Below are 113,281 nucleotides of genomic sequence, written 5' to 3'. Positions count from 1 at the left end.
AATCAGCCGCCCGCAACGTGTTCTACGGCGGGTCCGTGTTCTTCTTCGTGGTTTTCGTGGGCCTGACCGCCCAGAGCCACTGGCACATCGTCACGACGTCGACCGACCAGGCGACGCTGAGCGACAGCGTCGTGCGCGGCAAGCACGTCTGGGAGAAGAACGCCTGCATCAACTGCCATTCGATCCTCGGCGAAGGCGCCTACTTCGCCCCGGAGGTCGGCAACGTCTGGGTTCGCTACGGCGGCCGGGACGATCCCGCCGCCGCCCGCGAGGGGTTGATCGCCTGGATGCAGTCGCAGCCGTCCGGCATCGAAGGCCGGCGCCAGATGCCGCAGTTCAACCTGACGACCCAGGAACTGAACGACCTCGTCGACTTCCTGGAGTGGACGAGCCGGATCGACACCCAGAACTGGCCGCCGAACGACGCTGGCTGAGGAGCTACACCGATGAAATACGCAAGCCAACGCGTGGCGTTCTGGTACTTCGCCTGCGCCATGATCCTGTTCGGCGTCCAGATCCTGGCCGGTGCGCTCGCCGGCACGGTCTACGTGCTGCCGAACGTCCTGTCCGAACTGATGCCGTTCAACATCATCCGGATGATCCACACCAACGCGCTGATCGTCTGGCTGCTGATGGGGTTCTTCGGCTGCGCCTACTACCTCGTCCCGGAGGAAGCCGAGCGCGACATCGAGAGCCCGCTGCTCGCCTATGTGCAACTCGGGCTGCTGATGGTCGGGGCGCTGTCGGCGGTGGCGGGCTATACGCTTGGGGTCCACGAGGGCCGCGAGTTCCTGGAGCAGCCGCTCTGGATCAAGATCGCCATTGTCATCGTCGCCCTGATCTTCCTCTACAACGTCTCGATGACCGTGATGAAGGGGCGCCGGACGGCTGTGACGTCGGTGCTCCTTCTGGGGCTCTGGGGCATCGCCGTCTTCTGGCTGTTCGCCTTCTACGCGCCAGACAACCTGGCGCTCGACAAGATCTACTGGTGGTACATCGTCCACCTCTGGGTGGAGGGCGTTTGGGAGCTGGTGATGGCCTCCGTGCTCGCCTTCCTGATGATCAAGACCACCGGCGTCGACCGCGAGGTCGTGGAGAAATGGCTCTACGCCATCGTCGGACTGGCGCTCTTCTCGGGGCTCCTCGGCACCGGTCACCACTACTACTGGATCGGGGCGCCGGGCTACTGGCAGTGGGTCGGATCGGTGTTCTCGGCGCTGGAGATCGCCCCCTTCTTCGCCATGGTGATCTTCGCCTTCAAGATGGTGTTCAAGGGTCGCAAGGACCATCCGAACCGCGCCGCGGTGCTCTGGTCGCTCGGCTGCACCGTCGGCGCCTTCTTCGGGGCCGGGATCTGGGGGTTCCTGCACACCCTCAGCTTCGTGAACTACTACACCCACGGCACCCAGGTCACGGCGGCGCACGGGCATCTCGCCTTCTTCGGCGCCTACGTGATGCTGAACCTGGCGCTGATCACCTATGCGATGCCCTACCTCCGGGGAAGGGCGCCCTACCACCAGACGCTGAACATCGTGTCCTTCTGGATGATGACGGGGGCGATGACGGTGATGACCTTCGCGCTCACCTTCGCCGGCGCCATCCAGGTCCACCTGCAGCGCGTGCTCGGCATGTCCTACATGGAGGTCCAGGACCAGATCGCGCCCTTCTATTGGGTGCGGCTCGGCTCCGGCGTCCTTGTCGCGGTGGCGGCCGGCCTCTTCCTCTGGTCCGTCTTCGGCCCCGTCGGCGAGCGCAAGGCCGGCCGCGTCGCGGCGGCCGTCCAGCCTGCCGAGTGATCCAGCCAGGCCGGGCGGTCGATGCCGCCCGGCCTCCATTTCCCCGTTCCGGAGCACGATCCATGTCCGCCCTCGCCACCACCGCCGCCGTCGAGGCGCTGCCGTTCTATTCGCCCTCGGGCACCGAGTGCGCCCTTTTCGACCACGCCTACCGCAACCAGCTGCCGGTGCTCCTGAAAGGCCCGACCGGCTGCGGCAAGACCCGCTTCGTGGCCCACATGGCGGCGAGACTCGGCCGTCCCCTCTTCACGGTCTCCTGCCACGACGACCTGACGGCGGCGGACCTCACCGGCCGGTTCCTTTTGAAGGGCGGAGAAACCGTCTGGGTCGACGGTCCGCTCACCCGGGCGGTGCGCGAGGGCGCCATCGTCTACCTCGACGAGGTGGTGGAGGCACGCAAGGACGTCACCGTCGTGCTCCACCCGGTCACCGACGACCGCCGCCTGCTGCCGCTGGAGCGCACCGGCGAGCTGCTGGAGGCTCCGTCCGAGTTCATGCTGGTGGTGTCCTACAACCCGGGCTACCAGAACGTCCTGAAGACGCTGAAACCGTCGACCCGCCAGCGCTTTGTCGCCATCGAGTTCGGCTTTCCCGACCCGGACGCGGAAGCGGCCATCGTCGCGCGCGAGAGCGGCCTGACGAAGGACCGCTGCGTGCCGCTGGTGCGGATCGCCAATGCGCTTCGCGACCTCAAGGGCCAGGATCTGGAGGAGGGCGCCTCGACCCGGCTCCTGGTCTATGCCGCGATCCTGATCCGGGACGGTATGAAGCCGGCCGTCGCCATCGAGGCGGCGCTGCTGCAGCCGCTGACGGACGATCCGGAGGTGATGCGGGCGCTCGCCCGCGTCGCCGACCTCGCGCTCGGGTGAGGGCGGCGATGATGTCCATCTTCGAACCCGAGGAATTCGTCGGCGAGCACTGGCACCGGCTCGTTGGCGGCGTTTCCACCTACCGGCGCCATCCGCAGGCGGCCGCGACCCTTTCGTCCATGCGCACGCGGCTGGGCGTGCTCTTTCGTGCACTGGGTGGGGAGGGGGCGGTCCGCATCGCGGAAAGCGCACCCGTCGCGTCGCGGCACCGGCTGAGCCTGCTGCAGAAGATGGGCCTTGGCACCGAGACGCTGGCGCTGCCGATCCTGGATGCATCGACGCTGCGGCTGCCCGGTGTGATCGACGTCTATCCCGACTGGGCGGACAACGAGGCCCTGTTCGAGTGGCTGGCGGCGTGGTTCGCCCATGCGGTGCCTCCCGACCAGCCGTCGGGTGATCCGTTGAGGGACGACCTGGCGCGGCTCCGTGCCGCCGTCGACACGACGACGGACACCTTGAACGCCTGGCCAGGCCTTCGCCGCACCTACGCCCGGCTGAGGGCGGCAACGCTCGCGGTACGGCCGAAGCGTTCGCTGCCCCCGGTGGAAGCGCAGCTGGAGGAAGCCATCGTCGCCCTCCTCGGCGGAAGCCGCAATCCCTCCAACCCGTTCCTCCGCGTCCTGGAAGAGCGGGGAGCGGACCTTTCCCGCCTCGCCGCCGGGCGCGGGTATCGGACCTACCTGCCCGTGCCGCTGTTCGGGATCCTGCAGGTCTCCTCCACGCCGCCACGGCCGGACGAGGGGGAGGATCCGGACGGCCGATCGATCGAGGTGGACCGGAAACGCCGGCGCGCGGAACGACGCTCGACCGAGGAGAGCGACCGTGGCGACCCGCTGGTGTTCCACCGCTTCGAGACGATCTTCTCGATCTCGGAGATGGTGAACGTGAACCGGAAGGTGGACGACGACGACGAGGACGGAGCCCGGCAGGCGGCCGACGACCTGCCCGAACTCACGATCGGGTCGAACCGGCGGCGGTCGTCGGTCCGGCTGAAGATGGACCTCGACCTCGCTCCTGCGGAGGCTGACGGAGCGGCCGTCGCCGGCGGCGTCACCTATCCCGAATGGAACTGGAAGAAGGGGATCTACCTGCCGGACCATTGCCGGGTGCTCGCGACCGTGGCGGCGGAGGAAGGCGAGGACTGGGCGCCCGATGCGGCCATGCAGCGCCGGATCGCCGCCGTGCGGCGCCAGTTCGAGGCCTTGCGCCCGAAGCGGCTGACGCTCCATGGCGAGCCCGACGGCGACGATCTCGACCTTTCGGCGCTGGTGAGGTCGGTGACCGACCGCCGCGCCGGCGGGCCAGGGTCCGATCGGGTGTTCACCGCCACCCGGTCGGTCGAGCGGGACCTCTCGGTGGCCGTGCTGATGGATGTCTCCCTCTCCACCGACGCGTGGAACGGTTCCCACCGCGTGCTCGACGTGGAGAAGGCCGCACTGCTCGCCCTGACCCACGGGCTGACCGCCTGCGGCGACGAGCACGCGATCCTCGCCTTCACGTCGCGCAAGCGGACCGCCGTCACGGTGGCGACAGTGAAGGATTTCGACGAGGCGCTCGGGCAGACGGTGGTCCGCCGCATCGAAGCCCTGAAGCCGGGGCAGTATACGCGCATGGGCGCGGCGGTGCGGCATGCCGCGAAACGGCTCGCCGACCGTCCGCACCGTCATCGGCTGCTGCTGCTCCTCACCGACGGGAAGCCCAACGACGTCGACCACTACGAGGGCCGCTTCGGGATCGAGGATACCCGCGCCGCAATCCGGGAAGCGAAGAAGGCGGGACTGCGGGTGTTCGGCGTCACCATGGACGCGGAGGCGAGCGACTACTTCCCTTACCTGTTCGGCCGCGGCGGCTACGCTATCGTGCCCGATCCGGAGCGCCTGCCGTCAGCCCTCCCGGCCATCTACCGGCAGCTCGTCCGATAGGCCGCGAGGGCACCGGACGCCGTGCCGGGACGGGCGGGCGGTCCTTCGGGTCGCCCGCCTGCGCCCATGTCAGGAGATGGATCTGGGCCGGCGGCGGAACCGGGGGCCGAGCTGGGCGGCCACGAACAAGCCCCAGGCACAGGCCCACAGCACGGACGCGGTGCCGAGCAGCTCGACGAAGGCGCCATCCACGAGAGGCGCCGCCACCCGGGCGCCCGCCGCGGCGTTGACGAGCGCGAGAGCGGCCGTGCCGAGGCGTGCGCTCGCCCGCGCACCAGTGCCGCGGGTCGCGCCCAAACGGGCCATCACCGCCATCGTCATGCAGCCGATGGCCCCGGCGGTGAAGGCGTGCAGAGCGGCGTCGGGCGGGACGGATCCGAGCGGATCCGCGGCGAGGGCCGCGAGCGCGGTTCCGATCACCACCCAGGCATAGCCGGCATGCAGGGCCGCGACGTCGGCCTGCCGGACCAGCCAACCCCGCCAGCGGGCCAGACGGGCGGCCTGAAGAAGGGCGCCGGCGCCCATCAGAACGGCCGAGGCCGGGTGGTCGGGAGCGACCGCCCAGGCGGCCAGGGCCGGGAATATGGCGGCAAGAACGAGGACGTCGTAGCGGCCGTAGGGCTCGGGCACGCGCTCCGCACCGCGCCCGGCCAGGGCGTTCCGGGTGAGGCTCGGAACAAGCCGTCCGCCGACTGCCGAGATGAGGAGGACGGCGACCGCGACGCCGACGCGGGCGAGCATCGCGGCCGCCTGCGGATCGGCCGCCAGAAGGCGGTGCGCGACCGCGGCGGCGGCGAGCACGGGAAACAGCATCAGGCCATGGCGGGACTGGCGCGGCGCCTTCACCCGCGCCTCGCGCAGGAGAACCGCCGCCACCGCCAGGGGAAAGCCTGCGTCCGTCGCGACGGCGATCGCCGCGGGGGAAACCAGCGGCACGATCCGCCCGGCCAGCCAGAGCGCGAAGAGCGCGGCGAGCGGCCAGCCGGAGGCCGGAAGCCTGCCCGACCAGTTCGGCGTTGAGGAAACGAGGTAGCCCGCCATGACAGCGGGCAGGAACCCGAACACCATCTCGTGGGCATGCCAGGCCGTCGCCGGCATCCCCGCGACTTCGGAGACGCCCGTCAGGAAGATCCACGTCCAGAGGGGGACCGCGGCTGCCGCGAGCGCGGAGGCGCCGATGAAGTGCGGGCGGAAGGAGACGGCGAACAGCCAGCCCGCGTCGGATCGGGAGCGGGATGCAGCAAGGGAAGGGGAGAGGGGCATGGCAAGATCCTTTCGCCCCCAGCGATGCCACGGGACCCGCGACCGCACTTTGTGCGGGCGCAATCTCAGGAGAACGTGAGTTCCGGGTGGGGACGAGCGGCGGCGTCGGTGTGCCGGGAGGTCCATTTTTCGCCTTGCCCGATGTCGGCCTTGCGGTTGCCTGTTCGTCCTGGTGGTGTCGGCGGCACGGGCTGCCGCCGTCGCGCCCTCGAGGAGACCGCCATGAACCAGCCGAAGAACACCCTCTGCATCTGGTATGACAACGACGCCGAGGCCGCCGCCCGCTTCTATGCGGAGACATTCCCCGACAGTGCGGTGCAGGCGGTGTTCCGCGCACCCAGCGACTATCCCTCCGGCAAGGCCGGCGACGTGCTGACGGTCCTCTTCACGGTGCTTGGCGTCCCTTGCCTCGGCCTCAACGGCGGACCCGCGTTTCCCCAAACCGAGGCCTTTTCGTTCCAGGTCGCCACCGACGACCAGGAGGAGACCGACCGCTACTGGAACGCGATCGTCGGCAACGGCGGCCAGGAAAGCGCTTGCGGCTGGTGCAAGGACCGCTGGGGGGTGTCGTGGCAGATCACGCCGCGCGTGCTCACCGATGCGCTCGCTGCCGGTGGCGCCGAGGCGAAGCGCGCCTTTGAAGCGATGATGCAGATGGGCAAGATCGACGTCGCCGCCATCGAGGCCGCCCGGCGCGGCTGAGGCTGCTTTCGGGTGCATTCAACGAACCGAACCGACGTCGGGCCGCGCCGTGGTGGCGGCCCCGGCGTTCCTGTCAAGGCGTTAGGGGTCCGGGCTGCGCTGGGGGGGAGGGCTCGTCCGCCCGGTCGCCGACCTGAACGCCGGCGATCGGGTCCGGTCGTTGCGCCGGGACAAAGACCGCGAGACATCGACGGCCTAGGCTCGGGATCCATGACAAGGAGACCCGATCATGTCGACGGCCCTCACGGTTCCCGTAACCGCCGAGACCATCCTCGACGACCTGATGACAACCTACAAGGTGACGATCCCGATCTTCATCCGGCGCAAGATGATGTGCATCGGTTGCCCGGTCGTGCGCCTGCACGACGTCCGCGAAGCCTGCCTCGAGCACGGCGTCCCCCTGGACGAATTCCTGGCAGAGGTCAACGGGGCGATCGCCAGCCGGTGACGGGGGACAACCTCACTCCGGCTTTTCGGCCAGCACATGCAGCCGGTGCGCGTCCTTGACGACGACGCGCTTGCGCGCGCTGGCCACCAGCCCCTTGGCTTCCCAACCGGTCATCACGCGGCTCACCGTATGAAGGGTCGTCCCGGTCATCTCGGCGATGTCCTGCCGGGTGACCGGAAAGTCGATCAGGATGCCCTCCTCAGTCTTCCGGCCCGCCTGCTGGACGAGGCGCAGCAGGGCGTGGGCCACGCGCCGCTCGACCTCCTCGGTGGAGAGTTCGCGGATTCGGGTGTGGGCGTCCTGCAGCCGCTGCCCCACCGTCTGGAGGGCGTTCATGGCGAGGACCGGGCTCCGCGCGATGAAGGGCTCCCACTGGCTGGACGGCCAAGCGAGCGCGAGGCTCTCCACGACGGCGATCGCGGTCGCGGGGAAGTCCGGGCGGCGCATGGCCCGGGCGATGCCGAAGATGTCGCCGGGGCTGACGTGCCGGACGACGACCTGCTGACCGTCCGGCGTGGTCTGCACCACCTTGAGCCGGCCGTGCAGCAGGGCGAAGAACTCCCGCGCCATCTCTCCCTGTTCGAAGGCGCTGCTGCCCTCGGGAAGCTGTCTGACCGTGGCCGTCGAGAGCACCGCGTCGAGATCCTCGTCCGACATGGACTGGAAGATGGCGAGGTTCTTGATCAGCGATCGGTCGAGTTTCTGAGGCATGCCGTCCTCCGGTCCGCGGATCCCTTATGAGTGCTTCATGCCACATCGGCAGCCCGGGATCTCGTCCGATCCGACTGCGGTCCGGGCCGATAACCCCATCGGTCTTTGCCTTTTCGCAAAAAGCACAATGCGGATTGGGTGTCTTCTGTCCTCAACGGCCATCGCAGCCGCCAACGAGGAAAGGACCCCAACCATGTTGATCCGTCGCACAGCCCTGATCGGCGTCGCCCTCGCCGCCCTGGTGACCGGGCTTCCGGCCCTGGCCGAGGAGGGCCCGAACCCGACCGTGAACGCGGTCGCCCAGGCCGACCAGACCGCCACCCTTCCGCGCGTCAAGGCCAATCTTCTCGCGCCGCCGGCCGTGATGGAGCACGAGCAGGTCGCCGTCGGCGGACCCAAGGTGGTGGAGTTCACCATGACGATCGAGGAGAAGGAGATCGTCGTCGACGACGAGGGCACGACCTTCCAGGCGATGACCTTCAACGGCTCCATGCCGGGGCCGACGATGGTGGTCCACGAGGGCGACTACGTCGAGCTGACGCTGATCAATCCCGAAACCAACAGCATGCCGCACAACATCGACTTCCACAGCGCGACGGGCGCGCTGGGCGGCGCGCAGCTCACCTTCGTCAATCCCGGGGAACAGGCGACGCTGCGGTTCAAGGCGACCCGGCAGGGCGCCTTCGTCTACCACTGCGCCCCTCCCGGCATGGTGCCCTGGCACGTGGTCAGCGGCATGAGCGGCACCATCATGGTGCTGCCGCGCGAAGGTCTGAAGGACGAAGCCGGCAATGCGGTTAGGTACGACAAGGCCTACACGATCGGCGAGTTCGACCTCTACATCCCCAAGGACGCCGAGGGCAAATACGTCGACTACGAGACGCCGGGCGACGCCTATGCCGATACCGTCGAGGTGATGAAGACCCTGACGCCGACCCACGTGGTCTTCAACGGGGCGAAGGGCGCCCTGACGGGTGAGAACGCGATGACGGCGAATGTCGGCGAGACCGTGCTCTTCATCCACTCCACGGCCAACCGGGATACCCGGCCGCACCTGATCGGTGGCCACGGTGATCACGTCTGGGAGCGCGGCAAGTTCACCAACGCGCCGGCGAAGGATCTGGAAACCTGGTTCGTGGCAGGCGGCAGCGCCGGCGTGGCGACCTACACCTTCCTGCAGCCCGGCATCTACGCCTACGTCAACCACAACCTGATCGAGGCGGCCGAGCTCGGCGCCACCGCCCACGTCAAGGTCGAAGGCCAGTGGAACGACGACCTGATGAAGCAGGTCAGCGCACCCGGCCCGATCGTCGGCCAGTAAGGCCGGCCACGGGGCCCGCCCTTCCCGGGCGGGCCTCCTTTTGCCCTGGAGGCTCCCATGCGCAGGCATCGTTCCGCTTTCCTGGCTGCCGCAGGCCTGACCGGCATGGCGGTGCTGCAGGGATTCACCGACCGTCCAGTCGAGGCGGATCTGGTGCGCGTGGAAGGGGCGTCAGTCCTTTACCGCGAGCCCGGCGAGTTCCTGGACGGCTCGATCCCCGTCAACGGCCCGATCGGCGAGATCGGGCAGGACAGGGCGTTCTTCGTGATGAAACGGCAGGTGACCCGGGGCGACTATGACCGTTGCGCGGCCGCAGGGGCCTGCAAGCCGCTCGACGGGGCACAGGCGCCGGATCTGCCAGCAGTCGGCGCGAGCTGGGACGATGCGGTCGCCTACGCGGCCTGGCTGTCGGAGGAGACCGGCGAGCGCTGGCGGCTTCCGACCGATCGGGAGTGGGCGCTCGCGGCCGGAACGCGCTTTCGCGACGACGCCTACACCGAGGTGAGCGATCCCGCCAACCCGTCGCGGCGCTGGCTCGCCACCTACGACGCGGAGACGGCGGCCCAGGAGCCGCTCGACCCGGCGCCACGGCCGGTGGGGAGCTTCGGCGAGAACGAGCGCGGGATTGCGGACCTTGCCGGCAACGTCTGGGAATGGACGAGCACCTGCTATGTCCGGCACCGGATCGATACGGGCGACCGGACGGAGAACTGCGGCATCCGCATCGCGGAAGGGCGCCACCGCGCCTTCATGACCGGGTTCTTCCGCGATCCCAAGGCTGGCGCCTGCTCGGTGGGCGTCCCGCCCGCGAACCTCGGGATCCGGCTCGCACGTGACGACGCCGGCTGGGGGGCGTGGCTCGGCTTCTAGACGGCCGGCCCATCGCTCCGGCAGTCCGTTCGCGGCGATCGCGTGGCGGTGCGGATCTGTCCGGAAGGTTGTTCCCGGACAACGTCGAGCGGCGGGCGGGCGACTAGTTTCCTCGGCGTCGGGTCCCCCCGGCGCCGCTCGAGGAGACCGCCCGTGACCTACCACACCCCCAAGCTTAAGGCCTCGCGCGCCGACGGACCCGTCGTGCCGCAGTCGGTGACCGGCCGGTATCGACGGATCAAGTGGTGGCTCCTCGCCTTCTGCCTCACCGTCTACTACGGCCTGCCCTTCCTGCGCTGGGACCGCGGGCCGGGACGGCCGGACCAGGCGATCCTCCTCGATCTCGCCGACGTGCGGTTTCATTTCTTCGGGTTGGAGATCCGGCCGCAGGAGCTCTACTACCTGACCGGCGGCCTCGTGCTCGCGACGATGGTCCTCGTGCTCCTCAATGCGTTAGCCGGCCGGGTGTGGTGCGGCTTCTTCTGCCCGCAAACGGTCTGGACCGATCTCTTCCTCCTGGTCGAACGCAAGATCGAAGGCGACCGCCGCGATCGGCTGCGCGCCCTCGACGCCCCGCTGACGCCGCGCCGCGTCGGCCTGATCGCCCTCAAGCATGCGGTCTGGCTGCTGATCGCGGCCGGCACGGGCGGCGCCTTCGTCCTCTACTTCGCCGATGCGCCGACGCTGCTGACCGATGCGGTCACCGGGCAGGCGTCGTCCGTCGCCTACGGCATGATCCTCACGCTGACGTTGACCACCTACGGGCTCGCAGGGTTCGGCCGCGAGAAGGTCTGCACCTGGATGTGCCCCTGGCCGCGCCTGCAGGGGGCGATCTGGGATCCCGAAGCTCTCACCGTGAACTACCGGGACTACCGGGGCGAAGCGCGGATGTCGGCCAAGAAGGCGGCCGCCGCCCGCGCAGCCGGCCTGCCCGCGGGCGACTGCGTGGACTGCAACGCCTGCGTCGCCGTCTGCCCGATGGGGATCGACATCCGCCAGGGGCCGAGCATCGCCTGCATCAACTGCGGCCTCTGCGTCGACGCGTGCGACACGACCATGTTCAGGATCGATCGCGAGCGGGGGCTGATCGACTTCGACAGCTGGACCAACCTCGAGCGTGGCCGACGCGGCGAGGAGCGCCGGCCCGCTCGTGTGCTGCGGCCCAAGACGGCCGCGATCGCGGTCGCGATCGTCGCTCTCTCCGGCGGAATGGCGCTGTCGGTGGCGACACGGTCGGACCTGGCGGTCGGCGTCACGCACGAGCGGACTCCGGTTGCGGTCGCCCTGTCCGATGGGCGGGTGCGGAACGCCTTCGAGGTGCGGGTCACCAACACGCTCGCCGCCTCGGAGAGCTTCGAGCTTCGTGTCGAAGGCGCCGCGCCGGCGACCCTGGCGGTCGCGACCCGGGCGGGATCGGAGAGCGACGCGATCCGGATCGAGGCCGGGCCGGATGAGACGCGCAAAGTCCGGGTGTCCGTTTTCGGCGGTCCGGACCTGGCGGGCGGCCTCACCTTCAGGCTGACCTCCCTTAGAACCGGGGCGACGGTGACAGTCGCGGATCGCTTCAGCCTGCCCTGAAACGCGGCGCTGTTTGTGCTGGCACAACGTCGGTCGGCGCGCCGGCCCATAGGGTTCGGCTCAACGGACCGCGGTTGGTCCGCATTGGAGAAAGATGATGACAATCAGAAGCTTGGTCCTCGCCCTCGCTGCCGTCGCCGTGACCATCGGCAGCTCCGCGGCGGTCGCCGCCGACCATGAGGTGCGCATGCTCAACAAGGGCGAGAAGGGCGCGATGGTGTTCGAGCCGGACCTCGTCAAGGTGGCGCCGGGCGACACCGTAACCTTCAAGGCGACGGATCCCGGCCACAACGCCGAGACCATCAAGGGCATGCTCCCGGATGGCGCGGAGCCCTTCGCAGGCAAGATGGGCGCCGACGTGACGGTCACATTCACCCAGCCCGGGGTCTACGGTGTGAAATGCAAGCCGCACCTCGGCATGGGCATGGTCGCGGCGGTGGTCGTCGGCGAACCCGTGAACCTCGATGCGGCCAAGGCGGTGAAGAACCCCGGCAAGGCCGGCAAGCGCTTCGCCGAGATCCTCGCCGGCCTCTGACCCGGTGCAACGCCGCGTCTTGTCGAAACCAGCGGCGGGCACAGTCTCGCCGCCACTCTGTCCTGCGGACGGTGACCGATGACCGAACCTTACTGGCTGTCGGGCGGTTTCCGCCCATTCTTCCTTCTCGGTGCCCTCGCGATGGCGGCTTCGGTGCTCGCCTGGATCCCCGTCGCGCTCGGCGGCATCGAGCTCCCGACGGCCTTCGGTCCGCGGGACTGGCACGTCCACGCCCTGCTCTTCGGCGGCCTGATGGCGATCATCGCCGGGTTCGCATTGACGGCGGTCGCGAACTGGACAGGGCGCCCGGCCGTCGCCGGCCGCGAACTCTTTACCCTGGTCCTGCTCTGGGCGGCCGGACGCATCGCCGTCACGACGTCTGCCTGGATCGGTGCGAGCGCCGCGGCGACCGTCGACATCCTTTTTCCCGTGGCGCTCACCTGCGTCTTCGCCCGGGAGGTGATCGCCGCCCGCAACCTGCGCAATCTTCGGATCGTCGCCATCGTCGGCGCCCTCGGGATCGCCGACATCGGTTTTCACATGGAGGCTCAGCTCACAGGCACCGCCGACACCTCGACGCGCGTCGCGATCTCCCTTGCGCTTCTTCTGGTCATGCTGGTCGGCGGCCGCATCATTCCTGCCTTCACGCGCAACTGGCTGGTCGCACGGAAAGCGACACTCCTGCCTGCCGCCTTCTCGCGTCTGGATGCAGCTTCGGTGGTGGTCGGCATCATCGCGCTCGGGGCCTGGACCGTCGCGCCGCAGCACGTCCTGACGGCCACGCTCTTGTCGGCCGCGGCGTCGCTCTCCGCGGTGCGGCTTGCACGCTGGCGTGGCCTGCAGACCCGTTCGGAGCCGCTCCTCCTCATCCTTCACGTCGCGTTTGCCACGATCCCGCTGGGGTTTGCGGCGGTGGCGCTCGCCATCCTGGTTCCGGACTCCGTGGATCCGACGGCGGCGGTCCACCTGTGGACCGTCGGGACCTTCGGCAGCATCACGCTGGCGGTCATGGCACGTGCAAGCCGCGGGCATTCCGGTCAGCCGCTGAAGGCCGGGCGCTTGGAGATCGGGATGTTCGTTCTGGTGTTCGCGGGCGCTGCCGCGCGTTTCGCGGCACCTTACGCAGAGGGCTGGATGGTGCATACCCTGTCCTGCGCCGGGCTCGCTTGGGCCGCAGCCTACCTGCTCTTTGCAGCCGGATACGGTCGCATGCTTCTTGTTCGGCCGCGCCTTCCGTGACGAGCGCGCGCGAAGTCCGGACGGGACGCCGGGACAGGCCCGCCATGTCGAGTTTGCGACGCGGCGGGCCGGTCGATTCGTGCTAGCCGGCGCTGGCGCCGGCAAGATCCGCGTCGGACACCGGGAGCTTTCTCAACCGCTTGCCCGTGGCGGCGAAGATTGCGTTGGTGAGGGCGGGGGCGGCGGACACGGTTCCGGTCTCGCCGATGCCGCCGGGCGCTTCGTCGCTGTCGATGAGGTGAACTTCCATCGGCGGCGTCTCGTCGATCCGCAGCTGCCTGTAGGTGTCGAAGTTGGCCTGCTCCGCGGCGCCGTCGGCGAAGGTGATGCTGTTGAACAGCGCGGCGGAGAGGCCGAACACCAGACCGCCCTCGACCTGCGCCTTCACCGTGTCGGGGTTGACGACCTGGCCGCAGTCTACGGCGGCAACCACCCGCTTCAACGCGACAGTGCCGTCCTCGCCGACAGCGGCTTCCACGACGGCGGCGACGAAGCTGCCGAAAGCGCCGTGCAGCGAGACGCCGCGACCGGTTCCGGGCGGCAGCTCCGACCCCCAGCCGGCGTGTTCGGCGGCGACGCGTAGCACGGCGGCGGCGCGCGGGTTCTCCTTCAGCAGGCTCATGCGGAAGTCGACCGGGTCGGCGCCGGCCGCCTCGGCCATCTCGTCCATGAAGCTTTCCACCACGAACACGTTGTGCGTGGGGCCGACCCCGCGCCACCAGGTGACGGGGATCGGCGGATCCTTGCGGACCCAGTCAACGAGCACCGACGGGAAGGCGTAAGGCGTGTCGGCCGCGCCCTCGATGGCGTCGCTGTCGATGGTGCCTTCCGGCAGACCGCCGGGAAGGTAGGCGCCCAGCACCGAGCCGCCGGTGATCCGATCGAGGAAGGCGACCGGACGGCCGTTCTCGTCGAGGCCGGCGGAGATGCGGTCATGGTAGGCCGGCCGGTAGAGGTCCTGGCGGATGTCCTCCTCCCGGCTCCAGATGATCTTCACGGGATAGGACAGCTGCTTGCCGATCTCGGCCGCCTGCTCGATGGAGTCCGCCACAAGCCGCCTCCCGAACCCGCCGCCGAGCAGCTGGTTGTGGAGGCGCACCTTTTCCAGAGGGAGGCCGAGCCGCTTGGCCGCCACGGCCTGGGCAGCGGTCGGTACCTGTGTGCCCACCCAGATGTCGCAGCCATCATCGGTGACGTGGATGGTGGTGTTGATCGGCTCCATGGTCGCATGCGCCAGGAAGGGCAGTTCGTAGACCGCTTCCACCCGCTTGGCCGCACCGGCGAGCGCCAGCGGCGCGTCGCCCTCGCGACGGCCGAGGATCGGGGTACCCGCATCGGCGGCCTGCTTCAGGTCGGCGAACAGTTTGTCCGTTGTGATCCCGGCGTTCTCGCCGGTGTCCCACTCAACGGTCAGCGCCTGCAGGCCCTGGTTCGCCGCCCAGTAGTGGTCGCCGACCACGACGACAGCGTTCTTCAGGCGCACCACGTCCACGACACCCGGGACGGCCCGCGCCGCCTTGTCGTCGACGCTCTTCAGGGTTCCACCGCGCGTCGGCGACGCCATCACGGTCGCAACCTTCATGCCGTCCAGCTTGATGTCGATGCCGAACACGGCGGTGCCGTCGACCTTGCTCGCGGTTTCCACCCGCTTGGCGGGCGTGCCGATCAGCTTCCAGTCCGCCTTCTTCTTCAGCGGCACATCCTGCGGTACCGGCTGCTTGCCGGCGGCTTCCACGAGGTCGCCGTAGCCCAGTGTCCGCCCGCTCGCCGCGTGGGTGACCACGCCGCGCTCGGCGGTCAGTTCGGCTGCGGGCACGCCTAGTCGTTCCGCCGCCGCACCGATCAGCATCAGGCGCGCCGCGGCTCCAGCCTGCCGCAGTGGATCGAAGGCGCCCCGGATCGAGGTGGAGCCACCCGTCGTCTGAGACTTCAGCAAGGGCTGCTTGTAGAGCTCCTCGTTGGGCGGCGCGGCCAGCACGGTGACCTGGTCGAGCCCCACTTCCAGTTCCTCGGCGATCAGCATCGCTTCCGCGGTGTAGATACCCTGGCCCATCTCCACGTTAGGCGCGATGATCTGCACCGATCCGTCCCGGGCGATGCGGATGAATCCGCCGGGCGCGAAGCCCTCGAAGGCGTCGCCGGTGTCCATCGATCCATCGCCGATGGCGCGCAGGCTCGGCTCCTCGCCGGCCGCGTGGGCCTTGCGTCGGCCGACAGCGAGGAAGGCGAGCATCAGCCCGCCGCCCTTCAGCGCCTGGCGCCGGGAGATGGCGGCGCTGGTCTTCTCGTCGACCAGGCCGTAGGTCGGAGCGATCGTGTGCTTGGTCATGGTCTGGTCCTCAGGCCTTGGCGGCCGACTTGATGGCGGCGCGGATCCGCGGGTAGGTCCCGCAGCGGCAGATGTTTCCGGACATGGCGGCATCGATGTCCGCATCGGTCGGCTCCGGCGTCGCCTTCAAAAGGGCGCTCGCCGACATGATCTGGCCGGACTGGCAGTAGCCGCACTGGACCACCTCCAGGTCGAGCCAGGCGGCCTGGACCTTGCGGCCCACGTCCGTCTCGCCGACGGCCTCGATGGTGGTGATGGCGCCCGTGCCGACCTCGCTCACCGCTGTCACGCAGGAGCGGATCGGCTCGCCGTCGAGGTGGACCGTGCAGGCGCCGCACTGGGCGATGCCGCAGCCGAACTTGGTGCCGGTAAGCCCCACGACGTCCCTGAGCACCCAGAGCAGGGGCATGTCCTCGGGGACATCGACCTGGCGGGTCTCGCCGTTGATGGCTAGGTCGAACTTCATGTCTGGCATTCCTTGTGACGTGTCGGTTGCTTGCCGGCCGGAGGCGCTACTGGCCGATCGAAAGCGTGCAGTCGCCGTTCTCGCCGACGGCCGCTGTCGAGCCGTGGGCCGCGGACCATGCCTCGGATCCTTCCACGGGTGCGTCCGTACCGCCGGTCGTGGCGCCGGTCGGGCCGGGTTGTCCGGCCGCCTCGGCGACTTCGGCAGCCGTCGCGTCGGCGACGGGCTGTTTTTCGTCGGTCGGCCCAGTGGCAGCAGCCGCATCTTCATCGCGCTCGACCGCGCAGGGCCGGGCCGCCTGCTCGGCCGACACGGGCAGAGGCGTCAACAGGGCGAGGACGATCGCCGCAGGAAGGATGAACTGTTGCATGGTGCGTCTCCTGGCCCTCTCCGCGACCATGGGGATCCGGGAGGCCGATGGTATTGAGGGGGTCCGACCGGCGCGGCGCAGGGGCGGCCGCGGCGAACCGCAGAACCCGACAAACCCGTGGCCGGGCGTCCGTGTTCCCGTCCGGAGGGCATCGACACGCACGCGTGAACGGCGGCCGGGTGGCGTTGCGGTGGACGACCGGACGGAACACGGATCGGCAAGGACCCCCTTGCGATCGGGAGTTCACCCTCCATATACCATCCACACGGATGGTGAGAGATGACCGACACAAGACAGCCGACACTCAGAAAAACCGAAGAAACCGAGAAGATCACGATCAACCTTGGTTTCGTCGATCTCGGCCGCATCGACCTGATGGTGCGCGACGGGTTCTACTCGAACCGGTCCGACTTCATCCGGACAGCCATCCGCAAGCAGCTGGACGCGCATGCCGACGTCCTCTCCCGCTCGATCGAGCGAAGCACGTTCGACCTCGGACTGCGGGACTTCTCCCGCGCCGATCTGGAGGCTGCGGTGGCGGCGGGAGAAAAGCTGCACATCAAAGTGGTCGGGCTTGCCCGTATCGCTTCGGACGTCACGGTGGATCTCGCGCAGGCGGCCATCGCCTCCCTCACGGTCCTGGGCGCGCTCCAGGCCTCTCCCGAAATCCGAACGGCGCTGGCGGACCGCATCCGCTGACCCGGCACGACCAGGACGACCCATCATGAAGCTCGACCTTTCCGCCCTTCGCCGGGCGGCATCGCTGACCCGCGCCGGAAGCCTCGTCGAGGCGACGAGGCAGATCCAATCCGCACTCGGCGGGTCCTTCGGCCGCGAAACGGCCAAGGCCGATCCAGGACCATCTTCCAGATCCGCCGGAGCGGTGGAAGCCCCTCGGATCCTGGATCTCTCCGCAACCCCGGTGGGCAAGCCCGCGACCGCCGGTCCGGCCAGCCCCGCCGGTGGACCCTCGACCCGGCAGGATGGCCCGGCCGGCGGGACTGCCCGGTTGCGCAAGCCGCTTCCGGAGGTCGTCCGCGGGCTTGCGGCGGCGCGGCGCTTTTTCGACACCTTGCCGGGCGCGGGCGGGGCTTCCGCTTCGCCGCCGATCGCCGAGGGCGCCCGGTTCTTGTCGCGCGAGTTCACGTCGCCCTCCGGCGCGCGGCCCTATCGGATCTACATTCCGGCCTCCGCAGGGGACCGGCCGGACGGGTTGGTGGTGATGCTGCACGGATGCAAGCAGAACCCGGACGATTTCGCGGTCGGCACACGGATGAACGAGAAGGCTGAAGAGCACAGGTTGATCGTGGTCTATCCGGGCCAGCTCTCAGCCGCCAATCCGTCGTCCTGCTGGAACTGGTTCAGTCCGGCCGACCAGCGGCGCGGCGGCGGCGAGCCCGCGATCCTCGCCGGAATGGCCATGGCGGTCGCCGCCGAATTCGGCATCGGGCCTGAGCGGACGTTTGTCGCCGGGCTCTCCGCCGGTGGCGCGATGGCCGCGATCCTGGCGGAGACCCATCCCGACGTGTTCGCGGCAGCGGGCATCCATTCGGGGCTTCCCGCGGGAGCTGCGACCGACGTCGTCTCCGCGTTCCAGGCGATGAAAGGCACGGGCAGTCCGAAACGACCGGACCGCCGGACCGCTGCCCGGTCCGCCGCCCGACTGATCGTGTTCCACGGCTCTGCCGATCGGACCGTCCACCCCTCCAACGGGGAAGCCATCGTCGCATCCCGGGCCAGTGATGCGGAGGCGAGCCGCGACAGCGGCAGGACGCCGGCCGGCCGGGCGTTCACGCGTATCGTCCACCGCGCGGCAAACGGCGTGGCTGAGGTGGAACACTGGGTGATCGACGGCCTCGGCCACGCCTGGTCCGGTGGGCATGAAGGCGGGTCCTATACGGATCCGGCCGGCCTGGACGCATCGGCGGAGATGCTGCGCTTCTTCCTGGAGCGGAAGGCTACCGCCTGATTCCGGCGCAGGGGTCAGCCGCCGTAGCTCTGAACGGCGCGCCGGGCGCGGGCGAACCGCGCGTGCACATGCTCCGGGAGCGGGGTCGGCTCGATGGTCCGGCCCCGGCGCTCGAAGGGGAACGGATGGCCCGCCGCTTCGGCCGCCAGGGCGGCGGTTCCGATCGCGGTGAGTTCAGGCTCCTGCGAGATGACGACGGGGCGGCGGAGGCTGGCCGCCAGGAAGCGGCAGAAATAACCGTTCGCGGCCATGCCTCCGTCGATCGAGATCGGGTCGGAGAGCGGCTGGCGCTCTTCAATGGCGGCGATAACCTCCGCCATCCGCAGGGCAACACCCTCCAGCAGCGCCTGCATCATGTCCGCCCTGGTGGTGTCGAGCGAGAGGCCGAGCCAGGCGCCGCGGGCGCTGCGGTCCCAGTGCGGGCAGGCGAGACCCGCCAGGGACGGAACGAAGGCCAGGCCGCGGCCGATGGCCGGCGGTGCATCGAACCGGCCGATCGCCTCGAAATCCTCGAACAGTCCGAGTTCGCGCGCCCAGTTGACCGCGGACGAGGCGCAGTAGACGCCTCCGTCGAGGGCGTAGGTCGGCGCTTCCCCGGTTTTCTGCCAGGCGATCGTCGGCAACGGTCCGCCGTGCCCCTCCAGCATGGCCGGGCCGGTCACCACCAGTGCGAAAGCGCCGGTCCCGAAGGTGACCTTGGCGTCACCGGCCGCCCGGCATCCGTGGCCGTAGAGCGAGGCCTGCTGGTCGACGACACTGGCCGTCAACGGCAGGCGGCGGTTTCCGCTTTGAAGCGCGCCGAAGTCGCCGGTGGTCGGCACGATTTGCGGCAGGGCTTCGATCGGCACGCCGAAGATGCGGCAGAGCTCCGGATCCCATCGGCAGGTGGCGAGGTTCATCAGGCAGGTGCGGGACGCGGTGGTCACGTCGGTCTCGTACCGACCCACCAGACGGTCGAGGAAGAAGGCGTCGGTGGAGCCGAGCCTCAGGCGGCCGCGCGCGTTGAGGGCGGCCGCCTCCGGGATCTCGCGCAGGATCCAGGCGAGCTTGGAGGCCGAGAAGTAGGCGTCCAGCGGCAGGCCCGACCGGCGTCGGACCTCCTCCTCGACGCCGTCCGCCCGTAGCCGGTCGATGTCGGCGCGGGTGCGGTCGTCCTGCCAGACGATCACGGGGGAGACGGGGCGGCCGGTGCCGGCTTCCCAGGCGAGGCAGCTTTCGCCTTGGTTGTCGATGCCGGCCGCGCCCACGTCGTCGACCGTGGCCGCGGCGTCGAGGCAGGCGCGGATGCTGGCGAGCAGTTCCTCCGGGTCGTGCTCCACCCAGCCTGGCCGAGGATAGAATTGCCGGTGCTGGACGGCCGCTACGATCTCGGAGCGCCCGTCCGCGTGCACCAGGAGAGCGCGGGTGCTGGTCGTCCCCTGGTCGATGGCGAGCGTGTTCATGCCGACCGTTTCCCCACGACAAATTCGGCCAGACCCGTGCTCCATGCCCCGAGTACGTCAAGCGGAACCGTGATGCGCCGCTCGGGCAGCGACGACAGCCGCCTTCCCCAAAGCTCGGCACCGTCGAGGCGAAGCGCCAACCGGCCCGCAGCGGCCTCGCTGACACGAAGCTGGAAACAAGCATGGCTGCCGGGGGCACCGTTCGCCACGATCCGCTGCGGCAGCACGTACTTCAAGGGCTTTCCCGCAACCACCACCCTGACGCCGCCCCCCGACGAGGGCAGCCGGCCGGCCAGGGCATCGGCCATCGCGCGGCCGACGAGCCGTCCTTCGTTCCAGCTCCAGCCGGCCGTTTCAACGGGCCGCAAGAGGTTGCCGGCGGCAAAGTAGGCGGGATCGGAGCAGCGGCCGAACTGGTCGATCGAGGGGCCGCCCGTGCCGGCGTCCAGTTCCAGATGGCTGGTACGGAGCAGAGAGGCCTCCGGTACGAACCGGCCGGTCACGACGACGCCGTCTGTTGGGATCCGCCGTGTCGTGCCGCCCGGCTCGCGGATCGTGACGGCTTCCACCCAGCCGTCGCCCTCGATGGCCGCCACCTCGGTGCCGGTGAGCAGCGGTATCCCCATCAGGCGCGGCAACAGGGATGCCGGCCAGCGCGCCGTGGCCCGCGGCCCCGGCTCGATCATCGCCACGGGACGTATCCCGGCATGACGGCAGGTGAGGAGGGCGGAGAAGGATACGAGCTCGGTGCCCAGCACGACCGGCTTGTCGAAGGGCTTGATCGCGTCGAGATGGACGAGGCCCTGCAGTGCGCCGGTCGGCATCACGCCGCCCGGCTTGGTTCCGCCGATCAGGCGCGCCGCGCGGCTCGTCTCGCGCACGCCGGTGGCCAGGAGCACGGCCCGCGCCGCGATTTCCACCAGGCCGTCGGCGGTTGAAACCTCCAGCACCGGCCCGGGCCGGAGCGCCGTCACCGTGACGCCGGCGCGGATGTCGACGCCGGCCGCCTCGGCCCGGCCGACCAGGCGGGCGGCGTAGGCCGGTCCCTTCAGCAGGCGGCGGAACTCGCGAAGGCCGAAGGGGTAGTGGTCGCAGTGGCGCGGGATACCGCCGGGCCCGGCTTCCCGGTCGAGCACGATCACGGAGGCGACGCCGCGCGCCTTCAACTCGGCGGCAGCCGCCAGACCGGCCGGACCGGCGCCGATCACGGCGACATCGCAGCTGCGCGGGATACTAGGCGCCATGGCCGCCTCCCGCCATCGGGACGACAAGCCGATCCCGGGTCATCGCGGCGAGGTCGGCGGTGCAGTAGAAGCCCTGGCAGCGGCCCATGGTGACCCGGGTGCGCCGCTTCACCCCGGCCAGCGATCCGGCCGCCAGCGGGCCGGTGATGGCCTCCTCGACCTCACGGCGGGTGACGCGCTCGCAGTGGCATACGATGCCGCCGTTGCCCGGGCGCTGCCAGTCCCGTTGCTCCGTCTCGCACATCATGCCCACCATCGGCCAGGCGGGTTCGGCAAGCGGCGTCGCGGAGAAGCCGAAGGCGGCGCAGAGCCCGTGCACGTGGCGCGCTGTGCCGAGCGCGGAGGAGAGGCCGGTGGAACGGATGCCGCCCACGGTCACGTAGTTGCGGTCCGCATGAAGGCGGATCTGGTAGTCCTTGAACTCGGTCGCCGGGCGCAAGCCGGCGTAGATGGCGGTGACGTCGTGACCGGCCAGCGCCGGCAGGATCTCCTCGCCGCGCCGGGACAGCGCGCGCAGGGTCTCCGGCTCCAGGGCCGCCTCGCGCCGGTCCTCCTGATCCTCGGCGGTGGGGCCGACAAGCAGGTTCCCGTAGGCCGTCCGGCAGACCACGATGCCCTTGGTGGTCTTGCCGGGAACCGGCAGCAGGATGTGGGAGGCCAGCGAAGCAGCCGGCTTGTCGTAGACGACGAACTGACCCTTGCGCGGGCGGATGGTGAAGTCGCGACGGCCGATCAGCCGTTCGTCCAGGATGTCGCCGTAGAGGCCTGCCGCGTTGACGACCACGCGCGCGCGGATCGAGCCGAGCGTCGTCGCGAGCCGCCAGGCCGTCCCGTCGAAATCGCCGCCGGTCACCTCGCAGCCCCGCCGCAACCAGGCGCCGTTGACGATGGCCTGGAGCAGGTAGGCGTGGGGAGCCGCCCAGGGATCGATCAGGTACTCGCGGGGCACGCGGAAACTGGCGCGGAGACCAGCGCCGAGGCCGGGCTCCAGCCGCCTCGTCTCGGCTGCGGTCAACGGCTCGACGTCGGCCACGCCGTTCCGGATCGCCTGGTCGACGAGGCCTGGCAGGGCGGCGGTCTCCTCGTCGGTCCAGGCGATCACCAGGGCACCGCAACGGATCACCGGCAGATTCAGCCGCTCGCGGATCTCCAAATACTCGCGGTAGCCCTCGGCGATGCAGGCTGCCTCCAGCGAACCGGGAGGCGCGTCGAACCCGGTGTGGAGGATGCCGCTATTGCCCTTGGATGCGCCGTCGAGGATGTCGGGCGCTTTTTCGAGCAGGACGACAGTAGCGCCATCGAGGGTGAACCGGCGGGCCAGGGCGCATCCGATCACCCCGCCTCCGACAATGGCCACGTCGAACAGGTCGGGCTGGGTGATGTCGACCTCATGCATGGCCGGTTCGATCTCCCGACGGACCCCGTGTCGGCTACGCGACTCCGTCAGCCCGGTGATGGCACAACTTGCCCGTTCGGTCAATAACGGGGCCATATCCTGCCCGTACCGTCAATTTCGAGGTGTGGCTTAGCCTTGACACGGGCATTTACCAATGCCCTACTGGCCGGGATCGGGGAGTTTTCATGAGGCCGAGGCAGCGACAGGCTCGGATTGCGGAGATCATCTGGCACAAGGGCCAGATGTCGGTCGACGCCCTCGCCCATACCTTCGACGTATCCGTCGAAACGATCCGTCGGGATCTCGGGCAACTCGCCGAGGGCGGGCTGCTGCAGAAGGTGCACGGCGGCGCCAAGCGGCTAAGGCTGCACGCGGAAGGCAGCTTCCAGGAGCGCATGGCGGAGAACGCCCAGGCCAAGCGGACCATCGCGGCCAAGATGCTGCGGCTGGTAGAGCCGGGCGACACGGTCTTCATCGACACCGGATCAACCACGCTCGCCTGCGCGGAGGCGCTCAGCGGCGTCGAGCGGCTGACCGTGATCACCAATTCGGTCGCGATCGCGCAGGTCTTCGGCGCGTCGCAGGCCGGGACCACCGTCTACCTGCTGGGTGGCGCCTACGGCAACGACAACGGACAGACGGTTGGACCGCTGGTGCTCGACCAGATCCAGGAGTTCCAGGCCGACCACGCCATCCTGACCGTCGCGGCGATCGACCCCGCCGTCGGGGCGATGGACTCCAACTTCGACGAAGCCCAGGTGGCGCGCGCCATGATCGGCCACGCGCGCAACGTCTTCGTCGCCGCCAACCTGACCAAGTTCGGCCGGAAGGCGGCCTTCCGCGTCTGCCGGCTTGAGGAGGTCGACGTGGTGGTCACCGACGGCGCGCCGGACCAGGCGCACGCGACCGCGCTCGCAGCCGCGGGGGTCGAGATCAGATAGGCGCCGGCCCGCCTGGGCTCCGGCCGAATTCATACCTGGAGGGCAGTCCCGCTGATGCCGGCAGCAATCAGATCATACGTGAGGATCGTCGACCGCCTGTCCGACTACGTCGGCATCTTCGCGATGACGCTCGTGTTCCTCATGATCGGCGTCCTGCTCCTGGACGCCATCACGCGCAACGCGCTCGACATCCCGCTTCACTGGTGCGTGGAGGTCGCGCAGTTCACGCTGCTCGCCTACTTCTTCCTCGGCGGGGCGATGACGCTGAAGAACGACGATCACGTCCGGATGGACCTGATCTACCAGCACCTTTCGACGCGCGGCAAGGCGATCATGGACCTGATCACCTCGGGCTGCCTGCTGTTCTATCTGGTGGTGATGACGATCGGCTCGATCTCCAGCCTGCAGTACGCGATCCAGACCGGCGAGCGCCGCTTCTCGATGTGGAACCCCTCGATGATCCCCATCAAGGCGCTGCTGGTCGCCTGCCTGATCCTGATGATCCTCCAGACCTTCTCGCTGATCTTCAAGCACATCGCCACGATCCGCGGGGTGGATGCGACATGAGCTACGAACTCATCGCCATCCTGATGTTCGCGACCATGTCGGTGATGCTTCTGACCGGGCAGCGGGTGTTCGGCGCCATCGGCTTCGTCGCGGCGGGCGCGGCGCTGCTTCTCTACGGCCAGGGCGCCGTGGAAATGCCGTTCAATGCCACGTTGAAGCTGTTCAACTGGTTCCCGATGCTGACGCTGCCCCTGTTCATCTACATGGGCTACATCCTGTCGGAGGCCGGGATCGCGGAGGATCTCTACCGGGCGTTCCACGTCTGGTTCGGCCGGCTGCGCGGCGGGCTTGCGATCGGCACGATCGTACTGATGGTGGTCATTTCGGCGATGAACGGCCTGTCGGTCGCGGGCATGGCGATCGGGGCGACCATCGCACTGCCGGAGATGCTGAAACGCGGCTACGACAAGGTGCTGATCACCGGCGTGATCCAGGGCGGTTCCTCGCTCGGCATCCTGATCCCGCCGAGCGTCGTGCTGGTGCTCTACGGCATGATCGCGCGCGCGCCGGTCGGGCAACTCTGGCTGGCAGGACTGGTGCCGGGGCTGCTGATGGCGACGATCTTCGCCCTCTATGTGATCGTCCGCTGCCGCCTCAACCCGTCGCTGGCACCGACGGTGAAGGACGAGGAGCTCGACTTGCCGCTCGGCGAGAAGCTGAAGCTGTTCCGGGCCGGCGTCATTCCCTTCGTCATCTTCTTCACGATGATGGGCCTGTTCGTGATGGGCTACACCAGTCTGGTGGAGAGCTCGGCGATCGGCGCGACCGGGGCGACGCTCGCGGCCTTCGCCAAGGGCCGGCTGAACTGGCACCTGATCAAGGAGACGTCGAAGAAGACGCTCGCCATCTCCTGCATGTTCATGTGGCTGATCCTGGCGGCGCTCGCCTTCGGGGCGATCTTCGACGGCATCGGCGCGGCGCGGGCGATCGAGTCGCTGTTCATCACAAACTGGGAGCTGACGCCCTGGCAGGTGCTGATCATGATGATGGCGTCGTTCATCGTGATGGGCATGTTCCTGGACGATACGGCGATGCTGGTCATCGTGGCACCGCTCTATGTGCCGCTGGTCAAACTCCTTGGGTTCGACCTGATCTGGTTCGGCGTGCTCTACACGATCACCTGCCAGATCGCCTACATCACCCCGCCGTTCGGCTACAATCTTTTCCTGATGCGGGCCATGGCTCCGAAGGAGATCACGCTGATGGACATCTACGCGTCTATCATCCCCTTCGTGATCATGATGGTCGCGACGATCATCCTCCTGATGATCTTTCCGCAGATCGCCCTCTGGCTGCCCAACCTCGTCTACGGAAAGTGATTTCCGGCTTCATCCGGCAACCGGCCCGCAGAGGCCGGAGAAAAACAGAAACAACAGACGGAGAACAAAACCAATGTCCGACACTTCTCAGAAAAAGCCGTCTTCGGAGCCGATCGTCGACAGCCGTCGCCAGTTCCTGAAGAACGCGGGTCTCGGCGGCGCGGCCCTTGCCGCGGGCTCGACGCTCGCGGCTCCCGCGGTGCACGCGCAGGCTCCCATCCGCTGGCGCCTGCAGACCTATTCCGGCGCTCCGCTGGGGGCGCATGTGATCAAGCCGCAGATCGAGGCGTTCAACGCCGCGGCCAAGGGCGAGATGGAGATCGAGCTCTACTACGCCGACCAGCTGGTGCCGACGGCCGAGCTGTTCCGCGCCCTGCAGAACGGAACGATCGACGCGGTCCAGTCGGACGACGCGACCATGGCTTCGCCGGTGGATATCGCCGTGTTCGGCGGCTACTTCCCCTTCTCCTGCCGCTACAGCCTCGACCTGCCGGTGCTGTTCAGCCGCTACGGCCTGAACGAGATCTGGAAGGAAGCCTACAGCGAGGTGGACGGTGTCGAGTGGCTTTCGGCCGGCGCCTGGGATCCGCTGCACATCTTCACCAAGGAGCCGATCAAGTCGCTGGCCGATATGAACGGCAAGCGCGTGTTCGGCGTGCCGACCGCCGGCAAGTTCCTGTCGCGCTACGGCCTGATCCCGGTGACCGTCCCCTGGGACGACGTGGAGGTCGCGATCCAGACCGGTCAGCTCGACGGCGTGGCCTGGTGCGGCTTCACCGAGGCCTATGAAGTGGGCTGGGCCGACGTCTGCAACTATGCGCTCACCAACAACGTCTGCGGCGCCTGGTGCGGCTCGTATTTCGCCAACACGGCGAGCTGGGAAAAGGTGCCGCCGCACCTGAAGCAGCTGTTCCTGTCCACCATCGACCAGTCGCACTACTATCGCCAGGTCTGGTACTGGGGCGGCGAGGCGAACCTGCGCGTCACCGGCAAGAAGATGGAGCTCACCTCCATCCCGCGCGAGGAGTGGGAGCAGGTGGAAAAGGACGCCGAGCAGTTCTGGGACGAGATCGCGGCGTCAAGCCCGCGGTCCGCACGCGTGGTCCAGATCTTCAAGGATTATTCCGCGGTGATGGAGAAGGCGGGTTACCCCTACCGCTGACAACGCGATCGACCCTGGGTGGAAGCTCCCCACCGGCCCGGCCGGTGGGGTTTTATTTTTGGCAGGAGCGCGGCCGGAATGTCGCCGACCCGGCCGATAGCCGCCGAGCCAACGGTTAACCTCGTTGTTATTCATCGGGAACCGGAACCCTTGGAAGGGGTTGCAGCTTCTTGTAGAGACGGGGAAGCTGCTGCAGTATGGTGTCGCGGATTGCGAAATCTGGCCTGATTCTGTCGGGCAATTCGATTTCTGAGCCGGTGCGCGATTGCAACAATCCCCACAAAGGAGTGCGCGCCGGTGTGGTTTCAGGTTTTCAGGACAAGCTCATTGGGCTACGACAGCGGGTGCATTCTGGACGATACAGACTTGAGTTAAAATGCACCGTGTTTTTTCGTTGAATATGCACTGATAGCGACAGGGGCGCCGTTATGGAGCCGCGTGGCAATTTGGATATCGTCGTCGTCAACTTCCGGACACCGGACCTGACCATCCGATGCGTCAAGTCCGTGCTGCAGCATTGCGACATCGCCCCTTCACAGGTCGTCATCGTCGACAACAACTCCGGGGACGGCTCGGCGGACGCGATCGCCGCGGCGCTGCCGGACTGCCGGACGCTGGCGCGCGATGTGAACGACGGCTTCGGCGCAGGGGTCAACGCGGGCGCGGAACTCGGGCATGCCGGGCACATTCTGGTGCTCAATCCGGACACCTATTTCGAAGATGACAGCGTCAGCCGCCTCCTCGGCGTGATGCGCAGCAACTACACCATCGGCCTCGCCGGCTTCGAACTCGTCAATCCGGATGGCACGCGCCAGTATTCCGCGCGGCGGTTCTATTCGTTGCTCGACGTGGCGGCGCGCCGGTCGCGCCTGCTCGGCGCGCTTATGAAGCGTCGGCTCGATCGCCACCTGATGCGCGACATGTGGACCTACAACCGCGTGTTCGATGCCGAGTGGGTGATGGGCAGCGGCTTCATCGTCCGCCGCGACGTGTTCGAGAAGATCGGCGAAATGGACGTCGGCTACTTCCTCTACATGGAGGACGTCGACCTCTGCGCCCGCGTCTGGCACGGCGGCTACCGGGTCGTATGCGTTCCGGGCGCCAAACTGGTGCACGATCACCAGCGCGCCAGCGCGGCGAGCCCGTTCAGCTTCGCCGGCCGCAAGCATCTGGAGAGCCTGCTCCGCTTCGCCAGCAAGTACCGCATGCCGGTCGTCCGGCAGCCGGGGGTGGAGGGCGCGATCGGGCATCCGCTGACGCTCGCGTGGCTCGGCGACCAGCAGCCCGGCGACTTCTCCCACGGGGTGGAGTTCCAGAGCCTGGAACGGCCTCCCAAGGCCCGTTGAGACCCGCCGCTTTCGCGGCCGGTCCGGCCGTGCGATGAGAGGCCATGAAGTTCAGTCTCGTCACCGCCACCTACGGACGCAGCAGCGAACTCGAACTGCTGTTCGAGTCCCTCCGGAAGCAGACCCACCGGTCCTTCGAGGTCATCGTCATCGACCAGAACCCCGACGACCGGGTCGGCGAAGTTCTCCGCCGCTTTGCGGGTGCGTTCGACGTCAAGCATATCCGGTCGGCCAAGGGGCTGTCGAAGGCGCGCAACGTCGGTCTCGACCATGTGGATGGCGATCTCGTCGCCTTTCCGGACGACGACTGCCGGTATCCTGCCGATCTCCTGGAGCGCGTGGCGAAGGCCTTCCGCGAGGATGCGGGCCTTGGCGGGCTCTGCGGGATGAGCGTCGATGATTCCGGTGCGCCGTCCCAAGGGCGCTGGGCGACGTCGGCCCACCGGGTGGACCGCAGCAACATCTGGAGTTCAGCAACCTCCTACACGATCTTCCTGCGCCGGGACGCCATGGTGGCCGCGGGCAAGTTCGACGAAACCCTCGGTGTTGGCGCCGGAACGCGCTGGGGAGCCGGCGAGGAGGTCGATTTCCTGCTCCGCGTCCTGAAGGCCGGCGCGCGGGTCCACTACGACCCCGCCGTCCAGGTGCACCACGACGATCCGACGCGGGACTACACCGCCGCCGCGCTGGCGCGGGGCCGGCTCTACAACCGCGGACTCGGGCGCGTCTTGCGGCTGAACGGCTATCCCTTCGGCTTCGCCTGCTACCTGTCCGGCCGTTCCTTCGCCCGCGCCGCCGTTTCGCTGGCCCGGCTCGACATCCCACGGGCGCGCTACGCCTTCGTCGCGGGGCTCGGCCGGCTGCTGGGTTTCGCCGACTCCGTCGACAAGCCGGGCGAGCGCTGATGCCGGATCCGGGCGCGGTCACCGTCCACGCGGACCTTCGCTGGCCGGCGATGACCGGCATCGGCTCGGTGATGCAGGCGATGATCGAGCACGCCCCGGCGTGGGCGAAGGTCGTCCCGCTCCCGGCGCGCGGCGGCATGGCCGATCCGTTCGCGCCGCTCACGCTCGCGATGGCCCTGGCCGGTGCGGCACGGGACGGCGGCGTGTTCTGGAACCCCGGGTTCGTGCCGCCGGCCTACAGCCCCCTGCCGTCGATCGTCACCGTGCACGACCTGACGCACCTCCACTATTACGATGCCAAGCGGCGCGCCTACTACAACGCGGTCTATCGGCCGCTCTACCGGCGCTGTCGGTCCATCGTCTGCGTGTCGGCCTTCACGCGAGACGAGTTCCTGGCCTGGTCCGGCGTCCCGGAAGACCGCGTTCACGTTGTTCTCAACGGCGTGGACGATCGGTTCCTCGCCAACGTCGAAGCCGCGGCGCCGGGCTATCGCTACGTGCTCTATCCGGGCAATCACCGCGGCTACAAGAACCTCGCCCGGCTGGTGGAGGCCTATGCCCGGTCCGGATTGCCGCGCGAGGGCGTGTTTCTTGCGCTGACGGGCAAGCCCGACGCGGCGCTCCTGGCGATCGCGCGACGGCTTGGCGTGGAGGATAATCTTCGATTTCTCGGCCGTATCCCGGACGCCGAGATGCCGAAGCTCTATCGCGGGGCCGAGGCCGTGGCTTTCGTCTCGCTCTATGAGGGCTTCGGCCTTCCCATCCTGGAGGCTTTCGCCTCCGACGTCCCGATCGTCACCTCGGCCGTGTCGGCCCTGCCGGAAGTGGCCGGAGACGCGGCGCTCGTCGTCGATCCGACCGATGTGGAGGCGATCGCGGGGGCACTCGATCGAGCGGTTCTCGACAACGCCGAGCGGGAGCGGCTGGTGGCCGCCGGCCGCCTGCGCGTCGACGGTTTCCGGTGGGGGCCATCCGCCGCCCGCTTCTGGTCCATCGTTCGGGATGCCGCAGACCGCCGCTGAGCCTACCTCAAACCGCGACCACACGGACCTTCGAAGCCGGCCGACGTTTTGTCGGGTTGTTTGCAGAAGAGCCGAGCAGACGGCTGCGTTCCTGCCGGACACGATCCAGAGCCTGGTCGGCTTCGGCGAGGAGCCAGCCCGCTTCCGCGATCATGGCTGCGTCGGGTGAGCGTTCGGCGACTTCGGCGAGGCGGCTGGTGATTTCCTGAAGGCGTACATGGTGAAGCTTGAGGGCCAACATCGGATAACCCCGAGAAGAAAAGTACTCGAAATATGATGCGTATTGCACGAATTCCCAAGGCCTCAACCTTCGCACGTTCCAGCTGAAAAGGCGAGTCTGCCGTGTGACGTCTGGATGACCAGGCGGACGGCGCGTCAAGCCGCCGCGGGCTTGCGGATCCGCTCGGTGACCACGGACAGGAGGTTGAGAAGCGAGGCCCGACCGGTGGGAAAAAGCATCACGGTGCCGAAAAACACCAGGTAGGCGAGGACCGTGTGCGCGGCGAGATCGAGAAAGCCGGAAACGTGCCGAAGATGGCCGGCCGCCAGGAGGAATGCCGCTTCGACGCCTGCGGCCACCAGGAAGGGCGTGATCGTGGTCATCAGATCGCGCCAGTTGACCGGTCCGGCGGCGCTCACGGTCCGGAACAGCAGGGGAGCCTGGATGATCCAGTTGGATGTTGCGGAGAAGCACGCGACGCCGACCAGTCCGAAGGGGAGGCCGCAGACGTAGGTCGACACGTTGATCACCGAGGTGATGATGGCCCAGCGCTTCTGCTCCTCGGTGCGGCCCTGGCTGATGAAGAGCCAGAAGATCATGGCGTTGACCGGCGACACCGTCGCCCCGAAGCAGACGAAGGCGAAGACCGGCGCCAGGTCCTCCCAGTTGGGACCGAGCACGAAGTCGATCAGCGGATCGGCCATGGTGGCGCCGAAGACCATCGCCGGCGTGCTGATGATCAGCAGGATCTCCAGGAACTGGCGCACGGCATTGCGATAGCGGGTCTTCTCGATGTGCAGCCGCGACAGGGTGGGAAGGGCGACCCGCCCGATCGGCATGATGATCATCTGGAGCGGCTGGACGGCGAACTTCCAGGCGCGGTCGTAGAGGCCGAGGCTCGTCTCGCCCAATACGGTTCCGATCAACACATTGTCCAGCGTCACGTTGAGAAAGCCGGCCATGTTGGCGGTGGTGATGTTGCTGCCGGCCCGGACCATGTGCGAGACGTCGAGTCCGCGGCGGGGATGCGAGGGACGCCAGCGCGAGACCAGAAGGAAGATGGTGAGAGTTGCGACCGACGACGCCAGCTGGCCGCAGAAGAGCGCCCAGTATTCCAGCCCCGCAAGGGCTGCGGCCACGGTGACGACCCCGTTCAGCAAAAGGGCGGCGATCTCCACCATGGCCTGGACGCCGTAGCGCATCTCGCGGCTGAGGAGGGCGGAAAGTGGCGCCGACGCCGCCTGCAGCGGGATGAGGGAGGCCATGGCCATCATCACGGGCAGCACGCGCGGTTCGCTGTAGAGCATGGCGACGAGCGGGGACAGCGCCAGGGCCGCTACGGCGAGGATCAGTGCAAGCCTCATGTTGCGCCAGAACAGCGATTCCAGATCGCCGTAGCGCAGGCTGGGGGACTGCACGATGATCTGGGGCACGCCGAGTTCGGCCATCACCTGTAGAAAGCCGAGGACGGGCGCGACCATGGCAATGATGCCGAAGTCCTCGGGCATCAGTAGGCGGGCGAGGAGAACCTGCGTGCCAAGGGTGAGAACCACCTTGGCCACCTGTCCCAGCGTCGTGATGAACCCGCCCTGGATGACCGCCTGGCGCGTCGCGGCAGAACTGCCGTATTGATCTTGCGGGTCCCGCGGCACGAATACCTCAAGCGCAGCACCGGTCCGCACGCGCGATCCGGAAAAGGACCTGCGGACCGGCGATATCGGTTCGGAGCCATCGGGCCACCCCGGTGCGATCGGGAGCGAGCGACCCCTGGTCCGAAACAGAACGGCAGAGGATTTAGCACGATTTGCGGTGTCTCGCACTCGCACTGCGATGCCGTCTGAAAGCCGGTTGCCGGGTGTGGAAAGATCACGCAGGTCGTGCCATAACCGGCCGAACTTCGTTCGTGGCGCTCTCCGCTTGGCGTTTAAGGTGAGTGGTGCAATTTCTGCCGCTCTTTTACCCTACAAGGGGGCGCATTGAAACGGCGAGGTTGGCACGCTTGGGGTTGTCCTGCGACCACCGCGCTCGGCTTCGACCGGACGCTCGACCCGGGACCCCGGCCGACGCCCTGCGGTGATGCGAAGACGGCTGGCGTCGACGGCGGCAGGCGATGAAAGGTGGAACGGTTCTGCATACGGCCGCGCTGATCGCTCTCTTCTACGAACCGTCCCGCGTCAAGCGGACCGTGGACGTGATCCGCTCGCTCGATCTGGCGCATCCGCACGGACGCCTCGTCTGCGTGATCAACGGCACGCGGATTACCCCCGACGTCCTGCGCGCCGCGCTCGGTGGTCTGGCGGCCCGATCGACCATCCTGGTGCACGACAACAGCGGCATGGAGTTCGGCGGCTACCAGGCCGGACTCGACCAGCTCGCCGCCGGCGAGACCGGCCGGCTCGTCATCCTCAACGACACCATCGGATCGCACCAGCACCTCAGCGGCCGGTCGGTACGGGCTCTCAGCGCGGCGCTCCACGCCGAGCAGGAGGCGAACTTCGTGGTGGGTCCGATCTGCCACAGCGCGCGACTTCTGCGGATCGGCGGCCTGTCCGGGTCGAGGTGGATCCGCTCCAACCTGATCGGCTTCGACAACGCGGCGGTGGAGGCGATCGGGCGGCGCGTGTTCGACCCGGCGCTGGACGCTTCGGTGAGGGGCGGCGCGGATCCCCAGCGGTTCTTCGCGGAGACCTTGGATCCGAGTGTTGCCGGCCACATAGGCGCGTGGCTCTTTTCGCAGACGGGTACGCGGTGGTATCGAGCCGAACCCTTGTCCTCCGCCAATGCGGAGCTGATGGCGATGAAGGCGCGCGCCGTGCTTCACGAGTTGAATCTCTCCCTGCGCCTCGACGCGGCGGGCGCGGCTTTCCGCGAGCCGGTGCTGCGTGCACCCGGCCGCTGGATCGAGAAGATCGAGCTGCGCCTGTTCGCCAAGGGGGGCGGCCATTGACGACGCATGGTGGGCCGAACGGCAGGAGCGGAGCTGCCCGGATGGGGAGAGCAGGCGATCATGTCCGACGCTGAACCGGCAGGTCCTCGCGTTCTCCTCGTCACCGGGCGGTGGGGCCACATGGGCGCCCACAGCGGTCTGACGCCGCTTGCCGCGGCGCTCGGGCGCCGGCTTCCGGTGACCGTTCTGCAGCCCGGGCGGTGGGATCGGATCGCGGTCGTCGGCAAGCTGCTGGCCGCGCGGGTGCTGTCACGCCTCGGGCTCAGAAGGGAGACGTCGCATCCCTCGCCCTTCTACGGGCGCGACGGTGCGATCCTGGAGCGGGCGGCGACGCGGGTGGCGCGGTCGGGTCGGTTCGACTGCATTCTCTTCACGTCGGTGGAGGAGCATTTCGCCCGCTTCGCGGCGCCGGCCATCAAGGGCGCTCCGACGCTGATCGGCATCACGCACCAGCCGCCGGGGTGGTGGAAGCTGATGATCGGCGACATCCGCTACCTCGCCGGCTTCGACGCGCTGGTGGCGCTCTCCACGCCAGCCCGGGCGCACCTGCAACAGCTGCTGCCCGACACGGATGTGCGGATGATCCGCCACGGGGTCGACGGCGGCTTCTTCGCCCCCGCCGCCGGGCGCTCTGCGCCGGAGCCGGGCGAGGCGGAGATCCTGGTTTCCGGGCAATGGCTGCGCGATTTCGCGCTCCTGGAGAAGGTGGCGCGGATGATGGCGAAGACGCAGCCGGGCGTTCGCTTCCGGCTCGTGCTGCCGCGTTTCGCCCGGACGATGGACGCGCACTTCGGGCTGGCGCAGCTGCCGAACGTCAGTCTTCTCGCCGATCTGTCGGACGAGGACCTGCGCGCCATCTATCACCGCTCGCACCTGCTCTTCATGCCGCTGATCGACGCTACGGCCAACAACGCCGTTCTGGAGGCGATGGCGACGGGGCTGCCGGTGGTGGTGAACGCCGTCGGCGGCATTGCGGACTATGTTGACAGCACGTCGGCCGTCCTGTTCGACGCGACCGACGAGCGGACCGCCGTCGCGGCGCTGCTGTGGAGCCTGGAACACTATTCCGAGTGCCAGGCGCGCGCCGCCGTCGCACGCCGGCAAGTGGAGACGGAGCTCGACTGGCGCCACATCGCCCTACAGATCGAACAGGCCATCCGGTCGGTCGCAGCCCGCCCGTGACGGTTCAGGAGCGAACATGGAAGCGAACTTCTTCTGGCACGGCCCTCGACTCAATCTCTATACCCAGGCGTGCCTCACCTCCTTCGTCGCCCGCGGCGTGCCGGTCCGGCTGTTCACGTTCAACCGTTCGCTTGCCGTTCCCGAAGGTGTCACGCTGGCCGACGCCGGTGAATTCGCGCGAGAGGAGGAGGTGCTTGCCTACACGCAGCAGGGCAAGGTCGGTTCGATCGCAGCCTTCACCGACATCTTCCGCTACCGCCTGTTCCAAAATCGGAGCGGCTGGTGGTTCGACACGGATGTCTACTGCCTGAAGGGCCCGGAGGGTTTTGCGGCGTTGGAGGCGAAGTCCAAGGGGCTGCTGGTCGGCGAGCAGGCCAAGGGCCAGCTCAACGGGGCGGTGCTCTACATGTCGGATCCGGCGCTGGCGGCGGAACTGGAGCGGCGGGCGGCCCTGAAGGGGTTCAGCTTCCGATGGGGGGAGGTCGGCCCGCGCCTCATCACCGACTTCATGGGGGAACAGCCGAGCCGCGTCACGGTGGTGGAGAGCGCGCTCTTCTATCCCGTGCACTACATCGACGTGAAGGACTACTTCCTGCCGGAGATGGCGCGGGCCTGCGCGGAGAGCGCGCGTGACAGCCTTTGCATCCATTTCTGGAACGAGTTCATCGGGCGCTGGCACATCCCGCAGGACATCCTTCCCTGCCCCGGGAGCTACATGCACGAGCTCGTCGCCGCCACGGGTGTGAAGGTGGATCCGCAGGCGTCGCTGCCGCAGAAGACGTTTCTCTCGCTCTACCGGGAGGGTGAGATCGACCGATGGGATTCGATGGCGCTGTCGGCCCTCGACGTCGTCCGGCGGGCCAAGAACGCGGTGTTCCGGCGGCAGTACAAGTTCTGACCGGGGACCGGTTCAGACGCCGTAGCGGGTGCGGTAGGCCGGAAAGTCGATCGGCTCGTCACGGAAGGGCCGATCGATGTCGACCTTCTCCGGCGAGAAGGTGATGCCGCGAGCCACGCCGGCCACCAGGATCTTGACCTTCAGCCACTCGCCTCGCCGCAGGAAGTAGGCGGCGCGCTTCAGGTTCAGCAACACTTCCCTGATGAAGTTGGTCCGGGAATCGTAGCGCCGGCGGATGAAGACCATGTTCCGGGTGCGATGGAAGTGGTAGCGGATACGTGCGGGATTGCTCTCCGTCTCCAGGGTCAGTTCGCCCTCGATCTGACGAAGATGCTGCACCTTGCTTTCGCCCACGACATAGCCGGGCACATCGAGCGCCACGCGCGTGGTGTACTCCACGTCCTCGCCCCAGATGAACATCTCCGCCAAGAGCGCGCCGTGCCTGGCCATCGTGACGCGCGGAAGCAGGATCGAGACGAAGGTGGCGCGGTTCACCGGAACGAGTCCGATGTCGAGAAGCTTGGGCCACTCGTGGGACCAGATCTCGTTCTGCCGGAGATCGATGCCGGGGGTGTTGATCATCAGGCCACGGCCGGTGCGCGCGACGGATACGAGGTAGGAGGCGGACAGGCCGCGCTCGGCCAGACGAGCCTCGCCGGCCAGCAGGCGTTCCAGCGCGTCGGGATCGGGGATCACGTCGTCGTCCATCAGCCAGAGCCGCTCGGCCCCGGTCTGATAGCCGACGCGCATGCCGATGCTGAAGCCTCCGGCCGCACCCACGTTGCGCGAAAGCGCCAGGACCTCGATCCGGTCGCCCCAGACCTCATTCAGCTCGTCCAAGGTGCCGTCGGTGGATGCGTTGTCGACTACGATGATGCGATCGCACGGCCTGGTCTGAGAGGCCACTGCTTCAAGGCACCGATGCAACAATGCCTTTCTGTTGTACGTCAGGACAACAGCACATACCGCATTCATCCAGCAAAACCCCCGGTCCGCGTCATCCACGTCAGCGCGCGCGTTGCGATCGACCTAGGAGGTCAGTCCAGTATCGTGGTAGTGCTTGTAGCGCGACTGGTAGTACTCGCTGGTACCGAAGGAGCCGTAGAGTTTCATCTTGTCGCTGTCGACCTTGTTCAGGATGACGCCGACGCAGCGTTCGGCAATCGCGGGTTCGGACGCCAGCGTGGTCCGCAGCGCCTGCCGTGCCGTCTTGCCCCATTCCACAACCAGGATGAAGGCGTCGATCTTCGGCGCCATGGCGCGGGCGTCGCGGACGAGGCCCATCGGCGGCAGGTCGATGACGATCTGCTCGAAGAAGCCGCTGGCCTGCTCGATCGCCTGCGTCATGCCAGCGGAGGCGAGCAGCTCGGCGGTGTGGCCGCGGTAGCCGGCGCCGCAGGCCGGGAGCATGGCGAGCTTGGTGGCCGGGCTGATGAAGAGCAGGTCCTTCATCGTCTGGCGGCCGAGCACGAGGTCGACCAGGCCGTATTCGGCATGCCCGGCGACGGCGCGGGTCAGGCCCGGATTGCGCAGGTCGGCGTCGATCAGGAGCGTCCGGATGCCGAGCTTGGCGGTGATCTCGGCGTAGTTGATCGCCACCGTAGACTTGCCCTCGCTCGGCAGCAGCGAAACGATGCCGACCACGCGCGGCCGCCGGTTGGCGAGCGCCATGTCCACCGTGAACCATGCCGTCCAGAGCGTGTCGGCGAACTCGGAATGCGGGTGGTCTAGCGCGAAGCTGGAGATCGGGTTCGGCTTGTAGAGCGCGCGGGCGTGCGGGAAGTTTTCCTCGTCGCTGGTCTTCTTGGTGTCCCCGCCGATCACCATCGGCACGTTGCCGAGGTGCTCCAGGCCCAGTTCGTCGCGGATCTGGTCGGCGGTGCGGAAGAAGCGGTCGCGGAATTCGCGGAAAGCGCCGATGCCGACGCCCACCGCGCCGCCGAGTACGATGGCCAATGCCATGATCAGCGACGACCGCGGGTGGCTGGGGAAGTTCGGCACCTTGGCCTGGGTGATCACGCGGGCGTCGGTGACCGGGAAGGACTGGCGCTGCACCGCCTCCTGGTAGAGCTGCAGCGAACTCTCATACATGGCGCGGTAGGTTTCGGCCGTGCGCTCGAGTTCGCGCAGTTCCACCATGGTGGAGTTGGTGGTTGCGGTGACGCTGGTGGCGGCCGTCACGCTGTTGCGGATCGATTCCTCGCGCAGCTTGGCCACCTGCAGGTCGCTCTGGTAGCTCTCCGAAATGCGGCCGAGCTCGCTGAAGATCTGCTTGCGGTATTCGGCCATCTCCTCGCGGAGCCGGCGGGCGCCGATGTGGCCGGAGCCGAGCTGGCTGGAGATCTCGGCCTCGCGCTTGGCGGCCTCCAGGTACTTGCCACGCAACTGGTTGACCAGCGAGCTGTCGAGCGCGTCGGTGACGATCGCGTCGGTGTCGCCGGCGGCGATGATCGACTGGATGCGGTCGAAGCGGGCTTGGGCCTGGGCCGTCTCGGCCTGGGCGTCGACGAGGCGGGTGTTCAGCTGCGACAGGTTCTGCTCGGTCACCAGCACGCCGTTGGTGGCGATCAGGTCGTTCTTGGCGCGGAACTGCTGGACGGCGAGATCGCTTTCGAGGGCGCGCTTCTTGAGATCCTGGACGCGCTTCTCCAGCCAGCCGCTGGCCGCCTGGACGGCTTCGAACTTCGACTGGACCTGGTCGGCGAGGTAGGCCTCGCCGAAGGCACGGGCAACGTCGGCGGCAAGCTCGGGGCTCGGCGAGGTGTAGTTCAGGCTGATCACGCGGGCGCGGCCGACGCGCTCGACGGAGGAATTCCAGCCGAGCTTCTCGATGGCACGGAAGCGCTTGGCCTCCTCGTCCGGCTTGCCGTCCACCTCGGCGGAGCTGAACCAGGCCTCCACATCGAGCAGCGAGCGGATCATGCCGCGCAGGTTGTCGATCGGCGAGCCGTCGGGGGCGTAGAAGCGCGGATCCTTGGTCAGCTCCAGCAGGTCGACCACGCGGCCGCGGATCTCCTCGGACTTGAACAGCTCGACCTCGCTCTGCATGGCGGAATCGTCACCGCCGGCGGAGGGGCCGGTGTCGGCGATCTGCTCCAGCAGCTTGCTGTCGAGCTGGCCGACCAGGATGTGGATACTGGCGGTGTAAAGCGGAACGGCGGTGGCGACGTAGGCGATGCCGAGAGCGATGGCCACAGCGATGCTGACGGCCACGACTTTCCATTGCCGCCGCGCCGCTGCCAGCAGATGCTCAAGGTCGTTGCTCAATTGCGAACCCGACCCGCGATAGCGGTCGTGTCCGAAATCTCCGAGATCCGACAAGACTGGCTTCTGCAACATATGGTATATGCCTCTCGGCACCGGTCTGAATTCGCCAGCGCAACTTTACATCGCGGACATCACTGATCTTGTATTCTGAAGCCGTTTAGAACAGGTAATCTCAAGCCGACGGGACTGCAGGGTGCTCCCCGCCTTTCCGATCACCGTTCAAGGATCGTGACCGGACAGTGCCAGTCCGGCAAAATTCGCCAGATCGCCCTATGTCCATCGTGCAATCGAAAGCCTATTCCAAACCCTGCAACCAGTGATCCATACGCAAGCTTCTCATTAGATCATGTTAGGCAGTGCAGCGAAACCCCTGCCGAAACACAGTATGAAGATGTTGCAAAATTCATGCTGACCGGCCGTCATGGGCCGCGCAGCCTCATTGCGGCCCCTCTTGCCGTGTCCCGTCCGGCCGACGGCCGACGTCCGGCACAGGGGGGCAGAGCGTCGGTCCGGGATCGGCGACCTGCGCCCGCCATCGAAAAGGTATCGCATGCCTCGCATTCTTCTCGGTCTCCTTCTCTTCATCCTCGCCTCCGGGACGGCTCGCGCCGGGATCGCCAACGGCGACTTCTCGGGTGGCGGCGCCCACTGGTGGGGGCCAGGGATCGAGACCGGCGAGATCAGGACCGAGGCCGGGCGTTCGATGCTGCGGATCACCGGCGGGTATGCCGCGCAGGACCACATCGCCGTCGTCGGCGAACGACGCTATCGGCTTTCCATGTCGGTTCGATCACAGGATGCGCCGGAAGGGTCGGTTTTCGTGCAAGTGAGCTTCCGCGGCGAGGGTGTCGACCCGGGCTGGAGGGGGCCGCTGCCCGTCGCGCTCGGCGGCGGCAACGAGCCCGCCGTCGTGGTGACCGGCGGCACGCGCGACTGGACCACCGTCTCCGTCGTCATCGAGGCGCCCAAGGGGGCGGACCAGTTCCTGCTCTACCTGCGCAAGAAGGGGAATACGCCCGGGTACGCCGAGTACACCGCCATCACGCTGGAGGAGACCACCGACCCGGCCGATACGGCGTCTTCCGTCCAGGCGGATGCGCTGCGCGGGATCCTGCTCGCGGGCAGCGCCGCGCAAACCGACGTCGCGACCCTGGCGGCGCGGGACACGCTGACCTCGCAGGAGCAGCCGATCGCCAGCGGCGGCCAGGCGGCCATCGGGATCCATGTCGCCGACCAGGCGGACATCGTGACGCTCGGCGCCGCGAAGACCCTTGCGGAGTATCTCAACCAGATCACCGGGGCGACCTTCACGCCGCTGTCGTCGGACGCCATGGCGCAGGACCGGCCGCTGTTCGTGATCGGGCGGGAGAGCACGCTCGCCCTGGCGCTGGTGCCTGAGGCGGACTTCGCCGACCTCGGACCGGACGGGTTCCTGATCCGCCCCGTCGGCGACCACATCGTGATCGCCGGTGCGACGCCGCGGGGCACCATGTACGGCGTCAACTGGTTTCTCGACCGCAAGCTGGGCGTCCGCTGGCTTTCTCCCGATGTCACGCATGTGCCTAGCGTGGAGACGCTCGCCGTTCCGCGCACGGAGGAGCGTCAGGTGCCGCGGTTCGGCTGGCGCGCGATCCTGTCCACGGAGGCGGAGAACAAGCCGTGGCGGGCGCGCAACCTGCTCAACGGCGAGTCGCACGGTCCGTCCTTCCTGCCGTCGCCGCCGGAGATCGACACCTGGGACCGTCGGTGGAGCTCCAAGGGGCTGTTCGCCAACTTCTTCGAGCTGCTGCCGCCCGGCGAGCACGGCCGCCAGCACCCGGACTGGTACGCCGGCGGGCAGCTTGCGATGATGAACAAGGAGATGCGGGCGGCCATGGCGAATGCCGTGATCGAGCGCCTGCGCGGTCGGGCCGACTATCGGGACGTCTGGTTCATCGTGCACGACATGGACTGGGGCTGGGATATGGATCCGGACAGCCAGGCCTTCGCCGACGCGCACGGCGGCCACGCCTCGGCGCCGCGGCTGGACATGATGATCGAGGTCGCGGACCGCGTTCGGCAGGCGCTGCCTGGTGCCAGGCTGGGGTTCAACGCCTACCACTGGAGCTTCACGCCGCCGGAAGGCATGACGGTCCCCGATCACCTGCTGGTCTTCCCGATGACGATCCAGCTGGACTACAGCGCGCCGCTCAACGAGGGGCCGAACGCCGAGCTGGGCGCCAGCCTGCAGACGTGGTCGGAGATCGCCGGGACCGTGCTGGTCTGGGACCATATCGCCAATTTCATCGGCTTCATCCAGCCGACGCCCAACATCACCAACATCGGGCGCAGCATCCAGTGGCTGGCGACGATGCCGTCGGTGATGGGCTACTTCGCCGAGGGTGTCTGGGAAAGCAAGGGGGCGGAGTTCAACACGCTGAGGGCGTGGATGATCGCCCGCCTGCTCTGGGATCCGTCGCTCGACGTCCAGGCGCTGATCGACGACTTCTGCCTCCACTACTACGGGCCGCAGGCCGGCCCGCTGATCGCCCGGTACATCGCCTTTTCAGAGGCGGCGGTCGCCCGCACCGGCGCCCGGCTCACCGAGAAGGTTCCGGTGGGCACGCCGCTGTTCGACATCGAATTCGTGTCGGGCGCCGACGCGATCCTCGCCGAGGCACAGGCGGCGGCGGCCGGCACGCCGTTCGACGCGCGCGTCCGCAACGCCCGGATCCCTCTGGACTATGTGGTGCTTTCGCGCCGGTATGAACTGACGGCGGCCGCGCAGGCGGCGGGCGTCGACTGGTCGGAGGACCTGGAAGCCCGGTCCGCCCGGTTCTGGGCGACCATCGAGGAGACCGGCGTGAAGCGGTCGCGGCAGGGCGAGCGCAATCTCGATTGGCTGCGCGAGACGCTCGCAATCGAGCGGCGGTCGCCGGAGGATCCCGCAGGCATTCCAGGCGTCAAGGGTGAGGACTGGGTCGACCTGCAGGACCAGGCGGTCAACCTCTACGCCGGCTCTCGCCTCGTCGCCGATCCCAAGGCCTCCGACGGCGGGGCGATCCTGCTCGATGCCAAGCAGGGCGGCTGGTTCGCGCAGCTGAAGCTCGACGCGCTCCCGAAGACCGGCGAGTGGCGGCTGTTCGCGTCGGTGCGCAACCGTACCGAAGGCCCGACCGTCGCGGCGGTCGAAGCCGGATCGTATCCGCCGATGGATTGCGCGGCCCGTCTGCCGCTCGGGGTGACGGCCGGCGATTATTCGCTGCTGGAGATCCCGGGTGGACCGTTCGTCCATGATCCGAGCCATGAACGCGGGGTTTACCTGCAGTCCATTTCGGGTCCTTCCCAGGCGGAAATACTCGTTGACCGGATCATCGCGGCCCGGGCAGACTCCGATCTCGACGCAGATCTCTACGACACGGGTCTGGTGACCGGCGGGTGCAATCGGAATTGAGCGGCCCATGGTTCTTCTGAACACCGCGGTCAGGCGCCGCACGGCTCCCCGAACGGCGGGCGTCCTCGACAGCGACGCGGGCGTCCGGCGGTTGGAGAATTTCCTGCTCATCCTGGGGCTGGTGACGTTGCCGTTCCAGGTGGTGCAGTTCGGTCCGGCGCAGCCGGGTCACGTGTTCCTGCTGGCCGCCTTCGGCCTGATGGTCTGGCGCGGCGCCGTCGTCGTGACCATCACCGAGATCCTGGTGTTCCTGTTCTTCTTCCTGATGGTGGTGATCCTCACCAAGCTGATGGACGCGGGGCGCGTCAAGGCCACCGACCAGCTCATCAAGTTCGGCTTCGTCTATCCGGCCTTCTATCTGGTCGGCCGATGGCTGGGAAAGGTGTTCTCCAACCGGCCGCCGCCGCTCGGCATCATCTTCCTGGCCGGACTGATCGTGTTCGAGATCCTGGTCCAGCGGGCGCAGCTTCCGGTCATCTACAAGGAGAACAACTTCGGCGAGGGCGCGCTGCACGGCACCTTCCGGGAGCGCAACTGGCTGGCCGTCTACGTTCTGCTGTTCTCCTACTTCCTGTTCGAGATCGGTGCCCGGATGGGCGTCTCGGAATTCCGCCGCACGGTGACGCTGGTGGTCATCAACGGGGTGACGATGGCGCTGACCGGGTCGAAGACCGCCTTCGTCGCCGTCGGTCTCATCCTCCTGATCAAGTCGAAGCAGTCGATCGCCCTCAAGCTCGCGCTGATCGCGGCGGGTGCCTTCATCTACATGAACGTGTTCGCCGACCAGTTCACCGAGGAGGCGATGCGGGTGCGCCTGGAGGAGGAACGGGGGCTGGCGTTCACCGAGGCGCTCCGGCTGATCGGGCAGTCGCCGATCGGCTACGGGGTCGGCTTCGTGGAGCATCACTTCTCCACGACGGCACTCAGCGTGATGGGCCTCGGCCAGGGCGTGAACTCGATCTTCTCCGTCCCGCTCGACCTGATGATCATCGCCGGGCCGGCCGGGCTGCTGTTCTGGCTCGTGTTCTTTGCCGGGGTCGGAACGGGCTCGATCACCATTCTGGCGCCAATTGCGGCTCTTTCGCTGCTCAACCCGCTTCACCAGTCGGAGATGGTCTATTTCTTCGCCGGCATGCTCGTCTCCTGCCAGGCTGAGAACCGGGCCTGGCTGAAGGCGAAGCTGGAGGCCTATGCACCGCGGCCCGCCATCAAGCGGCGGTTCGGCCCTCGGCGCCGGGAACAGCCGGGTCACACGGCGTCCGAAGCCCCGAGCTGACCTGGCGCGCTAAGTTTGGGCATTGCGATGAAACCTTTGGCTGGACGTGTACGCAGATGTCCTTATATATTGCCATCCTTAATGGAGGCATGGCATGAACCGGCTGAACGCTATCGTCGAGTCCGTCCTTCACACGATCTTTGAAGCCATCTGCGCTTCCCGTCCCTGGGTCGTCGTTCGCGCCCTGTTCGGTTTCGACCTCTATCGCGTCAGCCCGCCGGACGTGGCGCGCGCCATCGGCCAGAACCGGCAGCCGCTGGTCGGCCTGCTCGTTGGCATGACGACCCTATTGGTCGGCCTCAACCTGGTCGACTGACGCTGCGGTCCGACGCGCGGCGCCGTCGATCGCTCATTCACCTTGACGCGGCGGCCGGTGTGATCAAAGTCCCGGCCATGGCACAAACGATCCTCTCCATCGACACGCACGGTCCGGGGCTCTACGAGTTCACCGACCGCGCCAACGCCTACGTCCAGCGCACCGCCGTTGAAACGGGGCTGCTGACGATCTTCGTGCGGCACACCTCGGCGTCGCTGGTGATCCAGGAGAATGCGGACCCGGACGTGCGGGCCGATCTGGCGCAGTTCTTCGCACGGCTGGTGCCGCCGGCCGACGATCTGTCGATGGCCTATCTGGAACATCGGGTGGAGGGGGTGGACGACATGCCCGCCCACATCAAGGCCGCGCTCACGGCGACGTCGCTGTCGATCCCGATCGGGCGGGACCGGCTGATGCTCGGGCGCTGGCAGGGCATCTACCTCTTCGAGCACCGGCGGCAGCCGCACCGGCGCGAGGTGGTGCTGCACATCGGGGCCTGACGCGGCCGGCCCAACCCGGCCACTCGGGTGCCCGCAGTCCTCCCTGTCGAACCGGAGCCGCTGTCGGCCACACCCTGCCGATCGGCGGCTGTCACGCGATGCCCCCTCCGCGTTCAGCCAACGGGGTTGTTCCATTGTCGCAGGACACGACTTTCGGTCCGCATCGATGCGTATGCAGGAATACGTTCGGGTTGACCCCCTGCCGTGATACCCTCCTCCGGCGCTCAGCTCTGCGAGTACGGACTGCGGAGGGTCAGACGGTGGCTGGGGCAAGGGCGATGGGAAAGGGTGGGAGTGAACCGAGCGTCGTCGCAAATGCGGAGTATCGCATCCCGACTCGTGGCCTTTGAAACGTCCGCAGGCCTTTCTGCCGATGCAGAGAATCCCGTCGCGTTTCGAGCCACCGAAAAATTGCGACTGCACCTTTCCATGCTGATGGGGCGCGGCAGCTTCGGGGCGCTGCTTACCCGTGCGCTGGTGCTCGCCGCTGCCGAGGTTCCCTGGCTGGCCACGGTGCGGGTGGTCGATGACGGGCAACTGGAGGGCCTGCAGACCTCCCATGTCACGGCCGAAGCCGGCGGTTTCGCAGACGGCGAGGTCGCCCTCCTCGCTCAACTGCTCGAACTGCTCGTGGCCTTCATCGGCCCGGCACTGACGTTCCGCCTGATCGACCAGATATGGCCGCAGCTTTCGCTCGAAGACGCGGATCTCAGCAGTACGGCAGATGACAAGGAAGCCAAGTAAGATGGCCAAATCAGCCCAACTGAATGCGCCTCCGCGCAGGCCGACAAAGGTCACCATCCACAAGCTTCCGACCGGTGTGCGCGGGCTGGACGAGATCCTGGGCGGCGGCATCCCGGAGTATTCGTTCAACCTGATCGGCGGTTCACCGGGCTGCGGAAAGACGACGCTGGTCCACCAACTCGCGTTCGCCAACGCGACCGCCGAGCGGCCCGTGCTCTACTTCACGGTGCTGGGCGAACCGAGCATCAAGATGCTGCGCGAGGAGCAGCAGTTCTCGTTCTACGACGAAGCCAAGGTGGGCACCGCCGTCCGCTTCATCAACCTGTCCGAAGCCGCCCTGAAGAACGACCTGACCGTGGTGCTGCAGGAGATCGTCAGTCAGGTCACCGCTGCCAATCCGGGCGTCGTGGTGATCGATTCCTTCCGCAGTCTCGCTCGAAGAGCGACCGGCGAGGAGGGCGAGATGGAATTGCAGGCCTTCGTCCACCACCTCTCCCAGTTTCTCGTCAACTCGGAGGTCACGACCTTTCTGGTGGGGGAATACGTCCAGGACGAGATCCGGGAAAATCCGCTGTTCACCATGGTCGACAGCATCCTGTGGCTTTCGCAGGTGACGGAGCGGAACTCCGTCGTCCGGAAGCTGCAGGTCCTGAAGTTGCGCGGGCAGGCGTCGGTGCCGGGCCTGCACACCATCCGTATCACCGACGAAGGGCTGCAGGCCTTCTCGCGCACCCTCGGATTGGAAACCGCCACGCCGCGGCACCAGCTACGCAGCCGGCTATCCATGGGGATTCCCGAACTGGACAATATGCTCGGCGGCGGCGTTCTGGAGGGCGACAGCGTCCTGGTGGCGGGACCCTCGGGAACGGGCAAGTCGGCCTTGGCGACCCAGTTCATCGGCGAGGGGCTGCGTCGCGGGGAGCCCGGGGTGATGGCGATCTTCGAGGAACGACCCGACGGCTACATCCACAGGGCGGACGCGTTCGGCCTCAAGCTGAGTGATGCGCAGCAGGCGGGTACCCTGGAATTACTCTACCTTCGTCCTCTCGACCTTTCGGTCGACGAGACGATGCTGGCGATCCTGGATGCCATCAAGAGGGTCGGAGCGAAGCGCGTCGTCATCGATTCCCTGGTCGGCTTCGAGATGGCGCTGGCGCCCAGCTTCCGCGCCGACTTCCGGGAGTCGCTGTATCGCATGATCGGTGCCCTGACCGGCGCGGGGATCACGATCCTCAGCACCGTCGAGGTGGAGGACAACTTCACCTCCCTCCAGTTCAGCCACTACGCCGTCTCGTTTCTCACCGACGACATCATCCGGCTGCGCTATGTGGAGATCGACGGCCAGCTGCGGAAGACGATCGTCGTCATCAAGATGCGCGGGGGCAACCACAGCAAGGACATCCGGGAGTATGTCATCAACGAAAAGGGTGTCGTCGTCATCGACCCGAGGAGCACCGACTACAGTCAGTTGAGCACCGGGCTCCCGGATCGGACAGGACCGCGGAAGCGGCAAAAGGACGAACGCCCGCCAGAGCCGAAGGCCGGCGAATGATGTCCACCTCTCAAGCTCCGGCTCCCGATCTGCCGTCGTTGCTCGAAACCTGCTCGGGCTACTTCGATCTCGCGCCCTGGGCGGTAACCGAGGTGTCCGGCGAGTCCCATGTCGTCCGCTATGCCAACGCCGCGTTCTGCCAATTGATCGACAGGTCCCGGGACGCGGTCATCGGAAGGCCGCTGGACAGTTTCCTGCCGCCCTTCGACGCCTGCCTGACGCATCTGGACCGCGTGTTTCGGACGGGGGTGGCGGCGAGCTACACGGCCGACGAACAGACGACGCCTTGTCCTTTGCTTTATTCCTACAGCCTGTGGCCGGTGACGGCGGACGGCCGGACGGCAGGCGTCATCATTCAGGTGAACGAGACCGGGCCGATCCACGAGACGCGGCAGGCGATCAGCCAGGCCCTGCTGCTCGGGGCGCTGCGCCAGGATGAGCTGATCCGGGCCGCGGACCTGGCGAACGCCCGGCTGCAGTCCGAGATCCGCGAGCGCATGCAGCGCGAAACGGACGCCAGGCTGCTGGCCAACGAGATCGCGCACAGGGTCAAGAACAACCTGCAGATCGTCGTGGCCCTGATTTCCAACGAGATCAGGCGGACGCCGGCGCCATGCGTCCACGGCTATCGAGCCATGCAAGACCGCATCCTGGCCATCGCCCAGCTCTACGACCTGATCTCGGACACCGGCCGGGACCGAACCGTCGTTCTGGCCGACTATCTCAAGGAGATCTCCAAGTCCCTATCGTCAAGCCTTCTGGGCGGCGCGTCGGGTATTCGCATCGTCGTCGAGGCGGAAGCCATGGAGATCGATGCCGCGCGCGCCGTCCCCTTCGGATTGCTGGTCAACGAGTTGACCACCAATGCCGTCAAGCATGCCTTCCCCGACGGCAACGGCCTGGTCACACTCTCGCTTCGCCGTCTCGGGGACGAGGTCGAGCTGATGGTGACCGACGACGGGATCGGAATGACGATCCGGGACACTGACCGCCTCTCGGAAAAGCACGGCTCCGATTACGTGACGATCTTCGTGCGCCAGCTTCACGGCACGCTCGTCAGGACGGGAGCTCCGGGTGTCGGGACGTCACACAGGATCGTGTTCCCGTTGGCTCCTGAATCGGGGACGGACCCTCGTCTGTGAACACTTGCCCGGCGATACCCGGCTGATGCGGAGGCCCTCTGGGGATGGCCGGTGGCGGGAGGGTCGGTCGGCTCACTCCTCCTCCGCCCCCTCCAGCTGCTCCAGCACCTTTTCCGGCGCGATGTCCTGTTCGGCCTCGTCGAGGGCCGGATCGGTGGCCGCTTCGACGTCGAGCTTCTCGGCAATGGCGCGGGTCAGAGCCACGAGCCGGGTGATCTCGTGTTCGGCGAGCAGGTTGATCTGCAGGTCGAGTTCGGCGCGCCGGTCGGCGGCGATCGCGGCACGGTTCTGCGAGATCAGCACGAAGGTGGAAAGAAAGATCGCCTCTACCGAGGCGGCGGTCGCAAGGATCACGAAACTCTCGTCGAACACCGGCATGAACGGCACGAAACCGAGGTTCACCGCGATCCAGGCGCCGACGATGGCGAGGTGGATGTAGACGAACAGCATGCTGCCGGCGAAGCGGGTGATCGCTTCCGCCAGGCGCTCCTGGAAACCGGCCCGGGCTTGTTCGCCCCGGCGCCGGGCCCGCAGCGTCTCGATGTTACGATCGAGGATAGGCGCCATCCCGTCGGGATGCAGGCGGGCAAAGGTAGGGCGGCGAGCCGTTGTCATGGGAACCTCCGTGGCTCCCTCTAACGGCGTGGAGCCCCGGAAGGATGCATCGGCGGTCGACGGCTTCTCAGGAGCGTTCGCGCCAGCGGCGGAATTCCTCCTCCGCCTGTTCCAGAGCCGTCCGGTTCAAGAGCTTCCTCAGCATCGCCACGCTGACGGCCCGGGTGCGCAGGTTGAACACCGCCTCCTCGCCGGTCTCGCCGTGGGTGACCCCCAGCTTGCCGTAGAGGTGCTGCAGGCGGTTCTGGACGCTGCGCAGCGACATGTGGCGTCTTGCGGCGATCACCCGGTCGGTCAGACCGATGGCGAGATCCAGCAGGATCTCGTACTCGGCGTCGGTGATGCCGCTGGAGCGGTCCTGTGACTTCTGCTGGACGCCGCGGATCTCCTTGTCGATGACGCACTGGTTCTCCAGGAAGATGCTGCGCAGCGCCAGGCGGAGACGGTCCTCGGAGGCCGACTTCAGGAGGTAGCCGTAGGCCGCGCCTTCCGGCACGATCCGCGAAACGCCGCGGACATAGGCTTCGTCGGCGTAGTTCGACCAGAACAGGATCGAGGTCGCCGGCCGTTCGCGCCAGATCGTCCGGGCCGCATCGACGCCGGTGCGCTGCGGCATCTGCAGATCCATGATGACGTTCTCCAGGCGGTGCTCGCGCGCCACCCGCTCGCCGGACTGGCCGTCCTCGGCCTCGAAGACGGTGTCGCACTCCGGCAGCGCCACCTCCACGGCCTCCCGCAGAAAGGCCCTGTGGACGGGGTCGTCCTCCACGATCAGCACGCGCATCGCGGCCTCCGCCGTCATTGGGCCGCCTCCAGGCGCGCCGGGATGTGGATCGCGATGGTCACCTGGGTGCCGTGCCCGTCGGGCGGCGCTCCGATCGCGAAATCGGCGCCGACCAGCTGGGCGCGGGTGCGCATGTTGGCGATGCCGCCGAGGCGGCGGGGCGCGCGGGCGGCATAGCCGACGCCGTCGTCGGTGATGGAGATCACGATGCGACCCTCCTGTTCGGCGAGCCGCACGACGATCTCGCTGGCAGAGGCGTGGTTGGCGGCGTTGTTCAAAGCTTCCTGAACGATGCGGAACAGCGCGACCTTGAGCGGGTCCGGCGCCTCGTCGAGGGCTTGCCCCGCGGTGTTCTCCAGCCGCGTCACGAAGGAGCCTGATCGGGCGGCGCGGTCGAGGAGATCCTCCACGGCGTGCTCGAAGCCGAAGAGCTGCAGCACGTTGGGGCGCGCGTCGTCGATGATGCGGCGGATCTCCTGCATGGAGGCGCGCAGGTCCGCGGCGATCGGATCGAGCTGGGCGCCGGTCAGCGCAGGCTCCTCCCGCAGCCGGGACACGCCGTGGAGCAGGCGCGTCAGGTCGGCGAGCACCTGGTCGTGCAGGTCCATGCCGATCCGCTGGCGCTCGTGCTCCAGCTCCTCGGTGAGGCGCAGCGCGCCGAGGCGAAGGCCCTCCTCGCGGGCGCGGGCCTCGGCCTCCACGATCGCCGAAGCCTTGGCCTGCTCGGCCTTGCGGAGCGCGAAGCAGTAGGGCGCCAGGAGGTCGGCCACGTGCTGGCCGGCGCGGACGTCCTCCATGGTGTAGACGTCGGCTTCGTGGGTGGAGCAGCTGAGCGCGCCGATCACCGCGCCCTGGACGCGAAGCGGCACGTGCAGGCGGCTGCGCAGGCGGGCGTCGAAGATCGGGTGGTTCATCGCGCCTTCGAACAGGAAGCGGTCGTCGACGGTGGCGTCCGGCGTCACGATGTAGGGCACCTCGCCCCAGAGGACCGTCCGGATCGGGCTGCGGTAGGTCATGTGCTCGTCCAGGCTGCCCCAGCTGGTATGCAGGCCGGTCTCGTAGGCGAGCAGCGTCTCGCCGTTGCGCGATAGGAGGCAGATGTCCAGGTGGTCGTAGCGCAGAATCTCGCGCACCTCGCGGGCCACCGCGTGGATGGCGGCCTGGAAGTCGAGCTGGCCGGCAAGGGCCTGCGAGATCCGCACGAGGTGCTGGAGCATCGTATCGTCGTCTGGGTTGGCGTTCTCGGCCATGGCGGCTCGAACCTTTCTCCAGTATCCGCCGGCTCGGCGGCAAAAGCCCGGTGCTTTCCGCGCCTTCGCGGCGGGGATCCGCATCTCCCGTTGCGGGTTCCCGCAAATTCGTTGCGTGCCGACGCCCCAGCTTATGCACAGATCAGCCGAGACGGCACGGCCGATCCATCCTAATCTCTAAATCGATTGACTCTGGCCGTCACCGATGGGGGGCGGTCGGCTTCGGTCCGGCGCGAGCGACCAACGAGCCTCGTGCTGGTCAACACACGAAAGCCGCCGGCAAGCGCGGCGAACCAGGGATGGAAACACAATGACACGCATCAGCTCACTGCTGACGGCGACCGCGATCGGCGTCGTCCTTCTCTCGGGCGCTGCCCTTGCGGACACGTCGGGCAAAAAGATCGCGCTCTCCAACAACTACGCCGGCAACTCCTGGCGCCAGGCGATGCTGAAGAGCTGGGATACGGTGACCAAGAAGGCCGTCGCCGACGGCGTCGTGGCCGCCGCCGATCCGTTCACCACCGGCGAGAACCAGGCGACCGAGCAGGCCGCGCAGATCCAGAACCTGATCCTGCAGGGCTACGACGCGATCGTCATCAACGCCGCCTCGCCGACCGCGCTCAACGGCGCCGTCAAGGAAGCCTGCGACGCCGGCATCATCGTCGTCTCCTTCGACGGCGTGGTGAACGAGCCCTGCGCCTGGCGGATCGCCGTCGACTTCAAGCAGATGGGCGCCGTCCAGCTCGACTACCTCGCCGAGAAGATCCCGGCGGGCGGCAATCTGCTGGAAATCCGCGGCCTTGCCGGCGTGTTCGTCGACGACGAGATCCATGCGGGCATCGAGCAGGGCGTCGCCAAGCACACCCAGTTCAAGATCGCCGGCTCCGTGCACGGCGACTGGACGCAGGAGGTGGCCCAGAAGGCCGTCGCCGGCATCCTGCCGAGCCTGCCGGAGATCGCCGCGGTGGTGACGCAGGGCGGTGACGGCTACGGCGCCGCGGAGGCGTTCAAGGCCGCCGGCCGGCCGACGCCGCTGATCATCATGGGCAACCGCCAGGACGAGCTGCAGTGGTGGAAGGAGCAGAAGGACGCCAACGGCTACGAGACGATGTCGGTCTCGATCGCGCCGGGCGTTTCCACGCTCGCCTTCTGGGTCGCCCAGCAGATCCTCGACGGCAAGGAGGTCCCCAAGGACCTCGTCGTTCCGTTCCTCCGGATCGACCAGGACACCCTTGAGGCCAACCTCGCCACCACCGAGAAGGGCGGCGTCGCCAACGTGGAATACTCGCTGGAAGACGCCCAGAAGGTGATCGCCGGCAAGTAACCTCCCTTGCCGGACAGCACGGCCGCCGGGTGTGTTCCTCCCGCCCGGCGGCCGCCTTTGCCATTCCAGCCGACGGGCGCGCCTTGACGACCGACAGCATCGTCCGCCTCAGCCATGTGGAGCGCAGCTTCGGCGCCGTCCGCGCCCTCGCGGGCGTCGACCTGGACGTCGTCGCCGGCGAATGCCTCGGCCTCGTCGGCCACAACGGCGCGGGCAAGTCGACGCTGATGCAGATCCTGGCCGGCACGCTGCAGCCCGGCTCGGGCAGCCTGGTGGTGCACGGGCGCGACCTGACGGCGGCCTACTCGGTGGGCGTCGCCCAGGCCAACGGCGTGCGCTGCGTGTTCCAGGAGCTGTCGCTCTGCCCCAACCTCAGCGTGGCGGAGAATGCGCGCATCCTGCATCCCTCGATCCGCGGGTTCGGCTGGCGTCGCCGGGCCGGCGCGCTGATCGTCGGCAAGCTCGACGAGATCTTTCCCGGCCACGGCATCACCGCCGGCGACATCGTCGGCGACCTCAGCCTCGGCCGGCGCCAGATGGTGGAGATCGCGCGGGCCTTCTCGGTCAGCGACGGGCGGCTCGACCTCGTCATCCTCGACGAGCCGACGTCGTCGCTCGACAGCATCGTCTCGGCGCAGTTGCTCGCCTTCGTCCGGCGCTTCATCTCGGCGGGCGGCAGCGTCATCCTCATTTCCCACCTCCTCAACGAGATCCTCTCCACCGCCGACCGCGTGGTGGTGATGCGCGACGGGCGCGTGGTGGACGCGCGGCCGGCGGCCGCGCACAGCCACGGCAGCCTCGTCGCCGCCATGGGCAGCGTGGCGGTGGAGGAGAAGCACGGGGCCGGCGGCGCCTCCAAGCGCGGGTCCGGGACGCCGATCGTGGAGATCCGGCCCGAGCGGCAGCGCGACAGCCGTCGTCTCACCGTCCACCGGGGCGAGATCGTCGGCCTCGCGGGCCTTGCCGGGCACGGCCAGACGGCGACGCTGCGGGCGATCTTCCGCGCCGCCCGGGGCGGGTCGAACGCCGTCCAGGGCAGCGTCGCCTTTGTGGCCGGCGATCGGCAGACCGACGGGGTGTTTCCGCTGTGGTCGATCGCGGAGAACGCGATCATCTCGTCCGGCGCGCGGCTTGCCCGCTTCGGCGTCATCAACCGCGCCGGGGAGGCCGCGCTGGCGGCCGCCTGGAAGCAGAAGATCGGTATCCGGACGCCGGATCTCGCCAACCCCATCCTGTCGCTTTCGGGCGGCAACCAGCAGAAGGTGCTGTTCGCTCGGGCGCTCGGCTCGGAGGCGGAAATCGTGCTGATGGACGATCCCATGCGCGGCGTCGACATCGGCACCAAGCAGGAGGTCTACGCCATCGTGAAGGCGGAGGCCGAGCGCGGCCGCAGCTTCGTCTGGTACACCACCGAGCTCGACGAGTTGAAGCACTGCGACCACGTCTACGTGTTCCGCTCCGGCGCTGTGGTGGCCGACCTCTCGCGCGCCGAGCTGACCGAGGAAAAGGTGCTGCAGTCTTCCTTCGAGATCGCGGAGGCCTCGTGACCCGGTTCGTCTCCCCCCGCGTCATCCGCGCGCTGCTGCCGGCCTTGTCGATGGCGGTGCTGCTGGTCGCCATCTTCGTCATCCAGCCCCGGGCGATGAGCTACTTCGGGCTCAACCTGATGCTCAATCTGGCGCTGCCGATCGCCTTCGCGACGATGGCGCAGCTCTGCGTGATCACGGTCAACGACCTCGATCTTTCGATCGGCAGCTTCGTCAGCTTCTGCGCCTGCGTCGGTGCGACCTTCCTCAACGACACGCCGCTGCTCGGGGTGGCGGTGCTCGTCGGCTGCGTCGGCGTCTATGCGGCGGTCGGGGCGCTCATCCACCTGCGCAACCTCCCGTCAATCGTGGTGACGCTCGGCATGTCCTTCGTCTGGCTCGGCTGCTCGGTGCTGCTCCTGCCGACGCCGGGCGGCACAGCGCCGGCCTGGCTGATCGCCATCGTCAAGTTCAAGACGCCGCTGATCCCGTTCGCGATCCTGGCCAGCATCGCGCTGGCGCTGATCGTCCACGCCGGGTTGATGAAGTCGGCGGCAGGCGCCGTTCTCCGCGGCTCGGGCGGCAACCCGCAGGCGATCGCGCGGGCGGGCTGGTCGCTGCTGCGCACCAAGGTCACGATGTTCGCGCTCGCCGGCTGCTTCGGCGTGCTGGCCGGGCTGTCGCTGGTCGGCATGACCACGTCGGCGGACGCCAACATCGCGCTGCGCTACACGCTCCTGTCGATCGCCGGCGTGATCCTCGGCGGCGGCGAGTTCGTCGGCGGGCGGGTGTCGCCGATCGGCGCGGTGCTCGGCGCGCTGACGCTGGCGCTCGCCGGGTCGCTGCTCTCCTTCATGCAGATCTCGCCGGACTGGCAGATCGGGGCGCAAGGCGCGATCCTGATCGTCGTGCTGGCGCTCAGGACGCTGGTCAACCGCGCCGAGGCGCGCGCCGCATGAACACGGTCGCAGCGCCCACCCGCTCGCCGCTCGCGCGTTTCGCGACGCGGCCCTGGATCTGGAGCTTCATCGGGGCGCTGGCGGTCTGGGTCGCGACCATCGTCTTCACCGGCGGCAAGGGCGCCGGGGAGATCCTCTCCGTCGCGCTCACCTTCTCGTCCTTCTTCGTCATCGTCGGCGTCGGCCAGATGTTCGTGATCACCACGGGCCCCGGCAACGTCGACCTTTCGATCCCGGCCAATATCGCGCTTTCCGGCGCGCTGGCGATGATCCTGATGGACGGCTCGAACGGGATGATCCTCGCCGGGCTGGTGGCGGCGGTCCTTTGCGGGGTGGCGATCGGCTGCTTCAACTACATCCTGATCCGCACGCTGCAGATCCCGCCGATCATCGCCACCCTGTCGGCGAGCTTCATCATCCAGTCGATCGCGATCGCCTACGGGCGCGGCCTCAAGATCAAGCCGCCGCCGCTACTCACCGATCTCGTGCAGGCGCACATCCTCAGCGTGCCCCTGCTCGCCCTGTTCGTGCTTGCGCTGTCGGTGGGCCTCGCCTTCGTGCTCAACCGCACCCTCTACGGGCGGGCGGTCACAGCGGTCGGGCAGAACCCGCGGGCGGCGGAACTCGCCGGCATCTCGGTGGGGCGGACACGGTTTCTCACCTACGTGCTCTCGGCCGCGCTCGCCGGCCTTTGCGGGGCGATGCTTGCGGCCTTCTCCGGCGGCGCGTCGCTCAACATGGGGGAGGAGTACCTCCTCGCCTCGATCGCGGTGGTGGTGATCGGCGGGTCGTCGGTCGCGGGCGGCGACAGCAACGTGCCGGGGATCTGGGGCGCGTCGCTGTTCATGTATCTCCTGGTGACGATGCTGAACACGTTCGGCGTCGGGGCCGGCGTCCGGCTGGTCGCGACCGGGGTCATCATCATCGCGGTGATCACCATCGCGGGCGGGAAGTCGTCCGGCCGGGGCTGAACGGACAGAAGCAAAGGATGGGCGCCATGCGGACCGACACGCTGTTCGAGGTGGTGGACAAGCGGTTCCTCACCCTCATCGTCCCCCACACGGAGCCGGACCTGCTCTATTCCGGATGCCGCTGGGCGGAGGGGCCGGTGTGGTTCGCGGACCTCAACATGCTGCTCTTCAACGACATCCCCAACCGGCGGACGCTGCGCTTCGTGCCGGACCTCGGGGTGTCGGTGTTCCGGTCGGATTCCAACTTCGCCAACGGCAACACGCGCGACCGGCAGGGCCGGCTCGTCACCTGCGAGCACGGCGGGCGCCGGGTGACCCGGACCGAGACCGACGGGTCGATCACCGTCATCGCCGACCGCTACGAGGGCCGCAGGCTCAACTCGCCCAACGACGTGGTGGTCGCATCGGATGACTCCATCTGGTTCACCGATCCGACCTACGGGATCATGTCGGACTACGAAGGCTTCAAGGCCGATCAGGAGCAACCCACCCGCAACGTCTACCGGGTCGACGGCCGGACGGGCGAGATCCGTGCGGTGGTCACCGACTTCCTGCAGCCGAACGGGCTCGCCTTCTCGCCCGACGAGAGCATCCTCTACGTCGCCGATTCCGGCGCGAGCCACGATCCGGAGGCGCCCCGGCACATCAGGGCGTTCGACGTCACCGCCGACGGGCGTCTGCAGAACGGGCGGGTCCACGCGGTGATCGACGCCGGCCTGCCGGACGGCTTCCGGGTCGACACGGGCGGCAACATCTGGACGAGCGCGGGCGACGGCGTCCACTGCTTCTCGCCGGCGGGAGAGCTTCTGGGCAAGATCCGGCTGCCCGGGCCGATTGCCAACGTCACCTTCGGCGGACCGGCGAGGAACCGACTGTTCATCACCGGCAACAAGAACCTCTGGGCGGTGTTCGTCGCGGCGACCGGCGCGCAGCGGCCCTGACCGGAGGCCCGTCCCGATCAGATGCGGATCGGAGGCAGGGCACGCGCGACCTCGCACATCAGGTCGGCCTGCCGGCTGGTTCCGGTCTTCTCCAGGACGCGGCGGATGTGGGTGCGGACGGTGGCGATCGCCAGGTTGAGACGCTCGGCCACCTCGTTGGGCGAGAGGCCCTCGATCATGGCGGCGAGCACGCGGTATTCCGCGGGGGTGAGGCTGTAGTAGTCCATCAGCACGCGCGACGCACCGCCGAGCGCCTCCTGCGGGCGGCCAATCAGTACCACCGCGTGCCCGTCGGCCGCATCCGCCGGCGGGAGCACGGTCACCAGGCGGCGCGAGCCCTCGCTGTCCTCGGCGCCGATGAAGGCCGGGACGCGCTCGGTCTGGGTCAGCGCGCGGTGGAAGGCCTGTTCGGCCGCGGCGTCGACGAAGCGGAGGCGGCGTTCGCGGGAGAGGATCACTGCCCCCTCGCTCATCAGCTCGTCGCCGGCGGCGTTGGCCCGGACGACCCGTCCCGACCGGTCGACCACGATGGCGGCGACCGTAAGCTGCTCGACCACGGCGGTGAAGGCGCGGTTGGCGGTGCGCTCCTCCTGGACAAGGGCGCCAAGCCGGGCAGCCCGGGCGAGATGCGGAACGATGGTGCCGAGGTGGTCGATCGCGGCCGGATCGAAGGCGCTCGCCGACGTGCCCCGGGCAAAGCCCACGGTGCCGACATGGGTCGGGCTGCGCATGATGACGGCGATGGCGAGGTCGCCGATGCCGGCCGGCTCGCACCATTCCTGGAAGAAGCGGGACCGGCGGAAGGCGTCGGCCCCGAGCACCTGGTGGCTGGTGGTGATCTCGCCGATGGCCGAGCGGTTGCGCACCGCCTCCAGGTGCGGGTTCATCCGGGCATAGCGGTTGATGTAGGACAGCGCCAGGGACGGATCGGTGCAGGCGCGGTGCGGCAGCATGGCCGACCGCGTGCCGAGTTCGTGCATGACGAGCGTAGCGGCTTCCGCGCCGGTGCTGGCGCACAGGCGCTGCAGCTGCGAACCCCAGCGGTCGGGTTCGAAGACGCAGTCGTAGATGCCTTCCACCAGGCTCAGGCTCGCCTGATGCGAGGGATGACGCGACGATGCCATGCCGTCTCCGGTGCCAAGGCTCGCGATCCGGCGGCGGTGCTGCGGCCGACGGGACAAGGACAAACGGTTGTGAGCTTGCTTCACGGTACCATTCCGGGCAGTGTTGGTCTCGGCACTGCGCGCAGAAGCACTTTGCACGATACGCAGAATCGCGGAGCGTCATGGCCCGGATTCAATGCGAGGTTCGCATGCAACCCGGTATCCCGAGCGTGGCCGGAAGGGTCGCCTTCCAGCGCATCGACGTGGTCGGAAGCGGCGCCCTGTCGGACAGGATCGCCGTCGACGCCTGGCGCCGGCGTTTCTCCGAACTCGTGCTGCCGGTCGACGTGGAACCGCTCGCCGCCGGGCGGTTCGTGGCGCGGGTCGGCGTCATCATGGACCAGCAGGTGGTGGCCGCCTTCTACAACCTCAGCCCGCTCTGCATGATCCGCGGCGAAGACCTCGTCCAGGCGCAGGACGACGAGGTGACGGTGTCCTGCGTGCTGGACGGCACCTTCGCGGCGGAGCAGAACGGCATCCGCTACGAGATCGACACCGGCGCGGCGGTCACGCTGGTGACCGACCGGCCGAGCCTGCTGGCCACCCCCACCGGCGGCTCGTTCGTCGGACTGCGGCTGCCGAAGGCGTTGCTGGCGGCGCGGGGCCTGGAGCCGGACCGCCTCGGCGGCATGATCCTGGCGCGCCGGACGCCGGGCTTGCGGCTGCTTCGCGCCTATCTCGACCAGCTGCGCCGCGAAGACACGCTGCCGCCGGCGCTGCGGCCGATGGTGGCGAGCCACCTTGTCGACCTCGTCGCTGCCAGCATCCAGCCGAGCCTCAGCGCGATCGAGCAGGGCGACGCGCGGGGCGGGGTGCGGGAGGGCCGGCTCGCCCGCATCCGGGAGACGCTCGAAGCGCGCCACACCGATCCCGACCTCGACCTGGAAACGGCCGCGCGGCAGGCGGGGCTGTCGGTGCGCTCGCTGCAGATCCTGCTGCACGAGGAAGGCACCTGCTTCTCCGACAGCCTGCGCGATCTCAGGCTCTCGCGCGCCTACGCGCTGCTGTCGAGCCCGTTCGCGCCGGCGACCGTCGCGGAGATCGCCTATGCCGTCGGCTTCCGCGACGTGACCACCTTCAACAGGGCGTTCCGGCGGCGGTTCGGCACGAACCCGACCAGCGTGCGCGGCGGCGGCAGCTGAGCCGGGGCGCGGCCGCTGACGCGCGGCTGCCGGCTTTTTCTTGACTTTCCACCGTGGGGCGGTTATCGCACCGGCCATTCACGGCCGTCTTCAGACGCGAGCCGCCGACCGGGCCACGAGAGCCCGGAGGTCACCATCCGCCAGCGCGTTGCGCCCGCGGGTGCGTTTCGCGCTTGGGTTCTGGGTCGACCGTGACCACATGGGCGGGATCCTTCCCTCTCATCAGACGAGACCCTGGCCGATGTTCGAAAGCCTTTCCGAACGCCTCTCCGGCATCTTCGACAAGCTCACCCGACGGGGTGCGCTGTCGGAGGCCGACGTGTCGGAAGCCATGCGCGAGGTGCGCCGGGCGCTTCTTGAAGCCGACGTCGCGCTCGACGTGGTGAAGTCCTTCACCGACAAGGTCAAGGCGCGCGCGGTCGGCGCCGACGTGGTGAAGTCGGTCACGCCCGGCCAGATGGTCGTCAAGATCGTCCACGACCAGCTCGTGGAGATGCTGGGGTCCGACGCCAAGCCGATCGACCTTCATGCGGTCGCCCCGGTGCCGATCCTGATGGTCGGCCTGCAGGGCTCGGGCAAGACGACCACCACCGCCAAGATCGCCCGCCGCCTCAAGGAGCGCGAGCGCAAGAAGGTCCTGATGGCCTCGCTCGACACGCGCCGTCCGGCCGCGATGGAGCAGCTCAAGATCCTCGGCGAGCAGAACGACGTCGACACGCTGCCGATCGTCGCCGGCCAGTCCGCCGTGGAGATCGCCCGGCGCGCCATGACGGCCGCCAGGCTCGGCGGCTACGACGTCGTCATCCTCGACACCGCCGGCCGCGTTACCGTGGACGAAGGGCTGATGGGCGAGGCGGCCGAGGTGAAGCGCGTGACCGAGCCGCACGAGGTGCTGCTCGTCGCCGACGCGCTGACCGGCCAGGACGCGGTGGTCACCGCTCGCGCCTTCGACGAGCGGATCGGCATCACCGGCATCGTGCTCACCCGCGTGGACGGCGACGGACGCGGCGGCGCGGCGCTCTCCATGCGCGCGGTCACCGGCAAGCCGATCAAGCTGATGGGCGTCGGCGAGAAGGCGGACGCGCTGGAGGACTTCCACCCCTCGCGCATCGCCGACCGGATCCTCGGCATGGGCGACATCGTCGCCCTGGTGGAGAAGGCGGCCGCCAACATCGACGCCGAGAAGGCGGCGAAGATGGCCGCCCGGCTCGGCAAGGGCGAGTTCGACCTGGACGACCTCCGCGATCAGCTGCAGCAGATGCAGAAGCTCGGCGGCATGGGCGGCATCATGGGCCTGATGCCGGGCATGGGGAAGATGAAGAACCAGATGGCCGCGGCCGGCCTCGACGACAGGTTCCTGAAGCGGCAGATCGCGGTCATCCAGTCGATGACCAAGAAGGAGCGCGCCAAGCCGGCGCTGCTCGACGCCAAGCGGCGCAAGCGGATCGCGGCCGGCTCCGGCACGGACGTGTCGGACGTCAACAAGGTGCTGAAGATGCACCGGCAGATGGCCGACATGATGAAGGCCATGGGCAAGCAGAAGGGCGGCATGCTCGGCGGGCTCGGCAAGATGCTGGGCGGCGGCGCCGGCATGCCCGACCTTTCCAAGATGGACCCGCAGCAGCTGGAGAAGATGGCCCGCGACATGGGGATGGGCGGCGGCGGCGCCCCCGGAGGCTTGCCGCCCGGAATGCCGAAGGGCCTTCCGCCCGGCATGGGCCTGCCGCCTGGCCTCGGCGGGCTCGGCGGTCTGCCCAAGCTCCCCGGCCTGCCCGGTTTCGGCAAGGGGCCGAAGAAGAAATGAGCTCGTCCGCAGTGCCCGCGCGGCGCTGCGGACCTCTGGAACGCGGCCGGGATCGGATCCGGGCTGCCGATGACAACCGACCGGCATGCCGGTCCGACTGATGACCTGGAAGGAAGTTTGACATGTCCTTGAAGATCCGTCTCGCCCGTGGCGGCGCCAAGAAGCGTCCGCACTACTCGATCGTCATCGCCGACGCGCGCTCCCCGCGTGACGGCCGCTTCATCGAGAAGATCGGCACCTTCGATCCGCTGCAGCCGAAGGACTCGGCCGAGCGCGTCAAGCTCGACCTCGACCGCGCCAAGCACTGGCTGTCGCACGGCGCCCAGCCGACCGACCGCGTGCTGCGCTTCCTCGACGCCGCCGGCCTCCTGAAGCGTGAAGCCCGCAACAACCCGAAGAAGGCCGAGCCGGGCGAGAAGGCCAAGGAACGCGCCGCCGAGCGCGCCTCCAAGGCCGAGGCCGCCGCCACCGCGGAGTGATCTGCGGGGAGCGCGCCATTCAACGAAATGGTGCCGTTTTCGACGGACGTTGCCTGAGCTGATGTACTCAGATGGTATCCGCTGCTCTCTCGCGGCTACCTATCCAAAACCCCCGGGCGACAACGCCTGGGGGTTTCTTGCTTTACCATCCCTTCGGCTTGTGAGCGCCTTGACAAACGTTTGCGCCTTGTCGAAATTTACAAGTACATTGTTGAGGTGCTCACAGGTCCGTAGCGAATGTCAAACATCGCAGTTCATTACCTCCGTGAAGAGCCGGTTGCCACGCTAGTGGCTGCTGGTCTGGTCGTCGGATCCATCGGTCTGCAGTTGTTCGCTTGGTTCGGATGGCCGGCGATTACGTTCGCCGGGATCGTTCTGCTGCTGCTTTTCCTGTTTCGGTCGCAGCCAAGTGCGTCCCGCCAGATGGCGTCGCGGCTGGGCGTCATCGGTATCCTTTTGAGTATCACGCATCTTCTGACAGGCTCGAAGCGCTGAGGGGATGCCATTGGCCGGCGGATTTGACTGGAAGACGCTCGGCTCCGGAGTGAAAACCCGAACCGACCTGGGTGTTTTTCTATTGTTTTCGGGCGTCGCTGCACTCGGAGATGCCGTGTGGAATTTCGCGCCTCATGGAGAATTCTATGCCATCGCGCCGTGGGCAGGAGCGGTTGGCCTGGGATTGAAGAAGTTGGTCTTCGACCGCCGAATGCCCGATAGCCTTGCATTGCCCCGTTCGTCGTCGGCCGACGAGACTGCTTCTTCGAATTGACACGGACAGCTGATTGTGGTCGGCACTTCGCATGGCCAACGATCCTCATTCACCCCCTGCGGACCCCATCCTCCTCGCCGAGATCGGCGCCGCCCACGGCATCCGGGGCGAGGTGCGGGTGAAATCCCATACCGGCGATCCCGAAGCCTTCCAGGACTACGGGGCTCTCTTCGACGAGAAGGGCCGCCGCTTCGTCGTGAAAACGGCGCGGCCGGTAAAGGACGACATGCTGGTGGTCGCCTTCGAGGGCGTAAAGGACCGCACCGAGGCGGAAAAGCTCAACCGGACCAAGCTCTACGTCGACCGTTCCGCGCTGCCGGAGCCGGAGGAGGAGGACGAGTTCTATCACGCCGACCTCCTCGGCCTTCCCGTGGAGACCGTCGCGGGCGAGCCGGTGGGGACTGTCGTGGCGATCCCGAACTTCGGGTCGGACGATCTCCTGGAGGTGTCCCGGCCCGGGGCCAAGTCGGTCTACGTGCCGTTCACGCGCACAGCCGTGCCCACCATCGACATCGCCGGGCGCCGGGTGGTGATCGATCCGCCCGCCGGGCTCCTCGACGAGGACACGCCGCCGGAGGGCGCCGAGGCGGACGGGTCATGACGGGTTTCCGCGCCAGCGTTCTCACGATCTACCCGGAGATGTTCCCCGGGCCGCTCGGCATCAGCCTCGCCGGCCGGGCCCTCCAGTCCGGCACCTGGTCGCTGGAGGCGACGCAGATCCGCGATTTCGCCACCGACAAGCACCGGACCGTGGACGACACGCCGGCCGGCGGCGGGCCGGGCATGGTGATGCGGCCCGATGTGCTCGCCCGTGCGATCGATGCGGTATCGCCGGCGGACGACACCCGTCCGCGGCTCCTGATGACGCCGCGCGGCCGTCCTTTGACACAGCCCAGGGTGCGCGAACTGGCCGGCGGGCCGGGCGTCGTCATCCTTTGCGGCCGGTTCGAGGGGGTCGACCATCGGATCGTCGAGCGGCGCGGCCTGGCGGAGGTCTCGATCGGCGACTACGTGCTTTCCGGCGGCGAAGTTGCGGCGCTGGTGGTGCTCGACGCGGTCGTCCGCCTGCTGCCCGGCGTGATGGGCAACCACACGTCCGGCGACACGGAAAGCCACGAGGCCGGCCTGCTGGAGCATCCGCAGTACACCCGTCCCGCGCTGTTCGAAGGCGAGGAGATCCCGCCGGTGCTGACGTCGGGCGACCATGCCAAGGTCGCGCTCTGGCGCAAGACGGAGGCGCTGAAAGTCACGCGCGAACGCAGGCCGGATCTCTGGGAGGCCTACAGCCGACGCGGACCAGGGGAGCGCGATCCCGGCTGACGCCTGCTCGGGCCGGCCGCCACCGTGTTCCGGCGGAAAAAGCCGCGCGCGAGGGTCGACAAAGCCGGCTAGTTCGTGTATTGACCCGCCACCTTTGTTTCCAAGCGAGATCAGAACGACGAACTCGCCCCCGTCGCACCGACGATTGGTCCGGGCGCTCTGGTTGTTCGACAATGAAGAAGGCTTGAACGATGAGCAACATCATCCAGCAGCTCGAAGCCGAGCAGATGGCAACCATCGAAGCCCAGCGCAAGCTGCCGGCTTTCGGCCCGGGCGACACCGTCCGCGTCAACGTGAAGGTCACGGAAGGCACCCGTACCCGCGTCCAGGCCTATGAAGGCGTGGTGATCGCGCGCAACGGCGGCGGCCTCCAGGAGAGCTTCACCGTCCGCAAGATCTCCTACGGCGAGGGCGTGGAGCGCGTGTTCCCGGTCTACTCGCCGATGATCGATTCGGTCGACGTCGTCCGCCGCGGCAAGGTGCGCCGCGCCAAGCTCTACTACCTGCGCGACCTGCGCGGCAAGTCGGCCCGCATCGTCGAGGCCACCAATGCCCGCGCGCGCAAGCTCAACGACGCCGCCAAGGCCAGCACCCAGGCCGCGAAGGTCGCCGCGGAGTAATCCGTACGCGCCATCGACCCCCATTCGACAAGCGGCCCGCATCGACGATGCGGGCCGTTTTCGTTCGCGGGTCTGCAAGGGCCGGGATCCGTCGCCTCACATCGGGCGCGGCTTGGCGGCGGCGGGGCCGGCGCCGCCCTTCTCCAGCGTGTCGCGGAAGCGCGCGAGGTCCTCGGCCAGCTGGACGCCGGGCTCCTCGCCGAACAGTTTGGCGACCATGCGCCCGATCTCGCCGCCCGGCGGCTCGTAGACGATCATCGCCTTGACCTCGGTGCGGCCGCCCTGGATGGGGCGGAACTCCACCCAGCCGAAGTTTCTGATGTCGGCGCCCGGGGCGCTTTCCCAGGCGATGCGGCGGTTGGGCTGGTCGTCGGTGACGATCGCGTCCCACTCCACCGTCTGGCCCGCCGGCGCATTGACCACCCAATGCGAGCGGCGGTCGTCCTTCACCTCGATCCGCTCGACGTGCTCCATCACCTTGGAAAGGTTGGAGAAATCGCGCCAGAAGCGGTACAGCTCCTCGGCCGGGCGGGCGACCGTGACGGTGCGCGTCTCCGCCGCGACGGAGCGGAAGCCGCGCAGGCGGGCGTAGCGGTCGGTGCCCTCATCGACGTCGGGGGATCCGGCGGTGCGGCCGTTGACGCCCATCCAGGCGATGGCGCCACCGGCGAGCGTGCCGAACAGTCCGGTCAGACCGCCGCGTCGGAGGCCCCAGTGGACCAGCAGGCTGCCGCCGACGATTGTGGCGATGCGCTCGGTGCTGCCGAGTTCGGCCGGGGCGCCGCCGCGGCGGTCCTGCCGGTCGGGGAGGTGAAGGGTCTCGCGGCGGGTCGCTGGGTTGGCCATGGCGGTCTCCGGGTTGCTGCGGCGCGATCGGTCGCGCCCCATCCATCTGCCCGTCGAACGCCTCCTGGCCGCGATCTGTTCCCCGGCCGCTCCGCTCAGCCCTCCCGGGACCGCCGGTCGATCTCGATCCAGAGGCCCGAGTGGTCGACGTCGCCGGCGTGGGCCAGGAGGTCGCGGAAGAGGCCCATGGCGAGGGTGGCGAAGGGCATGTCGGCGCCGACCGAAGCTGCGGCGGCCGCTGCGTTCTCCAGGTCCTTGATCTGGCTGGAGGTGCGGCCGCCCGGCTGGAAGGTGCGGGCGATCATGCGGCCGCCGTGGAGGTCGAGGATGCGGCTGTCGGCAAAGCCGCCGCGGAGCGCGTCGCGCACCTTGGCGGGGTCCGCCCCGGCCCGCTCGGCGAAGACCAATGCCTCGGCCACCGCGCCGATGGTGGTCGCCACGATCGCCTGGTTGGCGAGCTTGGCGATCTGGCCGCTGCCGGACGGCCCGATCAGCGTCGGGCGTCCCATCGCGGTGAACACCGGTCGCAAGCGTTCGAAGAGGTCCGGGTCGCCGCCGGCCATGATGGACAGCGTTCCCTCCGCGGCGCCCACGGTGCCGCCGGAGACCGGCGCGTCGAGGTGGTCGATCCCCATCGCCTTCAGGCGGTCGGCGTGGTCGCGGGCCTCGTCGGGGCGGATCGAGCTCATGTCGATCACCACCGTCCCCGGCCGCATGGCCGCTGCCGCGCCTTGGGCGAAGAGCACGTCGGCGACCGTGTCGCCGCGGGTCAGCATGGTGATCACCACATCCGCGTCGCGCACGGCGTCGGCCGGGCTGTCGGCCACTGCTGCGCCAGCGGCGGCAAGGGCCTCGGCCTTGTCGCGGGTGCGATTCCAGGCGGCAAGCGGGTAGCCGGCCTTCAGCAGCCGGCGGCTCATCGGGTCGCCCATCAGTCCGGTGCCGAGAAAGGCGATGCGGGGCAGGGTGGACATGGCGGGCTCCTTCGATGCGTCGGGCTCCCTTCCTAGCACTGCCGGCCCTGTCCGGCCCAGGGGGTGCGCTCGTCCGGCAGGAGGGGGGATGCCGACCGACGGCATGGTTGACTCCAAGCTCGCGCTCTGGAATCCATCGGAACAAAGTGAGAACAATTCGAGTCCGGACGGCATGGCCTACGCGGAGCTGATCGCCCTTTCCAATTTCACCTTTCTCGCCGGCGCCTCCCATCCGGAGGAACTGGCGGAGGCGGCGGCCGGCCTGGGGCTGGCGGCCTTCGCGATCACCGACCGCAACAGCTTCGCCGGCATCGTGCGCGGCCACCAGGCGGGCAAGGACCATGGTGTCCGCTTCGTCCCCGGCGTGCGGCTGGCGTTCGCCGACGGTACGCCCGACGTGGCAGCCTGGCCGAAAACGCGGGCGGCCTACGGGCGCCTCTGCCGGCTGCTCACGCTCGGCAAGCGGCGGAGCGAAAAGGCGGAGTGCCGGCTGGAGCTCGGCGACCTCCTGGCGCACGGGGAGGGCTCGCACCTTGCCGTCATCCCGCCGACGCGTCTCGACGGGGCGGCGCTTACCGGGGTGACCGACACGCTCGCCGCGCTCGCCGGTGCCTTTGCCGGCCACGTTCGGCTCGCCGCCTCGTTCCGGCACGACGGCGGCGACCGGAGGCGCATCCTGCGGCTCGCCCGGCTCGCGCGCGCGGCGCGCGTGCCGCTGATGGCGGCGGGCGACGTGCTCTACCACGCGCCGGAACGGCGGGCGCTCGCCGACGTGGTCACCTGCATCCGCGAGCACACCACGCTGGCGGAGGCCGGCCGGCGGCTGGCGCTCAACGCCGAGCGGCACCTGAAGGGCGAAGCGGAGATGCGGCGGCTGTTCCGCGACGTCCCGGAGGCGGTGGACGAGAGCGGCAAGGTGCTCGCCGAGCTCTCCTTCTCGCTCGACGAACTCCGCTACGAATACCCGGACGAGCCCACCGAAGGGCATCCGAGCGCGCAGGCGGCGCTGGTGGCGCTCACCTTTGAGGGCGCGGCGCGGCGCTATCCCGCTGGCATTCCGGAGCGGGTGAAGAAGGCGGTGGAGCACGAGTTCGCGATCATCGCCGAGCTCCAGTACGCGCCCTACTTCCTGACCGTCCACGACATCGTGCGCTTCGCGCGGGGCAAGGGCATCCTCTGCCAGGGCCGCGGTTCGGCGGCCAATTCGGCGGTCTGCTTCTGCCTGGGGATCACCGAGGTGGATCCGGAGCGGGGCGATCTCCTGTTCGAGCGCTTCATCAGCCCTGAGCGCAAGGAGCCGCCCGACATCGACGTCGACTTCGAGCACGAGCGGCGCGAGGAGGTCATCCAGTACATCTACGCCAAGTATGGCCGCGAGCGGGCGGGGCTCGCCGCCACGGTCATCACCTACCGCGCCCGGTCGGCAGTGCGGGAGGTCGGCAAGGCCTTCGGGCTCTCCGACGACGCGGTCGGGGCGCTCGCCGGCCAGATCTGGGGCTGGTCGTCCGCCTCGATCCGGCCGGAGGACGCGCGGCGGGCCGGGGTCGACCCGGATGATCCGGTGGTGGCGCAGGTCGGCCGGCTGACCAAGGAGCTGATCGGCTTTCCCCGCCATCTCTCCCAGCACGTGGGCGGCTTCGTGATCACGCGCGGGCGGCTCGACGAGGTGGTGCCGATTGAGAACGCGGCGATGGAGGACCGCACCGTCATCGAGTGGGACAAGGACGACCTCGATCTGCTCGGCATCCTGAAGATCGACATCCTGGCGCTCGGGATGCTCTCCTGTATCCGGCGCGCCTTCGACTTCCTTTCCGTGCACTACGGCCGGCCGCTCGGCCTCGCCAGCATCCCTGCGGAGGACCCGGCCGTCTACGACATGCTCTGCCGGGCCGATTCGATCGGCGTGTTCCAGGTGGAGAGCCGGGCGCAGATGACGATGCTTCCGCGCCTGAAACCGCGCAAGTTCTACGACCTCGTCATCGAGGTGGCGATCGTGCGGCCGGGGCCGATCCAGGGCGACATGGTGCATCCCTATCTCCGCCGGCGGCAGGGGCTGGAGCCGGTGACCTTCCCCAAGCCGGAGCTCGAAGCCGTGCTCGGCAAGACCATGGGCGTGCCCCTCTTCCAGGAGCAGGCGATGCGGATCGCCATCGTCGCGGCCGGCTTCACGCCGTCGGAAGCCGACAAGCTCCGGCGGGCGATGGCCACCTTCCGCAAGGTGGGCACCATCGGCTCGTTCCAGCAGAAGATGATCGAGGGCATGGCGGCGCGCGGCTACGACCGCGATTTTGCCGAGCGCTGCTTCCGCCAGATCGAGGGCTTCGGCGAATACGGCTTTCCGGAAAGCCACGCGGCGAGCTTCGCGCTCCTGGTCTACGCCTCGTCCTGGCTGAAGTGCCACTATCCCGACGTGTTCTGCGCCGCGCTGCTGAATGCCCAGCCGATGGGCTTCTACGCCCCGGCGCAGATCGTGCGCGACGCGCAGGACCATGGCGTGGAGATCCGGCCGGTCGACGTCAACTGCTCCGACTGGGACAACGCCCTGGAGCGCGATGGCCACGCCGCCGACCGGGTGCACGCCCGCCATCGCGCCATGAAGGGGGCGATCTGGTCCAGCCACGCGGTGCGGCTCGGCTTCCGGCAGATCAAGGGCGTGCGGGAGGCCGACATGCACCTCGTCGTGGAGCGGCGCGGGGCGGGCTACGATTCCCTGCGCGACGTCTGGCTGCGGACGGGCCTGCCGAAGGCGGTGCTGGAGCGACTGGCGGACGCGGACTGCTTCCGCTCGATCGGCCTCGACCGGCGGACCGCCCTGTGGGCGGCACGCGGCCTGGGGCGCACCGGCGACGAGGAGACGCTGCCGCTGTTCGCCGTCGCAGCCCCCGCCGGCCCGAAGCGGGAGCCCGACGTCCATCTGCCGCCGATGCCGCTCGGCGAGCACGTGGTCAACGACTACCGGTTCCTGTCCTTGTCGCTGAAGGGGCACCCGGTCTCCTTCGTGCGGCCGCTGCTCGACGCCAAGCGCGTGGCGCCCAACGAGCGGCTCGCCGTGCTCGCCGCCGGACGGACCGTCGACGTGGCGGGCCTCGTCCTGGTGCGGCAACGGCCGGGATCGGCCAAGGGCGTCATCTTCATGACGATCGAGGACGAGACGGGCGTCGCCAACCTGATCGTCTGGCCGAAGGTGTTCGAGCGGCTGCGCGGCACGGTGATCGGCGCCCGCTTCGTGCGCGCCCGCGGGCGGCTGCAGCGGGAGGCCGGCGTGATCCACGTGGTGGTGGAGGAGATGGCCGACGAGACCGCCATGCTGTCGCGCCTCTCCGCCGACTTCGGCGGCTTCGACGCGCTCGCCCGCGCCGACGAGGTGAAGCGCCCCATCCAGGAGAGTCGCGACGACAAGGTCCGCCCCCGGATGGTCCACCTCCTCAAGGAAATCCCGGAGATCACCGACGACCTCCAGAAGGTCGCCACCAGCACCGCCCGAGTCATGCCGAAAGGCCGCAACTTCCAGTGAGCGCACCCGCCGGGCGCCAATACGGTGGGCAGCTTGGCGGCACCCGTCAACCGATCGACCGCAACCGCGTAAAGAGCTCGACCACACTCATCAGCAGTCCGAGAAGAACCGCGGCGCCGATGATGATCGGATCGTTGGCGGCCCGCTCGAACCAGCGGCTGGTGATGTAGGCGGTCTCGGCACCACTGCGCTCCACCATCATGCGGCCCTTCGTGGCCACCGCATGGACGATGACACCGAAACCGCGGTTCCTCTGGTTTTCGGCGACGTCGATGAACCCTTCAACGGGCAGCGGCTTTGACCCCTGTGCGGAGACAACGGACACCTGGTCTCCCGCGAAGAAGCTGCTGCCGGCCACGGCGATCGGGTTCGAACGCAGGAAAAGGGTCTCCCGGATCTCGTAGCGCCCGGAGATCAGATGCGAACGGGATCCCGGTGAAGGCTTGGAACCCAGCACGGCGAAACCGTAGAAGCCGAGAGGGCCGTTGTCGGGCCAGTCGCCACCCTTGACCACGATGAAGGAGCCAACCGGCAGGGGGATCTCGACGGGCGTCGCGGGTTCACCCTGCAGGAAGGAGGCTGTCGTCGGCGGGGCTTCGCCGGGCCGGATCTCGATCCGGAGCGACGCAGTCTCACCGCCACGGGTGATCCGCAGTTCGGTCCCGGGGGTCCAAGCCACGTTCAGGTCCGACGCCTTCCGGACCTCGTAGGCCCTGGAATCGCATTCGGCGATCCCGCTCGCTGGAGCAGATTCCAGGTTGGCCTCGCGGCGCAGGCAGACATGCGCTTGCGGGAACAGCCAATTCGACAAGGCTGACTTGGTGACGACCAGGGACAGGCCGCCGGTCTCGACGGTGATCACAAAGGACCGGCTCTGCGGAACCAGCGAGGCCACAAGGAATACGCCGACGACGAGCGGAACGATCCACGCCAAAAGTCGGATTCGCCGGGCGGCCTCACGGAACCCGGACGCATAGGCTCGCACCGGCGTGAACCGCCAGGAATGGCCCGGCTGGCTCGGCGGATCTTCCGGCGCACGCTCAGCGGGCGACACGCAACACCACTGGCCGGTCGATCTGACCATTCCTCAGTCTGTTGATCTCGATCTTAACAAAGGGCTCGGTCCCAAGCATATCTCCGGGTATACGGCAATCGTAGTCGAAGGCCATCTCGTCAGAAGCATCAAGCTTGAAACACTCTATCCTCATCTTATTCCTACCTACAATCAGATACACTTCCGATGCACTGAAGGAATTCAACCGCAACACGTAAGTCTGCGGCGAATAAGGCATCGACTGATTCCAGGTCACCGGGGCGACTTCGCCCGCCTTGGCTTCGCACCTGCCCTTATGGATGAGAACGGACAGAGTGTTGCCGTCCACCTTCGTGGAACCACCCGCCTGGGGGAGCGGCGATGACGCCTTCAGAAACTCCATGAAATCGCTCGACATCGGGACCGTCTCGGACCCCCCCGACCAGTCGTCGCGAACGCGCAAGGACTGGCTGCGCTCGTAGCGACCGTCCGCCGAAACGAGGGCAACGCATAGCCAGGAGCCCTTCCAGGCGGCCGGTATGACCGCCTCTGCCCGGGGGCGCTCCTCTACCGGTTCACCCGTCGCGAAGAAGCCGATCACCACGCCGCCCCCGGCGATCTGCACCTTCTCCCCCAAGGTTTCCGTCAGCTTGTCGACCTCGGCGAACGCCGTCCGGTCCTGCGCGGCCGCGGGCGCAAGCGTCGACAACAGCACGGCGGTCATGGTGATCCACGGTATCGTTGACACTTCGCGCTTTACCCCCGTACTCCGATAGACCTTGCAGACACTCCCGCCGCGCGATGCGCGTAAAAATCCTGATCGTCGAATGGAACACTCAATGCGCGATCATCACAAGAGGGAAAGCAGGCGTTCTGCTGTGATCCGGGGTGCCGTCCGTACCGTCGCGGCTGCGTTCGCCTTCCTCGCGGTTTCCGCCGGAGGCGGTTCGGCGGAGGTGGTGCAGGTCGACGACACCGGCCAGGGCCTGATCGTCACTCATCGTGGCAACTGCTTCCTCGTCCTGCCTGAGCACGTCTCGGCGGGCAGTTCCACTTTCCAGATCGTCACGAGCAACCCGGCCACCTACGGCGATGCCGCGGTCATGCCGTTCCGGTCGGCGAACGACGTCAAGCTCGCCTACGTGTCGCCGGGCCTTGAGAACCGCTGCACACAGAGCTGGGACAGCCTGCCGGATACCGTGGACCACCTCCTGCGGCCCGGCGCGCCGGTCGTGCTCACCCGCGTGATGTCCAGCGGGCTCATGGAAGGCCTGGATCTCGTTGTTCGAGACGTGGGTCTCGTCACCTTCACCGCCATCCTGAAGGGCGGGGACGTGTACCAGGGCACCAGCGGCGCGATCGCGACTGTCGAAGGCGAGGTCGTCGGCATTGCGATCAACGTGTCCCAACCCGACGACACTCTGGTCGAGTTCCTGCGGATCGACCAGATCAAGGCCGAGTTGAAGCGCATCCTCGACGCGCAGGCCAATACCGTCGCCACGCGGATCGAACAGGAGGCGACCGCGAGCCAGGCTTGCGAGCCTGACGCTCTGCCGCTGCGCTCGGTCACGTGCGACCGGCCAGCCGCTTCGGCCGAGCACGCCTGCAGCCGCCTGGCGTCCGGAGGACCGGCCGTGTTCGACGCAGGAACCCTTCCAATCACCATCGAGGTCGAAATCGACGCGGACGCCCCGGTTGCGGTGTCGTCGCTGACGCTGAAGTCGGTCGCCGGATCGGGCGCGTATGCCGTTCCCAAGAGCATCCGTGCGGAGGTCAGCCCGCGCGCCGACCGCAGGGGCTACTGGGGAATGTTCGGCGCTGCCGACGTGCCGCCCACGGGGTACCTCACGCTCACCAACGGGTCCGCGCCGAACGCGCGGCTGGCGAGGGTCGTGATCTCCTCCGCCTGGGCATCCGACAAGCCACTCAGGATCGACTGTCTTTTGCTGCGCTGAGCTATTCCAGGATGTCGATGGACGCCGGAACCGGCGGCATGGCGTTCGAGCCGAGCTGGGTGGCGAGCGTGCCGCGGAAGACCCCGTCGTCCCCCAGCGTCAGCGACGCCACGGCTCGTCGAAGCGTGGGCAGCGTGATGGTTTCGCCTGCAAGGACAATGGCGCAGTAGCTGCTGTTCGGTGCCTTCCAGCATTTTGCGTCGGGGTCGTAGGCGTCCGCCGACAGGAGGAAGCTGGCGCTCTGCCCGTCTGCGCTTGCCGTCTCGCCCACGCCCGACAGCCATTCCCGGACGCGAGTGGTCTTCTCGTCGGCCTTGCTCAAGTCGAGGACGACCCGGAACGGCCCGCCCGCGTCGAACACCGCCTTCAAGGCGGTGGCGCGCATGTCCGGATCGGAGCTTGTCAGCCCGGCCTGCCTCGCCCGGCGCACGAGAACGGGATTGCCGGAGGAGATCATCGCCGACATGGCGGTGATGCGGGTGTTGGCGTCGGGGTCCCGCAACATCGCGTCGAGCGCGTCCAGTTCGGCCTAGTCGCCCTGCACCTTCTTCAGAACGTCGGCGGCCGACATCTGGGCGCTGGCGGGCGCCGGCAGGAACGCCATCGCGACGACGGCGAGAACGAATATGGCCCGCATGACTTTCTGTCCCCCTCCGCGCCTATCCGTCCGGCGGTCACGGTCATTTCCACCCAGGCATGCAACCATAAGGGTAGTACAGGCGCAATGGCCGCTGTTGCGGGGGTTCCCGGCCTATAAACCCCATTGTCGGCGGCCGAGCCGACCACTAGTTAGAGGATGCAAACGACGGAGAGCCCCACCTGATGGAATTCGAGAAAGGTCCTAACGATCCGGCCACGCGCCACGAGAGTCCTCTCGTCAAGCTGGCCCTGGAACTCGGACCGCTCGCCGTCTTTTTCTTCGCCAACAGCCGCTACGACATCTTCACCGCCACCGCCGCCTTCATGGTGGCGATGCTGGTGTCGCTGGTGGTGTCCTGGACGCTGACGCGGCGGCTGGCTGTTATGCCGGTGGTGACCGGCGTCGTGGTGCTGGTGTTCGGCGGGCTGACGCTGTTTCTGCACGACGACACCTTCATCAAGATGAAGCCGACGATCGTCAACGGGTTGTTCGCCGCCGTCCTGTTGGGCGGGCTCGCCTTCGGCCGACCGCTGCTCGGCTATGTCTTCGACGGGGCCTTCAAGCTCGACCAGGAGGGCTGGCGCAAGCTCACCTTCCGCTGGGGCCTGTTCTTCGTGCTCCTGGCGGTGATCAACGAAGTGGTCTGGCGCACGCAGACCACCGATTTCTGGGTCGCCTTCAAGGTCTGGGGGATCATGCCGCTGACGCTGGTCTTCTCGGCGGCGCAGTTGCCGCTGCTGACCCGGCACAGCCTGGACCGCGACGAGCCGGCAGCCTGAATCGGCGTCGCCGGCTGAAGTTATCCCCGCCGTCCGCCCCGGCGCTATTCTCAACCCCGCTCCTGCCCGAACGAGGGCGTACCGGTCGTCTCGGCGCGCGGGCGGGAGTGCGGAGCGGCGGCTAGGGCCTGACGAGCCCGAACCGCCGGCGACCGAAAACGGGACCGCCTACGGTCGGGTGATGCCGGCCGAGCACGCTGCAAAACTTCATGCGTGTGCCTGGAGAGGGAAGTGAACGTATACCTCCAGGAGGTCTGTCCCGCATAAGGCCGCAGCCTCCGTGCGCGGGGCGCGCGGGATCCGCCGGACCGGCGGGTTCAAGCACCCATTCTTCAAGTCTGTCGATCGGCGCCCGCTTGAGCGCCGGTGGCCCGAAGCGCCCCGCGCACCTCCCCATCGACCGCGGCCCCCAAGGGCCGGCGGCGGCTTCGGCGCGCCTGTTGCCAGCGGCTGGTCAGGCCAGCGGATCGATCGGGATCTCGTAGAGCTTGGAGGAGGAGAGCGAAGCGATCTCCTCGTAGAGGCCGGGTTCGGGCGGCAGGCCGGTGGCGGCGGCGTCGACCGGCTTGGGCACGATCCAGCGCAGGCGAGCCCAGCCGCGGCTCTGGCCCTCGATCTTCAGCGTCTCTACGAAGCGGCGGCCGATGCCGCGGTTGCGGAACTCGGGCAGCACGTAGATGTCGTCGAGCTGGCCGACGCGGAGGCCCGTGATGGTGTCCGGCAGGTCGAAGAAGACCGCGAAGCCGATCAGCGCGCCGGTCTCCGAATAGGCGCCGAGCACCTCGGCGGTGCGGTCGGCGGTCAGGAGCTCGGCGTAGTATTCGTCCGGGCGGCGGGGCGCGCCGCGACGCATCGCCTGGGCATAGGCCGCGATCAGCGGCGCGAGGTGGTGGGCATCCTTCTGGCCGAGCGCCTTCACGGTGACGGTCATGGTGTCGCGGTTCCCCTCGTGAGCGGACCGGGGGACAGGCGGCCCCGGCTCCTCCAACAAACGGCCGGCCCGATCTCCCGGGCCGGCCGCTTCTTTTTCCAGGCGCCGGATCGGCGCGTCAACCCTTCCAGAAGTCCAATGACCTCACTTCCAATCGCGGATATCCACGAAATGGCCGGCAATCGCCGCGGCCGCCGCCATGGCGGGGGACACAAGGTGGGTGCGGCCCTTGAAGCCCTGGCGGCCTTCGAAGTTGCGGTTGGAGGTGGACGCGCAGCGCTCGCCCGGCTTCAGCTTGTCGGCGTTCATGGCCAGGCACATGGAGCAGCCCGGCTCGCGCCATTCGAAGCCGGCCGCCTTGAAGATCTTGTCGAGGCCCTCGGCCTCGGCCTGAAGCTTCACCAGGCCGGAGCCGGGGACGACCATGCCGTGGACGGTCGGGGCGATGGTGCGGCCCTCGACCACCTTGGCGGCGGCGCGCAGATCCTCGATGCGGCCATTGGTGCAGGAGCCGATGAACACCCGGTCGAGCGCGATATCGGTGATCTTGGTGCCCGGCTTCAGGCCCATGTACTCCAGCGCGCGCCACTTGGAGGCGCGCTTGTTGTCGTCGGCGATGTCGTCCGGGTTCGGGACGATGCCTGTGACGGAGACGACGTCTTCCGGCGAGGAGCCCCAGGAGACGATCGGCGGCAGGTTGGCGGCGTCCAGGCGCACCTCGCGGTCGAAGTGGGCGCCCTCGTCGGAGTAGAGCGTCTGCCAGTAGGCAAGCGCGCGATCCCAAGCCTCGCCCTTGGGCGCACGCGGCTTGTCCTTGATGTAGGCCCAGGTCTTCTCGTCGGGCGCGATCAGGCCGGCGCGGGCGCCGCCCTCGATCGACATGTTGCAGACGGTCATGCGGCCTTCCATGGAAAGCGCGCGGATTGCCTCGCCGGCGTATTCCATGACGTAGCCGGTGCCGCCGGCGGTGCCGATCTCGCCGATGATGGCGAGGATGATGTCCTTGGCGGTCACGCCTTCGGGCAGCTGCCCGTCGACGGTGATCCGCATGTTCTTCGCCTTTTTCTGGATCAGCGTCTGGGTGGCGAGCACGTGCTCCACCTCAGAGGTGCCGATGCCGTGGGCGAGCGCGCCGAAGGCGCCGTGGGTGGAGGTGTGGCTGTCGCCGCAGACGATGGTCATCCCGGGCAGGGTGAAGCCCTGCTCGGGGCCTACCACGTGGACGATGCCCTGGCGCACGTCGAGCTCGTTGTAGTACTCGACGCCGAACTCCCGGGCGTTGATGGCCAGCTGCTCGACCTGCTCGCGGCTTTCCGGATCGTCGATGCCGTGGCTGCGGTCGGTGGTGGGCACGTTGTGGTCGACGACGGCCAGCGTCTTGCCGGGCTGGTGCACCTTGCGGCCGGCGACGCGAAGTCCCTCGAAGGCCTGCGGGCTGGTCACCTCGTGGACGAGGTGGCGGTCGATGTAGAGCAGCGCGGTGCCGTCCGGCTGGGTGTCGACCAGGTGGTCGTCCCAGATCTTGTCGTAGAGCGTGCGGGGGGTCGCGGTCATGGGCGTCTGGCTTTCCTGAGTGGACCGGCCGCGGGGTCCTTCGAAGGGCGGCGGTCACGGCATGGTCGAGAACGGGACAACGGGCGCGGCGCGCGCCGGCCGGTCAGCCGACAGGTCGGCCGTGGGCGGCCAGGAGGCGCGCGAAAAAGCGCCATGGCAGGCGCGCGTGGTCGTGCACGGGGGCATAGTCCCCCGTGGTCGGCAAACGCAGGCCTGTCACGATCCGGCTCATGGCCGTGTCATTACCAGAAAACCGGCGGCGGCGTCCATCGGTGCGTGCGCGTCGGGGCGGGGCTTTCAGGCGGTTTCGGAGGCTGCGACCAGTGCTGGCTTCGGCGCCGATCCGCCGCCGCCCGGGCGGTCCGGCGGGGCGAGCGCGAGCATCGCCTTGACCGCGTCGGGCACCGGTCCGGCCGGAGCGCCACGCCGCGGCAGGCCGCCGACGAAGGGCAGCAGCTGCAGCCGGGCCACGGCCAGCACGCGGGCGAGCTCGGCGACCGGCTCGGGGTGCTCGTCGACCCTGAGGCTGACGAAGGGGTAGTCCTCGCCGTCGTGCACCAGCAGCGCCGCCGATTGCTTGCCGCGCTTGTCACCGCCCGCCGCGTCGCCGGCGAGCAATGCCGCCATCAGCCGGCCGGGCAGATCCTCGCCGTCGGCGGCATGGTAGGCGGCTGCCATGGCGTCCAGAACCTCCGGCCCGGTCAGCATGTTGCCCTGGATGGAGAGGCCGGGCGCGGTGAGATGGCCGCACCAGGGCGTGCAGGCGTCGCCGGTGTGCGCGGCCGAACCGCCGCGGACGTCCACGACGCCGACCTGCCGCACCTCCGGCGCGCCGTCGCCGGCAAGTACCGCGGCCAGCGCCGTTTCGGCGTCGGCACCGCCGGCCATGATCGCCAGGGCGTCGAGCGCGAGATAGGGATTGACCCACGACTGGGTGGCGACCGCGCCGGCGCCGACCCGGACGAACGGGCAGAGAGCGCCGACGCCGGGGACGGCGGTCGCAACCGCCACGCCGAGGGCGCCCGTCCGCTCGCAGCGCGCGACGATGGAATAAGTATTGGCGATCACCATGGCAGTCCCCCCGCGCTCCCTTGCCCAACACATCGGCCCGGCAGCTCCCGCGCCATCCAGCAAGAGCCATCCGGCCAGGGCCATCTAGCAAGGGCCATGCCGGATCGCTTCCGCCTTGGTCCATCCGATATTCAGGTATCTAGCCCGGCCGGCGGCGATGTTATCCACGCCCGGGCGAACGGCGCTACTGTGGACCTCCGTATGCGCACGTCGAGGCCGGCACGGCGGTTGCCGCAACGGTAGAAATAGGCGGGATCTTTCGGGACGAGTTGAAACGAGGTCAGAAAGGAGGCGAAACGGTCCCTGCAGCTGTCCATATGGCTTTGTTCGGGTAATTTTACTTCGTCGGCTAAAGAGCGCGATCGTTCAGGTTATAGGCAAGCGCGAGGGCAGGAACCGGGACGACAGACACCGAATTCTCGGTAGCACCGGTCGATGCCGAGCCGCTTGAAGCCAATTTTCTTTAGCCGGCTACCTTGTTATCCACCGCGATTGCCGGGTTCCCCGCAGCGCTCGCCGCCGGAGGATGGAGCCTCGTCAGCAGCTGGGACTGGCGCAGCGCCGCCTTGCGCGCGGCCTCGGCTTTCACATGCCCGAAGCCGCGGATGCGGAGCGGTAGGGCGGCCAGTTCCTCGGCAACCCCGAGATCGATCGTCGGCAGGCCGTCGGCGATCCGGCGCAGAATGCCTTCGTATTCAGCGATCAATCGCCGCTCCATGCGGCGCTCGGCGGTCCAGCCGAAGGGGTCCAGCGGTGAGCCGCGGAGCACCCTGCCGCGGGAAAGGAGGCGGAAGACGGGAAGCATCCACGGACCAAAGCTCATCTTGCGCGGCTCGCCGGTGGTCGGATCGCGACGGGCCAGCAGCGGCGGGGCGAGGTGGAACCGGAGCTTCATGTCCTCGCCCTCGAAGCTGTCCGCGAGCTTGCGCTCGAAGCTTCCCTCGGTGAAAAGGCGCGCCACCTCGTACTCGTCCTTGTAGGACATCAGCTTGAAGAGCGCCCGGGCAGCCGTCCGTGCCAGGGCGCCGGAGCCCCCGACACGGGCTTCGGCCGCGGCGAGCCCGCCGATCGCGGTCCGGTAGCGGTCCGCCCAGGCGGTGTTCTGGTAGGCGGTCAGAAATGCGGCGCGGCGATCCACCAGCGCTTCCAGGTCCGGCTCGACCGCTTCGGCTGGGGCGGTGATCGCCGGGTCCGCGGCTCCGGGCTCCACGGCGAGCACTCGGCCCCAGCGGAACGCCTCCAGGTTCAGCGGCACGGCTTCGCCGTTCATGGCGATGGCCGCCTCGATCGCCCGGTGCGAGACGGGCAGCAAGCCGGCCTGGGAAGCGACGCCCAGCAGCATCATGTTGGCGGCGATCGAGTTGCCGAGCAGCGCGGTCGCGATCGCGGTCATGTCGAAGGTGCGCACCTCGCCACCGACCTTGCCGATGGCGGCGAGGAGGTCGTCGACGGGCAGGTCGAAATCCGGGTCGCGGGTGAAGTCGCCCGGCATCACCGCGGCGGTGTTGACGAGAAAGGCGGTTCGGCCGGGCTTGGCCGCCGCCAGCGTCTTGCGGGTGCCGGCCGTCACCACGTCGAAGCCGAGCACCAGGTCGGCGTGGCCGGCGGAGACGCGGATCGCCTTGATGTCGTCCTGGCGCCTGGCGAGGCGGATGTGGCTGACCACCGCGCCGCCCTTCTGGGCGAGACCGGCCATGTCGATGATCCCGCAGCCCTTGCCTTCCAGGTGGGCCGCCATGCCGAGGATCGCGCCGATCGTGACGATGCCGGTGCCGCCGATGCCCGTGGCCAGGATGTTCCAGGTGCCCTCCGGCTCGCGCACTGTCGGTGCCGGCAAGCCGGCGAGCAGCCGGTCGAGGGCGGCGGCGTCCGCGGTGCCGGCATGGCGGCGCGGTTCGGCATTCTCCACCGTCACGAAGGACGGGCAGAAGCCTTTCAGGCAGGAGTAGTCCTTGTTGCAGTTGGACTGGTCGATCATCCGCTTGCGGCCGAACTCGGTCTCGACCGGCTGGATGGAGACGCAGTTCGATTTCCGCCCGCAGTCGCCGCAGCCCTCGCAGACGAGCTCGTTGATGAACACGCGTTTTTTCGGGTCGGGGTAGGTGCCGCGCTTGCGGCGGCGCCGCTTCTCGGCGGCGCAGGTCTGGTCGTAGATCAGCACGGTCACGCCCGGCGTGGCGGCGAGCTCGGTCTGCACCGCCATCAGGTCCTCGCGCGGGTGGATCGTCATCGGCGCAGGCCAGCCGATGGTGGAGGGGTAGCGGCCGGGATCGTCGCTGACCAGCACCAGACGGGCGACCCCCAGCGCCGCGATCTCGCGGGCGATCCGGTCCACGGTCAGCCCGCCGGCATGCGCCTGGCCGCCGGTCATGGCGACCGCGTCGTTGTAGAGCAGCTTGTATGTGATCGTCGTACCGGCAGCGACAGCAGCGCGAATGGCAAGGCTTCCGGAGTGATTGTAGGTGCCGTCGCCGAGGTTCTGGAAGATGTGCGGCCGGGTGGAGAAGGGCGCTTCGCCGATCCAATGGGCGCCCTCGCCGCCCATCTGCGTGGTGCCCTCGGTGCCGCGGTCCATCCATTGGACCATGTAGTGGCAGCCGATGCCGGCCGAACCGCGCGCGCCGTCGGGCAGCACCGTGGAGGTGTTGTGCGGACAGCCGGAGCAGAAGTGGGGCCGGCGTACCGCGATCTCGGGGCCGGGCTGCGCCGCGGCTTCCACCCGGCGCAGGCGCTCGAGAGCGTCGGCGACGTCGGGCAGGTCGAATCGGGCGAGCAGGCGCTCGGCGATCGCAATGGCGATGCGGTTGGGATCGAGCGCGCCCTTGACGGGGAACAGCCAGTCGCCGCGCTCGTCCTTCTTGCCGATGCAGACCGGCATGTCGGACAGCCCGAACAGCTCCTCGCGGAACTGCACCTCCACCAGCGAGCGCTTCTCCTCCACGATCATCGCCAGTTCCAGGCCGCGCGCGAATTCGGCGAGCTCCAGGCGCGAGAGTGGCCAGGGACAGGCGATCTTGAACAGGCGGATGCCGAGATCGTCGGCGCGCTCCAGCGAGATACCCAGTTCGGAAAGCGCCTCCAGCACGTCGAGATAGGACTTACCCACGGTCGCGATTCCGATGCGAGGATGGGATCCACCTGACGTCACGATGCGGTTGAGGCGGTTCTCATGGACGAAGGCAAGCACGGCGTCGCGCTTCCAATCGTGGAGGCGGGCTTCCTGGGAGAGCGGGTCGTCGCCGAGGCGGATGTTGAGCCCGCCGGGTGGCATGGCGAAGTCGCCGGGCGTCACGATCGACAGCCGGTCAAGGCTGCCGTCGATGATGGCGGTGGATTCGATGTTGTCCTTGACGCACTTCATCGAGACCCAGGTGCCGGCGAAGCGGCTGAGCGCCCAGCCGTAGAGGCCGAAGTCGATGATCTCCTGCACTCCGGCCGGGTGGAGAATGGGGATCATCACGTCGACGAAGTGGAACTCAGACTGGTGGGCGGTGGAGGAGGATTCGGCATTGTGGTCGTCGCCCATCAGCGCGAGCACGCCGCCGTTCCGGGCGGTGCCGGCGAAGTTGGCGTGGCGGAAGACGTCGCCGCAGCGGTCGACGCCGGGGCCCTTGCCGTACCAGAGCGCGAAGACACCGTCGGTGCGGCTCTCGCCGCGCAATCCGGCCCCCTGGGTGCCCCAGACGGCGGTGGCGGCGAGTTCCTCGTTGAGGCCGAGCTGGAAGCGGATGTCGGCGGCGTCGAGAACGGATTTCGCGCGGTTGAACTGCCCGTCGATGCCGCCGAGCGGCGATCCGGGGTAGCCGGAAACGTAACCCGCTGTGCGCAGCCCCGCCCGCCGGTCCAGGTCCCGCTGCATCAGGCAGAGACGGACGACGGCCTGCGCGCCGGAGACGAAAATGCGGTCGCGCGTCAGATCGTACTTGTCGTCGAGGGAGATCGGGACAAGCGGCCGGTCGGCACCCGGGAACGGGTCCGCGATCGCCGGGACGTGAGTCGGCGTCGACATGTCGGGCTTCCTCCGCCCGCCTGTCCGGTCTCGCTTCTTGTCCGGCGGATGAACGGCTCCGCCGACGGACCGGTTCAAGGCGGAATAATCGAATGACTGTTCGATTTATAGGTCAATCCCGCTGACCTTTCAACCGCTGTTGTTCTCCGGGACGACCACCGGTCCCTTGATAAGGAGATGGTGCGGTGAGCGGGTCCTGCAAGCGCAGGCCCGGCCAGCTCAAACGAGACCGTCCGGGAAGGCGGATCGGGTGAGGCCTGGAGCGAGCGCATCGTCGATCGCGGAGGCGAGAACCGCATGGACGTTCCGGGTCGCCCGAAGGTCCCGCCCTTCGTGCAGCGCTGGCGCCGACAACCCGGGCCAGTCGGCGAGAACGCGGCCCCCGCGAACGCTGCCGCCGAGGATCATGGCAGCCGTGCCGGTGCCGTGGTCGGTACCGCCGGCCGCGTTGAGGGCGACGGTGCGTCCGAACTCGGTCACCACAGCCATCACAGTGCTGGTCCAGACGGGTGCGAGCGTCTCGGCGAGCGCGGCGACGGCCGTATCGAGGTCGGCGAGCGGGCGGGCGAGGGTCCGCTCCTGCGCGGCATGGGTATCCCAACCCGGCAGGTCCAGGACGGCGAGCCGCGGTCCGTCCGGAGCGGCGAGAAGGGTACCGAGTGCGCGAGCGATATCGACCGTCGAGGCCTGACGACGATGCGGCGCGGCGACGGAGAGCGTGCGGCCACCCCTCCTCGCGTCGGACAGCGCGACGAGGCGGTCGAGGGACAGCGCGGTTACCGCTTCGGGCGGCAGGTAAAGGCGCGAGGTGGCACCGTCGGTCAGGCCGGAGGGCCGATCGCCTACGGTGACCACCCGGCGATGCGGGGCAACGACGGGCGCCAGCGCGACGAGCCAGCCCGCGCCGTGGGGGCCGGTCCCCAGCCTCTGCAGGGCGATCTGGTGCGACCGGGACGGCGCGCCGGTCCCGACGGCATGGGCGACCAACGCCTCCCCGGCGCGGTACCGGGCGTGGATTGCCGGCAGCGCGGCGGGGAGGGCGAAGAAGCCGTCGAGCGGCAGCTGGCCGCTTTCGGCCAGGGCTGGCCGCAGCCGCCGGATATCCGGGTCGCCGACCGGCGGGACGAGCGACAGGCCGTCTGCGCCGCCGCAGAGGACGATCACCACGACCCGCGGATCGGGAGCGACGGCCGCGGCCACCGCCGGACCTGTGCTCCCGACCGCCAGCGACAGGCCCGCCCCGACCAGGAGATCGCGGCGCGTCAGAGGAAAGAGGTCGGTCGGCTCAGCCATTGGCGCTCCGGCGATCGCCCAGCACCCGGACGCGGGTCGGGATCAGGCGCTTCCTGTCCGCCGAGGGGCCGACCATGAGCTCGAACTCGCCGGGCTCCAGCACCGGCCGCAGGTCGCGTCCCGGAAAGGAGAGATCCCGGGCGGGCAGGCTGAAAACCACGGTCCCGGACTCCCCGGGAGCAAGCGCGCAGCGGGCGATGCTTTTCAGATCCATCGCGGGACGAGCGACGCTGGCGACGAGGTCGCGGGCGAACAGGAACACCGTCTCCTCGGCGGCGACCCGGCCCTCGTTCCGGAGGTCCACGACGATGTCGAAGGCCTCGTCGGCGGTGATTTCGGTCCGCTCGACGTCCACCCCGGCGATCGTCACGTCGCCGTAGGTGAGACCGTGGCCGAACGGAAACAGCGGCGTGTTCGGCACATCCAGGTACTTGCTGGTGAAGCGGTCTGCGGGGTCGTCGGGCCGGCCGCCGGTCCGCTCGGCGAAGAAGATCGGCACCTGACCGAGGTTGCGCGGCCAGGAGAGCGGCAGCCGGCCGGAGGGCGAAGCGGCGCCGGTCAGGATGTCGGCGATCGCGTTGCCGGCCTCGCTGCCGAGGAACCAGGCGGCGAGCGTGGCGCCCGCGCGCCCGACCAGCCAGTCGACGGCGAGCGGCCGGCCGGCGCAGATCACCGCCACCGTCGGCTTGCCGAGATCGAGGACCGCCTCGGCCAGCGCCCGCTGCCGTCCCGGCAGGTCCAGCGACGACCGGCTCGCCGCTTCGCCGGACATGTTGGCGCCCTCGCCGATCGCAAGCACCACCGCGTCGGCCTGCCGGCAGAGATCGATCGCGGCGGCGATGCCGGCCTCGTCGTTGCCGTCGATCGGCACGCCCGCGGCGAAGCGGACCTGCGATCCCGGCATCGCGGCGCGCAGGCCGTTCAGGATGGAGACCGCCTCGGCGCCGTCGCCGGCCGCGGACCAGGAGCCGAGCATGTCGTAGGGCGCGTCGCCGAGCGGACCGACGAGGGCGATGCGGCGGACGGTGTCGGGGAAGGGCAGCACGCCGGCAGCGTTGTCGAGGAGGACCACCGAGCGCCGGGCGGCTTCCCGAGCCAGCGCCCGAACGCCCGCCGCGTGATCCTCGTCGAGGGCTGCGGTGCCGCGGCCGTAGGGCGCGTCGAACAGGCCGAGGCGCTGCTTGAGGGCGAGCACCCGGCGGACCGCGCGGTCGACGTCGGCCATGTCCACCAGCCCGCGGTCGAGTGCCTTGGGTAGGCCGGCTTCGTAGGCGTAGCCCATCATGTCGATGTCGACGCCCGCCTTGAGGGCGAGGGCGGCGGCTTCGGCGACGTCGGCGGCGACGCCGTGGTCGATCAGTTCGGCGACCGCGTGGTAGTCGCTGATCACCACGCCGTCGAAGCCGGTGCGCACGCGCAACCAGCGGTCGAGCAGGTCCCCGTGGGCGGTCATCGGCTCGCCGGCCAGATCGTGGAAAGCGGGCATCACCGCGACGACGCCGGCCTTCACGGCGGCTTCGAAGGGCGGCAGGTAGACCTCGTGCAGCGTCCGCTCGGACACGTCCACCGAGGCATAGTCGCGACCCGCGGCCGGCGCACCGTAGGCGACGAAGTGCTTGGCGGTGGCGCCGACGGCCGAGGGCGAAGCGAGGTCGCGGCCCTGGAAGCCGCGGACCTTGGCCTCGGCGAAGAGCGAGGCGACGGTGGGATCCTCGCCCGGCCCCTCCACGATGCGCCCCCAGCGCGGGTCGCGGGAGACGTCGATCATTGGGGCGAAGGTCAGCGCCACGCCGTCGCGTGCGGCCTCCATGGCGGCCTCGCGGGCGGTGCGCTCCCAGAGAACCGGATCCATCGCCGCGGCTTCCGCCAGCGGCACCGGAAAGATGGTGCGCTGGCCGTGGACGACGTCGAAGCCGAACAGCAAGGGAATGCCGAGGCGGGTTCCCTCCACGGCCATCAGCTGCAGCCGGTGCACGGCCTTGACGCCGAAGACGTTGAGGACGGAGCCGATCCGGCCCTCGCGGACGCCGCCCGTGATATCCCCGGCCAGCACCGGTCCGGTTACGGTGAAGCCGGCGGCCAGCATGTTGAGCTGGCCGATCTTCTCCGCAAGGGTCATCTCGGCAAGAAGCCGCTCGATGTCCGGCATGGACGCCCCTTCAGGCCGGTCTCCGGGAACGCCGGCCGGGGCCGGGCGCGGGGAGTTGAGCAAAGCCGGGGCGCGGGGGCAAGGGCGTCAGTCGAGGAGGGTCGCGAAAACAACCGGGCTGGCGTCGAGAGCCAACCGTTACGCTGCGAAAACCCGAGGTGGTTCGGCTCACTTGTACTTGGAGTAGTTGATCTCGAACCACTTCGGGTTCGTCTCGGTGCCGGTCTTCACCTCGTAGAGCGCCACGGTGGTGTCGAGGCCCTGGGCGTCGGTCACCGTCCACTGCTTCAGCTCAATGGTGCGGCTGTCGAAGATCAGCGTCAGGCGACCGGAGCCGTAGAGGGCGGTGTCCTCCATGACGACGGTGATCAGGTCGGCGTCGGCGCTGACCTCCTGGATCACGGCCTCCTGGGTGAGGTCCACGTTCTGCGAGACGAGAAAGCGCAGGGGCGTTTCGGAGAGGAGCACGAGGGTCTGCTCCTGCAGCTTCTTGTCGTCGATAGCCACCGTCCGGCCGTCGGCAATGATGTCCAGCTGGGCCGGCGGGTAGTAGCGGAAGCGCAGCTTGCCGGGCCGGTCGATCACGAAATAGCCGGTCACCTGGCCGCCGTCCGGGCCGGTCTGGACGAACTTGCCCTCGATGGTGCGGATCGAGTTGAAGTAGTTGTTGATGGCATCCAGCGAGGCGCGCTGCTCGGGATTGAGCCCGGCCAGGTTGGGCGCGGCGACGGTTGCGGTCGCGAGCAGGGCGCAGACCAGGGCAGCGGCGAGGGTCGTCAGGGTTCCGCAAAGGCGGCCGGTGATCGTCATGAAGGCTCTGGTCCGTGGTCGGCCGGCCGGGCGAACCGGCCGTTGATGGGTATCGCTGACTTATGGAAACGAACGTGGCGAAACAAGGTTCGCCGTCGTCCGGCATCAGTCTTCGTCACCGCCGCCGACCAGGATCTCGCGTTTGCCGGCGTGGTTGGGCGGGCCGATGACGCCCTCCTTCTCCATGCGCTCGATCAGCGAGGCGGCCTTGTTGTAGCCGATGCCGAGGCGGCGCTGGATGTAGGAGGTGGTCGGGCGCTTGTCGCGCAGCACCACGGCGACCGCCTGGTCGTAGACGTCGGCGGAGCCGTCCTCGCCGGTGCCGTTCGGCCAGCTCTCGCCGGAGCCACCCTCACCGTCGCCACCCTCCTCCTCGTCCGCGGTGATGGCCTCCAGGTAGTCCGGGGCGCCCTGCGACTTCAGGTGGGCGACGATGTGCTCAACCTCCTGGTCCGACACGAAGGGGCCGTGGACGCGCTGGATGCGGCCGCCGCCGGCCATGTAGAGCATGTCGCCCTGGCCGAGCAGCTGCTCGGCGCCCTGCTCGCCGAGGATGGTGCGGCTGTCGATCTTGGAGGTGACCTGGAAGGAGATGCGGGTCGGGAAGTTGGCCTTGATGGTGCCGGTGATGACGTCCACCGACGGACGCTGCGTCGCCATGATCACGTGGATGCCAGCCGCGCGGGCCATCTGGGCGAGGCGCTGCACGGCGCCTTCGATGTCCTTGCCGGCCACCATCATCAGGTCGGCCATCTCATCGATGATCACGACGATGAAGGGCAGCGGCTTCAGGTCCATCTCCTCGGTCTCGAAGATGGGCTCGCCGGTCTCCCGGTCGAAGCCGGTCTGGACCGTGCGGGAGATCTGCTCGCCCTTCTCCAGCGCCTGGGCGACCCGCAGGTTGAAGCCCTCGATGTTGCGGACGCCGAGCTTGGACATTTTCTTGTAGCGGTCCTCCATCTCCCGAACCGTCCACTTCAGGGCCACCACGGCCTTGCGGGGGTCGGTCACGACGGGGGAGAGGAGGTGCGGGATGCCGTCGTAGACGGAGAGCTCCAGCATCTTCGGGTCGATCATGATCAGGCGGCATTCCTCCGGCTTCAGCCGGTAGAGCAGCGACAGGATCATGGTGTTGATGGAGACCGACTTGCCCGAGCCGGTGGTGCCGGCCACCAGCATGTGCGGGGTGCGGGCGAGGTCGACGATGACCGGCTCGCCGCCTATCGTCTTGCCGAGCGCGAGCGCGAGACGGCCCTTGGACTTCTCGAAATCCTGGGCGGCGATCAGCTCGCGCAGGTAGACGGTCTCGCGCTTCTGGTTGGGCAGCTCGATGCCGATCGCGTTCTTGCCCGGGATGACGGCGACGCGGGCGGCGATGGCGCTCATGGAGCGGGCGATGTCGTCGGCAAGGCCGATGACGCGGCTCGACTTGATGCCGGGCGCGGGCTCCAGCTCGTAGAGCGTGACCACCGGGCCGGGGCGGACGTTGATGATCTCGCCCTTGACGCCGAAGTCCTCCAGCACGCCCTCCAGGAGGCGGGCGTTCTGCTCCAGCGCGTCGGCGGAGATCTTGACCTGGCCGACCTGCTTGGGCTCGGCGAGGAGCTGCAGCGGCGGCATCTGGTAGGCATCGAGCAGCGACAGCTGCTGGGCGCCGGTCGCCCGGCGGCCGGGCTGCGGCGGCGGGGCGGGCGGCTGGACGCGCGAGAGGCCGCGGTCGATCAGGCCCGGCGCCGGGGCAGGCGTTCCGCCGATGCGGGCGGCCGGGCCGCGCAACGGCGCCTGGGCCGGGATCTGGCGGGCGGCCTGTGGTACCTGGACGGCGCGGGGCGGAGCGATCGGCTCGTCGTCGTAGCCGTCGTCCTCTTCCAGGCCCTCGCCGCGGTTCGGGGCGCCGACGATGCCGGCGCGGTCGTAGAGGCGCTCGTCGAGCTCGAAGCCGCGCGGGTCCATGTCATCCGTGTCGAACGGCGGCTCTTCGTCGTCCTCCACCTGCCGGGCCCGGCGGGCGTCGACGGTCATGCCGGGCATGCCCATGCCCATGCCAGGTTCGGCGCGGCCGTCGTGGTCGATGAGGTCGTCGAGACCGTCGCGTGGCTCGGTCAGGCCCTTCATGAAGCGGGTCACGCGGCTGGCGGCATTCGCCATCTGCGCGGTGCGGCGCACCGGGGGCGTCGGCGCTTCGTCGTCGAGCTCGGCGACGTCATAGCCCTCGTCGTCCTCGCCGGGATAGGCGACATCGCGGGCCCGGGCTGCGCCGAAGCGGCGGGCGATGCCGGCGCGGGCGGTCAGCCAACCGTGCCCGACAAGGCCCATGAACGCCTGCAGCCGGCCCTCGCGGCCGTCGCCGTCCGCCTCGTCCTCGTCGGGAATGGCGTCGTTATCCTCGGCGGCGAGTTCCTCGGCATACTGATCGGGTTCGGAACGCGGGAAGCCGGAGGCGTAGGCCATGACGAGGGCGGTGAGCGGACCGAACAGGATCATGCAGGCGAGGCGGCCGCTGTCGGTGAGCACGCCGCCCGTGAAGGCGGCCGGTATCTGCAGCATCAGGTCGCCGATGGCGCCGCCGAGACCGGTCGGCAGGGGCCATCCGGCGGTGGGCGGCAGGGCGCTCATGAAGGCGGCGCCGAGGAAGGTGCCGGCGATCCAGGCGAGCCAGCGGCCGCGGGCGATCTCCACGGCCCTGCCCACGGTGAGGCGCCAGCCCCAGACCACGAGGGGGACCAGGAAGATCGCGGCGGTGAGCCCGATCAGCTGCAGGACGAGGTCGGAGACCACGGCGCCTGCGGAGCCGAGGACATTGCGCACCGGCGAATCGGTGGAATGGCTCCAGCTCGGATCCTCCACGGACCAGGTCGCCAGGGCAGCGGCAAGCGCGGCGACGCCGGCGATCATGAGCAGGCCGGTGGCGCCGGCGATGTTGCGGCGCATGGCCTGCTTCAGGCGGCTGTCGGTCATATGGCGGTGCGAGGCAAGGCTTCTGGTCCGCATCGTCGATCCACTCACAAGGTCTCTGCGTGTCGGCTGGGCGCGGCTGCCGCGTTCGGCCAAAACAGGTTCGTTCCGGTCGCCGCGGCGCGGGCGCATCGGCGCGGTCATGACAGCATCTCCACCAGGCGGGCGAGGGCCTCGTCGGTCCGTTCGGGCGCGTCGACCATGGCGATCCTGATGTAGGCTGCGCCGGGGTTGGCGCCGTCCGGACCGTCGGCCGAGAGATAGCCGCCGGGCAGCACCTTGACGCCGGCTTCGGCCCACAGGCGGCGGGCCACCGCCTCGCCGCCACCGAAACGCGCGACGTCGAGCCAGAGGAAGAAGCCGCCGGGCGGCATCACGTCGCCGAACAGCGGCGCGAGGCGTGCCGCGGCGGCGGCGAACTTCTGGTCGTAGAGGCGGCGGTTCGCGACCACGTGGGTCTCGTCGCCATAGGCAGCCACCGCCACCGCCTGGACCGGGATCGGCACCTGCGGCGCGGCGACGTTGCGGAAGGTCGCCCACGGTTCGATGAAGGCCGGGTCGCCTGCCGCGAAGCCGCAGCGCAGGCCCGCGAGGTTGGAGCGCTTGGAGAGGGAGTTGAAGGCGATCACCCGGTCATAGCGGCCAGTGCGGTCGGCGGCCTGGAGCACGCCCGGAGGCGGCGTGCCGCGCCAGATCTCCGAATAGCATTCGTCGGCAAAGAGCCAGAAGCCGTGTCGGCGCGCGAGGTCGACGAGACCGGACCAGGTCTCTGCGGCGGCGACCGCGCCCTGCGGGTTCGCCGGCGAGGCGTAGTAGAGGGCGAGGGTGCGGCCGAGCAGGGCCGGGTCGAGGCTTGCGACGTCGGGCAGGAAGCCGGTTTCAGGCCCGGCCGACAGCAGGATCGCCTCGGCGCCAGCCGCATCGGCGGCGGCGGCATAGACCGCGTAGAAGGGATTCGGCAGCAGCACGGCCGGGCGCGTGCCGTCCGGCTCCCGCATCCGCATCGCCTGGATCGCGGCGGAGAACAGGCCTTCGCGCGAGCCGTTGAGCGGGATGATGCCGTTGTCGCGGTCGAGCGGGGTGCTGAGCGCGTAGCGTCGCTCGGCCCAGGCGGCGACCGCCTCGCGGAAGGCGGGCGTTCCCTTGATCGGAGGATAGCGGCCGAAGTCGGCTATGCCGGCGGCCAGGATCGGCGCGACGAAGTCGGGAACGGCGTGGCGCGGCTCGCCGACGGTGAGGTCGATGGGCGGACGGCCGGGCGCGACGTCGCGGACCAGCGCGGCGAGGCGCTGGAAGGGCGAGGCGATCGGTGCGGCAGGTGCGCGCGGCGCAGTCATCTCACTGGGGCGTCCGGTTCGGTGCGGAACGGGCGAGCCTCGAGCACACGCCGACAACGAGGCGGTCTCGCGGCAGACCGCGACAGAAGACCGACCCTAGCCGCCGCATGGTTAAACGGGCTTTAACCGACCGGCCCGCGGTAGCGGCCGACGGGCGGGGCGCAACGAAAAAGGGCCGCATCGCTGCGGCCCCTCCCGGGATTAGCCGATGGCAGTGGTGGTCAGAGCGCCTCGTCGGCGGTTTCGCCGGTGCGGATCCGCAGCGCCTGCTCGATGGCGTAGACGAAGATCTTGCCGTCGCCGATCTGGCCGGTCTTGGCCGCGGCGGCGACCGCGTCGACGACCTTGTCGACCTGGTCCTCGGACACCGCCACCTCGATCTTCAGCTTGGGCAGAAAGCTGACGGCGTACTCGGCACCGCGGTAGATCTCGGTGTGGCCTTTCTGGCGGCCGTAGCCCTTGACCTCGGTGACGGTGAGGCCATGGACGCCAACGCCCGTCAGAGCATCGCGAACCTCGTCGAGCTTGAACGGCTTGATGATGGCCATGACGATCTTCATGCGATTTCTCCTCGGGGCTCTCAACGGTTTCGGCCAGGGGCGGCCGGTGGAAGGGGCCCGGACGGCGGCGCGTTGCCGGTGACGCCGGCTGCGTCCGGTGGAATGTCTCGAAGCATCGGACGGTGGACCTTGTCCCGTCATCCTCGAAACGATCTTGAGGCCAATGCGGGTCCGGCTGCAAGCCGCGCGGGGCCAGGCATCGGGCGAAACCGGCGAAAATGCCGATCGGTCGCAGTTATCCGCCCCATGACGGAGCCGGATAGGATCAGGGAAAAAAGAAGGCGGGACCCATTGCGGATCCCGCCTCCCGGTTCATCAGCCGTTGTAGGCGCGTTCGCCGTGGGTGGTGATGTCGAGACCTTCGCGCTCGGCCGCTTCCGGCACGCGCAGCCCGATCACCGCCTTGACGATGAGGAGCGAGACCACAGACACCACGCCGGACCAGACGATGCAGGTGAGCACCGCCCAGATCTGCTTGCCCACCTGGGCGCCCATCTCGTAGCCGGCGAGGGGGAAGCCGCCGAGGGAGTCGGAGGCGACCACGCCGGTCAGGATGGCGCCGACGATGCCGCCAACGCCGTGTACGCCGAAGACGTCCAGGCTGTCGTCGTACTTCAGCTTGGCCTTCAGCCAGACCACGGCCCAGAGGCAGACCACGCCGGCGATGGCGCCGAGCAGGATCGCGCCGCCGACACCGGCGAAGCCGGCCGCCGGGGTGATCGCGACGAGGCCGGCGACGGCACCCGAGGCAGCGCCGAGGGCGCTGGCATGGCCGCGGGTCAGCCACTCCACGAAGGACCAGGCCAGGGTGGCGGCGGCGGTCGCGACGACGGTGTTGAGCAGCGCCTGGGCGGTCAGGCCGTTGGCTTCCAGGTTGGAGCCGGCGTTGAAGCCGAACCAGCCGACCCAGAGCAGGCTGGCGCCGATCACGGTCCACACGAGGTTGTGCGGGGCCATGTTGTCCTTGCCGTAGCCGACGCGCGGGCCGACCATGATGGCGGCGACGAGGCCGGCGATACCGGCGTTGATGTGCACCACGGTGCCGCCGGCAAAGTCATAAGCGCCGACCGCGAAGAGGTAGCCCGACGGCGCATCGGCCGCGGACGGGCCACCCCACCACCAGACCATGTGGGCCATGGGCAGGTAGGAGAAGGTGAACCAGAGCACCAGGAAGGCGAGAACCGCGGAGAACTTCATCCGCTCGGCGACGGCGCCGATGATGAGGGCCGGGGTGATCGCGGCGAAGGTAAGCTGGAACACCACGAAGGTGAGTTCGGGGATGAAGACGCCCTGGGTGAAGGTCTCAGCCAGGGAATCGAGCTTGACGCCGCTCAGGAAGGCCTTGGACAGGCCGCCGAAGAAGGGCGACAGGGCGGTGACCTCCTCGGCCGTGCCCGGGCCGGTGAAGGCGATCGAGTAACCGTAGATGACCCAGAGGATTGCGATCAGCGAGAAGCCGACGAAGACCTGCATCAGGATCGAGAGAATGTTCTTGGCGCGCACCAGGCCGCCGTAGAACAGGGCGAGGCCCGGAAGCGTCATCAAGATCACGAGGATCGTGGAGAGCAGCATCCAGGTGGTGTCGCCCTTGTCGGGGACCGGGGCGGCCGGAGCGGCCGCAGCAGCTGCGTCGGCCGCAGGCGCCGCGGCGTCCTGGGCGAAGGCTGCAGTCGCAGCGAGCACCAACAGCGGTGCCGCCGCGAGGAGTGTCTTGAGGTTCTTCATCGACTTCCTCTTCTCGATGTGACGGGCGAGCAGGGTCACAGGGCTTCCGTGTCGGTTTCGCCGGTGCGGATGCGCACCGCCTGTTCGATGGCGTAGACGAAGATCTTGCCGTCGCCGATCTGGCCGGTCTTGGCGGCGCCGGCGATCGCATCGACCACCTTGTCCGCCTGGTCGCTGGGGACCGCGACCTCGATCTTCAGCTTCGGGAGAAAGCTGACGGCGTATTCCGCGCCGCGGTAGATCTCGGTGTGGCCCTTCTGGCGGCCGTAGCCCTTCACTTCGGTGACGGTTAGTCCATGCACGCCCAGCGTCGTGAGGGCATCACGCACCTCGTCGAGCTTGAACGGCTTGATGATGGCCATGACGATCTTCATCGGTGTCCTTCTCGATCAGACATTGCGAGCACCCGGTACGGGCCGACCACCGGGCCGGAGACCATCCCGCGGGCGTCACTCCTCGACGACCAACCGGGCTCGACGGGCCAACATGGAATCAAGCTTCGTGCCAAGTGGCCGAAGCTGGAGGGATCAGCGGATTCGGAGGCGAAGCCCGCAGGCATTCCGCAGGGTCGACGACGCAATTGCGTCGGATGTGAGCAGAATCGTGAAAAAATTGTGATTCTGCACATTCGTTGGGCAGATGCCCGGAAATCGAGTGCTCAATGCACGTGCATCATAAGGCGTTCTTCTCGCGAATGAGGCCTTCTTGTGCAACGGAGGCCAGGAGCGTGCCGTCCCGGCTGTAGAGGCTGCCGCGGGTGAAGCCACGTGCGCCGGAGCCGGAGGGGCTGTCCTGGGCATAGAGCAGCCACTCGTCCACCTTCGCCGGGCGGTGGAACCACATGGCGTGGTCGAGACTGGCGACCTGAAGAGTCGGGTCGAACACCGATCGGCCATGCAGAACGAGTGCGGTGTCGAGAAGCGTCATGTCGGAGAGGTAGGCGAGCACCGCGCGGTGGACGAAAGGATCCTCCGGCAAGGGGGCGGACGTCTTCACCCACACATACTGCCGCGGGTCGGGCGGACGGCGGCCGAGATAGCGGCCGACGTCGACCGGCCGGAGGGTCAGCGGTCTGGGCCGGGACCAGTAGCGCTTCACCGGCTCGGGTGCGAACTTCATGATCATCGCCGCGAACTCCTCCTCGGACGGGAGCTCCTCCGGCGGGGTGACGACCGGCATCTCGATCTGGTGGGTCAGTCCGTCCTCCGTCGTCTGGAAGGAGGCGGAGAGCGCGAAGATGGCGCGGCCGTGCTGGATCGCGACGACCCGGCGGGTGGTGAAGGAACCGCCGTCGCGCAGCCGGTCGGTCTCGTAGACGATCGGCACCTTGGGATCGCCGGGCAGCAGAAAATAGGCGTGAAGGGAATGGATCGGGCGGGCGGGATCGACCGTGCGGGTGGCTGCCACCACCGCCTGGGCGATCACCTGGCCGCCGAAGACGCGCTGCCAGCCGACCGACGGGGAGCGGCCGCGGAACAGGTTCTCCTCGAGCCGCTCGAGGTCGAGAATGGAAACGAGCTCTTCCACGGGCGACATGAAGATTGTACTCCATCGGCGGCCAAGACCTGTCCCGGCCGCCGGCCGCGACCATATCCGGCAGTGAGCGGAGCCGATCCTGACGCAAACGTCAACCGGGGCCGCGGCGCCCGACCGAAGGGCCAACGAGAGGAGCCGTCCGATGACCCCGCCGGCCGTTCAGGACATCGTCGTCGCAGGCGGAGGCTACGTCGGCCTGTCGCTGGCCCTCGCGGTGGCGACTTCGGCGCCGGGAACGCGGATCACGGTGGTCGACATCCGGCCGCCGGCCGACGTTTCCCGCGATCCGCGCGCTTCGGCGATCGCGGCCGCGGCGCGCCGTCTGCTCGACACGCTCGGCGTCTGGTCCGCGGTGGCGCCGCTGGCGCAGCCGATCGTCGACATGGTGGTGACGGATTCGCGGCTCGAGGACGTGGTCCGGCCGGTGTTCCTGACCTTCGACGGCCAGGTGGAGGAGGGGGAGCCCTTCGCGCACATGGTGCCGAACGGGGCGCTGGTCGCCGCACTCGCTGCCCGGGCCGCTGAGGCCGGCGTGCAGGTCGTCGCGCCCGACGCGGTCACCGACTTCTCCGTCGACGGCGGCGGGGTGACCGTCCAGCTGAAGTCCGGCGGCACCATCCGCGCCCGTCTGCTGGTGGCAGCGGACGGAGTAAAGTCGCGGCTTCGGGCGCTCGCCGGCATCCGGACGCTGACCTGGTCCTACGGGCAGTCCGGCATCGTCACCACGATCGAGCACGAGCGGCCGCACGGGGGGCGGGCGGAGGAGCACTTCCTGCCGTCCGGGCCGTTCGCCACGCTGCCGCTCACCGGCAACCGCTCGTCGCTGGTGTGGACGGAGCGCAGCGACGTGGCGGACCGGCTGGTGAAGGGCGATGCGCTCGTGTTCGAAGTCGAACTGCAGCGGCGGATCGGCCACCACCTCGGCGCGGTGCGCGTGGTCGGACCGCGCCATGCCTATCCGCTCGGGCTGACGCTGGCGCGGGATTTCGTCAAGCCGCGGCTGGCGCTGATCGGCGATGCGGCGCACGGCATCCATCCGATCGCGGGTCAGGGGCTGAACCTCGGCTTCCGCGACGTGGCCGCGCTTGCCGAGGTGCTGGTGGAGGCGCTCCGGCTCGGGCAGGACGTGGGCGCGCTCGACGTGCTGGAGCGCTACGAGCGCTGGCGCCGCTTCGACACCTGGCAGATGGCGGCGGTGACGGACGTACTCAACCGGCTGTTCTCCAACGACCTCGCGCCGGTGCGGATGATCCGCGACTTCGGGCTCGGGCTGGTCGACCGCATGCCGCGGCTGAAGCGCGCCTTCATCGGGGAGGCCGCCGGCAGCCACAAGGCCCAGCCTCGTCTGCTGGACGGGCTGGAGATCTGAACGGCTCAGCCGATGACGATCACCCTATGACGATCCGCGCGCGCGGCCCGAGGCGGGCGAGGATGCGGCGCATGTCGGCGGCGGAAACGGCGACGCAGCCGGCGGTCGGCGTGTAGCTGGGCGCGGCGAGGTGGAAGAAGATGGCGCTGCCGCGACCGCGCCGACGCGGGGCGATGTTCCAGTCCAGCACCACGACCACGTCGTAGAGGCGGTCGGCGCGAACCATCTCCTCGTGGCTCTGCTCATAGGGCAGCGTGACCGGGCGGTTGTAGTTGCGGTCGGCGGGGGCGTCGCACCAGCCGAGGTCTCGGCGGGCGGGGCGCAAGGGGAGACGCGTGGTGGGGCGGACGGGCTGGCGGTCCGGCCTCCAATAGCCGTAGAGCAGCGGCAGGCCGGCCGCCGGGGATGCGCCGTCGCCCTCCCGCTTGCGCCGGGTCACGCCCGACCGGCCAAGGGCGCAGGCGACGTCCAGACCCGGGGCCTGGAGCCGCCCGATTGTCCGGGCAGGCGACACGATTCGAACGCGCAAAGTCGTGATCAACCCGTGCTTGACCTTCACCTTGCCGTGCACCATCTCCGCAGCCCTTGACCCCACTATCGAAAACCCGCCATTTCGGCCACCATACCGCCGGAGCCGTCCGGGCCGCAAAGGCTCGGCGGCGCATTCCGCCGCCGGCGCGACAGACGAGGGCAGCCCTGCCATGACCGCACGTAAGATCCTGATCGTCGACGATGACAACGATCTAAGGGAAGCGCTGGTCGAGCAGCTCGCACTCTACGAGGAATTCGAGCCGCTGGAGGCGGAGACGGCCGCCAAGGGCGTCCAGGCTGCCCGGGCGGCTCATGTCGACCTGGTGCTGATGGACGTGGGGCTGCCCGACATGGACGGCCGCGAGGCGGTCAAGCTGCTCCGCAAGGGCGGCTTCGCCAGCCCGATCATCATGCTCACCGGCCATGATTCGGACAGCGACCAGATCCTCGGATTGGAGGCGGGCGCCAACGACTACGTCACCAAGCCGTTCAAGTTCGCCGTGCTGCTCGCCCGGGTGCGCGCCCAGCTGCGCCAGCACGAGCAGTCGGAGGAGGCGGTCTTCACGATCGGTCCGTACACCTTCCGGCCGAGCGCCAAACTGCTCGTCGACGGCAAAGGGTCCAAGGTCCGGCTGACGGAGAAGGAAACCTCGATCCTCAAGTACCTCTACCGGGCGGGCGAGAAGGTGATCACCCGCGACGTGCTGCTGCACGAGGTGTGGGGCTACAACGCCGGGATCACGACGCACACGCTGGAGACGCACATCTACCGGCTTCGCCAGAAGATCGAGCGGGATCCCTCCAATGCCCAGTTGCTCGTGACCGAGGGCGGAGGATACAAGCTCGTTCCGTGACCTGCCCCATTGCCCGATCCCCACGGACCGGGCAGGCTGAGACGGAATGAGCCTAGAAACAGACGTCCGACTTCTCCAGCAACTGCCGCTGCTTTCCGGCTTCTCCGAGGAGAAGCTGCGACTGCTCGCTTTTTCTGCGGAGAATCGCAGCTTCCGGGACGGCCAACGGCTGTTCTCGGCGGGCGACTGGGCGGATTCGGGCTACGTGGTCTCGTCGGGCAAGGTGGCGATCCACACGGAAGGCTCGGACACCGAGCAGCCGGTGACGATCGTGGAGCGCGGCGCGCTCGTCGGAGAACTCTCGCTGATCGTCGAAGGGGTGCGCCCGGCGACCGCGGTCGCGGTGGGGCCCGTGGAGGTGATCCAGATCCGCCGGGTGCTGTTCCGCCGCATGCTGGAAGAGTTCCCCGACGTCGCGGTCTCCATCCAGACGCGTTTCTTCTCCAGACTGGAGGAGACCAACCAGGCGCTTGCCAAGGTGGCTGGGCGGCTGAAGTCGATCGAGGAGCCGGGCGGCGGCTGACGTTCCGTCAGGAGAGGTCGAAGGTGGCCATCACCGGGACGTGGTCGGACGGGCGGTCCCAGTCGCGGGCGTCCTTCAGGATGCGGAACCCGGCGGACCGGGCAGCCAGCTCCGGATGGGCCCAGATGTGATCCAGCCGGCGGCCCTTGTCCGCGCCACGCCAATCCTTCGCCCGATAGCTCCACCAGGTGTAGATCCGCTCGTTCATCGGGACGGCAGCGCGGCAAAGGTCGACCCAGCCGCCGGCCTGCCGGACCTTCTCCAGCGCGGCGCATTCCTCGGGGGTGTGGCTCACGACGCGGATCAATGCCTTGTGGGACCAGACGTCGGTCTCGTAGGGCGCGACGTTGAGATCGCCGACGATCACGTCCGGGCAGTCCGGCGAGGCGGCGGGGAGCCAGGCGGCCATCTCGGCGAGGAAGTCCATCTTGTGGGCGAACTTCGGATTGCGCTCGCGGTCGGGCTCGTCGCCGCCGGCGGGCACATAGAAGTTGTGCACGCGCAGACGGCGTCCGGCATGCTCGAGGACCACGGCGACGTGCCGCGGATCGCCCTTGTTGCAGAAGGAGCGGATCTCCACCGCTTCGAACGGTAGCCGGGAGACGATGGCGACCCCGTGGTAGCCGCCCTTGCCGCCGTTCACGGCCACGTAGGGATAGCCGATCTTGCGGAAGGCGGCCGACGGGAACTGGGCGTCGCCGCACTTGGTCTCCTGAAGGCAAAGGACGTCCGGCGCTTCGTGCTCCAGGAGACGCTCGACGATCAGGCGGCGCATGCGCACGGAGTTGATGTTCCAGGTGGCGACAGTCAACGCCGCGGTCATGTCCAGGCCTCGTCGATCCGATGGGAGCGGGCGGACGTTACAGGCCGAGGCCGCGCTTCGGAAGGGGTCAGCGGACCACCACGACGACCGGGCGCTCGGGCATCAGTTTCAGCCGCACGGACCTGTCGGCAAGGTCCACGGCGTCGATCTCCGCGGCGGTATCGAAGATGGTATCCGGGGGGCGGCCTTCGAGCGCGTGGGCCAGCATACGCTGGGCGAGGCGCAGGCTCGGCGTCCGCATCGGATTGAGTTCGCGCGCCATCAGCACCTTCATGTTGGCGATCTCGGCGGGCGTCGGCCCCTCCTCGCGCAAGCGGGTCCAGGCGGCGTTGATGCGGGCGATCGTGTCGTCCAGGTCCTCCGGCGCCACGTGGCCGGAAGCGATCACCGCGCCCATCCGCCCGGCGACCTTGACGCCGGACAGGAAGCCGTAGGTCCGGCCGGCTTCACCGCGCAGCGACATGTCGAGGCGGCTGGCCTCGCCGCCGGCGACCAGGGCGGAGAGCCGGCTGGCCTGCAGCGCCGGCTGGTCGAGGTATGGGCTGCCGACCAGGACGAAGGGATTGCCGGGTGCGGCGGATTTCAGCGTCACCAGGCCGGGGATGGTGCTGCGAAGCTGCGGCAGGTCGATGGGCCGCGGCTTGCGGCCGGCTGGGCGACCAGCGAGGAGAATGTCGACCAGCGGACCGATCTCGTCCGGACCAAAGGGCGCGACGACCGTCACCACGGCCTTGAGGCGGACCAGCTGGCGGCCGCGCCAACGCTGGATGTCGGCGACCGTGACGGCGGGGTGGGCATCCGCCGATGCGGCGAGCGCCGCGCGGTAGGACGCGGACCGGTCGGCCAGGACGGCGTCGAAGAAGGCGACCTCGGCGGCGCCCTCCCGGCTGGCCCTCCACTCCCGCAGGGCGGCGGCGCGGTTCCGGGCGAGGTGATCGACCACGGACTGGTCGAGGTCGCTCTCGAACAGGCGTGCGGCGAGAACCCGGATCGCCCATTCCGTATCGGCGACGGGTGCGACCAGGGTGGCGTTGACCGTCGCCGCCTCGGGCCAGAGCTCAAGCCGAGCATCGGCATCGCCCAGCATGTCCTGGATCCGGTCGACAGTCACGTCGTCCACCGGGGATGCCATCAGAGCGGCGCTGGCGATCTGCGACAGTCCTGGCTGGTCGGGCGGATCCTGCAACACGCCGCCGCGCCATGCGACGGCCAGTGCGACATAAGTGGCCTCGGGCCTCTGAAGCCAGCGATAAGCGATGCCGGCGGGCGACTTGGCGGTGCCGACCGTCGCGCCGTCCGGCTGCGGGGATCCAGCCATGGACAGCGAGGGGGCCGCGGCGATCAGGAGCACGATGAGGAGGAGCCGGATCATTGGACGGCTCCGACCGTCGTCGGGGTCGAACCCGGCATCATCCAGCCGGTCACGATCCGATGGGGATCGGCGATGGCACGCAGGATCCGGCGGGCGGTGAGCGGACCCGCCTCGCCGAGGCTGCGTCCCCAGCCGAGGGCGGTGTCGGGCGGCAGCATGGCCATGGCGGTGCCCAGGTCGGCACCACGTGCGGACACGTCGGAGGCCATCTGCTCGGCCTCGCGGACCGCACGGGCCCTCATGCGGTAGAAGGCGGTCTCGTCAATCATCGCGGCGCGATGCCCGCCCAGCCAGGACCGCGTCTTGAATTCGACATCCGCGGCGTCCGCCCCGACGGCGAGCGTGACGTCGATGTCGAGATGCACCCAGCCGGGCATCGGCACGAAGAAGCGGATGTCGACGCCGGAGGCCAGGGTCATCCCGTTGTCGTCGCGCAGCACAGTTGCGAGCGCGCCCGGCAGGTTGCCGCCGAGAACCCGGTTGAGCACTTCGGCATCGGCCTGCAGGCTCGCCGCGTCGCCGCTGACCGGGGCGATCGCGGCAATGCGGAGGCGGGGCCGTTCGATCCCCTCGACGACGACGCTGATCCGCTCCGCTCCGCCGGGCAGGGGGAGACTGCCGAGGGCGGGCCGCTCCGGCGGCGGGGCAGACGGCCGGCTTGCGAAGGCTGCGGCGGCGAGGCGGCGGGCTTCGGTCGGATCGACGGCGCCGGTGATCACGAGATGCGCGTTCGGAACCGTGTACCACGCTTGATGGAAGGCTGCGGCCTCCTCCAGCGTCAGCCCGTCGAGGTCGATCCGGTCGAGTTCTGCCGCCCGGCCGAACGGGTGGCCTGCGTAGAGCGCCGCAGTGATCTGCTGGTTGAGGCCGCCGAACGGGTCGGTGCGGTAACGCCAGTCGAGTTCGCGCGCGACGACCTTGCGCTCGCGCCGGGCCTGATCGGGGTCGACGTCGAGGGGATCGAGAACGGCAGCGGCGGCGTCCACCATCTCCGGCAGGTCGTCGGAACCGCCGCGGAAGATGAAAAAGGTCTGGGTTGCAGTGGTAAAGGCGTTGTTGCTGACGCCGGGCAGGGCGAGCGGGCGGAAGGCTTCGGGCGGCCGATCCTTCAGGAAGACCAGGTGCTCGACGAAGTGGGCGAGCTGCCGGTCGTCCCCGTCGTCGCTCGCACCGACGCCGACGTACAGGCGGACCTCCACGTTCTCCTCGTAGGGATCGGCGAGGACGTGGGTCTCGATGCCGACCGGGGTGCCCGGCTGCAACAAGGCATTCCACAGGAAGATCACCGCGGGCGAGACCGACAGCAGGCCCGCCGGGCGCCACCAAGGCGAGCGCAAGTGCATCCGGTCCCCCAAGTTCAACTTCGGAGAGCGTCGATCGCGCGTGGTAGTTTTGTCAAGTTGCCGCCCCGCCTGGGCTGCGTTCATTGACGGTTAGCGTTAACGGCGGACGGGCAAAAAGGAAGCGCCCAGTCCCGGGGGAGACTGGGCGCGGCGTCCTTTGACAGACGCGTCGCTGGGAGGGATCTCCAGCGTGGCGGGCCGTCCTCGGCGAGACGGGGGGCACTACCGAAACAGGAGCGGCGCCGCCTGACCGATATGTCGGGTAGGGCCACCCGGTTGGGGAGTCCCCCTCGACTGACATTTTCGTGAGCCGGCAGGGCTGCCGGTTCAGCCGAGATGGCGGGCGTATTCGGTGCGGATCGCGTCGCCCATTTCGGCGGTAGAAACAAGTGTTACGCCTTCGCCGCCGATGTCGCGGGTGCGCAGGCCGCGCGCAAGGACCGCGGCGATCGCCTGGTCCAGCTTGTCGGAGAGATCGACGAGCCCGAAGGAGTAGCGCAAGGCCATGGCGAAGGAGGCGATCATGGCGATCGGGTTGGCGATGCCCTTGCCGGCGATATCCGGTGCGGAGCCGTGCACTGGCTCGTAGAGCGCCTTGCGCTTGCCGGTCTTGGCGTCCGGTGCACCCAGCGAAGCGGACGGCAGCATGCCGAGCGAACCGGTCAGCATCGCGGCCACGTCGGAGAGGATGTCGCCGAAAAGGTTGTCGCAGACGATGACGTCATACTGCTTGGGCCAGCGGACGAGCTGCATGGCGCAGTTGTCGGCGAGCACATGCTCGAGCGCGACGTCGGGGAACTCCTCCTTACCGACCTTGGTGACGACCTGGTTCCAGAGCACGCCGGACTTCATGACGTTGCGCTTTTCGGCCGAGGCGACCCGGCTGTTGCGGGTGCGGGCGAGGTCGAAGGCGACACGCGCGATCCGCTCGATCTCGGAGGTGGTGTAGAGCTGGGTGTCGACGGCGCGCTTCTGGCCGTTCTCCAGGGTCACGATCTCCTTCGGCTCGCCGAAGTAGACGCCGCCAGTGAGCTCGCGGACGATCAGGATGTCGAGGCCCTCGACGACGTCGCGCTTCAGCGATGACGCGTCGGCGAGCGCCGGGTAGCAGATCGCCGGACGCAGGTTGGCGAACAAGCCGAGGTCCTTGCGCAGGCGCAGCAGACCGGCTTCCGGCCGCACCTCATAGGGCACGCTGTCCCACTTCGGCCCGCCCACGGCGCCGAACAGCACCGCGTCCGCGGCCAGCGCCTTGGCCATGTCGGCCTCCGAGATCGCCTTGCCGTGCGCGTCGTAGGCGCAGCCGCCGACAAGCCCCTCGTCCGTCTCGAAGGAGGCGATGCCCTTCTCGTTGAGGAAGGCAATCAGCCCCTTCACCTCGGCCATGATCTCGGGGCCGATCCCGTCGCCGGGCAGAAGAAGGAGGGTGTTGGTGGCCATGGGCTCTGATCCTCGGGAACTGGCGGTGTGCGGACGCTGGAAATCGCGTGCGCCAGTGCACTACCCGCCCCGTCCCCCCGGATCAAGAGCCCAGCGGCCGCCGTGTCGCGTCAACCGATCAGCTGGTCGCCGTCCTTCAGGACGGAGAATTCGCCCGTGGCGGGATCGAGGACGTGCAGCTCGCCTTCCGACACGTCGAACCAGGCGCCGTGGAGCCGCAGCGAACCCTTCGCGTGACGGATCTGGACGCAGGGAAAGGTCAGGAGGTTGCGGATCGACTTGCGGACCCCCTCCAGTTCGAGCGCCCGGTAGCGCAAGCCTTCCGGGATCGCGTGGTTGCAGCGGATCGTTTCGGCCGGCTCGGCCAGCATGGACATCCAGCGGCCGATGAAGTCGCCGGGGGTGAGCGGGTCCATCTCGTCGAGGGCGGCGCGCACGCCGCCGCACCGGCCGTGACCCATCACCACGATGTGCTTCACCTTCAGCGCGACGACGCCGAACTCCAGCGCGGCGGAGGTGCCGTGCAGCTCGCCGTCGGGATTGTAGGGCGGGACGAGGTTGGCGACGTTACGGACGACGAAGATCTCGCCCGGGCCGGCGTCGAAGATGACCTCCGGCGAGACGCGGCTGTCGCAGCAGCCGATCATCATGATCTCCGGCTTCTGGCCGCGGTCGCCGAGGCGGCGGTAGCGCTCCTCCTCGGTCGGATAGCGTCCGGCGCGGAACGCCTGGTAACCGGACGTCAGCCGGTCGGGGAAGGTGTCCGGAAGCGGCGGGCGCAGATCCGGTGCGCTGGTATCGGCCGTCATGGTCGCTCCTTGCCCTCTCTCAAGGTCGGTCTGGAAAGTCGCGTACATCGCCCCGCGCTGCAATGCCACAAGACTAGTGTCGCACGGCAGCTTTGCGGAGGTTGCGTCAGGTCCAGATCGCGATCCTCAGGCCGCGGCCGTCCCGGACGTCCTCGGCGGGATGGGGTATCGCGACGCCTGCCGCCAGCCGTTCGGCGACGAGCGTGCAGACGCTGGCGTCGAGCAGGTCGTCGGCCGCCGCGCCGCGGGGGGGCCTGGCGTCGAGCAGCGAACGGTCCAGGCCCCTGCCGGCCAGGAAGGCGCGGCGCTCCTCCAGGCCGGCCGGGTTGACGCGGCTCTTGATCTTTTTCGGCAGCGTCATCGGCTGGCCGCCGCCCAGAACCGTGAAGGCGACCTCCGGATGGCTCTCGAAGATCCGGTCCGCCAGCGCGGCCCGTTCAGTCAGCAGGTCGTCGATTTCCCTGATCTTGGGGAAGAGATGGAAGCACTGCTTGGAGACGGCCCGAGGCGGCTCGGAGGTAGCGCGCGCCGCCGCGCAGGCGGCCGGGTAGTCCGGCGCCTCCACGGCAGAGCGGGAAGGAACGGAGAATACGCTGGACTGGCGCGGGCCGAGCATGCCGCGCACCGCACGTTCGGCCGGTCGGCCGCCGAGGGCCACCCGGTCCGGCAGGCCGATCGGCATGTCGACGGCGATCACCTGCGGTTCGCCGGGGCGGTCGAGCAGATCGGCGATGCGGGCAACGACGCGGACGTCGGCAGCACCGGTGTCGAGATCGCGCAGCACGGCGATCCAGCCGGCCGGACAACCGTCGACGCCGGCGACGATCACGAGGCGGTATCCGCCCGCCGGCGGGCGGGCTTCTGCGGGGTGGCCCAGCGGCGGATATCCACCTCCGCCACGGGATGGGCGATGCTGTCCTGGTGGGCGGTGAAGTCGAGCTCCTCGGCGCCGGCGCGGACGCTGCGGGCGACGACCTCGAAGGTGCCGGCGACGGCCCGGCGGAGGGCCTCCTCGTCGCCGCGCCCGGTCAGGAGGGCGGACAGGAACTGCGCGGCGAAGAGATCGCCAGTGCCGCTGTGGGCCTCGCCCACCAGTCGGTTCTCCGCGACGATGACGTCGGTCGGGGAGACCAGGGCGGTGGCGATCTTGCCGCGCATCATCGCCGGGGCCGAGGTGACGACGACGCGGCGGGGGCCAAGAGTACGGGCGGCCGCGACGAGGTCGGCCATGGTCTCGGGCTTGCCGCCGGTGAGCCAACCCACCTCGAAGGCATTGGGCGTCATCAGGTCGGCGAGGGGCATCAGGATGTCGCGCTGGGCCTTGGCGACGTCCTCGGGCACGTAGAGGCTGCCGATATCGCCGAGAACGGGATCGCAGAGGTAGATCGCGTCCGGGTTGGCGGCCTTGACCGCCCGGACGAGGTCGGCGATCGGGCCAGCCTGCGAGGCGGCGCCAAGATAGCCGGAGACGACCGCGCCGACTTTGGAGAGCCAGGGCGCGCGGGCGAGATCGGAGAGCATGGCGGCGAAATCGGCCTCCGCCGGCACGATGCGGTGGCCGCGCCCGTGGCCGGGATGCCAAGGCAGGATGATCGTCGGCATCGTCCAGACGCGATGGCCGAGCCTCTCCAGGATGAAGCCCGCCCGTGCGCCGACCGAGCCGCGCACGACAAAGGAGGAGATGACGAGGATTTCGTGGGACGCGGCGGTGGCAGACATGGGCTAGGCATGCCAGATAAGGCGACTGAGGGGAAGGCGGCGCTGTCGGGGCTTGTCGTCTCACCCGACGAGCGGCCCCTCCGGCCCGCCGCGCATTCCCGTCCCGCCCGATCGAGCCGAGCGCCGCGCGCGATGTCCAAGCCGACCGTCACCTCCGCCCTGGACCTTTTCGGGGATGCCGCGCCGCCGCAGACCGGCCGGCGCGACGTCGTCCAGGTGGTGACGCCCGTGGCGATCGAGGAGAGCTACACCTACCGCGTCCCGCCCGGGGTGGAGGTGCCTCCCGGTTCGATCGTGCGGGTGCCGCTCGGGCCGCGTCAGGTGGTGGGCGTGGTGACCGCGGAGACGCCGACCCTCAACGCGTCGTCGAATCGGCTCAGGGCGATCGAGACCGTGTTCGACGCCCCGCCGCTCTCCGGCCACCTGCTCGCGTTCGTGGACTGGGTGGCGAAATACACGCTGACGCCGCGGGGCATGGTGATGCGGATGGCGCTGCGGGCGCCGGAAGCTTTGGACCCGGAGCCGCCGATCCGCGGCGTGGTGCGGTCGGGACCGGCGCCGGAGCGGGTCACCCCGGCCCGGCGGCGTCTTCTTTCGCTGATGGACGAGCACGAGGGTGCGGCCTGGACGCGATCGGGCCTTGCTTCTGCGGCGGGCGTCTCGCCGTCCGTGGTGGACGGGCTGCTGGAGGCGGGTACGCTCGCCGAGGTGGAGATGCCGGCGGGGCCGCCGATTCGGGAGCCGGAGCCCGATTTCAATCCGCGGCCGCTGACGGACGCGCAGAATGCCGCGGCCGCGACGTTGTCGGCCGCGGTCGGCAAAGGTGCGTCGGTGACGCTGCTCGACGGCGTGACCGGCGCCGGCAAGACCGACGTCTACATGGAAGTTGTGGCCGAGTGCCTCCGGCAGGGCGGCCAGGCGCTGATCCTGGTGCCGGAGATCGCGCTCACCAAGGCCTTCCTGGAGCGCTTCTCCGAGCGATTCGGCGCGGTGCCGGCGGAGTGGCATTCCGACGTCTCGCCGAAGACCCGGGCGCGGGTCTGGCGCGGGGTGGCGGAGGGGCGCGTGCGGGTGGTGGTCGGCGCCCGTTCGGCGCTGTTCCTGCCGTTCCGGCAGCTAGGCCTGATCGTCGTCGACGAGGAGCACGACCCCGCCTACAAGCAGGAGGAGTGGGCGACCTACCATGCCCGGGACATGGCGGTGGTACGCGGGCGGATCGAATCGATCCCCGTGGTGCTCGCCTCGGCGACGCCATCGCTGGAAACCAAGGTCAACGCGGATCGCGGGCGCTACGGCAACGTGCTCCTGCCGGCGCGGGCGACCGGCCAGTCGATGCCGGAGATCGCGGCGATCGACATGCGCAAGGCCGGTCCGCCGCGCGGGAGGTTCCTGGCGCCGGGGCTGGTGCGGGCGATCCGCGAGACGACCGAGCGAGGGGAGCAGGCGCTGCTCTTCCTCAACCGCCGCGGCTACGCCCCGCTGACGCTGTGCCGGTCATGCGGCCACCGGTTTCAGTGCCCGAACTGCTCCACCTGGCTGGTCGACCACCGCTTCCGGGGTCGGCTCGCCTGCCATCACTGCGGCCACATGGAGCCGCGGCCGGAGAGCTGTCCGTCCTGCGGCACCATGGACAGCCTGGTCGCCTGCGGCCCCGGCATCGAGCGGGTGGCGGAGGAACTCCAGGAGCTCCTGCCCGACAAGCGTGCGATCGTGCTCTCGTCGGACATCGCGGGCGGCGTGCAGCGGCTGCGGGCCGAGTTGGAGGCGATCGCCAAGGGCGAGTGCGATGTCATCATCGGCACGCAGCTGGTCGCCAAGGGGCACAACTTCCCGCGGCTGACGCTGGTGGGTGTGGTGGACGCCGACCTCGGTCTCGGCCATGGCGACCCGCGCGCGTCGGAGCGGACGTTCCAGCTCTTGGCGCAGGTGACCGGTCGCGCCGGGCGCATCGCCGGCAAGGGGTTCGGCATCCTGCAGACCTACGCGCCGGAGAACCCGGTGATCCAGGCGCTGGTATCGGGCGACCCCGACCGCTTCTACGACACGGAGATGCGCGAGCGGGAGCAGGCGCACATGCCGCCGTTCGGGCGGCTGGCGGCGGTGATCGTCTCGGGGCCGACGCGCGAGCGGGCGGAGGACCATGCGCGGGCGCTCGCCCGGGCAGCACCCCATGGCGCGGTGGTCGAGGTGCTCGGCCCGGCGGAGGCGCCGCTGGCGGTGATCCGGGGGCGGCATCGGTTCCGCCTGCTGGCGCACGGGCCGCGCGACCACGACCTTTCCGGCTGGGTGCGGGCGTGGCTCGGTGCCGCACCCAAGGCGACCGGCGGCGTGGAGGTTTTCGTCGACGTGGACCCGCAAAGCTTCGTCTAAACCGATCCAGATCCGGGAATGCCCATCACAAAGGCCCATGAATCGACCCAAACGACTGCGAATGGCCGGGAAAATCCCGGATTTCCGCGATTCTTCGAATCCGACGGGCGTGTTGCGGAACCTCTGGTCCTGTGCTAGACGGGGCCGGATTTTACGGCGGCTAGACCACGTCAAGACCGTCGTTTCACCGAAATTCGCCAAGCGTTCCAGCGGCTTGCCGGGGGTATTCCCGACGGGTCCGGAACTTCGGACAGGGGGTCCTCCAACCGTGAGCGAAACGGCGTCCACCACTTCAGGGGTCGCGGAGCGTTATGCGACCGCGCTGTTCGAGCTCGCCCAGGAAACGGGCGCCCTCGACACGGCCGCGGCGGACATGGAGCGTTTCGATGCCTTGCTGGCCGACAGCGGGGACCTGAAGCGGCTGGTCCGTTCGCCGGTGTTCACGCCGGACGACCAGCTGCGCGCCGTCACGGCGGTGCTCGACCGCGCCGGGATCGGCGGGATCGTCGCCAACTTCATCAAGCTGGCCGCCCGCAACCGGCGCCTGTTCGCCGTCCCCGCCATGTTCAAGGCGTACCGCTCCATGCTCGCCGCCCAGCGCGGCGAGACGACGGCGGACGTCACTTCGGCCGAGCCTCTGACGGCTGGCCAGATCGCCGACCTTACCGCGGCGCTCTCGGCCAAGACCGGCAAGACCGTCCGCATCAACGCCAGCGTCGATCCCTCGCTCATCGGCGGGCTTGTCGTGAAACTCGGCAGCCGCATGATCGACACGACGCTCAAGACAAAGCTCAACCAGCTCAAGATCGCACTGAAAGAGGTCGGCTGATGGACATCCGCGCCGCGGAAATTTCCGCAATCCTCAAGGAGCAGATCAAGAACTTCGGCCAAGAGGCCGAAGTCTCCGAAGTCGGCCAGGTTCTCTCCGTCGGTGACGGCATCGCCCGTGTCTACGGGCTCGACAACGTCCAGGCGGGCGAGATGGTCGAGTTCCCCGGCGGCATCCGCGGCATGGCGCTCAACCTTGAAACCGACAACGTCGGCGTCGTGATCTTCGGCGCCGACCGAGACATCAAGGAAGGCGACACCGTCAAGCGGACCGGCGCCATCGTGGACGTGCCGGTCGGCAAGGGCCTGCTCGGCCGCGTGGTCGACGGTCTCGGCAACCCGATCGACGGCAAGGGCCCGATCGAGTTCACCGAGCGCCGCCGCGTCGACGTGAAAGCCCCGGGCATCATCCCCCGCAAGTCCGTGCATGAGCCGATGTCCACCGGCATCAAGGCGATCGACGCCATGATCCCGATCGGCCGCGGCCAGCGCGAACTGGTGATCGGCGACCGCCAGACCGGCAAGACCGCCATCATCCTCGACACCTTCCTGAACCAGAAGCCGCTGAACCAGGGCACGGACGAGGGCCAGAAGCTCTACTGCGTCTATGTCGCCATCGGCCAGAAGCGTTCCACGGTCGCCCAGTTCGTCAAGCGCCTGGAAGACTCCGGCGCGCTGCCCTACTCGATCGTGATCGCGGCGACCGCGTCCGACCCGGCCCCGATGCAGTTCATCGCGCCGTTCACCGGCTGCGCGATCGGCGAGTACTTCCGCGACAACGGCATGCATGCCCTGATCGCCTACGACGACCTTTCCAAGCAGGCCGTCGCCTACCGCCAGATGTCGCTGCTGCTGCGCCGCCCGCCGGGCCGCGAGGCCTACCCGGGCGACGTGTTCTACCTGCACTCCCGCCTTCTGGAGCGCGCGGCCAAGCTCAACAAGGAAAACGGCCTCGGTTCGCTGACGGCTCTTCCGGTCATCGAGACGCAGGCCAACGACGTGTCGGCCTACATCCCGACCAACGTGATCTCGATCACGGACGGCCAGATCTTCCTTGAGACCAACCTGTTCTACCAGGGCGTCCGCCCGGCGGTGAACGTCGGCCTCTCGGTGTCGCGCGTCGGCTCGGCCGCGCAGATCAAGGCGATGAAGCAGGTCGCCGGCACCATCAAGGGCGAGTTGGCGCAGTATCGCGAGATGGCCGCCTTCGCGCAGTTCGGCTCGGACCTCGACGCCGCCACGCAGAAGCTGCTCAACCGCGGCGCCCGCCTGGTGGAACTCCTGAAGCAGCCGCAGTTCTCGCCGCTGAAGACGGAAGAGCAGGTCGCGGTGATCTTCGCCGGCGTGAACGGCTACCTGGATCCGCTGCCGGTCGGCAAGGTGCGCGCCTTCGAAGAGGGCCTGCTCCGGTTCCTGCGCGACAAGCACGCCGATCTCCTCTCGGCCATCTGGACGGAGAAGCAGATCACCGACGACATCAAGGGCAAGCTGAAGGACGCGATCGCCGCGTTCTCCAAGACCTTCGCCTGAGCTGACGACCACACTCCGGCCCGCGCGACCCGCGGGCCGACTTCCGCCGACATCGTGCCGCCCCCACAGGGTCCGGGGCAGGAGCCGACATGCCGAGCTTGAAGGATCTGAAGAACCGCATCGCCTCCGTGAAGGCGACGCAGAAGATCACCAAGGCGATGCAGATGGTCGCCGCGGCGAAGCTTCGCCGCGCGCAGGAGGCGGCCGAGGCCGCTCGCCCGTTCGCGACCCGCATGACCGAGGTGCTCGGCAACCTGACCGCCGGTTTCGCCGGCCGGGACGACGCGCCGCGCCTGATGATCGGTACCGGCCGCAACCAGGTCCACCTGCTGGTGGTCTGCACGGCGGAGCGTGGCCTCTGCGGAGGCTTCAACTCGCAGATCGTCCGACTCGCCCGCGAGCACATCAACCGCCTGCTCTCCGAGGGCAAGGAGGTCAAGATCCTGACCGTCGGCAAGAAGGGCGCGGATGCCCTTCGTCGCGACCACGGCGGCCGGATCATCGAGCGGATCGAACTGCGCAACATCAAGACCATCGACTACGACGTGGCGCTCGGCATCCAGGCGAAGATCCTGGAGCTGTTCGAAGCCGGTCAGTTCGACGTCTGCACGCTGTTCTATTCCAAGTTCCGGTCGGTGATCGCGCAGATCCCGACGGCGCAGCAGGTGCTGCCGGTGGTGGTCGAGGCGAGCGCGTCCCAAGGCGGCGCGCTCTACGACTACGAGCCGGACGAAGCTGCGATCCTGGACGACCTGCTGCCGCGCGCCATCGCGGTGCAGATCTTCACCGCTCTCCTTGAGAACGCGGCGTCCGAGCAGGGCGCCCGCATGTCGGCCATGGACAACGCGACCCGGAATGCCGGCGACATGATCAACCGTCTGTCGCTGCAGTACAATCGGTCGCGCCAGGCGTCGATCACCAAGGAACTCATCGAAATCATTTCGGGCGCCGAGGCGCTCTGACCGAACCGCACCTTAAAGGACGAGAACGATGGCTGACACCAAGGTCGGACGCATCACCCAGGTCATCGGCGCCGTCGTCGACGTGAAGTTCGACGAACACCTGCCGGCAATCCTGAACGCGCTGGAGACGACGAACGGCGGAAACCGCCTGGTTCTGGAAGTCGCCCAGCACCTCGGCGAGAACACCGTCCGCACGATCGCCATGGACACCTCCGAGGGCCTGGTGCGTGGACAGGTCGTGACCGACACCGGCGCCCCGATCGCCGTGCCGGTGGGCGACGCCTGCCTCGGCCGCATCATGAACGTGATCGGCGAGCCGGTGGACGAAGCCGGCCCGATCGTCGGCGAGGGCACCCGCGCGATTCACCAGAACGCGCCGTCCTACGTTGACCAGGCGACCGAGGCGCAGATCCTCGTCACCGGCATCAAGGTCGTCGACCTGCTCGCCCCCTACGCCCGCGGCGGCAAGATCGGCCTGTTCGGCGGCGCCGGCGTCGGCAAGACCGTGCTGATCCAGGAGCTGATCAACAACATCGCCAAGGCGCACGGCGGCTACTCGGTGTTCGCCGGCGTCGGCGAGCGCACCCGCGAGGGCAACGACCTCTATCACGAGATGATCGAGTCGGGCGTGAACAAGGACCCGCACGAGCACGGCGGGTCGACCGAAGGCTCCAAGTGCGCCCTGGTCTACGGCCAGATGAACGAGCCCCCGGGTGCCCGCGCCCGCGTCGCGCTGACCGGTCTCACCGTCGCCGAGCATTTCCGCGACAAGGGCCAGGACGTGCTGTTCTTCGTCGACAACATCTTCCGCTTCACCCAGGCGGGTTCGGAAGTGTCGGCTCTGCTCGGCCGCATCCCGTCGGCGGTGGGTTACCAGCCGACGCTCGCCACCGACATGGGCCAGATGCAGGAGCGCATCACCACCACGCACAAGGGCTCGATCACCTCGGTGCAGGCCATCTACGTGCCGGCCGACGACCTGACCGACCCGGCGCCGGCGACCTCGTTCGCCCACCTGGACGCGACGACGGTGCTCAACCGCTCGATCGCCGAAAAGGGCATCTACCCGGCGGTGGACCCGCTCGACTCCACGTCGCGCATGCTCGACCCGCAGGTGATCGGCGAGGAGCACTATGCCGTCGCCCGCCGCGTGCAGGAAATCCTGCAGCGCTACAAGTCGCTGCAGGACATCATCGCGATCCTGGGCATGGACGAGCTCTCCGAAGAAGACCGCCTGACCGTGGCGCGCGCCCGCAAGATCGAGCGCTTCCTCAGCCAGCCGTTCTTCGTGGCCGAGGTGTTCACCGGCTCGCCCGGCAAGCTGGTCGCCCTGGAAGACACCATCAAGGGCTTCAAGGGCCTGACCGAGGGCAAGTACGACCATCTGCCGGAAGCGGCCTTCTACATGGTCGGCTCGATCGACGAAGCGATCGAGAAGGCTCAGAAGCTCGCCGCGCAGGCTGCGTAAGTCCAGCGGCGGTCCGGCAGGTCCGGGCCGCGCACCGGTGAAGGCGGGCGGCCCTGCGTCCGCCTCGCGTCCGTCAGGTCCGGGTCCGCGCCGGTTGAAGCGCGACCCTGTGGGAGAGCCGATCGATGGCGTCGTTCAAGTTCGAACTGGTGAGCCCGGAGCGTCTGGTCCTCTCCGAAGAGGTGGATCAGGTCGACCTGCCGGGTACCGAGGGTGACTTCGGCGTGCTCGCCAACCACTCGCCCTTCCTGTCCACGCTGCGCGCCGGCGTGTTGACGGTGAAGCGTGGCTCCGAGGTCCGCAAGATCTTCGTGCGTGGCGGTTTCGCCGACGTGAGCCCGGCCGGCCTGACCGTGCTCGCCGAAAAGGCGGTGCCGCTTTCCGAGCTCAAGGCTGACGCGATCGCCCAGGAGATCAAGAACGCCGAGGAGGACGTCGCCGACGCCAAGTCGACGGAGACCCGTCACAAGGCGGAGCAGCGGCTGGCCCAGCTGCGCGAAGTGGCGGAAGCCCTCCGCGCGGCGTGAGCCGACCCGGTGCGGTATCAAAGACAGGAAGCCCTGGCGGATGCCGGGGCTTTTTTCATTCGGTAGACCATTCCACGGTGAGGGTAACGGGTTCGCCGATCACAGGACCGAAAGCCTCCGCGGCAGGGCCCTCCGGCTGCATCTGGAAAGCGGGCACGGCGGGCAGGATGACGCCGGCGAGCCGCGTGTCGCCGAAGACCGAGCGCTCCACCGTTTCGATGCAACGGTTCCCCAGGCAGATCCGGGCGGTGATCGCGCCCGGCATGGCCGGGTAGTTCCAGGACCAGGAGACCGAGCGGACGATCGCCCCGGACGGCGGCGACCGGCTGATCGGCGCCAGCGCCGCGCCGTGCAGGCGGTTCCAGTGGGTCAGGAGCGGCGCTTCGCCCGCGAGAGCCCACGTGCCATCCGCCGCCTGGACGGGGTTGCAGGTGGCGCCCAGGACGATTGCGAGCAGGCATGCGGTCCAGGTGGCGCCACCGAGAGCGTGGCGGACGATCGGCTCCGCCGTCATGGCGCGATCAGGTCCGCGAAAGCAGCCAGCACCCTGGCGTAGGTCGGGCGGCGGTGGGCGATGCCGACCTCCAGGAGATCCGACAGGGGGCGCCAGGCCCACTCCATGAACTCGGCAGGTTCATGGGTGTGGAGCGCGTCGACACGCACCTCGCCGTCGTCTCCGTCGAACCGGAAGGCGGCCCAGCGCTGGGTCTGGCCGCGGAAGGGATGGAGCTTGTGGCTCGGCGCGCCGCGGCCGGGGAACTCGTAGCTCCACCAGTCCTCGGTGATGCGCAGCAAGGTGGCCGAGGTGATGCCGGTCTCCTCCCAGAGTTCGCGCCGCGCGGCAGCCGCGATGTCCTCACCGGGGTCGATGCCGCCCTGGGGCAGGCACCAGTCGGCGCCAGGCGCTGTCCGCTCCGGGTCGGGCCAGCCGTCGGGATTGGGAAACACGTGGCCGGCGAAGACCAGGCCGGACCGGCCGATCAGGCAGATGCCGACGTTGGGCCGAAAGGGTAGGCCGGTCCGCCAGTCCGAGACATCCTCCGTCATGCTCAGGCCACCAGATGGGCGAAGGCGGCGCAGACCTTCTCATAGACCGGACGCTTGAACGGCACGATCAGCTCCGGCAGGCGGTCCATCCGCTCCCAGCGCCAGGCGCGGAACTCCGGCTTGTGGCTGCCAGCGGGATTGGCAATGTCGATCTCGGCTTCGTCGCCCTCGAAGCGAAACGCGAACCATTTCTGCGTCTGTCCGCGCCACTTGCGCTTGAACTTCTCCTTGGCGAGGTCCTCGGGCAGATCGTAGGCGTACCAGTCCGGTGCCTCGGCCAGCACACTGACCGAGGTGACGTTGGTCTCCTCCGCGAGCTCACGCCTTGCAGCTTCCAGAATATCCTCGCCGGGGTCGACGCCCCCCTGGGGCATCTGCCAGGCGTCATCGCCGTCGCCAGCCTTGTCGATCCGGTTGCCGATCCAGACCAGGCCGGCGGAGTTCAGAAGCATCACGCCCACGCAAGGCCGGTAGGGCAGGTCGGCGTGTTTGTCGGCGGGCATTCCTGTTCCTCCAGGCGACGTCTGCGCGTCGGTATCACGTTCGGCCCAAGGACGTCACGGCTTGCGCTGGGCGGCGGTGATCGGGACCAGGGTGATGCCGCGGGCCTCAAGGCCCTTGGCCCATTCGCCGATCAGCTTGACGGACACCGGCAAAGCGCTGGCCGTACCGACGGCGACGCCGCGAGTGCGTGCCATCTGCTCAAGCTGGGCGAGGCGGCCGGCGATATCGTTCTCAGCCGGAATTCCGTCGACGACGATGTCGCCGGCCGCGAAGGGCGTGGCCTGTGCCTTGGCCGCGGCGGCTGCGACGCTGCGCGACGACGTGCCCTCGTCAACGAAAAGCAGGCCGCGGGCGGTGAACTCGGCCATCACCGGATCGAGGGCGGGGCCCTCCGCGGTGAAGCGCGCGCCCATGTAGCTGATAGCGCCGACGTAGGTTCCGAAGCGGCTCATCAGGTAGTGGAGACGGTCGATGTTCTTGGCCGCCGTCAGCGAGGTGAGCAGGGTGTGGGGGCCGGGGTCGTTGTCCGGGTAGTCGTAGGGCTCCAGCGGTACTTGCAGCAGCAGCTCGTGGCCGTCCTGGCGGGCCTTGGCCGCCCAGCGCTCGAGGCTGGCGCCGTAGGGGGCGAATGCGAGCGTGACCTCCGGCGGCAGCTGGCGAATCGCTTCCTGCGTGCCGGCCTGGCTCAGGCCGAGGCCGCCGACGATCAGCGCGA

General features: G+C 68.6%; 101 protein-coding genes (2 of these 101 running past the window's edge). 55 read left to right on the top strand and 46 right to left on the bottom strand.

The window, feature by feature from the left end; genetic code table 11:
• The 4 genes from HZ321_RS08070 to HZ321_RS08055 all read left to right on the top strand — a co-directional run.
• Positions 1-434 carry the 3' portion of a c-type cytochrome gene (locus HZ321_RS08070; protein ID WP_181701663.1) on the top strand. Its footprint begins 19 nt before the window's first position, so the window shows 434 of its 453 coding nt (coding positions 20-453); the start codon falls outside the window, past its left edge; its stop codon occupies positions 432-434.
• Positions 435-446: 12 nt separating this feature from the next.
• Positions 447-1,796 carry a cbb3-type cytochrome c oxidase subunit I gene (locus HZ321_RS08065; protein ID WP_181701662.1) on the top strand — a complete coding sequence of 450 codons (1,350 nt, stop codon included), beginning with the start codon at positions 447-449 and terminating at the stop codon, positions 1,794-1,796.
• Between the two features lie 62 nt (positions 1,797-1,858).
• Positions 1,859-2,665 (top strand): CbbQ/NirQ/NorQ/GpvN family protein, encoded by an 807-nt coding sequence (locus HZ321_RS08060; protein WP_181701661.1) that lies wholly within the window; start codon positions 1,859-1,861, stop codon positions 2,663-2,665.
• Between the two features lie 8 nt (positions 2,666-2,673).
• Positions 2,674-4,587, top strand: coding sequence for a nitric oxide reductase activation protein NorD (locus HZ321_RS08055; protein WP_206682735.1), 1,914 nt, complete (start codon positions 2,674-2,676; stop codon positions 4,585-4,587).
• 69 nt (positions 4,588-4,656) lie between these two features.
• On the opposite strand, the gene HZ321_RS08050 is transcribed toward HZ321_RS08055, so the two are convergent.
• On the bottom strand, positions 4,657-5,850 hold the full coding sequence (locus tag HZ321_RS08050; protein WP_181701659.1) for an NnrS family protein: 1,194 nt from the start codon (positions 5,848-5,850) through the stop codon (positions 4,657-4,659).
• A 222-nt stretch (positions 5,851-6,072) separates the two neighbouring features.
• Here HZ321_RS08050 and HZ321_RS08045 point away from each other — a divergent pair, with 222 nt between their 5' ends.
• Together HZ321_RS08045 and HZ321_RS08040 are read left to right on the top strand one after the other, a co-directional pair.
• Complete coding sequence (locus tag HZ321_RS08045) at positions 6,073-6,552, top strand: VOC family protein (RefSeq protein WP_181701658.1); 480 nt, start codon at positions 6,073-6,075, stop codon at positions 6,550-6,552.
• Between the two features lie 229 nt (positions 6,553-6,781).
• Positions 6,782-7,000, top strand: a complete 219-nt coding sequence (locus HZ321_RS08040) for a DUF1858 domain-containing protein (RefSeq protein ID WP_181701657.1) — start codon at positions 6,782-6,784, stop codon at positions 6,998-7,000.
• A 12-nt stretch (positions 7,001-7,012) separates the two neighbouring features.
• Here HZ321_RS08040 and HZ321_RS08035 read toward each other — a convergent pair whose 3' ends face one another.
• Entirely contained in the window at positions 7,013-7,711 is a 699-nt protein-coding gene (locus HZ321_RS08035) for a Crp/Fnr family transcriptional regulator (RefSeq protein ID WP_181701656.1), read from the bottom strand.
• Positions 7,712-7,904: 193 nt separating this feature from the next.
• Here HZ321_RS08035 and nirK point away from each other — a divergent pair, with 193 nt between their 5' ends.
• The 5 genes from nirK (at position 7,905) to HZ321_RS08010 (ending at position 13,254) form a co-directional block, all read left to right on the top strand.
• Positions 7,905-9,032 (top strand): copper-containing nitrite reductase, encoded by a 1,128-nt coding sequence (gene nirK / locus HZ321_RS08030; RefSeq protein ID WP_181701655.1) that lies wholly within the window; start codon positions 7,905-7,907, stop codon positions 9,030-9,032.
• Between the two features lie 57 nt (positions 9,033-9,089).
• Complete coding sequence (locus HZ321_RS08025) at positions 9,090-9,902, top strand: SUMF1/EgtB/PvdO family nonheme iron enzyme (RefSeq protein ID WP_181701654.1); 813 nt, start codon at positions 9,090-9,092, stop codon at positions 9,900-9,902.
• Between the two features lie 153 nt (positions 9,903-10,055).
• Positions 10,056-11,480, top strand: a complete 1,425-nt coding sequence (ccoG, locus tag HZ321_RS08020; RefSeq protein WP_181701653.1) for a cytochrome c oxidase accessory protein CcoG — start codon at positions 10,056-10,058, stop codon at positions 11,478-11,480.
• Between the two features lie 97 nt (positions 11,481-11,577).
• Positions 11,578-12,015, top strand: a complete 438-nt coding sequence (locus tag HZ321_RS08015) for a pseudoazurin (protein WP_181701652.1) — start codon at positions 11,578-11,580, stop codon at positions 12,013-12,015.
• Between the two features lie 78 nt (positions 12,016-12,093).
• On the top strand, positions 12,094-13,254 hold the full coding sequence (locus tag HZ321_RS08010) for an NnrS family protein (protein WP_181701651.1): 1,161 nt from the start codon (positions 12,094-12,096) through the stop codon (positions 13,252-13,254).
• An 82-nt stretch (positions 13,255-13,336) separates the two neighbouring features.
• Here HZ321_RS08010 and HZ321_RS08005 read toward each other — a convergent pair whose 3' ends face one another.
• From HZ321_RS08005 to HZ321_RS07995, 3 genes are read right to left on the bottom strand one after another with little or no spacing between them, the layout of a single operon-like run.
• On the bottom strand, positions 13,337-15,583 hold the full coding sequence (locus HZ321_RS08005) for a xanthine dehydrogenase family protein molybdopterin-binding subunit (protein WP_181701650.1): 2,247 nt from the start codon (positions 15,581-15,583) through the stop codon (positions 13,337-13,339).
• A gap of 10 nt (positions 15,584-15,593) precedes the next feature.
• On the bottom strand, positions 15,594-16,049 hold the full coding sequence (locus tag HZ321_RS08000; RefSeq protein ID WP_181701649.1) for a (2Fe-2S)-binding protein: 456 nt from the start codon (positions 16,047-16,049) through the stop codon (positions 15,594-15,596).
• A 46-nt stretch (positions 16,050-16,095) separates the two neighbouring features.
• Positions 16,096-16,419 carry a hypothetical protein gene (locus tag HZ321_RS07995; RefSeq protein WP_181701648.1) on the bottom strand — a complete coding sequence of 108 codons (324 nt, stop codon included), beginning with the start codon at positions 16,417-16,419 and terminating at the stop codon, positions 16,096-16,098.
• A gap of 279 nt (positions 16,420-16,698) precedes the next feature.
• On the opposite strand from HZ321_RS07995, the gene HZ321_RS07990 reads away from it, so the two are divergent.
• Positions 16,699-17,118, top strand: a complete 420-nt coding sequence (locus HZ321_RS07990) for a CopG family transcriptional regulator (protein ID WP_181701647.1) — start codon at positions 16,699-16,701, stop codon at positions 17,116-17,118.
• Between the two features lie 25 nt (positions 17,119-17,143).
• The gene (locus HZ321_RS07985; protein WP_181701646.1) at positions 17,144-18,388 is read left to right on the top strand and encodes an extracellular catalytic domain type 1 short-chain-length polyhydroxyalkanoate depolymerase; all 1,245 of its coding nucleotides are present in this window, start codon (positions 17,144-17,146) and stop codon (positions 18,386-18,388) included.
• A gap of 14 nt (positions 18,389-18,402) precedes the next feature.
• Here HZ321_RS07985 and HZ321_RS07980 read toward each other — a convergent pair whose 3' ends face one another.
• Genes HZ321_RS07980 through HZ321_RS07970 form a run of 3 tightly spaced genes read right to left on the bottom strand, consistent with a single transcriptional unit; the run spans position 18,403 to position 22,470 of the window.
• Complete coding sequence (locus HZ321_RS07980) at positions 18,403-19,830, bottom strand: FGGY family carbohydrate kinase (RefSeq protein ID WP_181701645.1); 1,428 nt, start codon at positions 19,828-19,830, stop codon at positions 18,403-18,405.
• Positions 19,827-21,074: an NAD(P)/FAD-dependent oxidoreductase gene (locus tag HZ321_RS07975; protein ID WP_181701644.1), complete on the bottom strand. Its 1,248-nt coding sequence runs from the start codon at positions 21,072-21,074 to the stop codon at positions 19,827-19,829. Before HZ321_RS07975 ends, HZ321_RS07980 begins: the two co-directional genes overlap by 4 nt.
• Entirely contained in the window at positions 21,064-22,470 is a 1,407-nt protein-coding gene (locus HZ321_RS07970) for an NAD(P)/FAD-dependent oxidoreductase (protein ID WP_181701643.1), read from the bottom strand. Before HZ321_RS07970 ends, HZ321_RS07975 begins: the two co-directional genes overlap by 11 nt.
• 185 nt (positions 22,471-22,655) lie before the next feature.
• Here HZ321_RS07970 and HZ321_RS07965 point away from each other — a divergent pair, with 185 nt between their 5' ends.
• The 7 genes from HZ321_RS07965 (at position 22,656) to HZ321_RS07935 (ending at position 29,732) form a co-directional block, all read left to right on the top strand.
• Complete coding sequence (locus HZ321_RS07965) at positions 22,656-23,411, top strand: DeoR/GlpR family DNA-binding transcription regulator (protein WP_181701642.1); 756 nt, start codon at positions 22,656-22,658, stop codon at positions 23,409-23,411.
• A 78-nt stretch (positions 23,412-23,489) separates the two neighbouring features.
• Positions 23,490-23,978 (top strand): TRAP transporter small permease subunit, encoded by a 489-nt coding sequence (locus tag HZ321_RS07960; protein WP_342343821.1) that lies wholly within the window; start codon positions 23,490-23,492, stop codon positions 23,976-23,978.
• A complete protein-coding gene (locus HZ321_RS07955) occupies positions 23,975-25,297 on the top strand; it encodes a TRAP transporter large permease (protein WP_181701640.1) in 1,323 nt (440 codons plus the stop codon). Before HZ321_RS07960 ends, HZ321_RS07955 begins: the two co-directional genes overlap by 4 nt.
• Before the next feature lie 73 nt (positions 25,298-25,370).
• Positions 25,371-26,459 (top strand): TRAP transporter substrate-binding protein DctP, encoded by a 1,089-nt coding sequence (dctP, locus tag HZ321_RS07950; protein ID WP_181701639.1) that lies wholly within the window; start codon positions 25,371-25,373, stop codon positions 26,457-26,459.
• A 446-nt stretch (positions 26,460-26,905) separates the two neighbouring features.
• A complete protein-coding gene (locus HZ321_RS07945) occupies positions 26,906-27,805 on the top strand; it encodes a glycosyltransferase family 2 protein (protein WP_206682734.1) in 900 nt (299 codons plus the stop codon).
• Between the two features lie 44 nt (positions 27,806-27,849).
• Entirely contained in the window at positions 27,850-28,710 is an 861-nt protein-coding gene (locus HZ321_RS07940) for a glycosyltransferase family 2 protein (protein WP_181701637.1), read from the top strand.
• Positions 28,710-29,732: a glycosyltransferase family 4 protein gene (locus tag HZ321_RS07935; protein ID WP_181701636.1), complete on the top strand. Its 1,023-nt coding sequence runs from the start codon at positions 28,710-28,712 to the stop codon at positions 29,730-29,732. Before HZ321_RS07940 ends, HZ321_RS07935 begins: the two co-directional genes overlap by 1 nt.
• A 7-nt stretch (positions 29,733-29,739) precedes the next feature.
• Here the strand turns inward: HZ321_RS07935 and HZ321_RS07930 are convergent, their stop codons facing one another.
• Positions 29,740-29,973, bottom strand: a complete 234-nt coding sequence (locus HZ321_RS07930) for a hypothetical protein (protein ID WP_181701635.1) — start codon at positions 29,971-29,973, stop codon at positions 29,740-29,742.
• Between the two features lie 134 nt (positions 29,974-30,107).
• Entirely contained in the window at positions 30,108-31,634 is a 1,527-nt protein-coding gene (locus tag HZ321_RS07925; protein ID WP_181701634.1) for an oligosaccharide flippase family protein, read from the bottom strand.
• A 428-nt stretch (positions 31,635-32,062) separates the two neighbouring features.
• On the opposite strand from HZ321_RS07925, the gene HZ321_RS07920 reads away from it, so the two are divergent.
• Genes HZ321_RS07920 through HZ321_RS07910 form a run of 3 tightly spaced genes read left to right on the top strand, consistent with a single transcriptional unit; the run spans position 32,063 to position 34,979 of the window.
• Positions 32,063-32,899, top strand: a complete 837-nt coding sequence (locus tag HZ321_RS07920; RefSeq protein WP_181701633.1) for a hypothetical protein — start codon at positions 32,063-32,065, stop codon at positions 32,897-32,899.
• Between the two features lie 60 nt (positions 32,900-32,959).
• Positions 32,960-34,081, top strand: a complete 1,122-nt coding sequence (locus HZ321_RS07915) for a glycosyltransferase family 4 protein (protein ID WP_181701632.1) — start codon at positions 32,960-32,962, stop codon at positions 34,079-34,081.
• A gap of 16 nt (positions 34,082-34,097) precedes the next feature.
• Complete coding sequence (locus tag HZ321_RS07910; protein WP_181701631.1) at positions 34,098-34,979, top strand: hypothetical protein; 882 nt, start codon at positions 34,098-34,100, stop codon at positions 34,977-34,979.
• A gap of 12 nt (positions 34,980-34,991) precedes the next feature.
• Here the strand turns inward: HZ321_RS07910 and HZ321_RS07905 are convergent, their stop codons facing one another.
• Complete coding sequence (locus HZ321_RS07905) at positions 34,992-35,954, bottom strand: glycosyltransferase (protein ID WP_244635618.1); 963 nt, start codon at positions 35,952-35,954, stop codon at positions 34,992-34,994.
• Between the two features lie 54 nt (positions 35,955-36,008).
• The gene (locus HZ321_RS07900; protein WP_244635617.1) at positions 36,009-38,246 is read right to left on the bottom strand and encodes a polysaccharide biosynthesis tyrosine autokinase; all 2,238 of its coding nucleotides are present in this window, start codon (positions 38,244-38,246) and stop codon (positions 36,009-36,011) included.
• Between the two features lie 550 nt (positions 38,247-38,796).
• On the opposite strand from HZ321_RS07900, the gene HZ321_RS07895 reads away from it, so the two are divergent.
• The 7 genes from HZ321_RS07895 to HZ321_RS07865 all read left to right on the top strand — a co-directional run bounded on the left by HZ321_RS07895 (position 38,797) and on the right by HZ321_RS07865 (position 47,209).
• Positions 38,797-41,679, top strand: coding sequence for a DUF4838 domain-containing protein (locus HZ321_RS07895; protein WP_181701628.1), 2,883 nt, complete (start codon positions 38,797-38,799; stop codon positions 41,677-41,679).
• Positions 41,680-41,686: 7 nt separating this feature from the next.
• Positions 41,687-42,955 carry a hypothetical protein gene (locus HZ321_RS07890; RefSeq protein WP_181701627.1) on the top strand — a complete coding sequence of 423 codons (1,269 nt, stop codon included), beginning with the start codon at positions 41,687-41,689 and terminating at the stop codon, positions 42,953-42,955.
• Between the two features lie 94 nt (positions 42,956-43,049).
• A complete protein-coding gene (locus HZ321_RS07885; RefSeq protein WP_181701626.1) occupies positions 43,050-43,271 on the top strand; it encodes a hypothetical protein in 222 nt (73 codons plus the stop codon).
• A 77-nt stretch (positions 43,272-43,348) separates the two neighbouring features.
• A complete protein-coding gene (locus HZ321_RS07880; RefSeq protein ID WP_181701625.1) occupies positions 43,349-43,771 on the top strand; it encodes a secondary thiamine-phosphate synthase enzyme YjbQ in 423 nt (140 codons plus the stop codon).
• Positions 43,772-44,110: 339 nt separating this feature from the next.
• On the top strand, positions 44,111-44,515 hold the full coding sequence (locus HZ321_RS07875) for a hypothetical protein (RefSeq protein ID WP_181701624.1): 405 nt from the start codon (positions 44,111-44,113) through the stop codon (positions 44,513-44,515).
• Position 44,516: 1 nt separating this feature from the next.
• Positions 44,517-46,067: a DUF7125 family protein gene (locus tag HZ321_RS07870; protein WP_206682733.1), complete on the top strand. Its 1,551-nt coding sequence runs from the start codon at positions 44,517-44,519 to the stop codon at positions 46,065-46,067.
• The gene (locus HZ321_RS07865) at positions 46,067-47,209 is read left to right on the top strand and encodes a sensor histidine kinase (RefSeq protein WP_181701622.1); all 1,143 of its coding nucleotides are present in this window, start codon (positions 46,067-46,069) and stop codon (positions 47,207-47,209) included. Before HZ321_RS07870 ends, HZ321_RS07865 begins: the two co-directional genes overlap by 1 nt.
• 72 nt (positions 47,210-47,281) lie before the next feature.
• Here HZ321_RS07865 and HZ321_RS07860 read toward each other — a convergent pair whose 3' ends face one another.
• The 3 genes from HZ321_RS07860 to HZ321_RS07850 form a co-directional block, all read right to left on the bottom strand.
• Positions 47,282-47,824 carry a DUF1003 domain-containing protein gene (locus HZ321_RS07860; RefSeq protein WP_181701621.1) on the bottom strand — a complete coding sequence of 181 codons (543 nt, stop codon included), beginning with the start codon at positions 47,822-47,824 and terminating at the stop codon, positions 47,282-47,284.
• A 67-nt stretch (positions 47,825-47,891) separates the two neighbouring features.
• Positions 47,892-48,608, bottom strand: a complete 717-nt coding sequence (locus tag HZ321_RS07855) for a response regulator transcription factor (protein ID WP_181701793.1) — start codon at positions 48,606-48,608, stop codon at positions 47,892-47,894.
• Between the two features lie 14 nt (positions 48,609-48,622).
• A complete protein-coding gene (locus tag HZ321_RS07850; protein ID WP_181701620.1) occupies positions 48,623-49,858 on the bottom strand; it encodes a GAF domain-containing sensor histidine kinase in 1,236 nt (411 codons plus the stop codon).
• 310 nt (positions 49,859-50,168) lie between these two features.
• Between HZ321_RS07850 and HZ321_RS07845 the strand changes: the two genes are divergently transcribed.
• From HZ321_RS07845 to HZ321_RS07825, 5 genes are all read left to right on the top strand, one after another.
• Complete coding sequence (locus HZ321_RS07845; protein ID WP_181701619.1) at positions 50,169-51,182, top strand: ABC transporter substrate-binding protein; 1,014 nt, start codon at positions 50,169-50,171, stop codon at positions 51,180-51,182.
• Positions 51,183-51,265: 83 nt separating this feature from the next.
• Positions 51,266-52,729 (top strand): sugar ABC transporter ATP-binding protein, encoded by a 1,464-nt coding sequence (locus tag HZ321_RS07840; RefSeq protein WP_181701618.1) that lies wholly within the window; start codon positions 51,266-51,268, stop codon positions 52,727-52,729.
• A gap of 50 nt (positions 52,730-52,779) precedes the next feature.
• Entirely contained in the window at positions 52,780-53,667 is an 888-nt protein-coding gene (locus HZ321_RS07835; protein ID WP_181701792.1) for an ABC transporter permease, read from the top strand.
• Entirely contained in the window at positions 53,664-54,638 is a 975-nt protein-coding gene (locus tag HZ321_RS07830) for an ABC transporter permease (RefSeq protein ID WP_181701617.1), read from the top strand. The genes HZ321_RS07835 and HZ321_RS07830 overlap by 4 nt, the downstream gene beginning before the upstream one ends.
• Before the next feature lie 26 nt (positions 54,639-54,664).
• Positions 54,665-55,579 (top strand): SMP-30/gluconolactonase/LRE family protein, encoded by a 915-nt coding sequence (locus HZ321_RS07825; protein ID WP_181701616.1) that lies wholly within the window; start codon positions 54,665-54,667, stop codon positions 55,577-55,579.
• Positions 55,580-55,596: 17 nt separating this feature from the next.
• Here the strand turns inward: HZ321_RS07825 and HZ321_RS07820 are convergent, their stop codons facing one another.
• Positions 55,597-56,703 carry a helix-turn-helix transcriptional regulator gene (locus HZ321_RS07820; protein WP_181701615.1) on the bottom strand — a complete coding sequence of 369 codons (1,107 nt, stop codon included), beginning with the start codon at positions 56,701-56,703 and terminating at the stop codon, positions 55,597-55,599.
• A 188-nt stretch (positions 56,704-56,891) separates the two neighbouring features.
• Between HZ321_RS07820 and HZ321_RS07815 the strand changes: the two genes are divergently transcribed.
• The 8 genes from HZ321_RS07815 to rplS all read left to right on the top strand — a co-directional run bounded on the left by HZ321_RS07815 (position 56,892) and on the right by rplS (position 62,876).
• Positions 56,892-57,884: an AraC family transcriptional regulator gene (locus tag HZ321_RS07815; RefSeq protein ID WP_181701614.1), complete on the top strand. Its 993-nt coding sequence runs from the start codon at positions 56,892-56,894 to the stop codon at positions 57,882-57,884.
• A gap of 241 nt (positions 57,885-58,125) precedes the next feature.
• Positions 58,126-59,688, top strand: a complete 1,563-nt coding sequence (gene ffh, locus HZ321_RS07810) for a signal recognition particle protein (RefSeq protein ID WP_181701613.1) — start codon at positions 58,126-58,128, stop codon at positions 59,686-59,688.
• Positions 59,689-59,810: 122 nt separating this feature from the next.
• Positions 59,811-60,167, top strand: a complete 357-nt coding sequence (gene rpsP / locus HZ321_RS07805) for a 30S ribosomal protein S16 (RefSeq protein ID WP_181701612.1) — start codon at positions 59,811-59,813, stop codon at positions 60,165-60,167.
• A 237-nt stretch (positions 60,168-60,404) separates the two neighbouring features.
• A complete protein-coding gene (locus HZ321_RS07800; protein ID WP_181701611.1) occupies positions 60,405-60,662 on the top strand; it encodes a hypothetical protein in 258 nt (85 codons plus the stop codon).
• Between the two features lie 10 nt (positions 60,663-60,672).
• Positions 60,673-60,936, top strand: a complete 264-nt coding sequence (locus HZ321_RS07795) for a hypothetical protein (RefSeq protein WP_181701610.1) — start codon at positions 60,673-60,675, stop codon at positions 60,934-60,936.
• A 31-nt stretch (positions 60,937-60,967) separates the two neighbouring features.
• Positions 60,968-61,537 carry a ribosome maturation factor RimM gene (rimM, locus tag HZ321_RS07790; RefSeq protein WP_181701609.1) on the top strand — a complete coding sequence of 190 codons (570 nt, stop codon included), beginning with the start codon at positions 60,968-60,970 and terminating at the stop codon, positions 61,535-61,537.
• Positions 61,534-62,256: a tRNA (guanosine(37)-N1)-methyltransferase TrmD gene (gene trmD, locus HZ321_RS07785; RefSeq protein ID WP_181701608.1), complete on the top strand. Its 723-nt coding sequence runs from the start codon at positions 61,534-61,536 to the stop codon at positions 62,254-62,256. The genes rimM and trmD overlap by 4 nt, the downstream gene beginning before the upstream one ends.
• A gap of 191 nt (positions 62,257-62,447) precedes the next feature.
• Positions 62,448-62,876, top strand: coding sequence for a 50S ribosomal protein L19 (gene rplS / locus HZ321_RS07780; RefSeq protein ID WP_181701607.1), 429 nt, complete (start codon positions 62,448-62,450; stop codon positions 62,874-62,876).
• 96 nt (positions 62,877-62,972) lie between these two features.
• Here the strand turns inward: rplS and HZ321_RS07775 are convergent, their stop codons facing one another.
• A complete protein-coding gene (locus tag HZ321_RS07775) occupies positions 62,973-63,722 on the bottom strand; it encodes an SRPBCC family protein (RefSeq protein ID WP_181701606.1) in 750 nt (249 codons plus the stop codon).
• A gap of 95 nt (positions 63,723-63,817) precedes the next feature.
• Positions 63,818-64,696, bottom strand: coding sequence for an NAD(P)-dependent oxidoreductase (locus tag HZ321_RS07770; protein ID WP_181701605.1), 879 nt, complete (start codon positions 64,694-64,696; stop codon positions 63,818-63,820).
• A 172-nt stretch (positions 64,697-64,868) separates the two neighbouring features.
• Here HZ321_RS07770 and HZ321_RS07765 point away from each other — a divergent pair, with 172 nt between their 5' ends.
• Complete coding sequence (locus HZ321_RS07765) at positions 64,869-68,210, top strand: error-prone DNA polymerase (RefSeq protein WP_181701604.1); 3,342 nt, start codon at positions 64,869-64,871, stop codon at positions 68,208-68,210.
• Between the two features lie 46 nt (positions 68,211-68,256).
• Here HZ321_RS07765 and HZ321_RS07760 read toward each other — a convergent pair whose 3' ends face one another.
• Together HZ321_RS07760 and HZ321_RS07755 are read right to left on the bottom strand one after the other, a co-directional pair.
• Complete coding sequence (locus HZ321_RS07760; RefSeq protein ID WP_181701603.1) at positions 68,257-69,144, bottom strand: hypothetical protein; 888 nt, start codon at positions 69,142-69,144, stop codon at positions 68,257-68,259.
• A gap of 106 nt (positions 69,145-69,250) precedes the next feature.
• Positions 69,251-69,967, bottom strand: coding sequence for a hypothetical protein (locus HZ321_RS07755; RefSeq protein ID WP_181701602.1), 717 nt, complete (start codon positions 69,965-69,967; stop codon positions 69,251-69,253).
• Between the two features lie 55 nt (positions 69,968-70,022).
• Here HZ321_RS07755 and HZ321_RS07750 point away from each other — a divergent pair, with 55 nt between their 5' ends.
• Positions 70,023-71,198, top strand: coding sequence for a hypothetical protein (locus tag HZ321_RS07750; protein WP_181701601.1), 1,176 nt, complete (start codon positions 70,023-70,025; stop codon positions 71,196-71,198).
• A 1-nt stretch (position 71,199) separates the two neighbouring features.
• On the opposite strand, the gene HZ321_RS07745 is transcribed toward HZ321_RS07750, so the two are convergent.
• Entirely contained in the window at positions 71,200-71,703 is a 504-nt protein-coding gene (locus tag HZ321_RS07745; protein WP_181701600.1) for a hypothetical protein, read from the bottom strand.
• 317 nt (positions 71,704-72,020) lie between these two features.
• Here HZ321_RS07745 and HZ321_RS07740 point away from each other — a divergent pair, with 317 nt between their 5' ends.
• Positions 72,021-72,617: a septation protein A gene (locus HZ321_RS07740; protein ID WP_181701599.1), complete on the top strand. Its 597-nt coding sequence runs from the start codon at positions 72,021-72,023 to the stop codon at positions 72,615-72,617.
• 454 nt (positions 72,618-73,071) lie between these two features.
• On the opposite strand, the gene HZ321_RS07735 is transcribed toward HZ321_RS07740, so the two are convergent.
• From HZ321_RS07735 to tesB, 13 genes are all read right to left on the bottom strand, one after another.
• Positions 73,072-73,548: a GNAT family N-acetyltransferase gene (locus tag HZ321_RS07735; protein ID WP_181701598.1), complete on the bottom strand. Its 477-nt coding sequence runs from the start codon at positions 73,546-73,548 to the stop codon at positions 73,072-73,074.
• Between the two features lie 144 nt (positions 73,549-73,692).
• Positions 73,693-75,102: a 3-isopropylmalate dehydratase large subunit gene (gene leuC / locus HZ321_RS07730; protein WP_181701597.1), complete on the bottom strand. Its 1,410-nt coding sequence runs from the start codon at positions 75,100-75,102 to the stop codon at positions 73,693-73,695.
• Between the two features lie 297 nt (positions 75,103-75,399).
• Entirely contained in the window at positions 75,400-76,173 is a 774-nt protein-coding gene (locus HZ321_RS07725; protein ID WP_181701596.1) for a DUF1028 domain-containing protein, read from the bottom strand.
• Positions 76,174-76,636: 463 nt separating this feature from the next.
• Positions 76,637-80,182, bottom strand: coding sequence for an indolepyruvate ferredoxin oxidoreductase family protein (locus HZ321_RS07720; RefSeq protein WP_181701595.1), 3,546 nt, complete (start codon positions 80,180-80,182; stop codon positions 76,637-76,639).
• A 219-nt stretch (positions 80,183-80,401) separates the two neighbouring features.
• Positions 80,402-81,475: a DUF1501 domain-containing protein gene (locus tag HZ321_RS07715; protein WP_181701594.1), complete on the bottom strand. Its 1,074-nt coding sequence runs from the start codon at positions 81,473-81,475 to the stop codon at positions 80,402-80,404.
• Positions 81,468-83,624 carry a glycoside hydrolase family 3 N-terminal domain-containing protein gene (locus tag HZ321_RS07710; RefSeq protein ID WP_181701593.1) on the bottom strand — a complete coding sequence of 719 codons (2,157 nt, stop codon included), beginning with the start codon at positions 83,622-83,624 and terminating at the stop codon, positions 81,468-81,470. The genes HZ321_RS07715 and HZ321_RS07710 overlap by 8 nt, the downstream gene beginning before the upstream one ends.
• A gap of 168 nt (positions 83,625-83,792) precedes the next feature.
• Positions 83,793-84,434 (bottom strand): LolA family protein, encoded by a 642-nt coding sequence (locus HZ321_RS07705; protein ID WP_181701592.1) that lies wholly within the window; start codon positions 84,432-84,434, stop codon positions 83,793-83,795.
• A gap of 105 nt (positions 84,435-84,539) precedes the next feature.
• Positions 84,540-87,425 carry a DNA translocase FtsK gene (locus HZ321_RS07700; RefSeq protein ID WP_181701591.1) on the bottom strand — a complete coding sequence of 962 codons (2,886 nt, stop codon included), beginning with the start codon at positions 87,423-87,425 and terminating at the stop codon, positions 84,540-84,542.
• Between the two features lie 104 nt (positions 87,426-87,529).
• Positions 87,530-88,726: an aminotransferase class I/II-fold pyridoxal phosphate-dependent enzyme gene (locus HZ321_RS07695; protein WP_181701590.1), complete on the bottom strand. Its 1,197-nt coding sequence runs from the start codon at positions 88,724-88,726 to the stop codon at positions 87,530-87,532.
• A 221-nt stretch (positions 88,727-88,947) separates the two neighbouring features.
• Positions 88,948-89,286, bottom strand: coding sequence for a P-II family nitrogen regulator (locus HZ321_RS07690; protein WP_181701589.1), 339 nt, complete (start codon positions 89,284-89,286; stop codon positions 88,948-88,950).
• Between the two features lie 315 nt (positions 89,287-89,601).
• Positions 89,602-91,011 carry an ammonium transporter gene (locus HZ321_RS07685; protein WP_181701588.1) on the bottom strand — a complete coding sequence of 470 codons (1,410 nt, stop codon included), beginning with the start codon at positions 91,009-91,011 and terminating at the stop codon, positions 89,602-89,604.
• Between the two features lie 35 nt (positions 91,012-91,046).
• Entirely contained in the window at positions 91,047-91,385 is a 339-nt protein-coding gene (locus HZ321_RS07680; RefSeq protein ID WP_181701587.1) for a P-II family nitrogen regulator, read from the bottom strand.
• Between the two features lie 298 nt (positions 91,386-91,683).
• On the bottom strand, positions 91,684-92,547 hold the full coding sequence (gene tesB / locus HZ321_RS07675; RefSeq protein ID WP_181701586.1) for an acyl-CoA thioesterase II: 864 nt from the start codon (positions 92,545-92,547) through the stop codon (positions 91,684-91,686).
• Between the two features lie 142 nt (positions 92,548-92,689).
• Between tesB and HZ321_RS07670 the strand changes: the two genes are divergently transcribed.
• A complete protein-coding gene (locus HZ321_RS07670) occupies positions 92,690-93,916 on the top strand; it encodes a ubiquinone biosynthesis hydroxylase (RefSeq protein ID WP_181701585.1) in 1,227 nt (408 codons plus the stop codon).
• A 19-nt stretch (positions 93,917-93,935) separates the two neighbouring features.
• Here the strand turns inward: HZ321_RS07670 and HZ321_RS07665 are convergent, their stop codons facing one another.
• Complete coding sequence (locus HZ321_RS07665; protein ID WP_181701584.1) at positions 93,936-94,490, bottom strand: L,D-transpeptidase family protein; 555 nt, start codon at positions 94,488-94,490, stop codon at positions 93,936-93,938.
• Positions 94,491-94,617: 127 nt separating this feature from the next.
• Between HZ321_RS07665 and HZ321_RS07660 the strand changes: the two genes are divergently transcribed.
• Positions 94,618-95,301, top strand: a complete 684-nt coding sequence (locus tag HZ321_RS07660; protein WP_181701583.1) for a response regulator transcription factor — start codon at positions 94,618-94,620, stop codon at positions 95,299-95,301.
• Positions 95,302-95,347: 46 nt separating this feature from the next.
• Positions 95,348-95,824: a cyclic nucleotide-binding domain-containing protein gene (locus HZ321_RS07655; RefSeq protein ID WP_181701582.1), complete on the top strand. Its 477-nt coding sequence runs from the start codon at positions 95,348-95,350 to the stop codon at positions 95,822-95,824.
• Positions 95,825-95,831: 7 nt separating this feature from the next.
• Here the strand turns inward: HZ321_RS07655 and HZ321_RS07650 are convergent, their stop codons facing one another.
• The 7 genes from HZ321_RS07650 to pdxY form a co-directional block, all read right to left on the bottom strand.
• Positions 95,832-96,647 (bottom strand): exodeoxyribonuclease III, encoded by an 816-nt coding sequence (locus HZ321_RS07650; RefSeq protein ID WP_181701581.1) that lies wholly within the window; start codon positions 96,645-96,647, stop codon positions 95,832-95,834.
• Between the two features lie 67 nt (positions 96,648-96,714).
• Positions 96,715-98,019, bottom strand: coding sequence for a M16 family metallopeptidase (locus HZ321_RS07645; RefSeq protein WP_181701580.1), 1,305 nt, complete (start codon positions 98,017-98,019; stop codon positions 96,715-96,717).
• The gene (locus tag HZ321_RS07640; protein ID WP_181701579.1) at positions 98,016-99,356 is read right to left on the bottom strand and encodes a M16 family metallopeptidase; all 1,341 of its coding nucleotides are present in this window, start codon (positions 99,354-99,356) and stop codon (positions 98,016-98,018) included. The genes HZ321_RS07645 and HZ321_RS07640 overlap by 4 nt, the downstream gene beginning before the upstream one ends.
• A 333-nt stretch (positions 99,357-99,689) precedes the next feature.
• Entirely contained in the window at positions 99,690-100,802 is a 1,113-nt protein-coding gene (gene leuB, locus HZ321_RS07635; protein WP_181701578.1) for a 3-isopropylmalate dehydrogenase, read from the bottom strand.
• A 110-nt stretch (positions 100,803-100,912) separates the two neighbouring features.
• Complete coding sequence (locus HZ321_RS07630; RefSeq protein WP_181701577.1) at positions 100,913-101,611, bottom strand: carbonic anhydrase; 699 nt, start codon at positions 101,609-101,611, stop codon at positions 100,913-100,915.
• A gap of 106 nt (positions 101,612-101,717) precedes the next feature.
• Entirely contained in the window at positions 101,718-102,440 is a 723-nt protein-coding gene (locus tag HZ321_RS07625; protein WP_181701576.1) for a DUF429 domain-containing protein, read from the bottom strand.
• Positions 102,437-103,330: a pyridoxal kinase gene (gene pdxY, locus HZ321_RS07620; RefSeq protein WP_181701575.1), complete on the bottom strand. Its 894-nt coding sequence runs from the start codon at positions 103,328-103,330 to the stop codon at positions 102,437-102,439. Before pdxY ends, HZ321_RS07625 begins: the two co-directional genes overlap by 4 nt.
• Before the next feature lie 132 nt (positions 103,331-103,462).
• Here pdxY and HZ321_RS07615 point away from each other — a divergent pair, with 132 nt between their 5' ends.
• The 6 genes from HZ321_RS07615 (at position 103,463) to HZ321_RS07590 (ending at position 111,015) form a co-directional block, all read left to right on the top strand.
• Complete coding sequence (locus tag HZ321_RS07615) at positions 103,463-105,700, top strand: primosomal protein N' (RefSeq protein ID WP_181701574.1); 2,238 nt, start codon at positions 103,463-103,465, stop codon at positions 105,698-105,700.
• A gap of 268 nt (positions 105,701-105,968) precedes the next feature.
• Complete coding sequence (locus HZ321_RS07610; protein ID WP_181701573.1) at positions 105,969-106,529, top strand: F0F1 ATP synthase subunit delta; 561 nt, start codon at positions 105,969-105,971, stop codon at positions 106,527-106,529.
• Positions 106,529-108,058 (top strand): F0F1 ATP synthase subunit alpha, encoded by a 1,530-nt coding sequence (gene atpA / locus HZ321_RS07605; RefSeq protein ID WP_181701572.1) that lies wholly within the window; start codon positions 106,529-106,531, stop codon positions 108,056-108,058. The genes HZ321_RS07610 and atpA overlap by 1 nt, the downstream gene beginning before the upstream one ends.
• Before the next feature lie 89 nt (positions 108,059-108,147).
• Positions 108,148-109,020 carry a F0F1 ATP synthase subunit gamma gene (locus tag HZ321_RS07600; RefSeq protein WP_181701571.1) on the top strand — a complete coding sequence of 291 codons (873 nt, stop codon included), beginning with the start codon at positions 108,148-108,150 and terminating at the stop codon, positions 109,018-109,020.
• 28 nt (positions 109,021-109,048) lie between these two features.
• Complete coding sequence (gene atpD / locus HZ321_RS07595) at positions 109,049-110,488, top strand: F0F1 ATP synthase subunit beta (protein ID WP_181701570.1); 1,440 nt, start codon at positions 109,049-109,051, stop codon at positions 110,486-110,488.
• A 125-nt stretch (positions 110,489-110,613) separates the two neighbouring features.
• Positions 110,614-111,015: a F0F1 ATP synthase subunit epsilon gene (locus HZ321_RS07590; RefSeq protein ID WP_181701569.1), complete on the top strand. Its 402-nt coding sequence runs from the start codon at positions 110,614-110,616 to the stop codon at positions 111,013-111,015.
• Between the two features lie 55 nt (positions 111,016-111,070).
• Here HZ321_RS07590 and HZ321_RS07585 read toward each other — a convergent pair whose 3' ends face one another.
• The 4 genes in view from HZ321_RS07585 to HZ321_RS07570 are tightly spaced (at most 54 nt apart) and all read right to left on the bottom strand, a layout consistent with a single transcriptional unit that may run on beyond the window.
• The gene (locus HZ321_RS07585) at positions 111,071-111,529 is read right to left on the bottom strand and encodes a flagellar protein FlhE (RefSeq protein WP_181701568.1); all 459 of its coding nucleotides are present in this window, start codon (positions 111,527-111,529) and stop codon (positions 111,071-111,073) included.
• Positions 111,526-112,062, bottom strand: a complete 537-nt coding sequence (locus HZ321_RS07580) for an RNA pyrophosphohydrolase (protein WP_181701567.1) — start codon at positions 112,060-112,062, stop codon at positions 111,526-111,528. The genes HZ321_RS07585 and HZ321_RS07580 overlap by 4 nt, the downstream gene beginning before the upstream one ends.
• Positions 112,063-112,064: 2 nt before the next feature.
• Positions 112,065-112,565, bottom strand: coding sequence for an RNA pyrophosphohydrolase (locus HZ321_RS07575; RefSeq protein WP_181701566.1), 501 nt, complete (start codon positions 112,563-112,565; stop codon positions 112,065-112,067).
• 54 nt (positions 112,566-112,619) lie between these two features.
• On the bottom strand, positions 112,620-113,281 hold the 3' portion of the coding sequence (locus HZ321_RS07570; protein WP_181701565.1) for a divergent polysaccharide deacetylase family protein. The gene runs 523 nt beyond the window's last position; the window shows 662 of its 1,185 coding nt (coding positions 524-1,185); the start codon falls outside the window, past its right edge — the gene reads right to left on this strand; it ends in the stop codon at positions 112,620-112,622.

This window comes from Chthonobacter albigriseus, from assembly GCF_013839445.1.
GTDB classification, from domain to species: Bacteria; Pseudomonadota; Alphaproteobacteria; order Rhizobiales; family Pleomorphomonadaceae; genus Chthonobacter; species Chthonobacter albigriseus.
Note: the sequence above shows the minus strand (reverse complement) of the source record. Positions and strands in the feature narration are given on the sequence as shown.

Excerpts from the sequence above, each read along its gene's own strand:
- HZ321_RS08065 (WP_181701662.1), top strand. The coding sequence starts at position 447 with ATGAAATACGCAAGCCAACGCGTGGCGTTCTGGTACTTCGCCTGCGCC.
- HZ321_RS08060 (WP_181701661.1), top strand. The coding sequence starts at position 1,859 with ATGTCCGCCCTCGCCACCACCGCCGCCGTCGAGGCGCTGCCGTTCTAT.
- HZ321_RS08055 (WP_206682735.1), top strand. The coding sequence starts at position 2,674 with ATGATGTCCATCTTCGAACCCGAGGAATTCGTCGGCGAGCACTGGCAC.
- HZ321_RS08050 (WP_181701659.1), bottom strand. The coding sequence starts at position 5,850 with ATGCCCCTCTCCCCTTCCCTTGCTGCATCCCGCTCCCGATCCGACGCG.
- HZ321_RS08045 (WP_181701658.1), top strand. The coding sequence starts at position 6,073 with ATGAACCAGCCGAAGAACACCCTCTGCATCTGGTATGACAACGACGCC.
- HZ321_RS08040 (WP_181701657.1), top strand. The coding sequence starts at position 6,782 with ATGTCGACGGCCCTCACGGTTCCCGTAACCGCCGAGACCATCCTCGAC.
- HZ321_RS08035 (WP_181701656.1), bottom strand. The coding sequence starts at position 7,711 with ATGCCTCAGAAACTCGACCGATCGCTGATCAAGAACCTCGCCATCTTC.
- nirK (WP_181701655.1), top strand. The coding sequence starts at position 7,905 with ATGTTGATCCGTCGCACAGCCCTGATCGGCGTCGCCCTCGCCGCCCTG.
- HZ321_RS08025 (WP_181701654.1), top strand. The coding sequence starts at position 9,090 with ATGCGCAGGCATCGTTCCGCTTTCCTGGCTGCCGCAGGCCTGACCGGC.
- HZ321_RS08015 (WP_181701652.1), top strand. The coding sequence starts at position 11,578 with ATGACAATCAGAAGCTTGGTCCTCGCCCTCGCTGCCGTCGCCGTGACC.
- HZ321_RS08010 (WP_181701651.1), top strand. The coding sequence starts at position 12,094 with ATGACCGAACCTTACTGGCTGTCGGGCGGTTTCCGCCCATTCTTCCTT.
- HZ321_RS08005 (WP_181701650.1), bottom strand. The coding sequence starts at position 15,583 with ATGACCAAGCACACGATCGCTCCGACCTACGGCCTGGTCGACGAGAAG.
- HZ321_RS08000 (WP_181701649.1), bottom strand. The coding sequence starts at position 16,049 with ATGAAGTTCGACCTAGCCATCAACGGCGAGACCCGCCAGGTCGATGTC.
- HZ321_RS07995 (WP_181701648.1), bottom strand. The coding sequence starts at position 16,419 with ATGCAACAGTTCATCCTTCCTGCGGCGATCGTCCTCGCCCTGTTGACG.
- HZ321_RS07990 (WP_181701647.1), top strand. The coding sequence starts at position 16,699 with ATGACCGACACAAGACAGCCGACACTCAGAAAAACCGAAGAAACCGAG.
- HZ321_RS07985 (WP_181701646.1), top strand. The coding sequence starts at position 17,144 with ATGAAGCTCGACCTTTCCGCCCTTCGCCGGGCGGCATCGCTGACCCGC.
- HZ321_RS07980 (WP_181701645.1), bottom strand. The coding sequence starts at position 19,830 with ATGAACACGCTCGCCATCGACCAGGGGACGACCAGCACCCGCGCTCTC.
- HZ321_RS07975 (WP_181701644.1), bottom strand. The coding sequence starts at position 21,074 with ATGGCGCCTAGTATCCCGCGCAGCTGCGATGTCGCCGTGATCGGCGCC.
- HZ321_RS07970 (WP_181701643.1), bottom strand. The coding sequence starts at position 22,470 with ATGCATGAGGTCGACATCACCCAGCCCGACCTGTTCGACGTGGCCATT.
- HZ321_RS07965 (WP_181701642.1), top strand. The coding sequence starts at position 22,656 with ATGAGGCCGAGGCAGCGACAGGCTCGGATTGCGGAGATCATCTGGCAC.
- HZ321_RS07955 (WP_181701640.1), top strand. The coding sequence starts at position 23,975 with ATGAGCTACGAACTCATCGCCATCCTGATGTTCGCGACCATGTCGGTG.
- dctP (WP_181701639.1), top strand. The coding sequence starts at position 25,371 with ATGTCCGACACTTCTCAGAAAAAGCCGTCTTCGGAGCCGATCGTCGAC.
- HZ321_RS07940 (WP_181701637.1), top strand. The coding sequence starts at position 27,850 with ATGAAGTTCAGTCTCGTCACCGCCACCTACGGACGCAGCAGCGAACTC.
- HZ321_RS07935 (WP_181701636.1), top strand. The coding sequence starts at position 28,710 with ATGCCGGATCCGGGCGCGGTCACCGTCCACGCGGACCTTCGCTGGCCG.
- HZ321_RS07930 (WP_181701635.1), bottom strand. The coding sequence starts at position 29,973 with ATGTTGGCCCTCAAGCTTCACCATGTACGCCTTCAGGAAATCACCAGC.
- HZ321_RS07920 (WP_181701633.1), top strand. The coding sequence starts at position 32,063 with ATGAAAGGTGGAACGGTTCTGCATACGGCCGCGCTGATCGCTCTCTTC.
- HZ321_RS07915 (WP_181701632.1), top strand. The coding sequence starts at position 32,960 with ATGTCCGACGCTGAACCGGCAGGTCCTCGCGTTCTCCTCGTCACCGGG.
- HZ321_RS07910 (WP_181701631.1), top strand. The coding sequence starts at position 34,098 with ATGGAAGCGAACTTCTTCTGGCACGGCCCTCGACTCAATCTCTATACC.
- HZ321_RS07905 (WP_244635618.1), bottom strand. The coding sequence starts at position 35,954 with ATGAATGCGGTATGTGCTGTTGTCCTGACGTACAACAGAAAGGCATTG.
- HZ321_RS07895 (WP_181701628.1), top strand. The coding sequence starts at position 38,797 with ATGCCTCGCATTCTTCTCGGTCTCCTTCTCTTCATCCTCGCCTCCGGG.
- HZ321_RS07890 (WP_181701627.1), top strand. The coding sequence starts at position 41,687 with ATGGTTCTTCTGAACACCGCGGTCAGGCGCCGCACGGCTCCCCGAACG.
- HZ321_RS07885 (WP_181701626.1), top strand. The coding sequence starts at position 43,050 with ATGAACCGGCTGAACGCTATCGTCGAGTCCGTCCTTCACACGATCTTT.
- HZ321_RS07880 (WP_181701625.1), top strand. The coding sequence starts at position 43,349 with ATGGCACAAACGATCCTCTCCATCGACACGCACGGTCCGGGGCTCTAC.
- HZ321_RS07870 (WP_206682733.1), top strand. The coding sequence starts at position 44,517 with ATGGCCAAATCAGCCCAACTGAATGCGCCTCCGCGCAGGCCGACAAAG.
- HZ321_RS07865 (WP_181701622.1), top strand. The coding sequence starts at position 46,067 with ATGTCCACCTCTCAAGCTCCGGCTCCCGATCTGCCGTCGTTGCTCGAA.
- HZ321_RS07860 (WP_181701621.1), bottom strand. The coding sequence starts at position 47,824 with ATGACAACGGCTCGCCGCCCTACCTTTGCCCGCCTGCATCCCGACGGG.
- HZ321_RS07855 (WP_181701793.1), bottom strand. The coding sequence starts at position 48,608 with ATGCGCGTGCTGATCGTGGAGGACGACCCCGTCCACAGGGCCTTTCTG.
- HZ321_RS07850 (WP_181701620.1), bottom strand. The coding sequence starts at position 49,858 with ATGGCCGAGAACGCCAACCCAGACGACGATACGATGCTCCAGCACCTC.
- HZ321_RS07845 (WP_181701619.1), top strand. The coding sequence starts at position 50,169 with ATGACACGCATCAGCTCACTGCTGACGGCGACCGCGATCGGCGTCGTC.
- HZ321_RS07835 (WP_181701792.1), top strand. The coding sequence starts at position 52,780 with ATGGCGGTGCTGCTGGTCGCCATCTTCGTCATCCAGCCCCGGGCGATG.
- HZ321_RS07830 (WP_181701617.1), top strand. The coding sequence starts at position 53,664 with ATGAACACGGTCGCAGCGCCCACCCGCTCGCCGCTCGCGCGTTTCGCG.
- HZ321_RS07825 (WP_181701616.1), top strand. The coding sequence starts at position 54,665 with ATGCGGACCGACACGCTGTTCGAGGTGGTGGACAAGCGGTTCCTCACC.
- HZ321_RS07820 (WP_181701615.1), bottom strand. The coding sequence starts at position 56,703 with ATGGCATCGTCGCGTCATCCCTCGCATCAGGCGAGCCTGAGCCTGGTG.
- HZ321_RS07815 (WP_181701614.1), top strand. The coding sequence starts at position 56,892 with ATGCAACCCGGTATCCCGAGCGTGGCCGGAAGGGTCGCCTTCCAGCGC.
- ffh (WP_181701613.1), top strand. The coding sequence starts at position 58,126 with ATGTTCGAAAGCCTTTCCGAACGCCTCTCCGGCATCTTCGACAAGCTC.
- rpsP (WP_181701612.1), top strand. The coding sequence starts at position 59,811 with ATGTCCTTGAAGATCCGTCTCGCCCGTGGCGGCGCCAAGAAGCGTCCG.
- HZ321_RS07800 (WP_181701611.1), top strand. The coding sequence starts at position 60,405 with ATGTCAAACATCGCAGTTCATTACCTCCGTGAAGAGCCGGTTGCCACG.
- rimM (WP_181701609.1), top strand. The coding sequence starts at position 60,968 with ATGGCCAACGATCCTCATTCACCCCCTGCGGACCCCATCCTCCTCGCC.
- trmD (WP_181701608.1), top strand. The coding sequence starts at position 61,534 with ATGACGGGTTTCCGCGCCAGCGTTCTCACGATCTACCCGGAGATGTTC.
- rplS (WP_181701607.1), top strand. The coding sequence starts at position 62,448 with ATGAGCAACATCATCCAGCAGCTCGAAGCCGAGCAGATGGCAACCATC.
- HZ321_RS07775 (WP_181701606.1), bottom strand. The coding sequence starts at position 63,722 with ATGGCCAACCCAGCGACCCGCCGCGAGACCCTTCACCTCCCCGACCGG.
- HZ321_RS07770 (WP_181701605.1), bottom strand. The coding sequence starts at position 64,696 with ATGTCCACCCTGCCCCGCATCGCCTTTCTCGGCACCGGACTGATGGGC.
- HZ321_RS07765 (WP_181701604.1), top strand. The coding sequence starts at position 64,869 with ATGGCCTACGCGGAGCTGATCGCCCTTTCCAATTTCACCTTTCTCGCC.
- HZ321_RS07755 (WP_181701602.1), bottom strand. The coding sequence starts at position 69,967 with ATGACCGCCGTGCTGTTGTCGACGCTTGCGCCCGCGGCCGCGCAGGAC.
- HZ321_RS07745 (WP_181701600.1), bottom strand. The coding sequence starts at position 71,703 with ATGTTGCGGGACCCCGACGCCAACACCCGCATCACCGCCATGTCGGCG.
- HZ321_RS07740 (WP_181701599.1), top strand. The coding sequence starts at position 72,021 with ATGGAATTCGAGAAAGGTCCTAACGATCCGGCCACGCGCCACGAGAGT.
- HZ321_RS07735 (WP_181701598.1), bottom strand. The coding sequence starts at position 73,548 with ATGACCGTCACCGTGAAGGCGCTCGGCCAGAAGGATGCCCACCACCTC.
- leuC (WP_181701597.1), bottom strand. The coding sequence starts at position 75,102 with ATGACCGCGACCCCCCGCACGCTCTACGACAAGATCTGGGACGACCAC.
- HZ321_RS07725 (WP_181701596.1), bottom strand. The coding sequence starts at position 76,173 with ATGGTGATCGCCAATACTTATTCCATCGTCGCGCGCTGCGAGCGGACG.
- HZ321_RS07720 (WP_181701595.1), bottom strand. The coding sequence starts at position 80,182 with ATGTCGACGCCGACTCACGTCCCGGCGATCGCGGACCCGTTCCCGGGT.
- HZ321_RS07715 (WP_181701594.1), bottom strand. The coding sequence starts at position 81,475 with ATGGCTGAGCCGACCGACCTCTTTCCTCTGACGCGCCGCGATCTCCTG.
- HZ321_RS07710 (WP_181701593.1), bottom strand. The coding sequence starts at position 83,624 with ATGCCGGACATCGAGCGGCTTCTTGCCGAGATGACCCTTGCGGAGAAG.
- HZ321_RS07705 (WP_181701592.1), bottom strand. The coding sequence starts at position 84,434 with ATGACGATCACCGGCCGCCTTTGCGGAACCCTGACGACCCTCGCCGCT.
- HZ321_RS07700 (WP_181701591.1), bottom strand. The coding sequence starts at position 87,425 with ATGCGGACCAGAAGCCTTGCCTCGCACCGCCATATGACCGACAGCCGC.
- HZ321_RS07695 (WP_181701590.1), bottom strand. The coding sequence starts at position 88,726 with ATGACTGCGCCGCGCGCACCTGCCGCACCGATCGCCTCGCCCTTCCAG.
- HZ321_RS07690 (WP_181701589.1), bottom strand. The coding sequence starts at position 89,286 with ATGAAGATCGTCATGGCCATCATCAAGCCGTTCAAGCTCGACGAGGTT.
- HZ321_RS07685 (WP_181701588.1), bottom strand. The coding sequence starts at position 91,011 with ATGAAGAACCTCAAGACACTCCTCGCGGCGGCACCGCTGTTGGTGCTC.
- HZ321_RS07680 (WP_181701587.1), bottom strand. The coding sequence starts at position 91,385 with ATGAAGATCGTCATGGCCATCATCAAGCCGTTCAAGCTCGACGAGGTG.
- tesB (WP_181701586.1), bottom strand. The coding sequence starts at position 92,547 with ATGTCGCCCGTGGAAGAGCTCGTTTCCATTCTCGACCTCGAGCGGCTC.
- HZ321_RS07670 (WP_181701585.1), top strand. The coding sequence starts at position 92,690 with ATGACCCCGCCGGCCGTTCAGGACATCGTCGTCGCAGGCGGAGGCTAC.
- HZ321_RS07665 (WP_181701584.1), bottom strand. The coding sequence starts at position 94,490 with ATGGTGCACGGCAAGGTGAAGGTCAAGCACGGGTTGATCACGACTTTG.
- HZ321_RS07660 (WP_181701583.1), top strand. The coding sequence starts at position 94,618 with ATGACCGCACGTAAGATCCTGATCGTCGACGATGACAACGATCTAAGG.
- HZ321_RS07655 (WP_181701582.1), top strand. The coding sequence starts at position 95,348 with ATGAGCCTAGAAACAGACGTCCGACTTCTCCAGCAACTGCCGCTGCTT.
- HZ321_RS07650 (WP_181701581.1), bottom strand. The coding sequence starts at position 96,647 with ATGACCGCGGCGTTGACTGTCGCCACCTGGAACATCAACTCCGTGCGC.
- HZ321_RS07645 (WP_181701580.1), bottom strand. The coding sequence starts at position 98,019 with ATGATCCGGCTCCTCCTCATCGTGCTCCTGATCGCCGCGGCCCCCTCG.
- leuB (WP_181701578.1), bottom strand. The coding sequence starts at position 100,802 with ATGGCCACCAACACCCTCCTTCTTCTGCCCGGCGACGGGATCGGCCCC.
- HZ321_RS07630 (WP_181701577.1), bottom strand. The coding sequence starts at position 101,611 with ATGACGGCCGATACCAGCGCACCGGATCTGCGCCCGCCGCTTCCGGAC.
- pdxY (WP_181701575.1), bottom strand. The coding sequence starts at position 103,330 with ATGTCTGCCACCGCCGCGTCCCACGAAATCCTCGTCATCTCCTCCTTT.
- HZ321_RS07615 (WP_181701574.1), top strand. The coding sequence starts at position 103,463 with ATGTCCAAGCCGACCGTCACCTCCGCCCTGGACCTTTTCGGGGATGCC.
- atpA (WP_181701572.1), top strand. The coding sequence starts at position 106,529 with ATGGACATCCGCGCCGCGGAAATTTCCGCAATCCTCAAGGAGCAGATC.
- HZ321_RS07600 (WP_181701571.1), top strand. The coding sequence starts at position 108,148 with ATGCCGAGCTTGAAGGATCTGAAGAACCGCATCGCCTCCGTGAAGGCG.
- atpD (WP_181701570.1), top strand. The coding sequence starts at position 109,049 with ATGGCTGACACCAAGGTCGGACGCATCACCCAGGTCATCGGCGCCGTC.
- HZ321_RS07590 (WP_181701569.1), top strand. The coding sequence starts at position 110,614 with ATGGCGTCGTTCAAGTTCGAACTGGTGAGCCCGGAGCGTCTGGTCCTC.
- HZ321_RS07585 (WP_181701568.1), bottom strand. The coding sequence starts at position 111,529 with ATGACGGCGGAGCCGATCGTCCGCCACGCTCTCGGTGGCGCCACCTGG.
- HZ321_RS07580 (WP_181701567.1), bottom strand. The coding sequence starts at position 112,062 with ATGACGGAGGATGTCTCGGACTGGCGGACCGGCCTACCCTTTCGGCCC.
- HZ321_RS07575 (WP_181701566.1), bottom strand. The coding sequence starts at position 112,565 with ATGCCCGCCGACAAACACGCCGACCTGCCCTACCGGCCTTGCGTGGGC.